We start from the raw sequence: 115,343 nt of genomic DNA, 5'->3' as shown, positions 1-115,343 counted from the left end.
CGAGGCTTACCCGGAACTCAAGGCCAACGAGAATATGATTCAGCTGACCGAGGAGCTGACGTCTACGGAAAACCGGGTGGCTTTTGCTCGTCAGGCCTACAACGATGCCGTGATGATGTACAACAATCGCTGCGAGACCTTTCCAAGTGTCATGATTGCCCGCCGGTATGGATTCACCACGGCTCATCCTTTGGAAATCGAAAACATTTCAATGCGTGCAGCGCCTCGTGTCAGCCTGACCTGAGCCAACAACCATGCGGTTTTTTGAGGAGCAGGAGAGAGCCAGGCGGACCGGACAACGCCTGGTCGTCTTGTTTGTTGCATTGCTTGTTCTTTTAACCCTGGCTGTAGATGCTGCCGCAGTGGTGATCATGGGATTCAAGCAAGGCCATTTTAATGGCCTGCTGTCTGATCCGGACGTCCGTGTCGTATTGGGCGGGATTACCATAACGACACTTCTGGTCGGAACTCTGGGCACCGTATTACGTATTCAGGAGCTATCCAGCCAGGGCGGTAGGGCAGTTGCCTTGATGATGGGGGAACGCTGATCGATCAGGAGCCGCCAGACGGTGATGTGAGACGCCTGCGTAATCTAGTGGAGGAGATGGCGATTGCCTCCTCTGTGCCCGTACCCGAAATCTACCTGTTGAAAGAAGAGCTGGGCATCAATGCCTTTGTGGCAGGGTACTCCCCTTCGGATGCAGTACTGGCCGTTACGCGTGGCTGTCTGGAGCATCTAAGCCGAGATGAGCTGCAAGGTGTTATAGGCCATGAGTTCAGTCATCTGCTCAATGGTGATATGCGGCTGAACATCCGCCTCCTGGGCTGGCAGCACGGGTTGCTGATGGTTGGTCAGCTAGGCCTGAAAATGACAGAGAGAGTCAGCGGTGGAAAGGGCGAGAGTCGACCACCGTCAAAGATGGCACTGGTTGGTTTCGCTCTTTGTGTGCTGGGCTTTATTGGCCAGTTCATTGCGCTTCTGATCCAGGCGGCTATTTCCCGCTCGCGTGAATATCTGGCCGATGCATCGGCCGTACAATTCACCCGGCAGAGCGAAGGTATTGCCGGGGCACTCAAGAAGATTGCCGCACTCCCGGTAGGCAGCCAACTGTATGCATCAAACCGGACCGCCATAACCCATATGACGTTCAATGACAGCGGCGCTTCCTGGTTCGATACTCATCCGCCCCTGCTCGAACGAATACGCAGGCTTGATCCGCATTTCTCGGAGTCCGAGCTGGAAGCATTGGCAGAGAGCCTGTCCAAGCGTAGGGTCGTATCGATGATGGCTCGAACAACAGGCGTGCCATCCTATCCTTCAGCCGATCAGCTGATTCAGCCGCCTGCCCCTGCGTCTTCCTTGATGCTTGAGCCAAAGGACGTGATCTCATACATAGGTGCGGCTGATCAGCTGGCGCTCGATGAGGCGGTGGTATTGCTGGCCACACTGCCTGAGGCGCTGCGTGAGGGTATCTGTTCAATTGAGGCTGCCAAAGCGATAGCTTTATGGCTTTCGCTCAGTGAAGACCCTTTGCTCAGGCTCAAGCATGCCCAAAAACTAAACGATCATCTCAGTGTGAACGAGCAGGCTCTGCTGGAGCGATTCAAGCCTCTATTGCAAAGCCTGCATCCCCTGCATAGGTTGCCAGTGGCTCAGTTGGCCTTTCCCTGGTTGCGTCGTCTTCCTCAACCAGAACTGAAAAGGTTTTTAAGCCTGTTGCGCAGCCTCGTGCAGGATGAGGCTGAGACCTCTATCTACGCCTACTGCCTTGGGCGGCTGCTTCAATTGCAAGTGGTGGATGCGCTTGATCCGGCACGCGCTTATGCTCACCAGCGACTGAAGCTGCTTCAGTGTGAGCAGAGCATTACAGATCTCTTCAGCATTTTGGCTCAGCATATTCATTCAAACGAGCAGGAGGCCAAGGTGGCCTTTCTTGAAGCGACTGCAATTGTCTTGCCGGGACATGCGCTCAAGTACCGGTTCTGCCCATCCTGGCGCTCCGTGCTAGACAGGGCTTTGCTGCAGCTTAATCAGCTGATACCTACTGGTAAGCGCGTGATCATCGACGGCGTGGTGGCTGCCATATCCCTGGATGGGCGTTTGGCTGCACAAGAATCCGAGCTTCTGATAGTGATCTGTGCCGCGCTACGCTGCCCTCTGCCTTTGTTTCCGGGTGCGCCCCGTTTGGGTGACCAGGCGTTTGAAAAGACTGAAGCGCTGGCGCATGGCGCTCAGCTCCTGTGAACGCCGCTGGACGGAGACGTCCAGCGGCGTGGCTTAGTCGATGAAGCGAGGCGTCGGCCCCTGAATTCTTAACGTGCTCAGCCCATTGCCTTGTTTGCACACCTGTACTTGAACTGGAATACGTTCATGCATTTCCTGCACATGAGAGATAACAGCAACCTTGCGGCCCTGAGCTTGAAGCCCATCGAGCGCATCCATGGCCAGTTGTAGGGAGTCGGGGTCCAGGCTGCCGAAGCCTTCGTCGATGAACAGCGACTCGATCTTCAAATTGCTAGAAGCCATGGAGGCCAGGCCCAACGCAAGCGCCAGGGAAACCAGGAAGGTTTCGCCGCCTGACAGGGAATGCACCGAGCGTAGTTCATCGCCCATTTCCGTATCCATCACCAGCAGACCCAGGGCGCTGCCACCCCGTTTCAGGCGATACCGGCGAACCAGTTGGCGCAGCTGCACATTGGCATGATGAACCAGAAGGTCCAGGTTATACCCTTGGGCGATCTTGCGGAATGTGTGCCCGTCGGCAGAGCCGATCAAATCGTCCAGGCGAGCCCAGCGAAGGTATTCGGCCCGAGCAGACTCTATGGCTCCTAGCAGCTCGGCGCTTTGGGTGCGTCGTCGGTTGTCTTCGGCCAACTCCCCACGAAGTTCGGCGTGCCGCTCCTGAGTGGACTGATTGAGCTGAGCTAGCTCGGTTCGGCGCGCTTCCAATAGTTCTACCTTTGGAGAATCGGCGTGCTGAGTACGGTGTGCAGCCAGACGCTTTTCCCGTTCTCCAACCAGCATATGTGCTTGATCGAGATCTCGATCCAAAGCCTGTAACTGTTGACGCAGCGTGTTTTGTGCAGTGTCGTCGTAAGTTAGAAGACGGGCCAGGAGAGCATCGTCCAGTTCACTATGCGCGGCGCGCCAGGCTGTTAGTTCGTCTCGCAGGGCTTCAAGCTTGGTGTTCAGCTTCTGCTTTTCATCACTCTTAAGCTCAAGGGTATGGCGCAGCTGGCTGCAGATGAGGTGTGCCTCATTCCAGGCCTCGCTTGTCTTTATTTCTTGCTGGCGAGTCTGTTCTGCAATCTGGTTTAGCTGGGATTGCCAGGCCTGAGCGCTGGAGTACTCTCCCAGCGTTTGTTGCAGGCGGAGTTGGCTGGCGGTCAGTTGCTCTTCAAGGGTTGCCAGTAGGTTGGCCAGCTTGTCGTGCTGTTGCAGGCGCGTCTGTTGTTGGTAGCGTTCACGCTCCAGATCGGCCACGCAGGTCTGCAGGGCCTTTTCGTTTTCCTGGTGCTGCATCAGCTGTTGATGTCGGGTCTCGATGACCTGCTCCAGGCGGGCAAGGGTTTGAGCAGGATCGTGTTGCCAATGCTCAAGCCAGGAAGCGGGCAATACGGCAGCTAACTCATCCTGTTCGCTGGCAGCACGCGCTTCATCCTGTTGAATAGTCTTGAGCTGCTCTTCAAGCTCCCACGCAGCCTGCTGACTGCGTTCGCGTGCCTTCTGCCATTGTGCCTGTAAGGCGTCGACCCGGCGCTGATGGTCGAGTAAATGCTTCAGTCGTGCGTTTTCGGACTCGATTCGCTGTTTGAGTTCAACCAGCTGTGCATTCAGCCAGAGGGAGCGCTGTTCTTCCGGCTGAGCCAGCAAAGACCGGCCTTCCGGATGGTTTCTTAGCTGGTCATGAAGGGCCAGCTGTTGGGCAGTCAGCTGCTCTTCCTGTAGTTTGAGATCTTTGAGGCGTTCGTTTAGCCCGGCGACCGCGGTGCGGAGGCCGACGAGGCGCTCATACACGCGCTGAACCTTCTGGCGAGCCTGCTCTTCTTCCTGGGCATCATGGGTAGCCATGGCCTGTGCCAGAGCAGTCTCCTGATGATAGGGGTGCTCCTGGCTACCACAAACAGGGCAGGGCTCTCCCTCCACCAGCTGAGCACGCAACTTTTCAACGCTTACACTGCGCAAGAGTCGTTGGCGTTCGAGCAATTCCAAGGTGATCTTTAGTGCTTGTTCAGCCTCGGCATGTTGGGCGGCGACGCGTTTGCCTTCGGCGATGGTATGCGTGCGTTCTTGTAGTAATGCGGTCTGTTTTTCCTGATTGCCAGCCCAATAACCTTCCAGCTCTTCGCCTTGTTGCCAGAGATAGAAAAGCCGTTCCAGTGAGCTGAGCAAGGCCAGACTGATTTGTTGCCGCTGGGTCAGATCCTGAATCTGGTCATTCAGGTTGCCTTCCATGCCAATGCCTTGTTGAAGCGCCTGGATGGCACTTTGATGAGTTGTGACCTCGTCCTGCGCTGCTTTCAAAGATATCTGTAAGTGCGGAATGCGCAGATGAGCTGCCGCCAGGCGTTCGTGAAGTGCAAGCGCTTGCTGGAGGCGGGGACGGTATCCTGCCCATGAGTGACAAAGGGTCGCCAGGGGCTCACTCTGCTGAAGCTGTGCGGTGATCTGGTCCAACGCCTGGCGCCGCTGAGTTTCCTGCTCGGTCAGGGCCTCGATACGTGTACGGACTTCCTGTTGGAAGAGTGCTTCCTGGCGCCAGGTCTGACGAGTTTCCTGAACATCACTGCGTAGCCGTGCAAGATCACTTTCTTCCTGAAAGGCTTGGCGCAAGGGCTCGCTGGCCTGCTGTTGAGCGATTTCCGCTGCCTCGCGGGCTGCCTGAGCCTGCTGCCGTGTAGCTGCCAGCTCAGTGAGTTGAATGTCTAACGCCTGCTTTCGCTGGGTAAGTGTCTTGAGCTGTTCGGCCAGTTGCTCCTCTTCCTGTTCCCACTGCGCTTGCTGACGATAGCGATGACGCTGTGGCAGAAGCTGTTCGAGCCAGTGAAGGAGCGCGCGCGTCTCGGCCTGTGCGTCGCTGCGCTGCTGAGCCGCCAGACGTTCGGCGTGTGCTTCAGCACATTCTTGTTCCAGGCGGCTCAAGTCAGCCAGCCATTGACGCTGACGCTCGACTTCGCCCAGCTCGGCCTGAAGGTGGTGCAGTGTGGCTTGCACCTCGTTACACTGAGTTTCGAGGGCCGTGCGTGCTTCGTCGTCTAGTGGGCGGATACCGTCGACCTGCTGCTCCAGCTGGTCGAGAACCTGACGGGACTGCTTGGCTCTTTCAAAAGCGCGGCGTCCCAGTTGACTGTAGATGGCAGTATCGGTGAGTTTTTCCAGTAGTTCGCTGCGCCCGTTGTCGTCAGCCTTGAGAAAAGCGCTGAACTCACTCTGAGCCAACAAGACGGCACGAGTGAATTGCTCAAAGGTCAAGCCAAGGCGCAGCTCGAGCTGCGCCTTGAATTCGGCTTTCTTGTCTGCGGCCAGTACCTGCTGCGTATCAAGATTGCGTAAGCTCTGACGGCTGGGCTGGAGCTTTCCGTCGGCACGGTCGCGGGCACGGTTGGCCTCCCAGCGTGCTCGGTAGCGATGACCGTCGATACCCAGGAAGTCCACTTCCGCATAGCCGGCACCGCTGCCGCGCCGTAGCAATGTTCGCGGATCGCCTGTGGCGATCTCACCATCGCCGTCAGGTACCTTGGCCTCCTTACGTACTTGGCTCAGGCGTGGCACTTCGCCAAAGAGGCCTAGAGATAATGCATCGAGCAGGGTGCTCTTGCCTGACCCGGTAGGGCCGGTAATGGCGAACAGGCCTGTACTGGATAGGGGTTCCGTAGTGAAGTCAATTTCATGCGGACCTGCCAGCGAAGCCAGGTTTTTCAAGCGAATCGCCAGTATTTTCATACTTGCTCTCCCAGCGTTACGTCTTCAAGCAGCTGGGCAAAGTCGTCCAGGACGTCAATTTCCGGAGCCTGCCCATAGGTATCCTGCCAGGCTCGAGTAAACAGGTCTTGAGGGCTCAACTGCTCTAGAGCGACCAGGCTGGAGGAGTCCTGGGTAGATGATGGCTGACCAGCATAGTGAACGCCGATACGGACTAGGCGCAACGCCTTGCCTTCCAGTGCGGTTTCGAGCCGTTGACGCAGATCCGGCTGAGGCGCTTCGAGAACGACACGCACCTCCAGCCAGGGCGCCCGATGGTTTTCCGGCGTGCTGAACAAATCCATATCAGGCTGCCGTTCAATGGCTTCCAGGATGTCGCCAAGTGAGGCAGGGCCCAACCGGACCATATCGACGATGCGTGGCACGCGGATGGTGTCGATATGCGCGAGCTGCTCACCTTCGAAACGTACGTCCAGAATCTGATGTGGATAATCAACTTCTGCAAAAGACAGCGGGAGGGGTGAACCGCTGTAACGGATATGCTCCTGTTTGGCTACTTTCTGCGGTTTATGCAGATGTCCCAAGGCGACATAGGCGATTGAAGATGAAAACTGGCTGGCCGGTTGCGCTTCGGCATTGCCAACGATGATGTTGCGCTCTGAGTCTTCAGAGACCTGCCCGCCAGCAAGGTGAGCGTGGCTCATGGCTATCAGTGCCTGCCCTGGCTGGCGGCGTCGCTCAGCGCAGGCAATAAGCTCAGCATGTACGCGGGCGATACCCTCTGCATAACTGTCATCACGACCTCCCGTTACTTCAGCTGGACGCAGGAAAGGGAGCGCCAGACACCAGGCACGGATGTCGCCGGTAGCATCGTTCAGGGGTACCAGCAGCCGCTCCGCATCGAGCGAGCCGTCGTCCAGCCACAGCACTCGGCCGAGTGCGTGAGCTCGCAGGCTGCGCATAAGCGGGGCCGGAAGCTCAATGCGGGCACCAGAGTCATGGTTACCGGCAATCATGACCAGGGTCAGCAGGGGCAGGGCTAGATGCGCCTGTACGATAAAGTCGTAGAGGCGCTCCTGTGCTTTGACCGGGGGATTGATGGTGTCAAAGATGTCACCAGCGATCAAAAGCGCGTCGGGGCGGCGCTCCTTGAGCTGTTCTAGAAGCCAATCGAGAAAGTGGGCATGTTCGAAATCACGATCCTGACCATGAAGTGTCTGACCAAGGTGCCAGTCGGAAGTGTGAAAGATACGCATGGGTGTCCTGTTCGTGCATGCCTCGGCGCTTAACGCGGATACAGCGGCGGCAGCGAGGCGGATTCCTGATCGCTTGACCCGGTTAATGGCGGCAATGCCTGGAATGCCTGCCACAGCGTTTCGCCTTGCCAGTTCTGGCCGCTCTCGCTGTATAACGAGCCATTGAGGTCGTCTAGCGCAGCAGAAAGCGGGGCAAAGCGCGCGGCCATATCGGCTAGTGTTTCTGGCTGCTGGCGCGCCCAGGCATCAAGGGCCTGACGCGTTGCGTGCGGGTCGTTGGCCTGACAGGCGCGGCGCAAATCATCAAGCAATGTACGCGGACTGGGCCCGCTGAAGGCTGCACGGGCAATGGCTGGCTGACGACGTGCGCGCCACCATAACCCGAAACCCAGGAGTGTGGTGAGGAACAAGACGAAACACCCAACTTGCCAGGGCCAGAGTAAAATTCGCTCATTCATCCCATTGTCTTGGATCGTGATTATCGGCGGCGATGTTGAAAGACTAGGATCGGCAGCAACGTCCAGGATGCGGCCGGGTAGGCGGGTACGCTCCAACCGGTCATCTAGGGTGTTCCACCAGACGACTTCCACCGGGGCGAGTTCGAACGTGCCGCTGCGGCCAGGCACGATAGCCTCGCTTTCCTCTCGGCTACCGGTCATGCCGTGTTCACTGGTTTCGTTGGTCAGCTTGGGTTGATCCGGGTAGAGGCGTAGCCCTTCTACAACTGTTTGTGGCAAAGGCGGCAATTGAGCGCCTGACACACCTTCCGCCTTGAGTAACAAGTGCCGGGTCAGAACGGCACCCTGGCGCGCCTGTTCAGGCTGAGGACTCCAGGCTTCGGTCAGTTCGAGATGCCGTGCCGGCAACCAAGGCGTATCGGCTGGATAGGTATCGGGCCTGGGTTTAACCTGTACAGGAATCTGGCTGGATTCCACCTGTACGGCACGGCCTGAGCGTGGCCCGAAGGGAGAGGAAGGCTGAGCGTCAGGAGAGGCTTCAACAGTAGTTGCACTGAAAGTAAGGCTGGGCAGGGTCAAGGTGCCGCTTTCCTGGGGAAAAATGGCGTAACGGACCTCGATAACACCATGGCGTATACCGCCCAGCGTCTGCTCATAGGTCTTGACTTCACCAAGCCGTTCGACCCGGGCAGTGGGCAGGCTTAGCGCGCTTAAATGGCTGTCGTCATAAAGAGGGACCGAGTGAAAGATACGTAGTGTCAGGATAATCTGTGCTTGTACGTAAACAGTTTCATGGTCAAGGCTGGCATCGATGAAAACGGGTGCGAGCACCTGACCTTTCTTTACCAGTGATGCGCTTTCGCTGATATGCAGAGTGATGGGTTGGCTTTGCATACCCCGGTGCATGAGGGGCGGTACGACTACGATACCGGTCTGACGAGGCTTAAGCGTGACGACCCAGCGCGTCACGGTCTCGGTTTGTCCCTGACTGGCTGTCAGCTGATTGAGCTGACGTGTTCCAAGCACTTCGAATAAAGGTTCTAACGGCGTCAAGTCAGGTTTGCCAAACAAGGTCGGATCACTGGACTCCAACACCAGCTCGAACGTTTCGCCGGGTACTAGCTGGGTATGATCGACACTGGCCTTAAGATCTGCTCCTAGAGCAGGCAGGCCTATCAGCAGCACGATAGTGAGCAATATACGGCGAGCAAGGCTCATGGTGATGGGTTTTCCTGTCGTTGCTGTTGCTGGTATCGAAACTTTCGTTGAAGCAATTCGGCCGGGTCGTCTGGAATCTCCCGCAGCCACTGTTCGAGTGCCTGGCGTCGCTCCTCGCTCAGGGTGGTTAATGGTGCAGGCGAGGGTGTTTCTATGCCGCTCGCGCCATCGTCCTCTTCCGAAGCGTTTTTACCCTGGTTAACGCCTGTTCTGGTTTCGGCTGATTCCTCCGAATTCAAGAGTGACGAACGATCAGTGCTTTGGGAGTCTTCATCGGGGCCGGTCATGGGCATGCTGGAGGTTCCAGCATCTGGTGGCGTTTCGGGTTCTGTCTCGCCGGGGTTGTCAGAGGAATTGTTGTTCTCCGCTTCCTGTCGCTGCTGCAACAAGGCTTCAACAAGGGCGCGATTGTGTGTCGCGGCTGGGAAGTCTGGCTGGCGCGCCAGTGCTTGATCGTATGCGTCTAGAGCGCCTGTGAGCTGACCGGCCTGCGCCAGGGCATTACCCCGGTTGTAATGATCGGCAGCGCTGTTACCTGTAGCAAAGGTTTTGGCCGCGCCTTCGTAATCACCTGCCTCGTACTGGGCAACGCCACGCCACTGGCGATCCTCGAAACGCTCAGCGGCTTCCGCCGGGCGCTGCGCCTCAAGCAGGCGTGCACCCTGCTGATTACGGCGCAGCCATAGATCCTGGAAATCGAAAGCCTCGGCTGGAGGTGGTGCTGTCACTAACAGAGGTAAGCAGAGTAGCCAGCCGCGTCGACCGGCACAGGCGACTAATATGATCAAGGGCAACAGCAACCAATAGCCTTGATCGACCCAGGTATCAAGATGAACCTGTTCGCTTCGCTCGGTTACTGCATCCGGTGTGGTCAGTAGGCCAAGGGCCTGCAGGTCTGCTTGGTCAGGGCTGATTCGCTGGTACGAGGCGCCTAGGCTTCGGGCGAAATGTGCAAGCCCGGACTCATCCAGGCGAGACAGAAGAATACTCCCGTTCCCATCCGTGAAATAAGTACCATCCTCTCGCGGCATGGGAGCACCTTCGGGCGTTCCGGCACCCAGAATGAGCAGGGGAACTCGGTCAGCAGCCAGTGCAGCCCGGAGCCCTGTTTGCTCTTGGGTTGTCAGGCGGCTGGTAATGAGTAGCAGCCGGCCCTTATTGCCTGCACCGTTACGTAACAGGCTCTGCGCCTGGCGAATTGCCAGATCGGCTCGCTCGCCTGACTCAGACTCAGGCATGATGGAAGGGCGGACGGCCTCAAGCAGGTTACGTGCGGTGTGCAGATCGTTAGTGAGTGGTACCAGAGTATGGGCGCTTCCGGCATACACGACGATAGCGGTCTCAGCGTCTCGCCGGGTTGCCAGCAAGTCCAGGATCTTGTGTCGAGCCTGTACCAGGCGTGATGGCGGCGTGTCGGCTGCCAGCATGTCGACCGTCATGTCTAGCACGATTACCAGCGGGTCAGCGCGAGTAAAGGCAGGCTGCGCTTCCCGTTGCCAACTGGGGCCTGACAAGGCCAGCAGGGCGAGCAAGCTTCCCAGACCGAATAACATAACGGGAAGGCGCTGAACCTGACTATCAGCGGTAGTGAGGAGCCACGGCTGAAAGGCCTCTGGAAGCAGGCTCTGCCAGTAGCCGCTGCGGTGCGGGCGATGCCAGAGTTTCCACACTATCCAGGCCAGCACGGGTAAGGCCAGTAGCCAAAGCGGGCGTGAGAGGTGAGGGAGAAGGAAGGTCATGTCGGCTTTCTCCTCATCTGCCGACGTAGCCCGATCTGTTGCCAGGGTGCGGGCCATAGTTTGAGCGCGGCGGCAGTTAGGCCAGCGAGAAAGGCAATACTTAAAGGCCAATGATACAGCGCCTTGGCAGGGCGTACTCGAGCGGCTTGTTGAGCGGCTGGCTCCAGGGTATCAATAGTTTCTGATATGGCCTTCAGCTCGTCCCGATTACGTGCTCGAAAGTACTCGCCGCCGGTCTGCTGGGTAATCGTGATCAGGGTGTCTTCGTCCAAGTCCAGGCTGCTAAAACCGAACAGGCTGGACACGCTGTTTTGCTGCGGGTCGGCTCCGATTCCAATAGCATGGATGCGCACTTGTTCTTCGGCAGCCAACTGCGCAGCTATGAGTGGATCGATCCGACCGCCGTTGTTGGCACCATCGGTAATCAGGATCACGACCCGACTGTTTTCAGGGCGGTCGCGAAGGTGCTTGATAGCCAGACCTATAGCATCGCCAATAGCCGTATTCTTGCCGGCGATACCAATCAGCGCCTCGTCCAGCAACGTGCGTACGGTGTGGCGATCGAAAGTCAGCGGAGCCTGCATGTAGGCTTGTGAGCCGAACAGGATCAGGCCAACCCGGTCACCGGTACGCTGTTCGATGAAATCACCGATCAGATGTTTGACAAGGGTCAGACGGCTCACTTCCTGACCGTTCCAGGTCATGTCGGGAAAATCCATGGAGCCGGACACATCAACAGCCAGTAGTACATCGCGCCCGCTTGCTTGTAAGGGAAGTGGGTCACCTACCCATTGTGGTCTGGCCCCGGCAGTTAGTAACAACAGCCAGAACAAGGCAAAGAGCACTTGGCGATATCCACGTGGCAAACGAGTATGGGCCCGTCGATTGGCAATCTGTTCAAGATCGGCTAGAAAACTGACTTTGAGAGCGGATTCGCGAGTTTTGGCAGGAGGCAATACGGCTCGGATCAACCATGGCAGCGGTAGTAGGAGAAACAGCCAAGGCCAGGCGAATTCAAACATGTTTGCGAATCCAGATAGCAACGGCGGCATGCAGTTCGTCGATAGCCTTGTCATCCATGCGGCAATCGGGCCGGTATGCGCCATTGACCAGCACCATCCAGCGTGTGAGGCCGGCAGCCGGGCAGCGGGTATCGAGAAAGGCAAGCCAGGCACGACCGTTCATGCTTTGGCAGTGGCTATCGGGATAACGTGAAATGCACAGCCGTTTAAGCAGCATGTTCAAGGCCTGAAGCCATGGGCCTGCTGGTTGGTCGTAGGGACGTGGTAGCCGATTCAGCTCCGCCAATGCAGCGTTGCGTTGTACGTCTAACGGCTCTTCCACGGTACCGCCTGCAGACTCTGGGCGAGGCCGCCGATAGCACAGCCAGAAGACCAGCAGTGCCAACAGGAAAACAAGTGCAGCTATCAACCACCACCCAGGCGCCAGTGGCCAGAAGGCAACCGGTGCCGGTCGAACAAGAGGCTCCAGCTGATCGAGCGTATTCATTTCTGATACCCGGGCTGATGCTGGTGTAGGTGTAGACGTAACTGATCGACAAGGTCATAGGCGGTGGACAGCGGCAGCAGAGGTATACCTAGTCGCCGGCTCAGCTGCGTCCAGCGGGCCTGGCGCTGCTGTGCCTGCTGCTGATAGGCCTGCTGGAGCGCAGGGTCCCGTGTATCGATATCCAACTCGGCCTGCCCTTGTGCGAAGCGTAAAAAACCTGCTTCGGGCAGGCGATGATCCAGCGGGTCGGAAACCGGTAACAAGACCAGATCACTATGTCGGGCAGCCAAGGACAGTTGTTGCTCTGCCGCGTCGGTCAGGCTGCGCTCATCACACAGCACAAGCGCCAGGCTACCGGGCCTTAATACCTCCCGGGCGCGGCGTAGCATAAGACAAAGCGCATCGCGTGGAAGAGGAGGCTTTGCGGCAGTTTGCAGTATGTGGTTGGCCTGGATCAACTGATCAAACAGGCGCAACAGGTTTTGCTTGCTTCGTCGTGGCCGAATGTCACGAAAATGGTCGTCACCAAAAATCATGCCGCCAATCCGGTCGCTATGGCCCAGCACTGACCACCCGATCAGGGCCGCCGCCTGGGCAACCAGAACCGATTTGAAAACCCGTTGCGAGCCGAAGAACAACTGCTGGCTCTGCTCAAGAAGCAAATAAACGGGCCGCTCTCGCTCCTCATGAAAAAGCTTGGTATGAGGCTCTCGCGTACGGGCCGTCACACGCCAGTCAATAGCGCGGACATCGTCGCCCGGCTGGTAGGCCCGTACTTGATCGAAGTCGATGCCCCGACCGCGCAGGCGAGAGTGATGCAGGCCGATCAAGGGGCTGCGGCGCCCGGCGGCCGAAAAAAGCTTTACCTCTGAAACACGATGACGCAGGTCGACCAACTCGGCCAGGGTAATACTGACACCGTGGACAATATCCATGGCGTCAGGCTACAGCTACGACATCAAGGATCCGCTGCACGACGCGGTCGTGATCAACACCTGCAGCCTCGGCCTCGAAGGACAGAATAATCCGATGACGCAGCACATCGAAAAGCACCGCCTGGATGTCTTCGGGGCTGACGAAATCTCGACCAGCCAGCCACGCATGTGCACGGGCACAGCGGTCGAGCGCAATCGAGCCGCGCGGGCTGGAGCCGTAGCTAAGCCATTCGGGTAGTTCAGCGTCAAAGCGTGCTGGCGTACGGGTGGCCATGATGATCTGAATCAGGTACTCCTCTACGGCATCAGCCATGTAGAGGGATACGATTTCCCGGCGGGCCGCAAAGATAGCGTCCTGTGTGACCCGGCTAGGTATTTCCGTATGGCCGTTTAAAGCCTCGCCACGAGCTTGTGCCAGGATACGCCGCTCCACACTGGCATCCGGGTATCCGATTTTCACATGCATGAGGAATCGGTCGAGTTGCGCTTCGGGCAACGGATACGTGCCTTCCTGCTCGATGGGGTTCTGGGTAGCCATCACCAGAAAGAGGGGAGGAAGATCGTATGTGGTGCGGCCGATACTGACCTGTCGCTCGGCCATCGCCTCGAGTAAGGCTGACTGCACCTTGGCCGGGGCCCGGTTGATTTCATCCGCCAGTACCAGGTTGTGAAAGATGGGCCCCTGTTGGAAGACAAAGCTACCGGTATCGGATCGGTAGATTTCAGTACCAGTGATATCCGCCGGCAACAGGTCAGGCGTGAACTGGATACGATGAAATTCGGCTTCAAGTCCGTCAGCCAGGTCCTTGATGGCCTTGGTCTTGGCCAGGCCCGGTGCGCCTTCCACTAAAAGGTGCCCATCGGCAAGCAGGGCGATGAGCAGACGCTCAACGAGCTTTTCCTGGCCAAGGATCTGACTGGACAAATAATTACGCAGCGAGATCAGCGCTTCACGGTGTTCCATCGATACTTCCTGGACGGGCAAGGGCGGGGCCTCGGCAAGATGGCATTTTAATCCATTCGCAGAACGACAGCTAATCCGGTAGCTATATGGCTATCACTCTGGCATCAGCGGAGGCGAACATTAATTTGACGAAAATTTGATACGGCGTCCGGCACTCTCTCGCATTTTCAAGCAGAGGCGAAAACGTGGCGGCGAATACGAGGCGCATTAAGGGGCTTGCGCTAGTGGTTCTATCTCTGCTGTTGGCAGCAGGCAGTGTGCCGCTCTGGCGCCACTACTATCCGGTGCAGGCAGCATCAGGGTGGCAATATGAAATCTACCGAGCAGGGATTCCCAGCGTTAGTGCTTTGATCAAGGACGAGCAGGACAACCTGTATGCCACGGAAGAGCTTCTCGACGGTAAAGGCAAGGTCATGATCTTGCCGCCATCTGGGCCGATGAAAAGCTATATCGGCGGGCTTTCCAAGCCGGACGGTTTGACCTTTTATCAGGGCGGGCTCGTTTACAGCCAGGAGGTAGAGAGGCGTCCGGTCATCTGGCAGAGAGGAAACCAGAAGCGTGCCCTTTTTATCGGCAACAGTATCGAGGAAGTAACTACAGATGGGTACTACCTCTACGGTATTGAGGATCTTCATGGCGATGGTCGCCTGTTGCGTTACGACCCGGATACCGAGACGGTTAGTGTACTGAGGGAGGGATTGGATCAGGCCGAGGCGGTTAGCCCTTGCCCGGACGGCACACTTTTTTATCTGGAAAAGAAAAAAGGTGAAATTCGTCAGTGGCAGCCCAATGGGCAGGACCCTATAGTGCTCGCCGGTTTGAATGCGCCCGGCTTCATGGCCTGTACCTATGATGGATTATGGATCACCGAGGACGCCACGCACATGGCTCGGCTGCTGCTATTGGATAAGCAGGGAAGGGATCATGTGATCCTGAGCCATCTCCGCGCTGCACAAACACTTCTGCCTTTGTCCGACGGTACATTTCTGCTCTCCGAGCAGGGGCGTAACCGCATCTTAAAACTACAACGCTCATTGAAAGGCGCCTACCATGCAACAAACGGATGATCTCCAATCCGGCCCTCAGTCACGACCCGCGTTTGAACCGACCTTAAGTAGCCATATCCTCTTTACATTTAGCAGTGCCCTGGCGCTCTTGGTGCTGTTTGCCCTGATGCGGTTGGCCTTGCTGACCTATAACCATGAGTCCATAGGGGCCACGCCAGTCAGTGAGTTTGTTGAAGCCTTCATCAATGGCGCACGCTTCGATCTGCGGTTGATTGCCTTTATCTGTGTACCGCTCGTGCTCTCGCTGCTTAGTGTCCGTGCTATGGCCGCGCGGCATCTTCAGTGCGCCTGGCTGACAGTAGCTGCAAGCCTCTGTCTGTTTTTGGGTGTGGTCGAGCTGAACTTTTATCGAGAGTTTCATCAGCGTCTGAACAGCTTGGTCTTTCAATATTTACAAGAAGACCTGAAAACCGTACTGAGCATGATCTGGTATGGGTTTCCCGTGGTGCGCCTGTTGCTGGCCTGGCTGGTCGCTACGCTGCTACTGGCCTGGCTTTTCTGTAGCATCGAGCGTGTGACTCGCCCAGGACGGCCCTCAGCTGCGGTTGTTTTATCACCTGGACAGGCGTCTGCCTGGTATAGGCGCGGTGCTGTTTTCGTAGTCTGCCTACTGATTACCGTCGTGGCGGTACGCGGTACAGTACGTCATGGACCGCCCCTACGCTGGGGAGACGCCTATACCACAGAGTCAATGTTCGCCAATCATCTAGGCCTGAATGGTACGTTGACGCTAGTCGATGCTGCCAAGAATACCTTTTCAGACCACCGTGACAACACGTGGGAGTCCTCGTTGCCGGAAGGCGAGGCGTTAGAGATGGTGCGCAGTATGCTGCTCACCTCACGTGATCAGTTGGTGGATGCTGATGTGGCCGCAGTCCGGCGCACCTATACACCGGCTCCGGAAACCCGGCTGCCCGGGGTGCGCAATGTTGTAGTCATCCTGATGGAAAGCATGGCTGGCCGCTATATAGGTGCGTTGGGCAGTGCTGACGGAATTACGCCGAATTTCGATGCTTTGGCTAAGGAGGGTTTGCTTTTCACCCGCTTTTTTTCTAATGGCACGCATACCCACCAGGGAATGTTCGCCACGATGGCCTGTTTTCCTAACCTGCCGGCATTTGAATACCTGATGCGTATGCCTGAGGGCAGCCACAAGTTTTCAGGATTGCCACAGATGCTCAGTCCACGCGGCTATGAAGACGTTTATGTATATAACGGCAGCTTCGCCTGGGATAATCAGGCAGGGTTTTTCAGCAACCAGGGCATGACGTCTTTTGTGGGGCGTGATGACTTTGTCAATCCGGTTTTCATTGACCCTACGTGGGGCGTGTCGGATCAAGACATGTTTGCGCGCTCGGCCCAGGAACTGAGCAAACTGGAGCAAACGGGCAAGCCCTTTTATGCCCTGTTGCAAACCTTGTCCAACCACACGCCTTACGCCTTGCCAAAAGATTTGCCGGTTGAGCCGGTTACTGGGCACGGCTCGCTGGATCAGCACCTTACCGCGATGCGTTATGCGGATTGGTCTCTCGGGCAGTTCTTTGCTGAAGCGCGCAAGCAGCCTTATTTCAAAGATACCTTGTTCGTCATTCTTGGAGATCACGGTTTCGGTGCGCCGGAGCAACTTACAGAAATGGATTTGTTCCGCTTCAACGTACCACTGCTCTTGATCGGGCCAGGCGTATCAGAAAAATTCGGCCATACGATCGACCGGGTCGGTAGTCAGGTTGATGTAGTGCCCACGATTCTGGGCCGCCTGGGTGAACCGGCTCAACATCAATGCTGGGGACGAGATCTATTGGATCTGGCAGAGAGTGACCAAGGTGAGGCGGTAATCAAGCCTTCCGGCGGAGAGCAAACGGTAGCGATTGTTTCGGGCGATACCATTCTGGTTAAGCCAAAGGATCTCGATGCGCGGTTGTATCGCTATACGTTGGGCCCAACCGGTCAAGCCCGTCTGATCAATGATCAGGCCAAGGCGCATAGTCTTCAGCACAAGCTTGATGCTTTCCTTCAAGTGGCGACTCAGAGTTTGTTGGCAAATACAACCGGTGCTGTGTCGCCTAAACCGGTGGTGACGCGTTGATTCCCCAAGACGCTGGTTTGTCAGCGTCTTATCTTCGTTCATACCGAGCGGGCAGGCATGAACGAAGATGTCGCGGCCTCGAATGTGCGGGCTCTATCTTCCCGTTAAGCTTCCTTATGCCAGGACCGCAGGCCTGCCCGTATTACTGCCTGCCTGGCAATCCAGTTGAACTCAAGCTGAAAAAGCCGGGTCACTCCCTCCTATGAGGTGCCTGGCACCATCCGAACAAAAGCCCCAGACGGAGTACAACCATGCCGTTCTTTACCGCTGCCAGCAAAGCGGACTTTCAACATCAGTTACAGCAGGCTCTGTCGCACCATGTGGACGAGCAGACTCTGCCCAGGCTTGCGGTCTTCGCCGAGCAGTTTTTCGGTATTGTGGCGTTGGAGGAGCTGACTCAACGCCGCCTGACCGATCTGGTCGGCTGTGTGTTATCAGCCTGGCGTCTATTGGAGCGCTTTGACCCAGCCCAGCCGCAAGTCAATGTTTTCAATCCGGATTATGAGCGGCACGGCTGGCAGTCGACGCATACGGCGGTAGAAGTTTTACACGCCGATGTTCCATTCCTGGTTGACTCCGTCCGGATGCAAATCAACCGCTCAGGTTATAGCGTACATACCCTGCAAAACAGTGTGTTAAGCGTGCGCCGCGATAGTGCGGGCCGACTGCTGGAAGTCTTGCCTAAAGGTGCCCAGGGCGAAGGAGTCAGCCAGGAAGCGCTGGTTTTCCTGGAGATCGATCGCTGTGCCTCGGCAAGTGACATGAAGGCGCTTGAAGCCACCTTGCAGGATGTCTTGGGCGAGGTGCGGTTGGCCGTTGGTGATTTTGGAGCGATGAGGCAGAAACTGTTCGAGCTGATCAACGCTCTCGAAACATCACCTGCCAGCCCCGAAGAGCGTGCCGAGGTAAAAACATTCCTCCAGTGGCTGCATGACGATCACTTTACCTTCTTGGGTTATGAAGAGTTGACCGTGCATGAGGATGGCGACGGCGGACGCATTTTCTATGACGAGGCTTCCTTGCTTGGTCTATCCAAACATTTGCGTAAGGGTCTGACCGCAGAAACAGCCCACATCTCGGCCGAATCATTGCGTTATTTTCGCGAGCCTGTCCTGCTGTCGTTTGCCAAGGCTGCCTTGCCCAGCCGCGTACATCGGCCGGCCTATCCGGATTTCGTCTCGATCCGCGAGACGGACGAGCAAGGGAATGTGGTCCGTGAGCACCGCTTCATGGGGTTATATACGTCCAGCGTCTATAACCAGAGCGTACGCACGATTCCCTATATTCGCTGCAAGGTCGAGGAAGTGCGGCGGCGAGCGGATTTTGGTGCCAGCGCCCATTTGGGCAAAGAGCTGGCTCAGGTACTCGAAGCATTGCCGAGAGACGACCTGTTTCAAACGCCCCCTGACGACTTGTTCGCTACCGCTATGGCGATCGTACAGATCCAGGAACGCAACAAGGTTCGGGTATTCCTGCGCAAGGACCCGTACGGCCGGTTCTACTATTGCCTAGCCTACGTGCCGCGTGACATTTACTCGACCGAAGTACGACAGAAGATGCAGCAGATCCTGATGGATCGTTTGCACGGTACGGACTGCGAGTTCTGGACCTTTTTCTCCGAATCCGTGCTGGCACGTGTGCAGTTCATCCTGCGCGTCGATCCCGAGCGCCCGCTGGACATCGATCCTTCCCGGATCGAGCAGGAGATGATTCAGGCCTGTCGTTCCTGGAAAGACGATTATGCCAATCTGGTTATCGACAACCTGGGCGAGGCGCAAGGCACCAGCGTATTGGCTGATTTTCCCCATGGCTTTCCTGCCGGCTACCGCGAGCGTTTCGCGCCGCATCTGGCCGTGGTGGACATACGACACCTTCTGAATTTGTCGGAAAGCCGGCCGCTGATCATGAGCTTCTATCAGCCGCTTGGTCAGACGGCTGACAATAACGTTCTGCATTGCAAGCTGTATCACGCTGATACGCCTCTGGCGTTGTCTGACGTATTGCCGATTCTGGAAAACCTTGGTCTGCGGGTGCTGGGTGAGTTCCCCTACAATCTGCGTCGTAAGAATGGCCAGGAATACTGGATTCATGATTTTGCGTTCACAACGGTGGCCGGGCTTGATGTCGATCTGCAGCAGCTCAACGATACCTTCCAGGATGCTTTTATCCATATCGTAAACGGCAGTGCCGAGAATGATTCCTTTAACCGTCTGGTGCTGACGGCTGGATTGGCTTGGCGCGACGTAGCCTTGCTTCGGGCTTATGCACGCTACCTCAAGCAGATCCGTATTGGCTTCGATGTTGGCTATATTGCCAGCACACTGAACAATCACGTAGATATTGCCCGTGAACTGACCCGCTTGTTCCGGATGCGGTTCTACCTGGCGCGGCGGATGAGTCCGGAAGACCTGGAGGATAAGCAGCAACGTTTGGAGCAGGCCATTCTGGCTGCCCTGGACAACGTGGCCGTACTAAACGAAGACCGGATTCTGCGGCGCTACCTCGATCTGATCAAGGCTACGCTGCGAACCAACTTCTACCAGCCCGACGCCAACGGCCAGCCCAAGTCCTATTTCAGCTTCAAGTTCAATCCAAGGGCTATTCCCGAGCTACCCAAACCGATACCCAAATACGAAATCTTTGTCTATTCGCCGCGTGTCGAGGGTGTGCATCTGCGTGGCGGCAAGGTGGCCCGAGGTGGCCTGCGCTGGTCAGATCGCGAAGAAGATTACCGTACCGAGGTGTTGGGTCTGGTCAAGGCACAGCAGGTCAAGAACTCGGTCATCGTGCCGGTGGGTGCCAAGGGCGGCTTCGTTCCGCGGCGGCTGCCCGTGGGCGGTAGCCGGGATGAAATCCAGGCCGAGGCCATTGCCTGCTATCGCATCTTTATTTCAGGTCTGCTCGACATTACCGACAACCTCAAGGAAGGCGTGGTAGTGCCGCCAGCTAATGTGGTTCGGCAGGATGACGATGACCCCTATCTGGTCGTGGCGGCTGACAAGGGCACTGCAACATTCTCGGACATTGCCAACGGTATCGCGGCGGATTATGGCTTCTGGCTTGGCGATGCGTTCGCATCCGGTGGTTCGGCGGGTTATGACCATAAGAAAATGGGAATTACCTCCCGGGGCGCCTGGGTTAGCGTACAGCGGCATTTCCGCGAGCGCGGTATCGATGTGCAGCGAGACCCGGTTACGGTGCTGGGCATCGGTGATATGGCTGGTGACGTGTTTGGTAACGGTCTGCTGCGTTCGGAAAGTTTGCAGCTGGTTGCGGCCTTCAACCATTTGCATATTTTCATCGATCCTAATCCAGATGCTGCACGTAGCTTTGCCGAGCGTAAGCGACTCTTTGACCTGCCGCGCTCGAGTTGGACGGACTATGACAAGAGCCTGATCTCCGAAGGGGGCGGCATCTTCTCCCGTAGCGCCAAGCGGATCGACATTACGCCTCAGATGAAAGAGCGCTTTGCTATCAAGGCGGATCAGTTGACCCCTACGGAGCTGATCCATGCATTGCTCAAGGCTCCGGTCGATCTGATCTGGAACGGCGGTATTGGTACCTATGTCAAGGCCAGCTTTGAGTCCCATGCCGATATTGGCGACAAGGCCAATGATGGGCTGCGGGTAGATGGTCGTGAGCTCAGGGCCAAGGTAATCGGTGAGGGCGGAAACCTGGGCATGAGCCAGTTGGCTCGGGTCGAATTCGGACTCAATGGCGGTGCCTGCAATACCGATTTCATTGACAACGCTGGCGGCGTGGACTGCTCGGACCATGAGGTCAATATCAAAATTCTCCTGGGTGAGGTGGTCGCTTCGGGTGACATGACGCTTAAACAGCGTAATCAGCTTATGGTCGAGATGACCGATGAGGTGGGGGAGCTGGTCGTAGGCAACAACTACAAGCAGACCCAGGCCCTTTCCCTGGCAGAGCGGCGTGCGCGCTCCCATTTGGCCGAATACAAGCGGGTCATTGTTGATCTGGAGAGTCGCGGCAAGCTGGATCGAGCCCTGGAGTTCCTGCCATCCGATGAGGTTTTGGCCGAGCGGGCCAGCCAGGGTATTGGGCTGACACGGGCCGAGCTGTCGGTATTGATCTCGTATGCCAAGATTGATCTGAAAGAACAACTGCTGAAATCCAGCGTTCCGGACGATGAGTACCTTAGCCGCGACATGCATTCGGCTTTCCCGCAGCGGCTGACGGAAGAGTTTGGCGAGGCCATGCAGCGTCACCGTCTGAAGCGAGAAATCGTCAGTACGCAGATTGCCAATGATCTGATCAACAACATGGGCATTACGTTTATCCAGCGTCTGCGTGAGTCTACCGCCATGAGTGCGGCCGATATTGCCAGGGCTTACGTAGTTATGCGTGACGTTCTGCACCTGCCGCACTGGTGGAGACAGATTGAAGCGCTGGACTACAAGGTGCCAGCCGACTTGCAGATGACCCTAATGGACGAGCTAATGCGTCTGGGTCGTCGGGCGACGCGCTGGTTCCTGCGTAGCCGCCGGGGCGAGTTGGACGCCGCGCGTGATGTCGCGCATTTCGGGCCGCGCATCGCGGCGCTGGGCGTGCGCCTGAATGAATTGCTTGAAGGCGGTCCACGCGAGCAATGGGAAGCGCGTTACCAGCAGTATATTGAGCAGGGAACACCAGAGTTACTGGCTCGTGTCGTTGCGGGTACTACACACATCTACACCTTGTTGCCAATCATTCAGGCGGCTGATGTCACTGGACATGATCCCATTGAGGTCGCATCGACCTGGTTTGCCGTGGGTAGTGCTCTTGATCTGACGTGGTACCAGCAGCAGCTCAACGAGTTACCAGTGGCCAATGCCTGGCAGGCACTGGCGCGTGAGGCTTTCCGTGACGAGCTGGATGCTCAGCAGCGCATCATGACCATTGCCGTACTGCAAATGCCCGATGCGCCGGAAGAGATAGCCGCACGTGTGGCGCTCTGGCTAGAGCATAACCGCAGTATGGTCGAGCGGTGGCGGGCTATGCTGGGCGATGTGCGTGCCGCTACAGGTAACGATGTCGCCATGTATGCCGTGGCCACACGTGAGCTGATGGATCTGGCTACGCTGGGTTCGGCTGCGAGTTCAACCATGTAAGAGAAGGCTGCGCTCCAGAAAAAGCCCCGTCTCTTGACGGGGCTTTTATTTGGCCGGTCTGGTTCAGGTTTGCTTTAAATCAGCCAGCCCCTTGAGCAAGGCCTCATGGAAACGCTTTGGATCCTGGATCTGGGGAGCGTGGCCCATGTCATCGAATTCGACCAATGTGGCATGAGGGATCTTGCGGGCAGTTTCCTTACCAAGCCGGGAGTAATTGCCTAATGTTTTTTGCACCTCGGGCGCTGCAGCATCTTTGCCGATCGCTGTATTGTCCTTTGTCCCGATAAGCAAAAGCGTGGGCATACGGAGCTGATTGAACTCGTAATACACAGGTTGCGTATAGATCATGTCGTAGATCAGGGCTGAGTTCCAGGCAACAAGCTGCTTGCCTTCCCCCTGGTTGAGTCCGGCCAGCATGTTCACCCAGCGATCGTATTCTGGCTTCCATTGCCCGGCGTAATAGGTGTTCTGCTCGTAACGCCTAATACCTTCGGCCGAGGTCTTGAGTTCGCGCTTATACCATTGATCGATACTGCGGTAAGGCACGCCTGCTGTCTTCCAATCCTCCAGGCCAATCGGATTGACCAGGGCGAGCTGTTCGACCTGATCGGGATAAAGCAGGGCATAGCGTGTGGCCAGCATGCCGCCTGTCGAATGTCCTAACAATGTGACCTTATCGACACCTAGTTGCTCAAGCAACGCATGCGTATTCACTGCCAACTGCTGAAAGGTATATTGATAATGTTCTGGCTTGGTTGATTTGCAAAAGCCCACCTGGTCCGGTGCAATGACTCGATAGCCCGCTTCGCTCAGTGCGGAGAGAGTGGACTCCCACGTGCCTGCACAAAAATTCTTGCCATGCATGAGCACCACAGTACGCCCGTTAGGTGTGCTGGGTTTTACATCGATATAAGCCATTTCCAGGCGCTGGTTCTGCGATGTAAAGGCGAATCGACCGACAGGATAGGCATATTCGAATCCTTCGAGCTGCACACCATAACGAGGTTCGGCGGCATACGAAGATATAGGCAGAACGGCCAGCAGCAAAGCAGAGGCTAGACGAGCAGGCATGGCTGAATGATCTCCTTTATACGGTTCAGCCCGTTTCGACTGCCAGCCAGGCGAGAGTTCCTGAAATAGCTATATTAGTTTGACAAGACATGTACATCATAGGGAGCATGATCGTTTTTAGCGGTCTACCTTTGCTAGCATGAACGATGCTTGTACAACTTCATGGCAAAAAAGGCACAATAGACGCTTGCCATGAGTACATAGTCAACAAAGAGGTTTTGGTTGTGGCCGAACGCTCCATTCACTCGCTGCCCGCTCACACATTGACGGTATGCGCGAGAGAGCCCATCCATGTCCCAGGTAGCATCCAGCCCCACGGCTTCCTGTTGGCGCTGGACGAATCGGGTCTGGTGATCATGCAGGCCAGCCGTAATGTGCGTGACTATCTTGAAGTAGAGCTGTCCGACCTGCTTGGGCAGTGCCTGGACGATCTGCTGCCTGATATGGATCTGGCGCAGCGCTTGAATGAGCTGGCTGAGGAAGATCACAACCCCTATTATCTGGGTGACACCCGCTTTCAAGTAAATGGGCGAAGTCACATGTTCGCCATGTTTGCACACCGTTTTGATGGTGTCTTGATTGTGGAGTGTGAGTCGGCGGGCACGGCTGCGATGTCGTACACGACGATGTATCCCTTGATTCGTACATTTGTCGAGCAGTTGCAGCATGGCTCATCGGTTGAGGCGCTATGCCTGCTGGCGGTCCGTGAGGTAAAGCGGATGACAACGTTTGGCCGCGTACTTGCCTATCGCTTCGATCGGGACGGTCATGGTCAGGTCATTGCTGAAGAAGCCGATGAAGGGTATCCCTGTTACCTGGGGTTGTGCTTTCCCGAGTCGGATATTCCTGCGCAGGCGCGCCGTCTGTACCTTGCCAATCGTATTCGGGTTATTCAGAACGCTGGATATACACCCTCGTTGCTAGAGCCTGAGGTGAGTCCGCTGACGGGGCGGCCGCTTGATTTAAGCTTTGCCATGCTGCGTAGCGTTTCTCCAGTGCATTTGCAATACATGCACAACATGGGTACTCAGGCCTCGATGTCGATCTCGATCATCGTTGACGGCAAGCTGTGGGGACTTATTTCCTGCCACGATGCTGAACCCAAGGCGGTAAGTTTTCAGACGCGCACCGGCTGTGAATTACTCGGGCGCATGCTGTCCCTCCAGATCGAAGCGGTCGAGTCGCACCGGATGACCGACCGGCGGCTGTCGCTTAGGCAGATGACAGTACAAATGCTGGCCGCCATGGCAGATCGTGACAGCGTGATCGAGGGTCTGCTGGAAGTACCGGATGTATTCCTAAATTTTGCCAATGCTTCCGGGGGCGCCATTGTATCGTCCGAGCGATGTGACCTGATCGGGCATACGCCGCCCCGTTCGGTTGTAGAGGCTCTGGTCGTGTGGTTGTCCACTCATGCTGAGGATTCCTTTCACACAGCAAACGTGAGTCAGGATGTACCGGACCTGGAACTCAAGAATTACATTGCCGGTTTTCTGGCAGTGCCCATTTCTGAACTGCATTCCCACTATCTGATCTGGTTTCGCCAGGAGCGTATTCAGGTCGTTAATTGGGCAGGTCAGCCGACAAAGGTAGTGGAAGAAAACGGTACGCTTAATCCCCGCCAGAGTTTTGCAACGTGGCAGGAAACTGTACGTGGGTTCTCCCCGCCATGGAATGTGCTTGAAATCGAAGGCAGTATCGAGCTTCGAAATGCAGTACGGGGCATCGTCTTGCGCAAGGCCGAGGAAATAGCGGAATTGGCCGAAGAGCTCAAGCGAACCAACAAAGAGCTGGAAGCGTTTTCCTACAGTGTGTCCCATGATCTGCGCGCACCGCTCCGGCACATTGCAGGTTATGCTGAGCTATTGAATGATTTCGAGGGAGACAAGTTATCGGATCGCGGTACACGTTTCCTTGAGAATATTGGCGATTCGGCTCGCTTTGCCGGCACTTTAGTCGATAATTTGCTCAGTTTTTCTCAGATGGGACGGGCAGCCATTCGTTACTCTGATGTCAATCTGGCGGCTCTGGTCGAGGCTATTCGCCAAGAGATGGCGCCTGATTACGCCGGTCGCAAAATTGAATGGAAAGTCGGCCCGCTGCCGGTTGTGATTGCCGATGCGGCATTCGTACACTTGGCGCTACGTAACCTTATATCCAACGCCATTAAATACACACGTGACCGTGAGCATGCCATTATTGAGATTGGATCGGAGCCTTCCGATAAGGAAGACATTTTCTATATTCGTGACAATGGCGTCGGGTTCAATATGGAGTATGTCGGCAAGCTGTTTGGCGTCTTCCAGCGGCTCCATCACGTGGAAGAGTTCGACGGTATTGGCATCGGCCTTGCCAGTGTGCGTCGTATTATCGAGCGACACGATGGCCGCGTCTGGGCCGAAGGCGAACCAGGGAAAGGCGCTATTTTTCATTTCGCGCTTCCCAAACAGCGCCCACTTTCTACTCAAAAACGTTGAGGCCTCCCATGCTTAAGCCGATCCTGCTGATCGAGGATAATCCACACGATCTGGAGCTGACGCTGGTTGCGCTTGAACGTAGCCAGTTGGCTAATGAAGTTATAGTGGTACGCGACGGTGCCGAGGCACTGGACTATCTTCATCGTCGTGGCGCTTATGCCAGCCGTGCCGAAGGTAACCCCGCTGTGATGCTTTTAGACCTCAAACTGCCCAAGGTGGATGGGCTCGAGGTCCTTAAAAATGTGCGTGAAAGCTTGAGTCTGCGCAGTGTTCCAGTCGTCATGCTGACATCCTCAAGGGAGGAGCCTGATCTCGAGCGGGCTTATGAGCTCGGGGTGAACGCTTATGTGGTCAAGCCTGTCGAATTTCGCGATTTCGTCTCGGCAATCAGCGATCTCGGTATCTTCTGGGCTGTTTTGAATGAACCGCCACCCGGCTCGTTCCGGTTGACGCGTCGTCCGGCCAATTAAACCAGCCTGTAGTGAGGTTGTTATCAAACCTGCCACCATGACTGACCTGAACGGCTTCATTTCATGCCCTGAGGCAACCCCTTCAGGGTCTGCACGGCGAAGCGATATGCCTTTATCAAAACGTATCAAGGTCTTGCTGATCGAGGACAGTAAGCTCGATGTAGAGCTGATCCTCATCGAATTAGAGCGCAATGGATTCAAGCTGGAACCCGTTGTTGTCCATGATCATGCCGGACTGTCCGAGGCTCTGTCGACTCAGATGTTCGACATTATTCTTTCGGACATCATCCTGCCCGGCTTTTCTGGCGCAGAAGCCTTGAAGCTGGCACGTACGCTATCGCCGGATACTCCCTTAATATTTGTCTCGGGCATTTTCGGAGAAGCCCATGCTGTCGAGATGATGCGTCTAGGGGCGAATGATTACGTACTCAAGCAGAGCCTTGAGTTGTTATCAAAGTCGGTTGAGCGTGCCTTGACCGTTGTGCATGAGCGACGCGAGCGGCGCAAGGCCGAGGAAGCGCTGCATACGTTGGAAGTCCGTTCTCGTCTGGCCATTGATGCGGCACGTTTGGGGATGTGGGAGTTTCAGCCAGAGACCAATCAGTTACTGTGGGACGAACGCTGTAAGGCGATGTTTGATCTGCCGCCGCAGGCGCATGTCGATCTAGAAGTATTTTCCCGGTTGTGCCAGCCCGAGGATATTCAAGGGCTGTTTGCTGCAATCCGTCAGGCGACAAGACACAACAGCGATCAGGAGTACCGTGCCGAATACCGTATCCAGTTGCCGGATGGTGGGCTTCGCTGGGTAGAGGCACGGGGCAGAGCCTTTTTCGAGGAGGGTATCTGCACGCGCTTTATGGGGGTAATGATGGACATTACCCAGCAGAAGCGCGCTACCGAAGCGCTTGAGCAGCTTAATGCTTTGTTGGGCGAGCGGGTAGAAGAGCGGACGCGCGAACGTGACCGTACTTGGGATCTTTCCCGTGATCTTTTGCTAGTGACGGATTCAGAAGGCCAACTTCTAGCGGTGAACCCAGCCTGGGTAGAAACGTTGGGGTGGGATCGTAGTCTGCTGATCGGTAGTTTATTTATTGATTTGGTACATACCGAAGACCGGAATATCACGCAGGCGGAGCTCAGAAATGTAGGGCAAGGACGTATTGCCAATCGTTTCGTTAATCGCATTCGGCATCGCGATGGCAGTTATCGCTGGATCTCTTGGATGGCCGTTCCGGAAAATAGAAAGGTCTATGGTTCTGGTCGTGATATCACGGCTGAAGTGGATGCCATGGAAGAGCTGGCGATGGCCAATCGGCACCTTCGTGAACAGATTAACGAGCGAGAGCGGGTTGAGGATACGCTGCAACAGATGCAGCGCCTGGAAGCAGTAGGGCAGTTAACTGCCGGTGTTGCCCACGATTTCAACAATTTGTTGACCGTGATTTTAAGCAGTGCTGCCTTCATGGGCCGCGACCTTGACCGCGGGATGTTAGACAAGCTGCCGAACCGGTTGCAAAACATTCGAGAAGCCGGGGAACGCGGAGCCAAGCTTATCGGGCAGTTATTGGCTTTCTCGCGTCGCCAGCGTTTGGCGCCCAAGCCTGTTGAGTTGAACGAGACCGTAGACGGCATGCTTGAGCTGCTGCAAAGCACCATGGGTGGAAGTGTCTGGATCGAAACGTCGCTCGAGCCTGGCCTCTGGCATGCCTTGGTCGACCCAACACAGATCGAGCTTATTATTCTCAACCTTGCGATTAATGCGCGGGATGCCATGAGCGTGGGCGGGTCTTTACGTGTGACTACAGCTAACCAAGTTATCACGCAGCCGCCGTCGCGTCCTGAAGAACCAGAACCGGGTGATTATGTAATGTTGTCGGTCAAGGACTCGGGAACCGGCATGAGTGACGAAGTTCTGGCTAAGGCATTCGAACCCTTCTTCACAACCAAGGAAGTTGGGAAGGGATCGGGACTCGGCTTGGCACAAGTCTTTGGTTTTGCCAAACAGTCGGGAGGCGGAGTGCGGATCGAGACGCAGGAAGGTGTCGGCACAGAAGTCATGGTATTTCTACCCCGGGCTGACGTTCCGCTCGATGAGCGCCTTGCTGACGAGTCGTTCGATACTGAAAATACTTCCGGTGGTCCCCAACGCACCATTCTGGTGGTAGATGATGACCATGCCGTGCGCGAAGTGACATCGACTTGGCTCAAAGAACTAGGTTATCAAGTGATCGAGGCTCAAAACGGGTTCGCTGCCCTGGCGCAGCTCGAGGGAAACGCCAATATCGATCTTTTGTTGGCTGACTTTGCCATGCCAGGTATGAACGGCGCCGAACTTGCACAAAATCTGCGCCAGCGGAAGCGGGATATTCCTGTCGTCTTTATTACAGGATATGCCGAGTTGGGGGAGTTGGACGAGCGGCTGTATTTCATCGTGCCCAAGCCCTTCCGGGAAGAAGAGTTGGCCCACAAGATACAAAGCGCCCTTAAAGGTTCAAGCCCTATTAAGATGGTCCAGTCGTCATGAATCACAAAGCTTTATCGTTTCGTGAGCGCCTGCGCCAGGCAGGTAGTGAGCTTCATCAGCAGGTTGATGACGTATTTTCTTCGTATCGCCTGACCGAGAGAGAGGGGTACCAGGCTTTTTTGGTTGCCCATGCTTCGGCTTTATTCCCGCTGGAGGAGATGCTTGAGCGTGCCGGTATACAGCAATTGGTGCCAGACTGGACGGAGCGCTGTCGTCGTTTTGCGTTGGCAGAGGATTTGGCTAGTCTAGGTGTCGAACTGCCATCCTACGAGCCGCTTGACCTTTATCCTGGCGAGGCTGCCCAGTGGGGTTTTGCTTACGTGTTGGAGGGGTCTCGGCTGGGCGGCAAAATGTTGGCAAGGATAGTATCGACCAGTCCGGATTCTCGTGTACGCGAGGCTCTGCGCTACCTTACCCACGTACCTCGCGGAGGACATAATAGCTGGCCCGCATTTCTTCAGGAACTGGAATGCCAGGCGGCAAAATGGCCTGACCAGGACGTGTTTGAGGGACAGGCTCAAGCCTTTGCCGTTTTTCTCAAAGCAGGCCAGCGGTTCCGACCGCTTGACTCAAGTGTTATCTGACTTATCGTTCGGCAAAGGAAAACTGGTTTGAAAAGTGTCACTCGCAGGTTGAAGCTGGCGGAGCCGCTCTAGCACGTCGGGCGCTCCGGCCATTAGTAGACCTTGTCCTAGAGCGTCGCTCAGAGGGGACTGGCGAGGCAGCAATAACCACTCGAGAGGCTCTGCCTCGCTAGGTAAGGTTAGCCGCGCATAAGGAATAGCATTGTCGATAAGCAGTTTGACAAAGCTTCTCTCATTCCAGCTTGAAGAGTGAACGGCCAGTACATGAAAAGCTGCGCCAAGTGTTTCGACCGCTTTCTGATCAACGTAGTAACTGGTCAGCTCAGCAGGGAGCAGATATTCGAGCCCTCTTAGTCGAGCATAAGCTACCGCACCGGCAAAGGCGCAGACATGCTGTTCGGGGCCGTGCCAAAACAGGCGTGAACCTCGCCAGTTAGCTTCACGTAATTGTAACGGTAGCGGGCCAGTAGAAAGGGCTTGGCTAAGAGTCCGCTCGAAGTCGCGGTAGCTGATAATGCGGGCGTGAGGCCGGCATTCTGGGGTGGCCACCAATTCCTCGAAGCTACTTATTGGTGTGCTTGCGGCAATGGGCGTACGAGTATAAAGCCCATTGATCCAACGCAAATCAAAGCTGGGGTAACTGATCTGTCTGGTTTGTACTAATTGATTAAGCAACTCATAAGCAGGTGCTTTGTCATCCTGGACTGGACCTGACAACGCGCCGCGTGGTAAAGCAATAAGGTGATAAAGAGGCAGCCCCTCATCCCACCAGACCGTTTCTGAGGGAGGTGGCAAAGCAGTAAAGTTGAGCTCTAGGCGGCTGGCGCGGTGCAGGATGCGACCAGCGTTCTGCCCCAGACGCAAACGCTGAGTGAATGCTAGAAAGCGCGCACTCAGGCTTGAAACGGTCCGTGGGGTCATATTCCCTCCCTGGGGCTGTTGTCCTGGCGAACCGTCAGGTACTAGATGATGCACTCATAAGCAATGTTCGCGACGGCTATCGGACTCACGTTCCCCGTAAAAATTCAATAACGTTCTGCAAATGCGGCATGCTTTCAGCAACGAAGTGAGTTTTTGCTGAACGGTTAGAATTTTCTTTAAGAGAATTGCGTAACCAATTACCAAATAGGGCTTCAACAATAACTATAGTCCCCTGCTACTCGTCATAAGACGCAGGCTTCGAGTAAAAAACACTACATATCGCCTTGGGAGTAGCCGGATCCTCCTAAAATAACAGCGTGATTGCATTCTCACGTGGTCTCTGGCAAGACTCTTCTTATCGAGTCGCGGTATACTCTTTGGTTCCTTTTATCCGACCAGTTCTCGCCATGTACTCCACGGTTCGCAACCTTCTGTTCTCTTTATCCCCAGAAACGTCCCATGATCTGGCTGTCGACTTGATCGGTGCGGGTGGACGCCTGGGTCTCAACGGATTGTTCAATCGTCAACCGTCATTACCTGTTACCGTCATGGGATTGGAGTTCGCCAATCCAGTAGGGCTAGCTGCAGGGTTGGACAAGAATGGTGCGGCGATAGACGGGTTTTCCCAGTTGGGTTTCGGCTTCATTGAAGTCGGCACGGTGACTCCTCGGCCGCAGCCGGGCAATCCTCAGCCTCGTTTGTTCCGGATTCCTCAGGCGGAAGCCATCATCAATCGCATGGGCTTCAATAACCTGGGCGTTGATCACTTGATCGAGCGGGTCAAGGCTGCTCGCTACCGTGGAATTTTAGGCATCAATATAGGGAAAAACTTCGACACGCCTGTTGATCAGGCGGCGGATGATTATCTGCTGTGCTTGGAAAAAGTATATGCGCATGCCAGCTATGTAACGGTGAATGTTAGTTCACCGAATACGCCCGGGCTGCGTACGCTGCAATTTGGCGATTCGCTAAACCGTCTGCTTGAAGCCCTACGTACGCGTCAGGAAGACTTGGCGGTACGTCATGGCAGGCGCGTCCCCATCGCGATCAAGATCGCACCGGATATGAGCGATGAGGAAATCGTGCTGGTAGGCCAAGCGATTGAGCAGGCCGGTATGGATGCCATTATCGCTACGAACACCACGCTCAGTCGTGACGGGGTTGAAAACTTGCCGTTTGCGGCCGAAACGGGTGGTCTGTCGGGTGCGCCCGTACGTGAAAAGAGTACGCATACGGTAAGGATTCTGGCGGATGAGCTCGGTGGACGTCTCCCCATTATCGCGGCGGGAGGAATTACAGAAGGCATACATGCCGAAGAGAAAATCACGGCAGGCGCTAGTCTGGTACAGATTTACACAGGATTTATCTATCGCGGGCCAGCCTTGATCCGAGAATCGGTTGATGCAATGGCTTCCGTTATTAAAAGGGCTCCTTAAGGAGCCCTTGGGCTATGCCCGATGCCTCTATCGAGGCGATGCTGGTCTGATTACCAGTGTCTGTAAACAGACGCCAGGCGCCTGCTCAATTAAATGTAATGTTGTGTGTATCAGCCTGCTACGTTGAGTTGATTTAAGCGGTGAATACCGGCAGTACCGATGAAGCCATCCCAGTGATCGCCACGGCCCTCGCGCCAGCCGTTCATCCAGGCCTGACGGGTATGCTGGTGGGTGAACGGACAAAGATCACGGGATCGCCCACTAATGCCGTGCTGATAGCCTCGCTGAAAAGCTCGTTCCATCGGATCACGCTTAAGTCTTCTCATAGGGTATTGCCCTCACTGGTTGACTAGTAATTCCTGGGGTCATAGCCCCCGGACGCGTTGCCGGCGTGACGCGTCCCGTCCTGGCCGGATTAGGGCCGGGACTGAGATTAGTTCTAACCAAAGGTTACAGACATGTGAATTATCAATTTGGCATAACCACAGTCTGTTTATCAAAATTAACCATAAGCCCGTCTGCAGGCCGCTGATTCAGCGAGTACTTTTACCCATATGCGCCGTCAATAATGCGGAGGGTGGGTTAATCTATTTCGACATTGCCAGGCGTTATCCTGGCTCCGCATGAGTAATGACGATTCCATGTCCAATCAATTCGAATTATTTCTAACTTGCCCAAAGGGGCTCGATGGGCTACTGCTCGATGAGGCACAGGCACTTGGGCTATCGGAGGCGCGAGCACACGTATCGGCTGTCCGGGGGCAGGGTACATTGGAAACGGCCTATCGGCTGTGTTTATGGTCGCGGCTGGCAAACCGGGTATTACTCGTCGTGTCACGCTTTCCTGTTCAGGATGCCCAGGGCTTATATGAGGGCGTAAGTGCAATTGAGTGGGCCGAGCACCTTGAGCCCTCCGGCACGTTGGCTGTCGAGTTTTCTGGCCGCGGTGCTGGCATCGATAACACTCACTTTGGTGCGCTCAAGGTCAAGGATGCCATTGTAGATACACTGCGCACGTCCTCTGGCCTACGCCCTTCGGTCGACAAGGTGAATCCGGATCTGCGTGTCCATGTGCATGTGGACCGTAACGAGGCGACCGTTTCCCTGGACCTGTCCGGGCATAGCCTGCATCAGCGCGGTTACCGCTTGCAGCAGGGCGCGGCACCGCTCAAGGAAAACCTGGCTGCGGCTATTCTGATCCGTGCCGGTTGGCCACAGCTTGCGGCCGAGGGTGGCGCTCTGGCGGACCCGATGTGCGGGGTCGGAACGTTTTTGATCGAGGCGGGCCTGATGGCTGCCGATGTTGCACCTAATCTCAAGCGAGAGCAGTGGGGGTTCTCGAACTGGCTGGGCCATGTCCCGGCAATCTGGAATCGCCTGATTGATGAGGCCGAGGCGCGGGCGGTCGAAGGGTTATCCAAGCCGCCGCTCTGGGTCCGTGGATACGAGGCCGACCCACGGCTCATCCAGCCGGCGCGTAACAATATCGCACGGGCTGGACTCAGTGAATGGATCAAGGTTTACCAAGGCGAGGTGGCAACTTTCGAACCGCGTCCAGACAAGAACCAGACGGGTTTGGTGATCTGCAATCCGCCTTATGGGGAGCGTCTGGGTGATGAGGCTAGCCTTCTCTATCTCTACCAGAACCTGGGTGAGCGTTTGCGCATGAGCTGCCTGAACTGGCGTGCCGGCGTGTTTACCGGCGCTCCGGAGTTAGGCAAGCGCATGGGTATTCGCAGCCACAAACAGTACGCGTTCTGGAACGGCGCCTTGCCTTGCAAGCTACTCATGTTTGATATCGATCCGCGCCAGTTCGTGACGGGCCAGCGTTCAGCTCACACACGTGATGAGGCTCAGGTGGCTGCCGAGCCGGCCAAGCTGAGCGAAGGCGGGCAAATGTTCGCCAATCGCCTACAAAAGAATTTGAAGCAGCTTGGCAAATGGGCGCGCAAGAGCGGCGTAGAGTGTTACCGCCTGTACGATGCCGACATGCCCGAATATGCCGTGGCCGTGGATCTATATCGTGACTGGGTGCATGTGCAGGAGTATGCGCCGCCGCGATCCATTGACCCGGAGAAAGCTCAGGCACGCTTGCTCGATGCCCTGGCGGCCATTCCTCAAGCGTTAAATGTCGACCCGAGCCATGTGGCAGTAAAGCGTCGGGAGCGGCAAACCGGCAAAAAGCAGTATGAGCGACAGGCCGTACAAGGGCAGTTCATGGAGGTCGAGGAGGGTGGCGCGAAGCTGTTGGTCAACCTGACCGACTACCTTGATACCGGTCTTTTCCTCGATCATCGACCGCTACGCCTGCGTATTCAGCAGGAAGCGGCGGGTAAGCGTTTCCTGAATCTGTTCTGCTATACCGGTGCGGCAACTGTTCATGCGGCTGTAGGGGGGGCACGAAACACCTTGAGCGTGGACCTGTCCAGAACTTATCTGGATTGGGCGCGGCGCAATCTGGCGTTGAACGGGTTTTCTGACAAGCACCGCCTTGAACAGGGCAACGTCATGGAATGGTTGGAGGCTGACCGGGGCGAGTACGATCTGATCTTTATCGATCCTCCGACGTTCTCCAATTCAAAACGGATGGAGGGAGTGTTCGATGTACAGCGCGATCATGTCGAGCTGATCGATATGGCAATGGCCCACTTGGCTAAAGGCGGTGTGCTTTATTTCTCCAATAACTTCCGCAAGTTTGAGCTTGATCCCGGTTTGGTCGCGCGGTATAGCACTGAAGAAATTACTGCTCAAACGCTAGATCCTGATTTTGCCCGTAATCCGAAGATCCATAGGGCCTGGAAAATTACGGCCCGGGTAAAAGGAGCTGCGGCGTGATCGGACTGTGATAGCTGTCATGAAGTAGAGTTTTTCATGAAACCCATGGGGTCGATACGTGTCGACCCCATGCGGATCTGGCCTCGGGTCCGTATTTACGGATTTCAAGGAGGCATGCTCGCTTCATGTTAGTTTCGCTCCAGGCGTTACGGGCTCTTGCGGCCTGGCTCGTAGTTTTTCACCACTTCATGCAGGTTTTCTTCGATTTCCACTCGGATTCATTAGCAGGGCATCTGCTTTCCACACGAGGACAGGTCGGGGTAGATATCTTTTTTGTTCTCAGCGGATTCGTCATTCATCTCTCGACGGCTGGGCGGTCCATGCCCGCGCTCCGGTTCATGATTAATCGCATTGCGCGTATCGTGCCGGCCTATTGGCTGTATACCGGTATTACTGCGTTGATCCTTTACTGCTCGGCCGATGTCATGCCTGTTTATGGCGTGGCGGCCAAGGAGCTGTTGTTCTCGCTGTTCTTTATTCCCAGCCAGAACCCAGGCGGATTTGGTCTTTATCCAACCTTGCCGGTGGGGTGGACGCTGAATTACGAAATGCTGTTTTACATAGTGTTAGCGGTATCGTTCAGGGCGCCGGAGCGGTGGCGTGTCTGGATCGTTGGAGCGCTGGTCATGGTAGTCAGTACAGGACTGGCAGACCGGCTCCGGCTAAGCCATTTCTACCGTAATCCGATCATCTACGAGTTTTTGCTCGGCATGGGCGTCGGAATTCTCTATCAGCGGGGCTGGATTCCCCGAAGTCTTCGTATGGCGCCTGTCCTGGCTGTCTTTGCCGTTACGATCATTCTGTTGTTTGATGCAGGTAATGCGTGGCGATTATTGGTCTGGGGTGTGCCGAGTGCGTTACTGATAGCCAGCTGTGTCGCCATGGAGCCGTTGTTTGCTGGCAACCGTATGCTGAAGGCCCTGGGAGACTGGTCCTATTCGGTCTATCTCATCCATGTAATCATCTTCTGGTTGGGTGACTATTGGTTGCATCAGCGGGCTGGCTTGAGTCCTTATGAAACGCTAGCTCTGTGCTTGCCGCTTATCCTGGTGTTGTCCTGGCTGAGTTTTGAATGGGTAGAGCGGCGTATGACCCGCACGGTCAAGGCTGCTTTCGAGGCTATCCCGGCCAGGCTTGCCGGGATATTGGTTCGGCCGCGTTGATCAGCGCCAGGCGGCCCGCTCGCGGTCAGTGAGGTCGGGAACGACGCTCATGCCTTCATAGGCCGAGTGCTGGGCCGCTTCGATGATGCTCATCAGCGCGCAGCCTTGAGCTGGAGATACCGGGTTCTCGGCTTCACCGCGCAAAGCCCTCAGTAATAGGCGGTAGTATTGCGCATGATCTCCGGCGGGGACCGGGATTGCCGTAGAGGTGCCGTCTCCATCGAAAAACACCGCTGGATCAGGATCAATTCCCCAGCCTGGGGCGCCTGGTTGAGTTCCCTGGCGCAGGGCATCCTCCTGCCGGTCGGCTCCTTGCTTGAGTATGCTTCCGCGGCTGCCTTGTAATAGAAAACGCGGTGCGCCGCCTGCGCTAAGCATCCCTGCCTGGAGAATGGCTTGGGTGCGTCCGTAATCCAGTACGACATGAAACCAATCGTCTGTTTGGGCGCCTTGGCGTTGTTTCAAAAGATGAGCTGTTACTCGGTGCGGTATGCCAAACAGGCAAAGGGCCTGGTCGGCCAGATGCGGGCCTAGGTCATACCAAAGCCCACTGCCTGGCTCGCTGCTTTCACGCCAGCGCTGCCGCACTTCTGGTCGGAAGCGTTCGATACGTGATTCATAAACAACTACATCACCCAGCGTGCCGCTCTCGATTATGTTTCGGACGCCTAGAAAATCGCTATCCCAACGACGATTCTGAAACACGGACAGTAGTTGTCCCGTACTGTCTGCCAGGCGAGACAAGTGTCGTGCCTCGGTCAGCGTTAGGGTAAACGGCTTGTCTACTACAACGTGCTTGCCGGCCCGCAAGGCCGCTTCGGCCAGCGGCGCATGACTGCTGTTAGGGGTCGCAAGTACAACGAGATCGACATCTGGATGGCTTACGGCAGCTTTATAGTCTTCCAATACCGTAACGTCCGGAAAGCAAGCATGGACTTTAGCGGCTTGGCGCGAGGCTATATGGGTTAACCGAAAGCCTTCAACGCTGCGAATGAGCGGAGCGTGAAAGATTTCACCTACAAATCCGAAACCAATCAGGGCAACGCGGACAGGAGTTGAACTAGACATAGGGATGAAGGGTAGGCAGTAAAAGAACAAGCAGTATACCGGGGAGGGCTGAGCGGTAAGCGCCAAGTTAAGAAAGTCGCGAGGGTAAAACAGCATCCCCCGCGACAAGGTGGGAGAGCTTTACTATTCCTTGCCTAATGCTGCTTGTTTGGCTAAAAACTCGTCCTGGATCAGCGAGTCGGTGAATTCTTGGGAATCTTCCAGATTGATTGGGTCATCTAGGTGGCCGGTCGAGGTGACCTTGGCGTCCAGTTTCCCTGTAAGGTGTTCCAACGCATGACGCATCTTTTCAGCAGCGCCATCGACAGCAAGATCGAGTGCTTCAGCTTTGTGAGACACTGAGAGCGAGCGGTACCCCTTTGGACGTGCTTCGATCTGGCAGCGCTTGTCTTCGGCACCGGACTTCTGCGCGTTTTCGTCACTAACGTGGATTTCCACGCGGGTCAGCAGATCCTCGAAACGCTCAAGACGCTCTACAACTGCCGAGCCTACCCATTCCTGCAGTTCGGCACTGCCTTCGATCTGATTAAAATTCACTTGGACTTGCATACAACTTCCTCGCTTTTGGACGTGCCTGTTCGTTCGACGAACCTTTTGAGGCAGAGGTTCATCGTTTGGAGACTAACGGCCATACGAGATTCAGCCATACAGCCTGGTAATTTCCTGGCGATAGCGATGGTAGACGTGTTTATAAACGCTGACCCGTTGTGCTTCTGGATACGTCTGGCTTGCTCCACTCAGGCGAACACACCGGTTGCTGAGCGCTTCGAGTGTTTCATTGCGACCGGTGTGGCGAGCATGGCACCAAGCCGCTTGGATCGCTCCACCCAAGGCAGCCGCTTCGGTCTGCTCGGTACTAACGACAGGAGTATCCATGACATCTGCAACCAGTTTTCGCCAGACCGGGCTCTTGGCACCTCCACCAATCAGACGGATAGCATCGCTTCGCAGTCCGGTCTCGCGTAACAGGTCGAGTCCATACCGCAGGCCAAACGTCACGCCCTCTACAACTGCCCTGCATAGGTTGGCTCGGCTCAGGTTGGCCGCTGTTAGCCCCAGGATAGACGCCGTTGCCGTCGGTAGCGCGGGGACACGTTCGCCATTGAGAAACGGCAGCATGACTACCCCTTCAGCACCTATCGGGGCTTGATCTACCAGCTGGTTGAAGGTATCCAGATCCAGTGCCAGCAGCTCGCGAATGCTATTGCTGGCATTCGTCAGGTTCATGGTGCAAATGAGTGGCAGCCAGCCGCCGGTTGACGAGCAAAAAGTTGCTACAGCAGCGTGTGGGCTGACGCGCGCCTGGTTCGAGTAGGCGTAGACAGTTCCCGATGTGCCCAGGCTCATGGTAATGACACCTTCCTGGCTATTGCCCGTGCCAATAGCACCCATCATGTTGTCGCCACCACCGCTGGAAACCAGTACGTTGGTACTGAGGCCCAGCCGGGCTGCAATGTCCGGACGCACAATGCCGACAGGCTCATGGGCGTATATCAGTTCGGGGAGAGCACGGACCAAGCGGCCGCTGGGGTCGATGTGGTTCAGCAGGTCGTGGTCCCAATCACGGGTGCGTACATTGAAGTAGCCGGTGCCGGAAGCATCGCCATACTCGGTGCAGCAGCGGCCCGTCAGCCAATAGTTGAGGTAGTCGTGCGGCAGCAGGATGTGAGCGATCCGGGAAAATACCTCCGGGTGCTGCTCCTTGGTCCAGAGCAGCTTTGACACGGTGTAGCCGGGCGCTATGACAATGCCCAGGCGCTCCAACGAGCCTGCCGGGCCTCCCAAGTAATCCAGCAGGCGTTCGTTTTCAGGCGTGGACTCGGTATCACACCAGAGCTTGGCGGGCCGCAAGATCTCACCCTCTGCATCGAGTAGGACAAGCCCGTGCTGCTGGCCTGAAATACCTACTCCCTGAATAGTCTTTCCTGTAATACCAGCCCTTGTTAGTGCTTCCTGAACGGCACCCTCGAGTGCCGTTATCCAGTGTGCAGGAGACTGCTCGCGGCGACCGTTAGGGCCGCTGGTAAGATCATGGGAAGCCGAGCCTTCGCCAAGTACGCGGCCGGATTGGGCATCCAGCACGATGGCCTTGGTGCCTTGAGTACCGCAATCGATGCCTAGATACATAACTGCCTCACCGGGACTGTGGGGTTCTCTATGAGAGGTTCTGTACTTGCGGAAGGTACGAGTTCTTTCTACTGCTTGCTGCTTTAAAAAAGGTGCCAAGGCAGGACCGCTCAGATAGAGCTGTAGGGGCAAAGCCGCCCCGCCGATTTAGGGCAGCAGAGGTTTGCCCCTAAGCTTTACAGGGTAAAAATTACCTCCAGGCGCACGATCCCTTACCCTACGTTGACCCTAATGGGTGTTCTCTAATAGTGCTGCCAAAGTCTTTTCGACGCCTAGGGTTTGTAAGTTGCGCAGGTTTTTTTCGAACGACGCGACAAAGGCAGCGGAGCGGGGAATGGCCGTTCCGAAGATTTCCTCTACACCCAGGACGCGTTCAGCGATCCGGTGATCCTCGCTGACAAGTGACTGGCAAAACGCTGCGCGTGGGTCTGGAATATGATAGTGCTCGCCACGCTCGTCCACGCCCTTGAGATAAAGCGCCCAGGCCGCGACTACCAGCGAGGCGCGATCCAGATTGCGGCCATCGGCGATCAGTTGGTTGATCGTGGGCACGGTGAACTTGGGAAACTTTGAAGAGCCATCTGAGCAGACGCGTTCGAGCTGATCGGCAATGGCCTTGTTGGAGAAGCGCTGGATAAGCGTGTCCTTGTAGGCTTGGAGGTCAATACCAGGCACAGGCGCTAATTGGGGTGTGACGTCTTTGTCCATATAAGCGCGGATATAGCTGACAAATAACGGATCGCTCATCGTCTCGTGAACGAATCGGTAACCCTTCAGATAACCCAGGTAGGTCAGAGCCAGATGACTGCCGTTAAGCAGCTTGATCTTCATCTCCTCATAGGGTGTAACGTCATCGGTAAACTGCACGCCAACCTTTTCCCAGGCTGGGCGACCAGTGACAAACTTATCTTCCAATACCCATTGCAGAAAGGGTTCGCAGACCACAGGCCAGGCGTCTTCAATGCCGTAGCGGTCCTTTAGCTGATGCTTATGTGCTGCGCTGGTCATGGGCGTGATACGGTCCACCATGGCGTTGGGAAAGGTTGCGTTCTGGTCGATCCAGTCGGCCAGCTCCTTATCCATCAACCGAGCAAAGGACAGCAGGGCCTTGCGGGTAACGGCGCCGTTATGGGGAAGGTTGTCGCAGGACATAACCGTGAAGGGCGGTAGGCCTTCGCAGCGGCGCTTGGACAGGGCTGCCAACAAAAAGCCGAACACACTATGTGGCTCGTCAGGGTGCTCAAGGTCATGCTGGATAATGGGCAGATCGGCATTGAATTCACCGGTACTGTCGTCTATGCAATAGCCGCCTTCGGTAATGGTCAGTGAGACGATGCGAATATCATGATGGGCCAGCTTGTCGATCAATGCCTGAGCGCCATCCTCCGCGAGAATCATGCCGCTAATGGCGCCAACGATTCGAACCTCCAGATCGGGTGTGTCGCCCAGTTCGAACAGGGTATAGAGGTAGTCCTGTTCGGCCAGGGTATCGCGCATGGCTTTATCCTCGGCGCGCAGGCCTACGCCGCAAATGGACCAGTCGAGCGCTTCGCCATGGTTGAGCAGGGCCTCGGTGTAGATGGCCTGGTGGGCACGATGAAACCCGCCAACACCGATATGCACGATGCCCTGACGAATCTGGCAGGGTTCATAGGTTGGCTTTGCAATGGGCGCTTCAAAGCGGCTAAGGGTTTGACGATTGAGCTTCATTCTTTTCTCCTGAGCAGCCCTTGGCTGCGCAATAGGCAGTCAGGCGGCTTGTTGCAGCACACGGCTTACAGCGTAGCCTCTCGTATCGAAGAGGTGGCAGTGGCTGATATCCAGGGCTAGCTTCAGGGACTCGCCATAGGCCGCGGCAAAGTCGCCAGGAACACGAACCGTCAGCGGCTCGTCTGAGGCCGTTACCATGTGGCAATAGGTGTCGCTGCCCAAGCGCTCGGTCACGTCGGTGGTTACTGGTAACTGGCCGTTTGGGTCGATAACCAGGTGTTCGGGTCGGATACCAAGCGTAACCTCACTGCCTACCGCAAGCTGGCTGCCCTCGAAAGGCAGGCGCAGGCGGGGCCCTGCGGCCAGCTCAATGTCTGTTGCTGTAGAGCTGGTCTGCACCACCCGGGCCTTGAGAAATCCCATCTTGGGGGTTCCCAAAAAGCCGGCTACAAACAGGTTGGCCGGTTGATGATAGAGTTCGAGTGGTGAGCCTATCTGCTCGATACGTCCGGCATTAAGAACCACAACCTTGGTCGCCAGGGTCATGGCTTCTACCTGATCGTGGGTCACGTAGATCATTGTGGCCTTGAGTTCCTGATGCAGACGAGCCAGTTCCAGGCGCATTTGCACCCGTAGCGCTGCATCAAGATTAGACAGCGGCTCGTCAAACAAAAAGATCTTGGGGTGCCGCACGATCGCCCGGCCAATGGCAACGCGCTGGCGCTGACCGCCGGAGAGCTGACGCGGTTTACGGTCGAGCAGATGACCCAGTTCAAGAATACGTGCGGCTTCCTCTACCTTCCGGTCCACCTCGCGCTTGGCAATGCCAGCCAGATCCAGCGCAAACGACATATTCTTGCGTACCGTCATGTGCGGGTAGAGCGCATAGGTCTGAAAGACCATGGCCAGGTCGCGCTTGGCCGGGCTGATCTCGGTAATGTCGCGTCCATCAAGTTCCAGGGTGCCGCTGGTCACGTCTTCAAGCCCGGCAATCAGCCGCAGCAGAGTGGACTTGCCGCAGCCGGAGGGACCAACAAACACCACGAATTCACGATCGTGGATGTCCAGGTCGATCCCCTTGATGATTTCAATGGTGTCAAAGCCCTTGCGCAGGTTACGAATTTTTAGGGTAGCCATTGAGCAATCCTCTTATTGTTATTTCACGGCGCCAAAGGACAGGCCGCGGACCAGCTGTTTTTGACTGATCCAGCCAAACAGCAGAATCGGTGCGCAGGCCAGTGTTGAGACGGCAGACAGCTTGGCCCAGAACAATCCTTCGGGGCTGGAATAGGACGCGATCAGCGCCGTTAGCGGCGCAGCATTGGATGAGGTCAGGTTGAGCGACCAGAACGCTTCGTTCCAGCAGAGGATCAGGGACAGCAGGGCCGTGGAGGCAAGCCCTCCCTTGCTGATTGGCAGCAGGACCCGAACGATCTCCTGAAGCGTAGTAGCACCATCCAGACGGGCGGCTTCAAGAATGTCCTTTGGGATGTCCTTGAAGTAGGTGTAAACCATCCAGACCATAATGGGCAGATTGATCAACGTATAGATAATGATCAGGCCAAGGCGTGTATCAAGCAGGCCCAGGCTTTTGGCCATAAGGTAGATGGGCATCAGCACGCCTACGGCTGGCAGCATCTTGGTGGATAGCATCCACAGCAGCGTCTGTTTGGTCAGGCGTGTTTCAAAAAAGGCCATGGAATAAGCGGCCGGAACCGCCAGCAACAGGCCAATAATCGTTGCGCCAAACGAGATGGTTACCGAGTTCCAGGCAAACTTGAAGTAGTCGCTACGCTCCTGAATGTGCAGGTAGTTTTCCAGCGTGGGCGTAAAAATAAACTGCGGTGGCGTGGCAAAGGCGTCGATCTCGGTCTTGAAGCTGGTCAGCAGCATCCAGAAAATCGGGAAAAACAAGAGCAGGGCGATGGCCCAGGCCAGTGTGCCAAGCAGCACGCTTTGTAGGCGACGGGATTGTTTGAGCGTCATCATGGCGTGATCCTCAGGCCTTGTCCGTCAGGTTTTTGCCCAACATCCGTACCAGGATGATGGCCGCAATGTTGGCAATCACAACGGCAATCAGGCCGCCTGCCGACGCCATGCCCACGTCGAATTGCAGTAGAGCCTGGGTGTAGATCAGATAGGCCAGGTTGGTTGAGGCAAAACCGGGGCCGCCATTGGTAGTCGTAAAGATCTCGGCAAAGACCGACAGCAGAAAGATGGTCTCGATCATGACCACCACGGCAATGGGACGGGCCAGATGAGGTAGCGTCAGGTGCCAAAAGATGGCCAGGGGTCCGGCACCGTCCAGGCGGGCGGCTTCCTTTTGCTCCTGGTCAAGCGACTGCATGGCAGTCATCAGGATCAGGATGGCAAACGGCAACCACTGCCAGGATACGATCAGGATGATGGATAACAGCGGATGGGTAGCCAGCCAATCTACTGGCTGTGCGCCAAAAAACTTCCAAACCGCGGCAAGAATGCCGGAGACCGGATGGAAGATCAGATTTTTCCAGATCAGCGCACTAACGGTAGGCATGATAAAGAAGGGCGAGATCAGCAGTACCCGAACGATACCGCGCCCCCAAAACTCAGTAGCTTCCAGCAGCGCGGAGATGAGTACGCCAAGCACGACGCTAATCAGCAGTACGCTACCAACCAGCAGTACCGTATTGGTCATGCCGGGCATAAAACCAGTATCGGTAACGAAGTACTCAAAGTTTTCCAGGCCGACAAAATCGTTTTCGCCGGGATAGAGCAGGTTATAGCGAATCAGTGAGAAGTAGACGGTCATGCCCAGCGGCACGATCATCCAGAGCAGGAGCAGCGCAACCGAAGGGCTGACCAAGAGCCAGCCAGGGCTCTTGCGCCGGTGCGGGTGCGCCGGGTGGGTTTGGTTGGGCAGCGAAGTGGGCGCTGTGCTTTTGAGTGTCGTGGCGTTCATAGAGCGCTCCGAATGATTCCAGCGATAGCCGGCCTGAGTTGCGTCCCTGACCGTGATAAACGGCCATAGACAAGGCTGGCTCAGGCATGAAAAGGGGAGGCGGGAGCGGCCCGCCCCATAGATTTTACTTCGGATAACCCGCCCGCTTCATTTCGCGAAGAGTGGACTGCTGGGCTGCTTGCAAGGCTTGCTGTACCGGCATCTGGCCGGTCAGGGCTGCTGCAAACAGTTTGCCGACCGAGGTCCCGATCGCCTGGAATTCGGGAATGGTCACGTACTGGATACCCACGTAGGGCACCGGCTTGGCCGAGGGGTGGGCGGGGTCGGCTTTTTCCAGCATGGCCAAAGAAACCTTGGCAAACGGGGCAGCTTGCAGGTAGGCATCGCTGTAAGTGGACTTGCGCGTACCCGGCGGTACGTTGGCGATACCGTCTTTCTCGGCTACAAGTTGGGCATATTGTTGAGAGGTTGCCCATGTCACAAATGACTGTGCGGCTTGCTTGTGCTTGGAACTAGTGGGAACGGCCAGCGACCAGGCATACAGCCAGGAGGAGCCTTTATCGGTAACCTGGGTAGGCGAGGTGGCGAATCCTACATGATCGGCCACCTTGCTCTGCGATTTATCGATAGTAAAGGAACCGGCCACGCTGGCATCGACCCAGAGGGCGCATTTACCGCTGTTGAACAGCGCCAGGGTTTCGTTGAACCCGTTGCTGGAGGCGCCAGGGGGACCGTATTTCTTCATGGTATCGACATAGAACGTAGCTGCCTTGGTCCATTCCGGGCCGGTGAATTCAGGTTGCCATTGTTCATCGAACCAGCGTGCGCCATAGGCGTTGGCCATCGTTGAGATGATCCCCATGTTTTCGCCCCAGCCCGCCTTGCCACGCAGGCAGATGCCGTACTGGTCCTTGTCAGGCTGGTGTAGTTTCGCAGCAAACTCACCAAGCTGTTCCCAGGTAGGATTCTCGGGCATAGTCAGGCCGGCCTGCTGAAACAGGTCGGTACGGTAATAGGTGATGGAGCTTTCGGCATAGAAGGGGAGCGCATACAGCGTGCCGTTGACGGACAGTCCTTCACGTACGGAAGGAAAGAGATCATCGACGCCGTAATCGCTGGGCAGATCCTTCATCGGCTCCAGCCAGCCCTTGGCGCCCCAGAGGCCTGTTTCGTACATGCCGATGGTCAAGACGTCGAATTGTCCGCCTTGGGTGGCAATATCGGTAGTCAGACGTTGACGAAGAACGTTTTCTTCCAGCACGACCCAGTTGAGTGATATGCCCGGGTTCTGTTCCTCAAACGTCTTGGACAGCCGCTGCATACGAATCATGTCACTGTTATTGACCGTGGCGATGGTAATCGTCTCGGCGTGAACGAGCGTAGCGGTACACAGGCCAGCCATAGCGAAAAACGCTTTGTAGATAGCTTTCATGGCGCACTCCCTTCCGTGCCAGGTGACGGAAGCTTTTATTGTTGTTGTGCTCCCAGACAGCGAAACGGGGAGAGAGGGGATCACATCGATTACAGCCTGCTACCTGAAAACAGACAAATGCACCAACGCACATGGACCGATACTTTTTTGCACTCATGAACCGGTGCGCTTGTATAGCTTTAAGAATAGAACAGGCTTTGACCTGCCTTCTTGAGGCATAGTCCAGCCCTGGAGCCAGGGCAGGAAAGCATTACCGCCGCAGTACGGAGCTGACTTTAGAACAATACGAGTCAGGCGTTTTGCTCTGTAAGGCGTCTGGCTGTCAGGCGACGATAATGGGATGGGGTCATGCCCTTGATCTGTTGAAAGCGGCGATTGAAGTTCGAAATGTTGTTGAAGCCTGATTCGAAGCAGATATCGGTCACGGCTTTTTTGCTTTGCGACAGCAATTCGCACGACTTGCTGATTCGCAGGCTATTAACGAATTCTACAAAGCAGCGGCCAGTGGCCTTACGAAAGAAGCGTGAGAAGTAAGTAGGTGTCATGCTTAGATGGTCGGCGGCTTCTTCGAGAGTCAGATCGCTGGCATAGCGCTCGAAGATGAAGTTGACGGCCTTGTTGGTGCGGTCCAGGGTGTGCTCGTCGTCATCGGAGCGGATCAGGGCACCACATAGCAAGTGATAGTCCTCGCACCCCGCCAGCAACTCCATCAGTACGAAGAAGTGTCCCAGGCGAGTGACCCCTCGAGTGCCGGCAATGAAATGTAACAATTCAGTGGTGCGTTGAATTGTATGTGGGCACTTGAATTCGATGCCGTACCGGGCCCGTTCGAGCAGTGGGTTGAGTGAGAGCAATTCGGGAAAGACCGCAGCCGCATTCTCCAGGGTTTCGTCCGTGAAATTGACCAGCATGTCCCGCTTGCTGACGATTTCACCCTCCGTTACCTGGCTGATCCAGTTATGCGGAAGATTAGGGCCGGTTAGAAACAGGCTGTACGGATAAAAGGGGCCAATGTAGTCACCAATAAAGGCTGTGCCTGAACTGGCCACGATCAGGTGCAGCTCGTATTCCTTGTGAAAATGCCAACGGACCAGGGGGCAGGGGAAGCCGTGCTCACGGTAGATCACTGAATGTCCGTTAAGATCATCCATCAGTTCGTAAGAAGGGTCGCTTTTACGCAAGGGTCGAGTCATGTCCGGGTCCGTGTGGGTGTCATGATGCGGAAAAGGCCCTTACAGAATAATCAGCCTTCCAGCCTTTGTCTGGTGTTTAACATTGGGGCAGGCGCACAGCCAATCACTGGGGCAGGTTGCAAGATGATCATGCGGGGAATACTCCAAGGGAAGCTCGTTCTCTAGTGGGGCAGAGGCCAGCCTTTTGCTACCGTATTGCCCTTACGGCACTCACCATTATTAGAAAGTAGCTTATGAATACGTATTGGACTGCCCTGTTAGACGGGCTCAGGCATTATCCCGAAATCTATACTCTGATGAGCCTGGCCTTGCTCATATTGGCAGCCTGGCTCTGTAACTGGATTGTAAAACGCATCCTCGTCAGGGGCGTGTATCGCCTCCTTAGCGGTACTTCGTCGGGATTGGTCAGGGAGATGGCCGATTCACCTTTAATCGCACGACTGGCCAATATCGTACCGGCGTTAATCCTGTCGAATGGCATTGTGGCGATACCTGGTCTGCCGGCAGCAATGGTGACGGTCGTTGGTAACGTCTGCAGTGCCTTTATCATCCTGACCATGATCCTGGCCATCAGTAACCTGCTCGATATTGTCAACACGCTGTATCAGCGTCGACCCGACGCACGATTCAGGCCCATCAAGGGCTATCTTCAGGTTTTGAAGATCGGGATGTTCAGCCTTGCCACCATTCTGATCATCGCAGCCTTGATCGATCGATCACCCCTGATTCTGCTTTCCGGTCTGGGTGCGATGGCCGCCGTGTTGCTGTTGATCTTTCAGGACACCCTGCTCTCGCTGGTGGCGAGCGTACAGATCTCGTCGGGCGATATCGTGCGGATCGGTGACTGGATCGAAATGCCTCAGCTCAACGCCAGCGGCGACGTCATCGATATCGCCCTGCATACGGTCAAGGTGCAGAACTTCGACAAGACCATCACCACCATTCCGACCAAACGCTTCATCTCTGATGCCTTCAAGAACTACCGGGGCATGCAGGAATCCGGCGGGCGGCGGATCAAGCGGTCACTGTATCTGGATCAGCAGAGCGTACATTTCATCGACGGTGACGAGTATCGTCATCTGCATCGGTTTAGCCTGTTAACGGACTACCTGGACGATAAGCAGCGGGAGCTAAAGGAGTGGAACGATAAACTGGCCGAGCGCGGCCAGGAACCGGTCAATACCCGCCGCATCACTAACCTGGGTACATTCCGCGTCTACGTTGAGCGCTACCTGTGCAGTCATCCTGGCATCCGTCAGGATATGACCCTCCTGGTGCGGCAGCTCGACCCAACCTCAAGCGGGCTGCCACTGGAAATCTACTGTTTCACCAATACAGTGGTCTGGGCACAGTACGAAAATATTCAATCGGATATTTTCGACCATCTCTTTGCCATCCTGCCCGAGTTCGGCCTGCGTATTTACCAACAACCCAGTGGAGCGGATATGCGTGCCTGGCAGGCGCTCAAGCAGCCGATCAATACAGTGACTTCGCTTGACGAGGGGCATTTGCCAATGCGATGAGGGTGCAAACTGTCAGGCGGTAGAAACGGCAAGCTGACGCTTACCTTGGAACAAAGACTCTTGATAAGGTCAGCAGTTACTCACTAGCCGTCTCGCTGGGATACACGATGACTGCCGCTCTCAGCTTGTTTTTGCCAAAACGGCTGAGCCTGTCGAATTCAGCGTGGCTGACTGGAATATGCTGGCAATCCAGCTCGCGCCGATGCTGGCTGTGGTCGACATCCGGATCATGAAAATAGATGAATTCTTCATCACACCCGGTGACCAGTATCCAGTGTGGCCCCTTGCTTTGGACGAGGCGGAAACTGCTGATCAGCACTAGGGGTAGGCCGCCTCTGGCCAGGACTGCGGGAATATCCAGTTTTGTGCGAATGAGACGTTCGATGTCGCTCTGCTTGATCTCGCGGCTAAAGTCCTCGTGCACCAAGCGCATTACTTCTTTTTTTTCCTCGCTGCGTACGCCCTCAAGAAACAGGGGGCCTCGAGTGTTAACTTGCATGTGCACGCGAAAGCCGCGTCGCCTGGCTGCGAGCTCCAGGCCATGTGGCCCGCAACCCCCGTGGCCGGCGGTCATGTAAATCGTAGTCGCCTCGCGCCACAAGCGCAGCTCTTCCCAGCGCTCAAGAGCGCGCCCGGGTTCCAGCGCGCCCATGGCCATGAGCAGCGAGGCGGGGCCGCAGGTGAAGTCCGTGGTCTGGCGATAAAAAGGTACTTGGCGCAACTGACCTTCACTGGGTTGGCGGATCCGCTTCTCAAAGCGAAGAGCTTGGCTGTGATCCTCGTAATAATCATTGATGGTAGCGAAAGGTAAATAACCGTTGCGCTCATAAAGGGCAATGGCAGCGGCATTGTCGGGCCGCACCTCTAGTCGCATATAAGCACAGTCACGCTCCACGGCAGTGTCCTCTGCAGCATCCAGCAGGCGCTGGGCGAGCTTCTGGCCACGGGCCTTAGGGGCGATAGCAATGGAGTAAAGCCTGGCCAGCGACGTGTTCTGATGAAACAGCACAAGAATATAGCCCATAAGCGTCCCGATGCTTCCGACCAGAATCAGCGAAGCGTTGGCGCGGGTTACGTAAGATCTGTCTAGGCATGTTGGTATACGTACCTCGACACTTTGACAGGCGCCAGAGGCGTAGACTCCCGAGGCGATCATCTGCATCAAGGAGGTGTTGTGAGCAAGCTGTATATCATTGTCGAGCGCAAGGAGGATTGGTCATCCTATTATCCTAGTGAGGACGTTATTACGGCTCAGGACTACCTTGAGCAGGCGAATGAGCAAGACAATGGCAAGCGGGTTCAGGTAATCAATCTGTGCCGCAACCAGAAGTACCTTGGGCACGGCTATTACTGTTCGCTGCTGACCGAGTCCCGTGGGCATAAAGTTATTCCCTCCGTGCGTACCCTGAGCGAGCTCTCACGTAAATCCATTTATAACCTGGCTCTGGAAGACCTCGATAAGCTCTTGAGCAAGGCTCTTAAAGGGCATCCTTACAGCAGTGCAGACAGTTTTACCCTGACGCTTTATTTTGGCCGGACCGATATCGAAGCCTTGCAGGATCTGGCACGGCAATTATTCGAGGCGTTTCCAAGTCCGCTGCTGCTGGTGGATTTTCGGCGCAACCGCGAGGGTTGGCATATTGGTGGCGTCAAGCTAGGGGCGATCCATAAGCTGCGTGAGGAACAGGAAGACCTGTTTGCCAATGCACTGGACGGCTTCAGCCGCCAGGTGTGGCTCAAGCCGCGAGTTCGAGAGAAATACCGCTTCGAAATGGCGATCCTCCATGATCCTAAGGAGGATTTTCCAGCGTCTGATGCCAAGGCGCTGAAGAGTTTTGTGCGTATTGGTAATCGGCTTGGGATCGATGTGGAGCTGATCGAGAAAAAGGATTACTCGCGTCTTGCCGAGTTCGATGCTCTCTTCATCCGGGAGACTACGGCCATTGACCATCATACCTATCGCTTTGCCAAGAAAGCTGAAAGCGAAGGGCTTGTGGTCATGGATGATCCGCGTTCCATCCTGCGCTGTACCAACAAGGTTTATCTGGCGGATCTGCTCAAGGCACACAAACTGGATATGCCCAAAATTGAGATTCTTTATAAGGAGAATGCCGCCCAGTTAAGCACTGTGGCTCAGCGACTGGGGTTCCCGTTGGTACTCAAGATTCCAGACGGCTCGTTTTCTCGAGGCGTCATCAAGGTTTCGAATCAGGAGGAGCTCACCAAAGCTAGTACCGAATTATTTGAACGCTCGGTGTTGCTGCTGGCGCAGGAGTTTTTCTATACCGAATACGACTGGCGCATTGGCGTGCTCAATCAGGAGCCTATCTTTGCCTGTCAGTATTTCATGTCGAAAGGGCATTGGCAGATCTACGACCATAGTGCTGGCGCTGCGGAGATCAGTGGCGATTTCCGTACCGTACCGATCCAAGAAGCACCGCACGAAATTGTCGAGTTGGCTGTACGTACCGCCAATCTGATTGGCGACGGGCTCTATGGCGTGGACCTCAAGCAGGCGGGGGATCGACTGGCCGTCATCGAAGTAAATGACAATCCGAACATCGACTCGGGAATTGAGGACGCAATTCTTAGGGATGATCTCTACGCGCTGGTGCTAGAAGAGTTCATCCGCCGGTTAGAGCTCCAGCGTAACGGCCAGCGCTGGTAGCTTCGTCCTGGTCATATATCATGCACGTCACAGGTTTACCGTTGTAATAATCGATGCCGCTATCGTGTTGTCCCGCTGTGTAGCAGCACGCTACTTCTCACTGCAGCACAGTCCAGATCAACAGCCCCGCTTCAAATAGACAGAACGCTACCAGGCACACCATGGTGAATTTCAGGCCAGCATCGTCACGCTTGTAGGCAGCAATACGCTCTTCCAGTTTGAAAATAGTAAGGTCACGTTCGTGCAAGCCTTTATCGGCCTGCTCCAGCATGCTGCCGACATCAAGCAGAGACAGCACCTGAACCTTGTCTGTATTCCACTCGTCGCTCAGTTCGCTGGCCTTGGCAGCGCTGTAATGGGCTTTCAAGTGTTGGCCTTCGGCATAGGTCAAAGTAAAACCCTGCTTCTCGACAACATGATCACGGCGCTTGCGCATCTCCTCGACGAAGCCATCACGGGCCGGTAGCTCCATGCCGAGAACATGGTAATGGCCCCATTTCGACTTGGCCCAGGCGATCCCCTGAGCCAGCAGAAAACGGCCAAGCCCACGGTTTGAAGGCTCTACCTGAAGTAATCCGCTGTCGAGCGTGCCGGGGTCTGCCGTGAAACGGATTTCCTTCTTGCCGTGGTCTGCCCACACATTGAGAAAGTTATGCTCGCGATGAACCCGCTGCCCGGGCAGCTGCACGCTGAGGGATAGCACGCTGAGGTCTTCGCCGTGGCGCTCGGCCTTGCCCAGTTGAACGAAGCGCAACGGGCGCTGGCCCGTCATACGGTCGGTCGGCAAAGGAGCGAGGCGCAGTAGAAAGTGATGATCGGGGGTAAGGTCAGCCCATGGGTGGGTCTCGGCCTTCTCCTCGACGGGGGTCGGTTGTTCAGTATCAGTTTCGTTCATCGCAGCCATCCTGGTTTACCACTGCGTAGCGGAATGGGTCGATAGCTGTATCGACCGATTCAGGAGGGACTGGAGACCTGGGCGCGAATGAATTTTACGATGCGATCAATAAGCTCGCCTGCCAGGGGCAGGTTAGCATCGTTATAAGTGGGCAGCTGGGCTTCTGCGCTGGCCGGAACGATGCGTAACATGTGGTTCATGCCGGGAATAAGCGCAAGCTCTGCTTCAGGCCGGGCCCGTTTGAGCGCCTCGGCATCCTTTATTTCTACCTGTATATCGTGCTCCCCTTGAATGATCAGTGCCGGTGCCTTGACCTGAGCAAAGGCGTGTGCCGGGTTCTGACGGAAAAGGGTTATCAGATAGGGTTGTACGCTAGGTCTGAACAGTACCATCAGGGGCTCTGGCACAGCCAATTGCAACTGACCTTTTTCCAGCTGGCTCATAATCCATTGGCTGCTTGAAAATAGGGGCTGCGGGAGTTTCGAGGCCAGCTGTTCGCGTAATACATCTCCAATCGGGCGTCCACTTCCGGCTATGGTGATCAGTGCATCGGCATTCGCGTCGTTTGCTGCCAGGCTCGCAATCAGGGCGCCTTCGCTGTGACCGATCAAAATCAGCTTCGAAAAGCGCGGATCGTGACGTAGCAGGTTCGACCAAGCCACCACATCGGCCACATAGCGTTGCACACTCAGGTCTTCCTCTCGCGGCGTGGCGGCCTTGCTTTGTGCTACGCCGCGCTTGTCATAGCGCACGCTTGCGATGCCTTGCTCTGCTAGAGCTTCGGCAAGGCGTTTGAGGGCGAAGTTATGCGCCATTGGATTGTTGCCGTCGCGATCGGTTGGCCCTGAGCCTGGAACAATGAGCGCTACAGGCTGAGGCTGCTGGCTTTCCGGCATAACCAGACTGCCATAAAGAGTGCCGCTCCCAGTATCCAACTGAATAGGGCGGTAGAGGAGAGGGTTGGACGCTGCGAACGCAGACCAAGTACAGAGCAGGCAGAGCAGGGCGAACAAACGTAACATCGATAACACTCGTGACTTCAGGAAGCGCTACACGGCCAAGTGCTAGCGTATTCGTTGGACGCAGCGTAACGGACAGGGTTCGAAAGATGAACTCGTCAGCACCAACGGTTATACTTTTCAGCTTTCCTGTACAGGTGCCAGACAGGCACTCGTCCATCGATCCTGCGGAGCTTGCGACATGTCCGGCAATACCTTTGGCACGCTGTTCACCGTCACCACTGCTGGCGAAAGCCATGGCCCGGCCCTGGTCGCCATTGTGGATGGATGTCCACCCGGCCTGCCACTGACCACGGCAGACCTGCAGTATGATCTGGACCGCCGCAAACCGGGTACCAGCCGGCACACCACCCAGCGTCAGGAGCCGGACGAGGTCGAAATCCTATCGGGTGTTTTCGAGGGTATAACCACCGGAACCCCAATTGGCTTGCTGATTCGCAATACCGATCAGAAATCCAAGGATTACTCAGCCATTAAGGACCTGTTCCGCCCGGCCCATGCGGATTACACCTACCACCACAAATATGGTGTACGCGATTACCGGGGCGGTGGTCGCAGTTCGGCGCGGGAAACCGCCATGCGGGTAGCAGCTGGTGCTATTGCCAAGAAATACCTGGCCACGCAAGGCATTCGTATCCGGGGCTATATGAGTCAACTGGGGCCGATTGAAATCCCGTTCAAAACATGGGACAGCGTCGAGCAGAATGCCTTCTTTTGCCCTGATCCAGACAAAGTGCCCGAGCTCGAGGCCTATATGGACCAGCTGCGTCGTGATCAGGATTCGGTCGGAGCACGTATTACTCTTGTAGCCGATGGCGTTCCGCCAGGGCTTGGTGAGCCCATTTTTGATCGTCTGGATGCTGAGCTGGCCTACGCGCTGATGAGCGTCAATGCTGTCAAGGGCGTCGAGATTGGTGCCGGCTTCGCCAGCATTGCCCAGCGGGGCACTGAGCATCGTGATGAGCTGACTCCGGAAGGGTTCTTGAGCAACAATGCAGGCGGCGTCTTGGGCGGGATTTCATCGGGGCAGCCTGTCGTGGCGCACCTGGCGCTCAAACCGACCTCCAGCATTACCACACCGGGCCGCTCTATCGACGTGGCAGGTAATCCAGTCGACGTGATCACCAAGGGACGTCATGATCCGTGCGTAGGCATTCGTGCCACACCGATCGCCGAGGCCATGATGGCGCTGGTATTGATGGATCATGTGTTACGCCATCGCGCGCAAAATGCCGATGTAAGAGTGACCACGCCGATTCTTGGCCAGCTCTAACGGGCAGGTATCGTTGAGGCTGTTACACGCGTGAAGCCGTTGCCAGCAAGGGGCGGCTTGCCGTCCCGCCGGATAAGGCCAGACCTCTATTTCAACAGGCAGGGCTTGTCCTTATGACTGTTCCCTATTGGCGCCTGTCTAGCTTCTATTTTTGTTACTTCGCTTTATTAGGTGCTACGGCACCGTTTCTGTCGCTCTACTTTCATCATCTCGGTTTTTCCAGCGAACACATTGGCCAACTTGTCGCGATCCCTATGCTGATGCGTTGCCTGGCACCCAATCTCTGGGGCTGGCTAGGAGATCGCACGGGCAGGCGGCTGGCTATCGTCCGCTTCGGTGCCTGTTGTACGCTTATCGCATTCGCCGGCATTTACCTCAGTCACAGCTATGCCTGGTTAGCCTTGATTATGGCGCTACATGCCTTTTTCTGGCATGCCGTACTGCCGCAGTTTGAAGCTATTACTCTGGCCTATCTCCAGGAGCGAGCCGCCCTCTATAGCCGGATACGCTTGTGGGGCTCGGTTGGTTTTATTGCCGCTGTGGCCCTGCTTGGGTATGTATTCCAGTGGTTTAGTCTGGATGTTTATCCTGCTGCACTGCTCATAATCATGGCCGGTATCGTAATCAGTAGTGTTTGGGTACCTGCTCCCGCAACTGTCAAGGTAGACGCCCCTGCCGGCGAGTCGGGCTTTTTAGCGAGGTTACGTCAACCGGGGGGTATTGCCTTCTATATTGGGGCTGCCTTGATGCAGCTATCCCACGGGCCTTACTACACCTTTCTAACGCTGCATTTGGAAAGCCTAGGTTACTCACGGGGTGTAATTGGTCAGCTATGGGCTCTGGGCGTTATTGCTGAGGTGCTGATATTCCTGGTAATGCCGCGGCTGTTGGCCCTGTTCAGCCTCAAGCAGGTATTAGCGGCCAGCTTTTTGCTGGCTGTCCTGCGTTGGCAGCTATTAGGCAATTTAGCGGATCATCTGGCCATCTTGCTGTTTGCTCAACTGCTGCATGCCGCCACTTTTGGCTTCTTTCATGCGGCAGCCATCCATTTTATCCAGCGCCGCTTTGGTCTGCGTCAGCAAGGACAAGGGCAGGCTTTCTATGCGGCGCTTTCCGGTACAGGAGGAGCGCTGGGTGCCCTTTATTCCGGTTATAGTTGGCAAGCGCTTGGGCCTGCCTGGACGTTTGGTTTTGCCAGCCTGGCCGCGCTGGCAGGAGCCGTTTTGATCATTATCCGCTTGGAAGATCGGTACCATGATGAATCACCGTGAACAGCTTGTTCAACACATCATCGAGGCTGGCCAATTTCTTTATAACCGTGGTTGGTCGCCCGCTACCAGTAGTAATTACTCGGCCCGGCTGTCAGAAAGCCGTGCACTACTGACGGTTTCCGGCAAGCACAAGGGGCAGCTTGGGGTCGATGATGTTCTGGCAACCGATCTGGACGGCAACAGCCTAGAGCCAGGCAAAAAGCCTTCGGCAGAAACGCTTCTGCATACTCAGTTGTATCGTTGGAAGGCTGACATCGGCGCGGTATTACATACGCATTCGGTCAATGCGACTGTGTTGTCTCGGCTGGTAGCCGATGAAGCCCTGGTGCTGCGTGATTATGAGCTACAAAAAGCCTTTAGTGGCGTGACCACTCACGAAGGCCGTATCGTGGTTCCAATCTTCGAGAACGATCAGGACATTGAGCGTCTTGCCGATCGTGTTCAGGTCTGGCTCGACGCGCATCCCGACTGTGTGGGTTACCTGATTCGCGGGCACGGTCTCTATACTTGGGGGGCACGCATGACTGATGCCTTGCGCCAGGTCGAGGCATTCGAATTTCTTTTCGAATGTGAAATGAAAATATTGAGTATTCGGACATGAGCTGCCTGACTGTCTATTATGAGTCCCATCCCGAGCAGCCTAATAAGGTGCTCACGCAAGGCGAGCATATCGGAGCTACCTTAGCTGAGGTGGGCGTACGCTTCGAGCGTTGGCAAGCGAGTCACCCAGTAACGCCGGTGAACAGTCAGGAAGAGGTCATTGCAGTATACCGCTCAGAAATTGATCGACTGATTACTGAGCGCGGCTATCAAACGGTCGATGTGATCAGTATGAAGACCGACCATCCCCAAAAGGCCGAGCTGAGAGCTAAGTTTCTCAATGAGCACTACCACAACGAAGATGAGGTGCGTTTCTTCGTCTCTGGACGTGGTTTGTTCGCGCTTCACATCGATGAGTACATCTATGCCGTCTTGTGTGAAAAAGGGGACCTGATTTCTGTGCCTGCCGGTATACCGCATTGGTTCGACATGAGCGAAGAGCCTAACTTTGTAGCGATTAGGTTATTCAACAATCCGGAAGGTTGGGTAGCGCACTTTACGGGTAAGGATATTGCGTCGCGCTTCCCGCGACTGGAGATCGAAGCATGACGATTCGTGCAGTCTTGACCGATATTGAAGGCACTACCAGTGCCGTGAGCTTTGTATTCGACGTACTGTTTCCCTATACCGCCACGCATCTGCCCGCATTTATCCGCGAGGAGGCCCAGACGCTTGCCGTGGCCGAACAACTGGATGCCGTGAGAGCTGAGGCCGGTGAGTTGCAGGCTGATACCGAGCGGGTTATCGAGATTTTGCAGGGTTGGATAGCCCAGGATCGTAAAATCACGCCGCTCAAAACACTGCAAGGCATGGTCTGGGCTAAGGGCTACCAGGCTGGAGAGCTCAAGGGGCATGTCTATCCGGATGCTGTAGAAGCGTTAAAGCGCTGGCATGCCTTGGGGCTTTCACTCTATGTTTATTCTTCCGGCTCCGTTCAGGCGCAAAAGCTGATCTTCGGCTACTCGGAAGCGGGGGATCTGACGCCTCTGTTTTCTGGCTACTTCGACACCCTTACAGGTGCTAAACGCGATCCCGAGTCCTACGCACGTATTGCCAGCGCCACGACACATAAGGCCGATGAAATTTTGTTCCTATCCGATGTGGTTGAGGAGCTGGATGCAGCACGTAAGGCCGGGATGAAAACATGCGGTCTGGTTCGCCAAGGCGGGGAGCTGGCCGGTCACTCCTACGTGGAAAGTTTCTCCAATATTGACCCATTAGTGCTGTAATCCGTCTTGGCGCGAAGGTAAGCCATCATTTCGGGCGAACTCCCGGCTTGGGTGTGTAGTCCCACTCTATATCGGAACTGGAGTGGAGAGCACCCATGATTAATTCAACTATAGGCGGTGTCATTGGTTTTATCGTTTTCCTGCTCGATATCTGGGCCATCGTCAGTGTGATTCGTAGCGACAGCACCACTAACAAAAAAATCTTCTGGACACTGCTTATCATCGTTCTGCCTATTGTGGGGCTGATTGCTTGGGGTGTTGCCGGTCCACGGGGCAGCACTTCGGTCTCTGCACCCACGCACAAAGGATAGATTCGCGCATAGGATCTGGAGAAAGCTGAACATTTGTAATGCCAGGCGCTGATTGTGCGTTTCTGGCAGGGCTTTTTTGAGTCGTCTGTGGACTTGAGCCAATTTTCCTGCAATGCCTGCCTTTTCAGGGTGGGCATTTCCGTTTTGCCTATGAGTAACGGGAACTTGTTTTTGCGGATCGATGAATCAATAAAGTAAAAGCCATAGCAAGTCGTGTTAATGGCTTACTTGCCGATTGGTGTTTTTATCGAGCGCTGGCTGACCATCGATAGATGGAGCCATGATGTCTGCTAGGATTGCCTGAATACGGGCAAATACTTCGTGCCAGTCGAAACACTATGCGAATACTCTGACCCTTCTGGTATTGTTACCTCATATTACATTCCAGCGCCTTGTAGATTTCTTTGTTCTGCCGCACTCTGTCTTGCAGGCTATTGGTAAGACGTCCAATGCTTGAATATCCGCACTCTGCAAGCTTATCGGCAGGCAGAGCGCTCCACTCGTCGCTCTTGAGGAACCCAGGCTGTCTCTGTGAGCTCTTCTACAATGTGTAAAACTGTATACAGCGGCATGCACCTTAAGTGGATAAAGGTGTTCTACTGATAAGCAGTATGCTGTGCAGCGGTCTGTCTGCCAGTGTCTATCATGCTCCATCGCTCCTCTTCCAATGTAAAACACCAGCAGGAGGTGCCCTATGTCGATGCACATCTCCGATGATGTGAGCCTTACTGTGCTTCGCCAGATGAAAGAAGGAGGTTTTGATTTCTCTCGTATCCACCCGATCGATTTCTTCGCCATTTTTCCGGATGAAAAGCAGGCACGTCTGGCGGCCGGCCAATTCCGAGGCGAATCGCTCAATACGCAGGTGATGCCTCATGAGGAAGGAGGCTGGCATCTTCAGGTTAGTAAAGTGATGTTTGCCACCTATGCCACGATTGATGATTTCGAGTCCGACTTCGAGGCGGTAGTTAGCCCCTTGGGTGGCACGCTGGATGGTTGGGGTGTCACCCAAGAAGTTAGTCGCTTATAACCTTCCCAACGACATGGCCTGACGGCCATGTCTCTTGTGCCGTGTTTTTTTGCTTTTTTCTAATCTTTTTGCGGCCAGCAGTCTTACGATGCATGGGCACCTCAAGATAAAGCGAACCGAAATAGCCACTTTTATAAATCGTTCATTTTGTTAAACGGTTCGCCTGGTAAGCGCTTTCTCGTAATTGCCCGCACTATTGCAACAAGCCCAGTGCAGCGTCCTCACTCCACTCCCAGGATACACAAAAGATTTTCGTAGGCCTGCCGCTGGACTTGCTGGTGTAAACAGCCAGTTGGCCCAGGCATATACATACCGATAGACAATGATGAGCTGTTACTCGAGGCAATCCGGTAGCAGTAGGCGAAGGGCTTCGCCAGTTGCCTGATCAGATACCTGACTCTGACTCTCTAGCTTCTTACTGGCAGTAGTGGTGAAAACGTATTTTTCTCCACTGATTTACCCCTGCCGTCTTCAGTCGAGCGCATAATGACCGCTTGGTAAGTCAAGGAGCGCTTGATGCTGTCTGAGCTATTCGCCGTCATGGCTCCGGTGCTAATCGGCTCCGGTATCGGTTATTTCTGGAAGCGTGGGGGGTATGAATATCCCACCGACTTTATTTCCCGGCTGGTCTTCAATATCGCCTCTCCCTGCTTAGTATTGGCAACACTAGGTCATACGCGTATCGATAAGCATAGCTTCGCGGAAATGGCTCTTGCCTGCGTAATCATCTGCGTGATTATGGGGCTATCTGCTGCCGGCTTGGCACGTTTCTTCAAGAAAGATTGGAAGGTGCTTGCACCAGCCTTCATGTTTCCCAACGTAGGTAACATGGGGCTTCCCGTGTGCTTGTATGCTTTTGGTGAGGAGGGGATGACACTCGCGGTAGCCTTTTATCTAGTCATGTCCATTGGTAACTTCAGTCTGGGTATCTTTTGGATGGCAGGGGAGCGATCACTTAAAAACCTGCTCGCCAATCCCATTATGATCAGCGTAGTGATAGCTCTGTTATTGATGGTTTTTGATGCTCAACTGCCCCGTTGGATGGCCAATACTGTAGATCTAATGTCGGGCTTGGCCATCCCGTTAATGCTCATCACATTAGGTGTCTCTTTAGCCAGTATCCGACCTCAACATTTGGGAGCAGGTTTCCTGTTTGGAGGGTTGCGCTTATGCCTCGGCGCTTTAGCCGGTTGGCTGGTAGGCTTGGCCTTAGGGCTGCCTCCTTTAGCGCAGGCCGTGTTAGTCACCCAGTCCTCTATGCCGGTCGCCGTTTTTAATTATCTCTATGCCCTACGTGCCAACCGTTCACCCCAAGAGGTGGCAAGCTTAGTGCTGTGCTCGACGGTACTTGCCTTCGGTTTCCTACCTTTGATGTTGGCATGGTGGCTTCCAACCATTCGGTAATCAACTGCCTACAAGGCGGGTCAGGTTGGGAAGTACAAGCACAATGGTAGTCGCGATCAAAACAAGGCTGGCCTGCCGCCATTTAGGTGTTGGGTTTTTCAACATAACTCATGCCCTTTTTCTTTTTGTATGCAAAACAAAACAGCATGCGCCTCTAGGTAGCGCCTGATGCATGACCGTATACAAGCCATAATGTATTGAGTAAGAGACTAGGGCGTGAGTTACATGGCATTTAGAACGAAAATTGTTCCACTCGCTGTTTTTAAGCCTTTTTAGGCATGGTGAAAAGGGCTGCAGGACGCGCTGTCTAGCGTACTAGACGGCTTTCAGGTGAATGGCATCTCTTATCGCCGTTTGTCAGATGATATCAAGTTTGGCTGAGCTGGCTAGCATCCAGTGCAATGGCTTCATCCAACGCTGCAAGCAGGCCTGCTCTGGCTTTCAACTTGGTCTGAGAGTGGGCAGTCATGTTCAGTTTGCCCAAGCGAAGCGCTGCCTGTAAGGCTGCTTCGTCAAGCGCTGAAGCGGTTACAACCTCATCCAGGAACCCAGCTGACAGGGCTGCGTGAGGCGCGAAAAGTTCTGCACCAATGACGGCGCGTTGGAAGGCAGGTTTTGTTAAGCGATCACGAGCGAGCTCAACGCCGGCATGGTGCATCGTCATACCAATGGCTACTTCATTAAAGCCAATGGTGAAAGGACCTTCTATACCGATACGATAATCTACTGAAAGCAGCAAAAAAGCTCCTTTAGCAATAGCGTGGCCTGAGCAGGCCGCGATTATCGGAAAGGGATGAGCGAGCAAACGGCGTGTAAGGTGGGAGCCTTGGGTGATCAGATCAATAGCCTGTTTCGGGCCACTCATCATGACCTTCAAATCGTATCCACCTGAAAATATTCCCGGCTGGCCCTTGATGACGACGACCGCACGGTCCTGCTCCGCACGATCAAGCGCAGCCTCAATCGCGGCGATAACGTCTGGTGAAAGGGCATTCACCTTACCGTGGTTCAGGGTCAGCGTAGCAACAGGGTCTTCGTAATGATACGTGACGGGTCCAGTCATGGCAGAGCCTACAATAATGAATAGGGTGACCGGAACGTAGCGATTGTTCTAAGTCACGTAAAGCAGTTTGACTGACCCGTCAGTCACGCCTATCCATAGCTGATCCTTTAAATACATGAATATGTTGAAAAAAAGTTTGCCATCCGAGAATCATATGGATATATTAGCGCGCCTCGACGATGCAGACGCAGACGCCGAGACTGATCTGGTGAGGTGTCCGAGCGGTTGAAGGAGCACGCCTGGAAAGTGTGTATACGAGAAATCGTATCGTGGGTTCGAATCCCACCCTCACCGCCAGATATGTAAGCCCTTGATTTCATTAGGAATCAGGGGCTTTTTGGTTTCTGGGCCCTGTAAGTCCCCATTGAATTGGTACATTTTAGTGGTACATTCATGGGCACTATGGCTACTCCCTGGAAGCATCCAACCTCAGGCTACTACTACATTCGTAGAGCCGTCCCTAAAGATCTCCAAGAATCCCTTGGGAGCATCTACAAGAAAACCCTCGGCACTAAAGACCCACATGAAGCAAAGAGCTTGTTTGCTGCTGCCTGGGTCCAGTCGGAAGAGCGGTTTGCTTTAGCTCGTGCCCAGCTTGAGGGAGGGACTCTCCTCGGTGCAAAGGATGTTCAGCAGCTAGCTGTAAGGTGGTTCTCACTGGAGCTCTCCAAGATGGAGGCCAGTGGGGATTTCACGCCATTTCTCTATGTTGATTCAGAGGAGGGCGCTAGCAGCCTTCGGGATTTCCTTGAGGAATCTTCTAAAGTAGCAGGGATAGTCAATCCATTTATCAGTGCTACGCTGGAAGCGCATAAGCTCCCGGCTATGCCTGCTTCAGCGCCTCTCCATAAGCAATTGGTTGAAGCCTTCACTACCCATTTACTAAAGCTCTCAGACCTTGCCTTGGCTCGTTATAGCGGCAATTGGACGGTCAAGCCTGATGTTCTGCCAGTGGCTCCTATTACGCTAGAGCAGCGGAGCGAGACACGGCTTCTATCCGATATCTTCTCTTCATTTAAGAAGGACAAGTTAGCTACCGAAGGCGATAGTAGAACGATCCGTAAGACTCTTGATGAGTACCAGTCAGTGGTCACTAGATTCATTGAGCTCTTCGGGGACCTCCCTGTGACCCAGATAGACCGGCAGGCTATCCAGAACTTTCACATGGCCCTCCATAAGATGCCCTCTAAAGGCGACGGAATCAGGTCTATGAATGCAAGGGAGATGATCGCCAAAGCTGAGTCAGAAGGGCTCCCTACGCTCACCGCTGCAACCATCAAGACCCGCCTAAGAATCCTTTCGGCTGTCCTTGGTTTTGCTCTCAATATGGGCGTTATCAAGGAGAACCCTGTGGTGGCTTCTGGAGTAGCCAAGCGGCTGTCTAAGACAATCTCCAAGGGAGCCTCTTCAAGGAGGCGTAAGGATTACACTCTGGAAGAGCTCAAGGTCATCTTTACCAGCCCCGTCTATACGGAGGAGGGACGGTCTCCGCCAAAGAAGGATCTTGGCAAAGCGCTCTACTGGATTCCTCTGTTGGCTGCCTATACGGGAGCCCGAAGGGAAGAACTGGCGCAGTTATTCGTTCGAGATATACGAGAGGAAGAGGGTATCCCTTGCTTGAGTATTCTGGAGGCTAACGATGGAGACGAGGAGGAGACCCGAACAGTGAAGACGGTTGGGAGTAGACGCCTCGTTCCTATTCACTCAGACCTTATAGCTCTGGGCTTTCTAGAGTACGTCAAAGGGCTTCCCAGAGATGGTCAGCTATTCCCAGCCCTCAAGCCGAACGCTGAAGGATGGTATGGGAAAATCTTTGGAAAGCACAGGGGTAAGTACCTAAGGGAAGTAGCCAAGCTGGATAGCCCTGCAAGTCCAAGTCACGGCTTCCGCCATACCTTTAAGACCCTTTGCCGCTCCGTGGGGATTCCTGAGGATGTCCATGATGCAATTACAGGGCACTCTGATGGTTCTGTAAGTCGAGGCTATGGGTCTATGCCTTTATCCAGGCTAGCTCAGGAGCTCGAGAAAATACCAAGTATCGCTCGAGAGTCAGGGCTTTTGTGATGCTGATATCACTTTGCAATTAGCGCAGCTCCGGAGCGGAGAATGGAGAGAACATTTTTAAGATGCAGGGCTCATACGAGGCGATGTCTTTTTGATATCAACTCCTGGTGCAAAGTGTTTTGGCTCTACTCCTGACTGCCGCTCAGTTCAGTCTCCTTTCCACGGTTAATGGCTGGCGGCAGTGTCCCTCTCTGATATAGCTTTGGCTTCTAAGGGCATGCCTTCAGGGCCCCTTGTTGATCCTATGGCTTCGTCACCTAAGCATATGGGTCGACCCAGGCATGCTCTATCCATTCCTTATCATCGGTAATTTCGTCTATTCGCTCCAGATTCTCAGGCATGGACTTGAGAAGAAAAGGCAGGGCTAGTTTCAGTGCCTCTAAGTAACGGCGTGCTTGTCGCTCTTCTAGCAGCAGGAGAGAGCTAATGCATTGGGTGCTCAGTACAGGTAGGTGAATGAGAAGTTTAATCAGCTTCCTCACGGATAAAGGGATACTGCGACCAGTTGTTCGATACCAGTCGAGGCGTGCAACTCCCTGAAGGATGTCATCAGCCCAGAGTGGGTATTCCCGGAGGACTTGAGCACCATAAAGCGGATTACTTATCTGAGTTGGCTTGCGACCCTTGGGGCTGCTCTTTTGAATTGGAGTACGTATGCGTTCAGCTTTTGAGAGAGAGCTAATGCATTGGGTGCTCAGTACAGGTAGGTGAATGAGAAGTTTAATCAGCTTCCTCACGGATAAAGGGATGCTGCGACCAGTTGTTCTATACCAGTCGAGGCGTGCTACTCCCTGAAGGATGTCATCAGCCCAACGTGGGTATTCCCGTAGGATTTGAGCACCATAAAGCGGGTTGCTTATCTGGGTTGGCTTGCGACCTTTGGGGCTGCTCTTTTGAATTGGAGCCCGTATACGTTCAGCTTTCTCTTCGATTTCCCTTGTGTGCTTCTCAAGGGCTTCATGAAGTTTTGCTGCTTCAGGACATAAATGTGGGAGGGCTTGGATAATGTTGGAGGAGGCGTTATTCATAAAATAGCCTGGGACGGCAACAGGCCTGCTCATGGCCTCAAGCTCATTGCGAGCAGAGGTAGTCAGAAATGACTGAGGGGGCTGTATAAGTGATTGGGGGAATGACGGAAGGGGGAGGTAATTTCGGTCGCAATATAAGAAGACCCCAGGGAGACCTCTAGGGACTTTTCAGAAAGGGCATTCACGCCCAGTCAATTTCGGTCGCAATATAAAGAAGACCTAAAAGACCCAAGGCCCCTTGTGAAAGGGGTAGATCAATCACGTCTCAGACCTAGTAATGGTCATTGATTAGTAATTTGTCTGAAGGTGGCTCTATAGGGATCTCAGGAAATCCTCAGTAGTATCTTCAGTGCTGACCCAGAGATAGTCCTGAGAGGCTCCCTGAGGTGATCCATAGGAAGAGATAACCATAATTGGTCTTCCTCTCTTGGTCTCATTCTTTAAAGAATATCCTATGGGTCACCCATAGCACTATGTCGTTAAATGGCCCGGGCGCTCTATATCAAGGCTTTCAAGAGTGAGTGGCCCAAGGTACTACCTGATACGGCTTCGAAGGTCTTTGCGCTCATTCTCGTATGCCATGCGTTTGAGTTTCTTAAGCTGCTTCTGTTCGGTCGTGAGCCTCTTAGGAGCACTCTTTAGTCCTCTAAGAGCTTCTCTACGTGCCTCCTTTTCGCTTTGCTCCAGGTGGATCACAGCGTCACGTACAGAAACACGTTCAAAGCCTTTGCCTTCAAGCTCAAGCCATCGCTTTACTACCAGATTTGCTAGCTTAAACGAGTAGCGAGATAACAACGTAAAAGTCAGCTCTTTATCAAGAATAGTAAGTGGCTGAAGTCGACCGTAACTATCAGGTACCTGTGTCTCGACGTACTGACATTGGCTCAGATTTGAGCCGATCTCTTCGACCATCTTTTGGATGTCCCGAAGGACGTTCTTATGCTGCTTACCTGTTGCCTCAGCAATTTCTAGGGATGACATTCCAGGTAGACCGTTCAGTGTGGTCGCGCAGCTAATGGCGCTGATTTGTTGCATGTTCATTTCGTTGATTCCTTTTTGGGAAGCCTTCAGCCGACCTCCATAGCCCAGCTCACGACCCCAACGATAGGGACTGAGTATGGTTCTGAAGGCTTGCCGAAAAGACGTGGAAGGATTAATAGGCTAGGCGGTCGGGCCTATGTATTAATCAATTGAGAGATACAGGCTTGAGGGTGTGTTAGGCAGACAGGGTAGGCTTGGAGTCTTGCTTGATACGCTTACCTTGCACACCCGCTTGGGCTAGCTGGTCAGCCCGTTCGTTTTCAGGGTGCCCATTGTGGCCTTTAACCCATACAAAGGAGACTTGGTGGATCTGGAGGAGCTCATCAAGGAGTTTCCATAGGTCGAGGTTCTCAGGGACCTTCTTGTCTTTCTTGATCCAGTTGTTAGCTTTCCAGCCATGCATCCATAAGGAGCAGCCATCGACGACCAACTTACTGTCTGAGTAGAGCTGGACAGTAGATGGGGCTTTGAGTTGTTCAAGGGCTTTGATAACAGCAGTCATCTCCGCTCGAACATTGGTATGCCTGGTGTCCTCATCCAGAGGCCCAGCGATTTGCCTGCGGAGACCCTTAGGATTTATGAGGACTGCTCCCCAGCCCCCTTGGGCCAGGAGGGGGTCTGCGTTATGGCGACAAGCGCCGTCTGTATAGATGGTGTAAGTGGGTGTGTTCATGGTGCGTTCTGTTGGTGGTAGGGTTGAGTAGATGAGCAAAGGCAAGCAAGGGCTCTGGCTGAGTGCCTGCTTCTTTCTATACTACGTAAAAACTAGATGCCCTCTGGAAGCCCTTGGGAGGCCTCTAGTGAGCTGTTTAGTGTGGTGGCTACATAGGTAGCGGTAGCGATATTCTTGTCTTGAGGGTGGCCTAGGGGGCTTTTGGCTTGGGGTGTTCAGACAGCAGCGGAGGCAGAAAGGCGGGCTGTTGGTGAAGGTGCAGGCCTTCGAATGTTCGAGGTAGTCTCTCCTCCTATACTGCGTAGAAGCCCCATCTTTCAATACTGCGTAGAAACTAACTTTTCTTCTTGGTGAGCTTCCCTTGGTTGTGCAAGTGGACCAGTAGCTCCTGACCTCTGGGGGTCAAATAGAAGTCCATCGTCTTTCCATTTGACCTCTCCACAATCAGCTCGCCGTGCTTGCGGTAGGCCCGGTAGGCCCCTGACTGGCGATACAAGTAGCCCAGCTTCCATAGGTCGCTCTTAATCATCAGGACGTTTGCGTCTTGAAGGGAATGAGCATACGTACTCAGCTTCGCAAGGTGGACCTCATGGGAGGTAGGAACCAAGGCCAGAGGAGTACGCTCACGGGCCTCCAGGGCTTCGATACGAGCAGCCATAGTGCCTTTCACGCTCCGCAACTCAGCAGCCATAGTTTCTTTCACATGCTGTAACTCAGCGGCCATAGCAGCCTCCCGCTTGTTCATCTACTGGAGAACCTCAGCCAGCTCATCGAACATCTTCGGGAATTCTTGCTGGTACTTCAGGACGGAGGACTCTTCGGGTTTCACGATGGTGACCTCAGCGGCTCCCTTGAGGATGTCCTCGATCATCATCATGCAGGCTACTTCGAAGTAAGGATCAAGCCAGCAGGCGAACTTAACGGCTAGCTTAGGGTGCCCCCAGGTTCCACGATCTTCGATGTAACGGTTACCAGGGACTACCTTAACTAATTCTAGGTCCGCGAATTGCGCGGCGCTAGAAAATGCTTTCATGAAGGCCAGGATGTCAGGGGAGCGCATGAAGTGGCTAAGGTCCTTACCGAAAGCCTTCGCAGCCTTGGTCATATTAAAGTAACCGTCCTCACGGAACAGGAAGGTCTTGTCGTTCCACTCACGGGTAATCAGTGCTGTGCTAGTAGTCATGGAGTAATCTCTCTCTCTTTCTTGCGTACAATTCAGATGGGGCCCCTGAGGGGCGTTTTTGGTAGTTCAATACTGCGTAGAAATGGTCAATGAGCATCGCCATGCCAGAAACCTTGCGGGATCGGGCACTTCTTCTCATGCGGAAGGCTGGGCCTAAAAGACTGTCCGAGAACGGGCCCACACCTGTCTCAAGGTGGAAAAACATTGGGCAAGGAAGGGCTCGCCTAGGCCCTGAGGAGCTTGAGACGCTGGGTAGGGTATTCCCTGCTTATCGCTGGTGGCTCCTCACTGGAGAGCGGGAGCCTGAAGGGCCCTTTGAGAGCCCTATAGAGTAGCGCGCCCTGTTAGTTCAATACTGCGTAGGAATGAAAAAGGGCCCCCTTAGGAGCCCTTCTGTGCTTTCTCTAGCCTTGCCTTGGCTTGCTCCCAGGACTCTCCCGGTCGAGCTTTCTTAGCGATATACGCCTGGGTCAGCTTGGGGTTTCCCAAGGTCTCACCATAGCGGCCTTTATTAGCGGTAACTAAATCCCTAATTTTTAGTGTTTTAGAAAAGGTAATCGATGGATTTCGTCTTTTGGGTTACCTCTCTTCACCTCGATAATTTTCTTATCCCTGGAAAATGGTGATAAGGCTCCCGAAGGAGCCCTTAAGGGTGGTCTCTTTACTGCTGGTGGAAGAGCTTGAGAAAGTCTCTTTGCTGACCTGCCAAGGTGATAGACGCCGACCCAATTAGTATTTGATGCATGATGAGGTCGTATAAGGCGGCCTTATCTGGGTCAAGCCACCGAAGCAGGAGTGGGGCTAGTGAGGGATGTCCCCATGTGATGAATGCAGAGGGCTTCCCATTGTTCCCTTTGGTCTCAACTAGAGTCCTGTCTGGTCCCAGCTTGGCTATGGTTTGCAAATGCTGATTAGTAGTTGGAAGGTTGAGGAACTCCTGAATGTCCTTGCCGTATGCATTCGCAGCCTCAGTCATGTTCACATAGCCATTTCCAGTCTGGAGCTGAATGACTGTTTTATAGTGAGCTTTCAATGTGTCGATCACTGCTCTTGCTTCATTGGTAGTTTTGCTTTCTTCAGACATGAGTGTCTCCTAGAGCTCTCCTGGGGAGGCCCTTAATCAGTAGTGGATGATTGATGTTCTGGAGGTTTAGTCCAGGGTGGCGCTAGTGCAGTGAAGCAGAAGAAGGAAAGTGTACTTTCAGTTTCCCCTGGCTGAAGTGAAGACCCTTAAGGGCTCTCCAGGTCCATGAGGGCGGGCTGAAAGCTCCAATCCTGATCCACTCGGGAAAACCTTTTGAGGCCCAAAGATACCCATTGGAAGGATCAAAGCTCCCAGACAAGAAACGCCACGCCTCAAGGTAGACAAAGTTAGTTGCTCTCAAAGCGCTATCCGTAGCAACGGCATGGGATAGGTTCTCCCGCTGTACTAATGAAAGCTGCTGGTCAATCCAGCCTATGAATATCTGCGTTTCCTCATCGTTCGCACTGTCGCCAAGACGATCAAAAAGATTTGCTAGGAGCGGTAGGGTTTCTTTTGGGAGTCTCGTAGAGAGCTGCCTGAGGGTTTTCATGTGTATCTCCGATGTAGGTTCTGTTAGCTACTTATGAGTGCCTGTGAGATGAAAGAGATATCTCAAGGAGCTCCTACTCAGTACAATATATCTGGAGTACATAGTAAACCTAGTGAGATCGGAGTCAATAGTAAACCTCATGACTATTAAATATTTAAAGGATGACTTTGATTTAGATTATTTATTAGGGCGGGCGCTTTTGCTAATGCGTATTGCTGGTCCTAAGGCTCTTTCTGAGCATGGAAGTACGTCTGTTTCAAGATGGAAAAATATTGGACAAGGTAGAGCTAGGCTTGGAGCAGAAGAGTTAGAGACGCTAGCTCGAATGTTCCCCTCGTATCAGGTATGGCTTCTGACAGGAAAGAGAGAGATTGGCTGTGAGCAGACCACTCCACAAGAAGATGGGGCGGCTGTTGAGATTGTTTAGTTAAGAAAGCAGATGAGAGGCTTGGAAAGGGTCTTAAAGGAATGGAGTGCTCTTAACTGGAGCGCTATAGTCAACCTCTTAAAAGACTCAGGGAAGAGAAGCTGTGTTCAAAGCTATTACCATTAGGGCATGGGAGGCTATTGGAAAAGGTTATGGCTATAGCCTTTGGATAGGCCCTCCCTTAGCGCTTCTGCTCATAATCCTTCAAGAGACATTAGGGTGGAAAACGAAGACCTTGGTTATTGCGGTCTTAGCAATCTATGCGGGTCCGATGCTAATTCTCGGATCATTTTGCACGTTGGCCCTTATGGGGTTTCTTTTGTGGCGCTGTCTAAAACTATCCCAAAGTGCCTTCCGCCGTGCTTGGTTTAGGCGCTCCTTCCTTACCGCGTTGGTCCTAGTTCTTCTCCCTGTCTCGCAGATTGTTCTTACTGAGTTGAACCTGGGCGGTCCATTTCCAATTCACTGGATGCTTGGAAGTAATCCTTGGGATTTCTTGGCAATGACCTCAGGGCTTGCCATGGGTAACCCTTGGGCATGGGCGCTAGCTATAGGAGTGATGCTATCAGTGAGGCTCTGCTGGTTATCTCCCTCATGCCTTGATAGCGCTACAAAAGCTTAGGCATAAATCAAACAGGTATTACCCATTATGTAAGCTTGGGATATGCATGGGTAATGATTAACCTATGAGATAAGAGAAATTGATGGCAGATATTAGAAGTTGTTCATGAGCGCAGTTTAATCGGTTACTCATCCTGCATCTGCTTGGTCTACGATTCGTTCTCCTACTTCGCGAGCTGGAGGCTGGCAATGGTTGTGGAAGACGAAATTATCGAGCAGGTAATTCTAGGTTGCGGTAACGTATTTGACTCTCATCAGGTTATTGCGAAATTCATTCAGCAAAACCAAAGGCTCTATGTTTCCTTGCTCGCTACTACAGAAAGCGACCAGCCTTTTCAAGCTCTGCACTCAAGGCTAGGTAAGCAGATTAAAGTCATCTGTGAACGTCATGGATTGCAGGGCGAGAGCTTTAATAGTCCTGATATCTTTGGGAATGTACGATCTTGTCATAAGTGGTCAATGCCCATGCAAGAGTCTGCATAAAGGCATCAGCAGCTCCTTCAGATAAATCCTGAGGGAGTTCTATAGGGAAGCGTAAAACAGATAGGGAGACACAAGGCACGCCTCCCATTTACTTCACTCTATCTGAGCTTCAGCAGCCTTACGAACCCTAAAGACTGTCGTTCGGTCCATCCCTAGGGCTTTCCCTATGGCTGTATCACCAAGACCTTCGGCCTTCATTGCTAAGATACGGTCCAGCAGGGGTTCCCCCTTGGGTTTCCTCCCTTTGTATTTCCCCTCAGCCTTCGCCTTAGCTATCCCTTCACGCTGGCGCTCAAGCATCATCTCCCGTTCGAACTGAGCTACAGACCCAAGGACATTCAGCATAAGCCTCCCTCCTGCTGTGGTGGAGTCTATGCCCATGCCTAGGATGTTCAGCCCAGCTCCCACATCATCGAGTCTCCTAAGAATCTCTCCAAGGTGGTGAACGCTACGGGCCAAGCGGTCGAGCTTAGTGACTACCAACAGGTCTCCCTTGCGGAGATCCTGGAGCATCCTTTCCAGCTCTGGCCGGTCTCCTACAGAGGACACCTGTTCCTTGTAGAGCTTTTCTACTCCAGCAGCCTTCAGCTCTCTTTCCTGAGCCTCGAAACCAGCAACCTGTTCGAGGGTAGAGGTACGAGCGTATCCAATCCGCATGATCTGTAATCCGTTGCAAGTGTTGCACTGAGGTCTTAGATGTCACAACGGTACTGTTGCATAAATCTAAAGTCAACTCTATTGCAACGGTTTTAATGCATGGCTGCAACGCTGCGTTAGACCTTGCCCTATTGCAACGCAACGGCGGGATTAGGCTAAAGGTAGATTGGAAGAGAGGAGATAGGTGGAGACCCCTTGGGCTTCCTACAGGACCGTGTAGGGGCGCGTGAGAAGCAACCGGGCGTAGGTGCGCATGTGAGGGCACCCACGGGGGAGTCTGCGTGCTCACGGATCTTAATAAGGGGTCTCACATTTTTTCGAAATTTCACAATTAGGAGCAAGAGGCGCGTGAGGCATGGATCTCAGGATTGCTCTCATTTGCTTGTCTTTTAGGTGCTTAAGGGCGTGACATCAATTGAGTTGATAGCATCGGCCATTGCTTTGATCGGCTCTCTACTTCCGTATAGGCCGAACGTAACAGACCCATCCTCATGCCCAACCAATCGTTTGATTACCGAGTCCTGTACCCCTGCTTCTCTGAGGTCATCAATAAAGGTATGTCGGAAGCTATGAAAGACCTTGCGGGGGTCAGTGATTCCTTGCTTTTGTTTATAGCGACCGAACCACTTGCTAGGCGCATGCCCTAACTGGCCTCGTACAGCTATCAGTTCTGGGAAAATCCTAGAGACTCCATCAGGGGCTGCCCTATGAACATACTCAAGAAATCCCAGACGGATCATCTGAGGATGGATAGGAATAATTCGACGACTGCTAGGAGTCTTCACCTTTTGGTCTGCATGGGTATCGCTGATGCGAATACAGGCGCTTCCTTGGATAGTGGTGATGTCGTCAGCATGTAACTGGCAGAGCTCCTCCATACGGGCTCCTGTGGTTCTACCCAAGAGGACCAGCCAGAACCTCCACACATGCTTTAGGGATTCTTTTCTGAGAGCTTGAAGATCAAGAAGGATATTCAGGTCAGCAGGAGTAAATGAATGCCGAGCCTCCTTAGCGGAAACTGCCACCATTACCTTGATTCCCTTTAGAGGGTTCTCAGTGATGTATTTGTTTTGCATGCACCAGTTAAAGAAAGCTGAGACTTTGCGGAGCCGGTTATTTACAGTGGTAGTGGAGATGGGTGTGTACTCAATCCCTGACCCGATGATTTCTCTAAGGGGCTTTCCGCTGAATTCAGGTCGAAGACCAAAGTACTGGGGGCACCTCTTCAAGAGCTCCTTAAACAACCTTGCATCAGCGGGCGTGAAGTCTTGAGGCGTTCTGTCTCCTATGAGTTCAAAGAAGTCTCTAAGGACTCGCTCCACATCTTGAGTGTTACCTTCTCTCCAGGCTCCTGTCCGTTTCCCTTCCTCTATGTATAGCTTCGCCAGTTTCTCGAGAGTCGGCTCCTTCTTAGGCGGTGTTGCTCTGAGAGCTGTCGAAGTTGCTCTCAAGGGTCTTTCTGGAATATCTGAGAGGCTTTCCTTCAGCCATTCTTTACAGAGCCTCTTCAGATCCCCTACTGAGTCAAATTGGTGGTCCGCTAGATATCCGAAAACCTTGTAAGCGAGTCTGCTAGCTATAAACAGAGCCGTCTTTCGTTCGGTTACTCCCAGACTCAGGCGAAGAGTGGACCTCATAAAGTCCACGTGCTTAGGGAGTCTCAAGTTTAGGTAATACGTGGTCTCGCGACGTGTGATGTATGCCAAGAGTGGTCCACCAGAGTGGTCCATCAAAGTGGTACAAAACTGACCACACCCCTAGCTTCTCTCGATCTTGATGGGGGTCGAGAAGGGCTCTTAAGGGGTTCCCTAAGGGAGTTCTTGGGGAGTTCTGGATGGCTGGAAGGCCCGCCAGATAAGGCCCGCAGGTGTCAGCCGGACTTCGGTCGAGTAACCGGAAGATCAGAGCAGCCGTTAGCGTCAGCTAACACTGTAGCGGTGACATCGTGTGCCGGGGTGTGGCTGGTGGGGCCACCTCCAATTTCTTAACTCATTACCTTAAAATGAGTTGTCTCTATAAAAAATCTACGTGTGACAGCATTGTTCGACTCCCTAAGTGGGCGTTTGCAATCTCGCCGTATTTACCCTCCTAGATATTCCTATTTTCTTTTTGGTTGGCCTGAAAACGCCATGAGCTTTTGTGGTGGTATGGCGCTTTATAAGCTGTTTAAAGTGTATTGATCCGTGTCTTTTTCTGGCGGCCAGAGCATATTTCTCAAAGGCACGCTCCCTGTAATGTAATGGGATATTGAAATCACGTTGTTCCTGGTAAAGGCTTTAGCTTTACTAGCTGTCACTTGGTCCAGCCTCTTCCTCATTCAATCAATAGCGGCAGAGTTATCTTTTACTCTCTATGAATTGAGATCCCCTGGGCTGGTGGCTCTTTGTTCCTGTGGCTGGCTCGGTTGTGACAACCAAATTTTCATTATTGAAAAGTGCTCTTCTTTGGCCTGTTTCATTTCGAGGGTTTTTAAGAAACACCCATGAAGAGGAAATGGCTTATGGAAACTATCCCTATTAGGCGATATGTTTCACAGGTTGAGCCTGCCCAGGAAGGCATGGCTGCACATTCCTACACAGGTTGCGACTATTTAAAAAACAACAAGCACAATGGACAAAGCAAATGGACAGCAGTAACAATTCGCAAATCAAAGATCGTACCCGGTTTGGTGTTTTCCCTGGGGCTTCAATAAAGGAGGCTTGGGCTGTGCTATATGCGCACGGAGGAATTATTTCGGAGTTTTCCAGCAAGTCTGAGGCGCACGATGAGGCGGAGCGGTGGAATGGTTTCTGGTTCCGTTTGAAAACGTGAGTGTGGTTTGAAACTCTTTATTTAAATCTGTCTGCTTTTAGTACGCCGCTTTCAGCAAGCAATCGGGCGAGCGCCGCGCTGGTGCTGTGCTCGGTTGCATATGTGATTCTCTTGCCTGATTAATGCGATGGGGTGGCGAGCATTGACAAGGTGCTTGCAGGTTTCATTGGTTTGAACTCTTCTGGGTTGCCTCCCTGCCCATGTCCTGTATAGACATCATTATATTTCTCTTTTATATCGTCTAATCATATGATGATTGTAACGGTCTAACTGAATATGGTGGCATTGGTCTCTTAGGGTATTGGTCGTTAAGATGACTGGATTAGCAATGCAGGCGAGGGCGCGTCGTATGTCGAATAATTTTCATGCCTCAGCGGTGGACTCGCTCGGAAGCTGGATTGCTTCGGGGCAGTTCAAGCCGGGCGATGCTCTCAAGGTAGAAGCGGACCTGGGGCAGGAGCTCGGTGTTAGCCGCACGGTAGTACGAGAGGCTATCAAGACACTAGTAGCCAAAGGCATGATTGAGGTTGGCCCCAAGGTGGGAAGTCGTGTGCTTCCGCTCAATCGTTGGAATCTTTTCGATCCACAAGTAGTTGGCTGGCTCAGTCGCGGTGGGCTGCCGGATAATTTCGTCAAGGACCTCTTGGATCTTCGTCGCGCTATCGAGCCCGTTGCCGTTAGATGGGCTTGCGAGCGGGCCACGCCGGAACAGATAACACGTATCCAGATGGCTTACGAGGCGTTAGAAGCGTCGCTGTCGGGCGGTGATTACAATAGTGCGGACCAGCATTTTCATGAGTGCGTGTTGGCCGCTAGCCATAATCAGTTCATTGAACAAATGGTGCCTGCGCTAGGAGCGCTGTTGGCTGTTTCGTTTCAGCTGTCTTCAATGGATCCGGATGAGCTTCGGCGAACATTGCCATTGCACAAGGAGCTGTCTGAGGCAATTGCAGTCCGTGATTCTGCCCGTGGCGTATGGGCCTGTATGACGCTGATCGACAAGGCGACTGTCACAATTTCGCGCTACAGCTCGATATAGCATTCTGTATTTATCCAGCTGATTGTCTTTGCCGTCAGGTCGGGTTGCCGCGCCGTGTCGTATGTCGAGTATGGCAATAACCTGTGTTTCGATTTTGCATCATCTGGAGCGCAGGTTCTTGCTGGTCCTGAGATTTATAACAAGAAGAAGGGGGCTTTATGGAGTGGCAGCCTGTGGTTTCTCAGCGTTACCGGTTGGCTGAAGGGCCTTTTTGGGATCAGGCTTCTCAGCGTTTGTTTTGGGTGGACATCGCCGGTCAGTTGGCGTGTCTTCTTGAAGGTAATTCCTATCGAGAGTGGCGATTGGCTGAGCCGGTTTCCGCTTTCATTCCAACGCATCGAGGCGACGCGTTGGTAACCCTGCGTAGCGGGGTCTACCGGCTCGATCTCGATTCGCCTGGCGAAAAGCCCAGGCTGTCCTTGCTGTGTGTTCCTGATCCTGACTCGGGCAATCGAGCCAATGAGGCCCGTTGCGATGCTGCGGGCAATCTCTGGCTGGGCAGCATGCAAAATAATCTAGGACCGTTTGGTGAAGATATTCCCGTTACTCGCCGTACGGGCGGGCTGTTCTGTATCGATGCTCAGGCGAGGGTAACTCGTCTGGCTAGTAACATCGGGATCGCCAATACCCTGGCATGGGATGCCGATGGCTGTCATGTCTATACCGCTGACACGCTTGAAGGTGTGATTTATCGCTATCCCATCGAAGGCGCTGCGTTAGGCCCGCGTAGCGTATGGGCGCGCCCGCATGAGCACGGGCATCCGGATGGGTCTGCCCTGGATAGGGAGGGTTATTTGTGGAATGCCCGCTGGGATGGTCATTGCCTTATTCGCTTTGCGCCGGATGGGTGTGTGGACTCGATTATTAGCGTGCCAGCAGCCAGACCTACTAGTTGCGTATTCGGTGGTCCGGATTTACGCACGCTCTTTGTGACTACGGCGGAAGAAGAAGGGGGTTTTGCTGGCGCGGTTTTGGCTACAGAGGCTCCAGTTGCCGGCACGGCTTGTCATCGTTTCGCAGGTTGAGTGCCAGATTCGTAAAGTTTCTCTTAAAAAGAGAGAGTTGCAGAGCGCCTGATTCAATCATAATATGATATGACTGTTTGGCGGACTGCGATTGCCTATACCTTCCGCTTTCAGCCTTATCCGATGCTGTACGTACTAGCTATTAATAAAAATAAGGAGGTAGCTATGTTTCGCGGCCGTGGGATTTTTTCCCGAGTAAAATTTGTTATGGCAGCTAGTGCTCTAGGTCTGTCGTTGTCTGCTGGATCCGCTGTATTCGCCGATGAGGTGAAGATTGGCTTTCTTGTAAAGCAACCTGAAGAGCCCTGGTTCCAGACGGAATGGGCATTTGCCGAAAAAGCTGCAAAGGATAAAGGCTTCACGTTACTCAAGATCGCCGTGCCGGATGGTGAAAAAACCCTTTCGGCAATCGATAGCTTGGCGGCCAATGGCGCTAAAGGGTTTGTCATTTGTCCGCCAGATGTTTCGCTGGGGCCAGCTATTGTCGCCAAATCCAAGATAAATGGTCTGAAAGTCATGGCAGTCGATGATCGCTTCGTTGGCTCGGATGGCAAGTTCATGGAAGACGTTCCCTATTTGGGTATGGCCGCTTTTGATGTTGGCCGACAGCAAGGAGAGGCCATGGCGGCCGAAGCGAAGAAGCGCAACTGGGATTGGGCAGATACCTATGCCGTCGTTAATACCTTCAACGAATTGGACACGGGCAAGCAGCGTACTGACGGCTCGGTCAAGGCGCTGAAGGACGCCGGATTGCCTGAGGACCATATCATCTACGCCCCCCAAAAGACTCTAGACGTGCCGGGTAGCATGGATGCCACCAGCTCCGCGCTCGTCAAGCTGCCAGGCAATGCCAAGCATCTGATTATTGGCGGTATGAACGACAACACTGTGCTCGGTGGCGTACGTGCGACTGAAAGTGCAGGGTTCGATGCAGCCAATGTAATTGGTGTCGGCATTAACGGTACCGACGCGATTGGCGAGTTAAAGAAGCCCTCGAGTGGGTTCTTTGGCTCGATGTTGCCGAGTCCGCATGAGGAGGGCTATCAGACCGCCAGCATGATGTACGAGTGGGTTACGACAGGTAAGGAGCCGCCTAAATACACTGCAATGGATAAGGTCACGCTGATTACCCGGGAAAACTTTCAGCAAGAACTCGAGAAGATCGGACTCTGGAGGTAAGCACTTTCCAATCTAATCCACAGGGTGAACGCCTATCAGCCAGCGACGTCATGCGGCGTCGTTTACGGAGGTGGTATGGACGCAGTGCGGCAACCAGTATTGAACGACAGTCTGGCTTTCCAGAACATTGGCAAAACGTTTCCCGGTGTCAACGCGCTTAGTGATATCAGTTTTACTGCTCGGCCCGGCTCGGTGCATGCGCTTATGGGCGAAAACGGAGCAGGTAAATCGACCTTGCTCAAGGTGTTGGGAGGCTACTACCAACCCAGCAGTGGTCATTTGCGTATTGGCGAGCATGAGGTGGTATTTCGTAACACGGCCGATAGCATTCGCAACGGCGTAGCCGTCATTCATCAGGAATTGCAGTTGGTACCGGAAATGACCGTGGCGGAAAACCTTTTTTTGGGTCATCTGCCGGCGCGTTATGGCATTGTCAATCACCGGCAATTACGGCAGCAGGCCTTGCAATTGCTTAAGGGGCTTGCCGAGGAGATTGATCCAAACGTTCGGGTAGGACGTCTTTCGCTCGGGCAGCGGCAGTTGGTGGAGATTGCCAAGGCGTTGTCCCGTGGTGCCCACGTCATTGCCTTTGACGAACCCACCAGTAGCCTGTCTGCACGGGAGACCGAACGGTTAATGGCCATCATTGCGCGACTGCGGGATGAAGGTAGGGTCGTTTTGTATGTGTCGCATCGCATGGAGGAGGTTTTTCATATTTGCGATGCCGTAACGGTCTTCAAGGACGGACGCCATGTGCGGACATTCGAGCAAATGAGCGAGATAACGCCTGATCAGCTCATTACCTGCATGGTTGGGCGTAGTCTGGATGATATCTATGATTACCGGTCTCGAGAGAAAGGCGGTGGCTGCTTAAGCGTATCTGGTCTATTGGGACCCGGCCTGCAAAAACCGGTCAGTTTTGAGGTGTGCCAGGGCGAGATTCTTGGTTTGTTTGGGCTGGTTGGCGCAGGCCGCACCGAACTGCTCCGGCTGCTGGCTGGTTTGGAGCGACATAAAGCCGGAAGTCTGGCCCTCAAAGGTGAGCCACTGACGTTGCGTAGCCCGCGGGATGCAATCGCGGCAGGCATTCTGCTCTGTCCGGAGGATCGCAAGAAAGAAGGGATCGTGCCGCTAGCCAGCGTGGCGGAAAATATCAACATTAGTGCACGCTCTAGCCACGCGACTTGGAACTGCCTGATCCACGGGCGTTGGGAAAAGGAGAATGCTGAAAAGCAGATCCGGGCGCTAAATGTGAAAACGCCGACTCCAGACCAGCGGATCAAGAACCTGTCTGGCGGTAATCAGCAAAAGGCTATCTTGGGGCGTTGGCTATCTATGCCAATGAAAGTGCTATTGCTGGACGAGCCTACCCGAGGCATCGACATTGGCGCCAAGTCGGAAATCTATCAAATCATTCACTCTTTGGCTGCCAAAGGCATTGCGGTCGTGGTGGTCTCCAGTGATTTGATGGAAATCATGGGTATTGCCGACCGGGTGATGGTCATGAGCGAAGGAGCTGTTACAGGGGAGCTGAGCCGTACTGAAGCGACTGAGGAAAAGCTTCTAGAACTGGCTTTGCCGCGTACAAGAGCCTAAAGGGTAGAAGGTTGCCCAAACGTTTACAAAAATAATGAGGTGAATCATGTCCACGCAACCCAATGTCCTGGCGACTCCTCGCCGCAGCTTCGATTCCCGGCGATTCCTTGATGATTGGGCCATGATGCTGGCGGCTCTTGCCATTTTCGCATTGTGTGCTCTGTTCATTGATAATTTTCTCTCGCCTCTGAACATGCGCGGCCTTGGTTTGGCCATTTCAACGACCGGCATTGCTGCCTGCACGATGTTGTTCTGCTTGGCCTCTGGGCATTTCGATCTTTCCATCGGCTCGGTTATTGCGTGCGCAGGTGTCGTGGCGGCAGTTGTCATGCGGGAATTCCACAGCGTCGCCCTGGGAGTAACCGCTGCTCTGGTTATGGGGCTATGTGTTGGGCTGATCAACGGTCTGGTGATCGCCAAGCTGAAGATTAATGCTCTGATCGCCACGCTAGCGACTATGCAAATCGTACGTGGCCTCGGCTACATTTTCTCGAATGGCAAGGCCGTGGGGGTTATGGAGGAGCAGTTCTTTGTATTCGGCAACGGCCAGTTGTTTGGCGTACCGGTGCCGATCGTGATTACGCTCGTATGTATCTTGTTTTTCGGTTGGCTGCTCAATTACACCACGTTTGGCCGTAATACCCTGGCGATTGGGGGAAATGAAGAGGCGGCTTTGCTGGCAGGGGTGCATGTAGACAGAACCAAGATCATTATTTTTGCCATGCATGGGGTCATTGGTGCCTTGGCTGGCGTAGTGCTGGCTTCTCGCATGACGTCCGGGCAACCTATGATCGGGCAGGGCTTCGAACTAACCGTCATTTCGGCTTGCGTGCTGGGTGGTGTATCTCTGGCTGGTGGTATCGGCATGATTCGCCATGTGATTGCCGGCGTGCTGATCTTGGCAGTCATTGAGAACGCCATGAACCTGAAAAATATCGATACCTTTTATCAGTATGTAATTCGCGGCACGATCCTGTTGCTAGCCGTGGTGATTGATCGGCTTAAACAGCGCTAAACTCCGCCTAGCCCAGCCGGGCAACGGTGTCCCGGCTAGCAGGCGTAAGGCTTCAACCCTTGATTTCGGCGGGTTTGCCCTTATCTTTCGCATCAGGTGGAGGCAGCCTGATGCATGCTTTCTGCCATTGGCCATTAAGTGTTTCTAGTAGAGCCGTCTTATGAATCTCAGGGTGGATGCTGGCTTTTGGATGCAATTTACCCCCTGCTTCGCTAGCATTAGTCGACTTCTTTTCCTTCGCTGTGTCAGGTATCGATGAGTTATCAGGTTCTCGCTCGCAAATGGCGTCCGCGCTCATTCCGTGAAATGGTCGGACAGACCCATGTGCTTAAAGCCCTGATCAATGCGCTGGACAACCAGCGCCTTCATCATGCCTATCTGTTTACTGGTACACGTGGGGTAGGCAAGACGACCATTGCCCGTATCCTTGCGAAGTGCCTCAACTGCGAAACAGGAATCAGCTCAACACCATGCGGTGTTTGCTCAGTCTGCCGTGAGATCGATGAGGGGCGCTTTGTCGATCTGATCGAAGTTGACGCGGCCAGCCGTACCAAGGTCGAGGATACGCGCGAGTTACTCGACAATGTGCAGTACGCGCCTAGCCGAGGGCGCTACAAGGTCTACCTCATCGATGAAGTGCACATGCTGTCGACACACAGCTTCAACGCGTTGTTGAAGACGCTCGAAGAGCCGCCGCCGCATGTAAAGTTTTTGCTGGCAACAACCGACCCGCAGAAACTGCCGGTCACGATCTTGTCGCGCTGCCTGCAGTTCTCCTTGAAGAATATGCCGCCAGAGCGTGTTGTCGAACATTTGAACCATGTGCTGACGGCCGAGCAGATTCCTTTCGAAGAAGATGCTCTGTGGCTGCTGGGGCGCGCAGCTGATGGGTCCATGCGGGATGCCATGAGCCTTACCGATCAGGCTATTGCTTTTGGCGAAGGACAGGTGCTCGCAGCGGATGTACGTGCCATGCTGGGTACCTTGGATCAGGGGCAAGTATATGGTGTGCTACAGGCGTTGCTGGAAGGCGATGCCAAGGCCCTGCTTGCAGCAGTACATCATCTGGCTGAGCAGGGGCCCGATTGGGCGGGTGTACTGGGCGAGATGCTTAATGTACTTCACCGGGTCGCTATTGCTCAGGTCTTGCCGGATGCCGTGGACAACGGGCAGGGTGATCGCGAACGTGTTCTTGCACTTGCCCAGGCGCTACCAGCCGAGGATGTTCAGTTTTATTACCAGATGGGGTTAATCGGGCGACGTGACCTTCCGTTAGCGCCCGAGCCGCGAGGCGGGTTTGAAATGGTCCTCTTGCGCATGCTGGCATTTCGGCCAGCCGGTGCTACGGAGGCCGTCCCCAATGTCGAACTAAAGCCCTTGGGAATCAAACCGGCCACCGTTGATTCCAAGTCCGATGCGGTGGCCAGCGTAACTCAGACTGCTCCGGCATTGACCGCCTCTGTTCCTGCGGCGAAGCCCATGTCTGCGCCACCAGCGCCGATTCCTCGCGAAACTCCGGCTGCGCCTGTGCCTGCAGCACCGTCACCAGCACGTGAGCCTGTCGATTTATCGTGGGATGAGCCTGAGAAAGCCTCTGGCACCATCGAGGCAGAAGCTCCGCCGCGTGTCGCTAGAGAGATAAAAGAGGCCACAGTCATCGAGTCCGGACAAATGGACGATGATGCGTCTGATGAAGAGCCGCCACCGGGTGACGATTATTATGAGGTCGATCCGGAGTCCTATAGTTATCTTGAGGAACTGGCGGAGGAGGTACTCCCGGAGAACACCACGCCTGTTGAGCCGGTGCCGGCTGTCGCTCCGGCTACAGGCCTGGCGGCCGAATGGTTGGAGCTGTTTCCTCAGTTAGGGCTAGGAGGCATGACGGCCAGCATCGCGGCCAATTGTACGTTGGTCAGCGTAGAAGGTGATGTTTGGCATTTGCATCTGGATCCCGGGCAGAGTGCGCTGTTCAACGCTAACCAGCAGCGGCGACTTAATGATGCCCTTAGCCAGCATCAGGCACGTACCATCAAACTGGATATCACCATCCAGACGCCAGAGCAGGAAACGCCGGCCCAGGCTGCAGCGCGCCGACGGGCAGAGCGGCAACGGGCGGCGGAGCGATCCATTCAGGATGATCCGTTGATCCAGCAATTGATGGAGCAGTTCGCGGCGGTGGTCCGTACAGATACTATCGAACCGGTCGATTCGTCAGAGTCGGCTGGCATCTCACACTCAACGAGGTAGACGACATGATGAAAGGTGGCATGGCCGGGCTGATGAAGCAGGCGCAGCAGATGCAGGAAAAAATGCAGAAAATGCAGGAAGAGCTGGCGAATGCCGAGGTCACCGGCCAGTCTGGCGCGGGTCTGGTTAGCGTCGTGATGACAGGACGTCATGATGTTAAACGCGTGTCGCTGGACGACAGCCTGATGCAGGAAGACAAGGAAATCCTGGAAGACTTGATTGCTGCTGCCGTGAATGACGCGGTACGCAAGATCGAGCAGAACAGCCAGGACAAGATGGCCGGCATGACGGCGGGTATGCAGCTGCCGCCTGGCTTCAAGATGCCTTTCTAACGCCCTGCGCAATTACGCCACTGGCCGTTCTGGCTGGTGGCACCCAGGTGAGCCATTTCCGCTGCTGACCTGTCCAATCCTATAGTTCACTCTCCATTCGGGATTACCGCATGAGTTACAGTCCTCTCATTCGTCAGTTGATCGATGCCTTGCGCATTCTCCCTGGCGTAGGTCAAAAATCGGCCCAGCGCATGGCCATGCAGATGCTGGAGCGTGACCGGAGTGGCGGGTTGCGCTTGTCGAGTGCCTTGCAAGCAGCCATGGACGGGGTCGGTCATTGTAAAAACTGCCGCACGCTAACGGAAAACGAGTTGTGTCCGCAATGTGCCGATCCTGACCGCGACGATACCTTGCTGTGTGTAGTCGAGTCGCCCATGGATGTATTTGCGGTTGACCAGACCGGTTTTCGTGGGCGCTATTTCGTACTCAAGGGACATTTATCTCCTCTGGATGGCTTGGGTCCGGAAGCCATCGGTATTCCCGAGCTGTTGGAGCGTATCGAGTCGGGTGCCTTCACGGAGGTCATCGTTGCTACCAACCCGACCGTAGAAGGCGAGGCGACTTCGCATTACATCGCCCAAATTCTGGCCCCACGGGGTATTACGATTTCCCGTATCGCCCATGGTGTACCGCTGGGTGGAGAGCTTGACCTCGTGGATAACGGCACCCTGACCCACGCCTTCGCAGGACGTAAGCCGATCGCACTTTGACAGTAAAGGCATAAAAAAGCTGAAGAAAGAGCAGAGAAAAGCGTAGACCAAATTTTGAGAAGTATTATCATTAGCATTGTCTGATGGCTTCTCTCGATGGGGATCTACACATGAGCGTGGGTGAAGTGAACTCACCGCAAGCCTTGCATCAGTGGTACAGCGATCATCATGGCTGGCTTCAAGGCTGGCTGCATAAGCGGCTGGACTGTTCATTCAATGCAGCCGATCTGGCTCAGGATACCTTCATGCGCCTGTTGGCGCGTGAGCATGAGCTGTCTACTGTTCGTGAGCCCCGGGCGTATCTGACTACGATCGCCCACTCCTTGGTCGTGAACTTCTGGCGTCGTCAGGCCATTGAACGCGCCTACCTGGACGCATTAGCTGATCGACAGGACAACCACGTCCCTTCGCCGGAAACACGTGAGCTGATCATCGAAAGCTTGCTTCGCATCGACGCTTTATTGAATACCTTGCCAACTAAGGTTCGCTCTGCATTTCTCATGTCCCAGCTGGACGGGCTTACTTATGCTGTGATTGCCCAGCGTTTGGAGGTATCCGAGCGCATGGTCAAGAAATACATGGCTCAAGCCATGTTGCATTGTCTGACGGTAATGGAGGGGTAAGCCATGTCCCTTCCTGAGCCGGAGTGTGATTTTTCTGTACTGGAACAGGCTGCCGAGTGGTTTGCGCTACTCAAGGACGACGCGGTTAGCGAACAGGACCGGTATCGCTGGCAGGCTTGGCTGAATGCTAGCCCGCACCATGAGCTTGCTTGGCGGAGGGTGGAGCAGATCAGCCGGCATTTCGAGCGTATCCCGCAAGATGAGCGGCGCGAAGCCCGGATAGCTTTGCAGCAGGGCGGTAAGCAGACACGTCGCCAAGCTTTGAAGCTAATGGCGTTGTGCCTGGGCGGTATTGTTCTTTCTTCAGGCGTGGCGAACAGGCTACCTTGGCAAGAGTGGTCTGCCAGTTACAAGACCGGCATAGGTGAAATCAAGGAATTCCAGGTCGCGAGCAATCTGAAGTTGTGGTTGAACACCAACTCGGCAGTTGATGCCGACAAGAACTCGGCCGGATTTTTATTGCATCGGGGCGAAATCGTCGTTCAAGCAGGCAACGGTGCTCCGTCAAACACCCATGTTGCTACTTCGTCTGGCAATGTCCTAGGGCGTAGCCTTCGGTTTCAGGTTCGTAAGGCAAAGGATTATTGCGAAGTTGCTGTCTTCTCTGGAGAGATGCAGGTAGCACCGCTGCACGCATCTCCTCTTACAATAAAGGCTGGGCAACAGGCCCGCTTTACAGCGGATCGTATCGTTGCGATAGAGCGACTCGAATCAAGACGAGCGGCCTGGGTGAATGGAATGCTAATGGCTGACAATATGCGCCTGGGTGATTTCATTACTGAGCTGGAGCGCTACCGACACGGTTACATAGGATGCGATCCTCAGGTAGCCGACTTGCGCTTGGTGGGCGCCTACCCACTAGCCGACACGGACCGTATCCTCACGGCTCTGGAAATGAGTTTGCCGATCAAGGTTAATTATCCGTTGCCCTGGTGGGTTTCTATCTCGGCACGCGTCTAGCTTTAATTTTAATAAAAATTATTATCATTAGCAGTTCCCTTTTTTCTGTTTCAATTGGCTTTAGGTTCAAAGGCCTTTTAAGCCTTCCATATTAAGAAAAGAAGGGGATTGAAATGCGTTCGTGCCGTTTGTCTTCCACCCGGTTTTTACGTAGTCCGTTGCGGCAGGCCGTCCATGCGGCAGCGCTGGCCCTGCCGTTAAGCATGGCTATGGCTTCCTTGCCGGTATTAGCAGCGCAGCCGGTCTCGGCACAGCAGATTCAACGTTTCGACATTCCTGCCGGGCCGCTCTCTACGGTGTTAAGCCGCTTTGCCAGCGAGGCTAATGTCATGCTGTCAGTCGACGCTACCTTGACTGAAGGCAAGCAGAGCCAGGGCTTGAAAGGGCAGTACAGCGTAAACGATGGATTTGCCGAGCTGTTGCGGGGAAGCGGTCTTAACGCTGTTGATAATGGTAATGGTGGCTATACGCTAATTTCGGCATCTGCACAGGATGCCGGTGTAACTGCACTATCCGCCACGACTGTTACCGATTTCGCCTTGGGTAATGCGTTAGGTGAAGTCAGTGGTTATAACGCCACGCATAGCCAGATCGCCACGAAAACCAGTAAGTCGATTCTGGAAACGTCTCAGTCTGTGTCTGTAGTGACTCGCGAGCAGATGGATGACCAAGGATCGCAGACTGTTTCCCAGGCGCTGCGCTATACGCCTGGTGTGATGACCAGTCCCTATGGAGCGACCCACCGTTACGACTATGTTGCCATGCGTGGCTTTAATGAAGGTTCGGTAGATAACATCTACCTGGACGGTTTGAAAACCATGGGCGACAGCGGCACCTATAGCAGTATGCAGGTCGACCCCTATTTCCTTGAGCGTATCGATATTCTCAAAGGTCCATCTTCCGTTCTGTACGGACGCAGTAACCCTGGTGGTTTGGTCGCGCTGACCAGCAAGAAGCCGCTATACGAGCCCTATCATGAAATTCAGGCCACAGTTGGCACCCAGGGACAAAGAGGAATAGGGTTCGACTTTGGCGGTCCGGTGGATGAGGATCAGCGCATCGCTTACCGCTTGGTAGGCTTGGCAGACAAGTCAGATACGCAATTTGATGTGGAAGAAAAGCGTTACGCCATTGCGCCTACAGTGGCTATTGATCTTGATGATGACACGACCCTGACCTTGCAGGCCTACCTGCAGCACGACCCTGAGGGTGGTTATCATGGCGGTCTGCCGGCAGAGGGAACACTCTATCGCCATAATGGGCAGTACATCTCGAATAGTTTCTTTGAGGGAGACTCAGACTACGACAAGTTCGAGCGTACCCAGCAAATGGTAGGGTATCAGTTCGAGCATCGTTTTAACGATGTATGGTCGGCCCGTCAGAACTTCCGCTACCTGGACGGTAAGGTAGACATGCGGCAGGCCTACCAGACAGGTTGGGTCGGTACTTCCAACGAGCTTTCTCGCGCTACCACCGAAGGCAAAGAGCGCCTGCATGCCTGGATCGTAGATAACATGCTTCAGGCTGAGTTTGAAACTGGGGCTGCCAAGCATACGCTGCTGACCGGCATAGACTATCAACGCCGGAAAGCCAAAGTGGATTACTCCGGCGGGACGGCGTCCACTATCGATGCGTTCAATCCCGTTTATGGCGATGCGGATGTCGTCAATACGTGGGAAACAAGTAACCTGCGCCGCATGGAGCAGACCGGCCTCTATGTTCAGGACCTGATCGATCTAGACAAGTGGCGTTTCTCCTTGGGTCTGCGTAAAGACTGGGTGGAAACCTCGTCTGAAGACCTGATGTACGGTACCGGCAAAAGTGAGGCTAAGGATAGCAAGCTGACGCCACGTGTAGGGGCGTTGTATCTTTTCGACAACGGCATCGCACCCTATATCAGCTATTCGGAGTCCTTCAACCCGAACTCCTATACGGACCAGAGCGGTGATCCACTCGAAGCGACCGAAGGTAAGCAGTGGGAGGCCGGTATCAAGTATCAGCCGCCAGGTACGGACAATATCTTTACTGCCTCGGTATTCCACATCGTCCAGGAAAACCTGGCGACCAAGCTGGCAAACGAACAATATTATCGGGCTGTTGGTGAGGTTCGCTCTCAGGGCTTTGAACTGGAAGCCCATATGCAGGTAACCGATAACTTCCGGGTACTGGGCAGCTATACCTTTGCCGATGTGGAGTACGTCAAGTCAGAGGACGGTACGGAAGGCAACACGCCTAATGTCGCGCCGCGCCATATGGCGTCTGTTTGGGGCGACTACACCTTTAACGAGGGTACCCTTCGAGGGTTGAGTTTTGGCGCGGGCTCACGCTTTGTCAGCAAGAGCTGGGCAGACCCGGCCAATACGCAGCGTATTCCAGCCTATACCCTGTTCGATGCTTCGGTGGGGTATGACCTGAGTAATGTAGGACTTAAGGGCATGGATATACGGGTGAATGCCAACAACCTGACTGACAAGGAATATATTGCGGCCTGCAACAGCTTGTCCTATTGCTACTATGGTGAGGAGCGCAACGTGACGGCCACCGTCAGCTACAAGTTCTGAACATCGAATAGGTGAGGCTGGGCAAAGTATCCAGCCAGAACGGGCGACCTATGTGCGGGTCGCCCGTGTCGTTTCAGCCTTCCAGTTGACCGCCTGCCAGAGCGCATAACTGGATGCTATCAAGAATATGTACCTCCTTGCCTTCGGCCTCGATAATGCCGCTCTGCTGGAAGCGAGTAAAAACACGAGAAACCGTTTCCACGGCCAGTCCCAAATAATTGCCGATCTCGTTGCGCGACATCGACAGGCGGAACTGCCGGGCGGAAAAGCCCCGCGCCCGGAAGCGGGCCGACAGGTTGACCAGGAATGTGGCGATACGCTCGTCTGCCGTTTTCTTGGACAACAAAAGCATCATTTGCTGATCATCACGAATTTCACGGCTCATTACCCGCATCAATTGCCGACGCAATTGCGGTAATTGCTCTGACAGTTCGTCGAGATGATCGAAAGGAATTTCGCAAACAGAGGTGGTTTCCAGTGCCTGGGCCGAAATGGGATGCAGGTTAGTGTCCATACCGGAAAGTCCGACCAGCTCGCTAGGCAGGTGGAAACCTGTAATCTGCTCCTCACCATTGTCTGTCACGCTAAAGGTCTTGAGCGCTCCGGAACGTACCGCAAAAACGGAATTGAAGGTGCCACCTTGGCGGAACAGGATTTCGCCTTTCTTAAGCGGCTGACCGCGCTTAACGATACGGTCTAGCGCGTCCAGATCCTCAAGATTAAAGGAAAGGGGAAGGCATAAGGGCGCCAGGCTACAGTCTTTGCAGTGGGTTTGCGAGGCGACACGCATTTTCAAATTTTCGGACATGGCTTTCGGTTTATTCCATTAGTGAAGCCAAGGGTATTACCGCATGTTTTATTACGAAAGCATGCGAACGCGACCTGTTCAAACGACACGCGAAAACCGCTGCATGTTCTGCTCAGGCAAGTAATGGTCAAACAGCATGCAGACCGAACGTACCAATAGCCGTCCCGCAGGAAGAATATGGATGCCTTGATCATCCAGGCAGATCAGCCCATCAGTTGCCATACGCTGTAATTCAGGCATAACATCGGCGAAATAATCCGTGAAGTTGATTGACAGAGTTCGGTTCATTTCAGCGAAATCAAGCTGAAAGTGGCAGATCAACTGTTGGATAACTGCACGACGGATCAGATCATCACGCTCACAGTGCAACCCTCGGCGAATGGCCAGTTGGCCGTTATCCAGCCTAGACTGGTATTCGGAAATATCCACACTGTTCTGGCAATAAAGCTCACCTACCTGGCTAATAGCAGACACACCAAAACCAATCAGGTCGCAATGACCATGGGTTGTGTAGCCTTGGAAATTACGTTGCAGCGAGCCGTCTTCCTGCGCGATAGCCAGCTCATCATCAGGCAAGGCGAAATGGTCCATGCCAATGTAACGGTAACCTGCTGTCGTCAGCTGTTCCGTGGCGCGCTGCAGCATTTCCAGTTTCTGTGCCGGGCTGGGGAGCTGTGTGGCGTCGATCCGGCGTTGAGGTATAAAGCGTGCGGGCAGATGAGCATAGTTGAAAATTGAAATCCGGTGCGGTTGCAGTCGGATGACTGCCTCAATGGTACGGGCGAAGCGTTCCGGCACCTGACGAGGTAGCCCATAAATCAGGTCAATATTGATGGAGCGATAGCTCAAGGTACGAGCCGCTTCGACAATGGCTTGCGTTTCCGCCAGGCTTTGCAGGCGGTTGACTGCAAGTTGCACCTCAATGTCTAAATCCTGTACTCCCAGGCTCACTCGATTAAAGCCCAGTTCGCGCAGTAGGCCCATTGTTGCCCAGTCAGCCTCCCGTGGGTCAATCTCTATTGAGTAATCACCTGAGTCGTCATCCAACAGGTTGAAATGCTGCCGCAATTCGTTCATTAGATGACGCAACTGTTCCGTGTTGAGGAAGGTAGGAGTGCCGCCGCCAAGGTGAAGCTGTTCGATCACCTGGTCTTTGCCTACGTGGGGGCTGATAAGATGAAACTCGCGTAACAGGCTGGCCAAATAGGGCCCACTGCGGCTACGGTCTTTGGTGATGACTTTATTGCACGCGCAGTAGTAGCAGATATTGGCGCAGAAAGGGACGTGAACATAGAGCGAAAGGGCTTTCCTGGCCTTGCGGCTGTTACGCAGGGCATGCAGGAGGTCAAAGGTCCCCACTTGGTAGTAGTCGGGTAAGAGGTATAGCGTGGCCCTGCCGTGTCGTAGCGCTGGATAAGGTCCGTATTCCAATCGATGGCATTGAGCATAACTGCATTCCCATAAGGCAATGGGTAGAAGTGTAAGAGGGTCAATCCCGTACTGTGTTGACTTGTATCAATGCACCATGAAGCAGAGCAGGGTGCTGATAACAGTTCGCCCCTTGCCTAGAGATGTCTCGTCCTGGTCCAGAGGCTCCGGCATACTGGAAAGGCCTAGAGCTTTAAGGAAGGAAAATGCGTGACTAAGGAACAACATGACGCGCCGGGTGGGGTTTCGTTGTTATGGAATTACCCGCGCGATCACGTGCTGGCTACCCTGGTGCTTGCCCACGGTGCCGGTGCGCCCATGGATAGCCCCTTTATGGAGCAAATAGCGCGTGCACTGGCGGAGCAGGGCATTGTTGTCGCGCGATTCGAGTTTTCTTATATGGCGCAGCGGCGTCTTGATGGTCGGAAACGTCCGCCAGCGCCTACCGCACGACTGCTCGATACGTGGCGCACCGTTATCGAGCAGGTAAAAGCTGAAGGACACAGGTCTTTTGCCATTGGAGGGAAATCCATGGGCGGCCGCATGGCCAGCTTGCTGGCGGATGAATGCCAAGTCCAGGCGCTCGTCTGTTTGGGCTACCCTTTTTATCCCGCAGGACGGCCTGAAAAGCCACGGGTGGAGCATCTGGCTGTACTGCAGACCCCAACGTTAATTATGCAGGGCGAGCGTGATGCCTTGGGTAATCGGGAAACCGTCGAGACTTATACCCTGTCGCCAGCTATCAAAATCGACTGGGTGCCCACGGCTAATCATGACCTGAAGCCGTTGAAGAGTACCGGTCAGACACATGATAAGATTATTGAATCCAGCGCAGCACGAATCGCCTGCTTCCTGAAAGAGTAGCAGCAGTGAGCATAAAAAAGCCCGCCGAGGCGGGCTTTTCGTCATGCAGGTATTTACATCAGGCTGCGCAACACATAATGAAGAATGCCGCCTGCTTTGAAGTATTCGACTTCGTTAAGCGTGTCGATACGGCAAAGCAGCTCGGTCGTCTCGACACTGCCATCCTCCCGGGTAATTTCCAGCATAAGCTGCATATGCGGACGCAGTTCGACACCATCCAGGCCAAAGAGGCTGATCTTTTCTTTACCGGTCAGGTTGAGCGACTTGCGATCTACGCCGTTCTGGAATTGCAGCGGCAGTACGCCCATGCCTACTAGGTTGGAACGGTGAATACGCTCAAAGCTTTCGGCGATAACAGCCTTCACGCCTAGCAGATTGGTTCCTTTGGCAGCCCAGTCCCGAGAGGAGCCGGTGCCGTATTCCTTGCCAGCGATAATGACTAATGGCGTGCTTTCAGCCTGATAGCGCATGGCCGCGTCATAGATCGCCATCTTCTCGCCCGTAGGCACGTACAAAGTATTGCCGCCTTCCTCGCCGCCTAGCATTTCATTGCGAATACGGATATTGGCAAAGGTGCCGCGCATCATGACTTCATGGTTGCCACGACGAGAACCGTAAGAGTTGAAGTCTTCATAAGCGACGCCATGCTCCGTCAGGTAGCGACCAGCAGGGCTGTCTTTTTTGATGTTACCGGCTGGCGAGATATGATCGGTAGTAACCGAGTCGCCTAGTAGCGCCAAGATGCGCGCATCATGTATATCTGCCACACGAGGTGGCTTGCCGCCGATATCTTCGAAGAAAGGCGGATTCTGGATATAGGTTGAATCAGCTTGCCAGGTATAAGTCTTGGACGCGGGTACTTGAATAGCTTTCCAGTTTTCATCGCCTTCAAACACGGCCGCGTATTCCTTGCGGAACATTTCCGAGTTGACCTTCTCAATGGCTTCGGCAACTTCCTTCTGGCTGGGCCAGATGTCCTTCAAATAGACTGGCTGACCTTCCTGGTCGGTACCTAGAGGATCCTTGGCCAGGTCAGTTTTTACCGTGCCTGCCAATGCATAAGCCACTACCAGAGGTGGGGATGCGAGCCAGTTGGTCTTGACCAGCGGATGCACACGTCCTTCAAAGTTACGGTTACCTGAAAGCACCGATGCCACGGTCAAGTCAGCATCCTGAATGGCTTTTTCAATAGGGGCAAGCAAGGGGCCAGAGTTACCGATACAGGTCGTGCAGCCATAGCCGACCAGGTTGAAACCCAGCTGATCGAGATAGGGGGTCAGGCCCGCCGCTTTATAGTACTCGGTTACGACCTTGGAGCCAGGCGCCAGAGAGCTTTTCACCCACGGTTTGCGCATGAGTCCCTTTTCGACGGCTTTCTTAGCCAGCAGGCCGGCAGCCAACATGACATTGGGATTGGACGTATTGGTGCACGAGGTGATAGCGGCAATTACTACATCGCCATTGTGCAAGGTATGCGTCTGGCCTTCATGGGTATACTCCACCCCATCAGTCTTAGGTTCGCCCTTAACAGAGTCATCCAGGCTATCAGAGGTACTGCTCTTGCTAGGCGAAGATTTCAGCTGCAAGCTCATAAACTGATCGAAAGCTTCGCTGACCTTGGACAGCGACACGCGGTCCTGGGGCCGCTTCGGGCCTGCCAGGCTGGACTCTACATCACCTAAATCCAGATGCAGCGTATCGGTGAAAACGGGTTCTTGCCCACTTTCGCGCCAAAGGCCCTGAGCTTTGCAATAGGCTTCGACCAGCTTGACGGTCTCTTCCGGTCGACCCGACATCCGTAAGAAATCTACCGTTATGTCATCCACGGGGAAGAAGCCGCAGGTCGCACCATATTCCGGCGCCATGTTGCCGATAGTTGCCCGGTCGGCCAAGGGCAGGTCTGCCAGACCGTCGCCATAAAACTCGACGAACTTGCCGACAACACCTTTCTTGCGCAGCATTTGAGTGACGGTCAGAACCAGATCAGTAGCAGTGATTCCTTCGCGCAGCTTTCCGGTGAACTTGAAGCCAACCACTTCCGGGATCAGCATGGAAACCGGCTGCCCCAGCATGGCGGCTTCCGCTTCGATCCCACCAACACCCCAGCCGAGCACACCAAGACCGTTGATCATGGTGGTATGGGAGTCAGTACCTACCAGGGTATCGGGGAAAGCGTAGGTCTTGCCATCTTCCTCTTTGGTCCAGACAGTGCGACCGAGATATTCCAGGTTGACCTGGTGGCAGATCCCTGTACCTGGCGGGACTACGCTGAAGTTATCGAAGGCTTGCTGGCCCCAGCGCAAGAAGGCGTAACGTTCTCCATTGCGCTGCATTTCGATCTCAACGTTTTCCTCATAAGCGTGTTCGGAGGCGTAGCGATCCACCATTACCGAGTGGTCAATGACCAAGTCGACAGGCGAGAGCGGGTTGATTTTTTCCGGGTCGCCTCCGGCTTTGGCCATGGCGTCACGCATGGCGGCAAGATCGACTACTGCCGGGACACCAGTAAAGTCCTGCATAAGCACGCGCGCCGGTCGGTATTGAATTTCACGGTCGGAGCGCTTGTTCTTGAGCCAGTCGGCCAAGGCTTGGAGGTCTTCAGGGTAAACGGTCTTGTTATCTTCCCAACGCAACAGGTTTTCCAAAAGTACCTTGAGCGACATGGGAAGACGGGTGATGTCGCCTAGGCTTTTGGCTGCGTCAGGAAGACTGAAGTAATGATAGGTACGGCCATCGACCTCAAGGGTGCGACGGCAGTTAAGACTATCCATTGAAGGCATGATGGGACTCCTCTCGGCTTGAGACGGCACGATTGATTCGGCCTCATAGCAAGGCGGCGGTGGCTTCTGCAAAGCATGTCTTCCTCTACCGGCGCTCATACATGAAGCGTATGCAAGCTAACCCGGTAGTACCATCACGTCCGTTCAGAGCAAACCAGGAGCGGCCGAAGCGTTTGCTGTCTGGCCACATATCGCCTTGCCTTTGTTCTCCAGTACTGGACCGGAAGTACGCGCTTACGTTCCCTGTATCCCTTCGATCAGCCGTTAACTCCGGTATAGTGCGCGGCTTTCCATGACAGATAACAACGTCTATGGCGCCTGGATAAATACGCTGCTGCTACATTGCCCGTCCAGGTTTCAAGAGAGGACAGCTGCACTACGGTTGTAAGGAAGCAAGCCGTCCTCTATTACGCTTGAAATGCAGCGCGTGCGTCACAGTCTAAGTAACGTTATGTATTGACGGTCCAAAAGACCAGAATGAAAGCGGAGTAAACATGTCTCTCGATGCTGATGCGATTCTTGATGCCACCGGACTCAACTGCCCTGAACCGGTCATGATGCTACACAATAAGGTGCGTGATCTGGCCGCGGGAACTCTGCTTAAAGTCATTGCAACTGACCCTTCCACCCGTCGCGATATTCCTAAGTTCTGCCTGTTTTTAGGACATGAACTGGTGCAGCAGGAGGAAGAGGCAGGTACTTATCTTTATTGGATCCGCAAGAAGATGGAGTAACTCATTTAGGCTGTGCTGCGTATTCTCCGCCGGGCGCTACGGGCCAGCCGAATGCCTAACAAGACGGCAGCACATGTCAGGCCTACGACTAAACCTTGCCATAGGCCGGCTGGTCCGCTGGGGTGGCCCAGCCAGTCGGTCAGTCCCAGAACGTACCCAACGGGAAGACCGATGCCCCAGTAGGCAAATAGCGTAATGATCATTGTGGCCCGAGTGTCCTGATAGCCACGCAAGCCGCCAGCTGCGGTAACTTGTATCGCATCGGAGAACTGAAATAGCGCTGCGAAAACAATCAGTGAGGCTGCGAGCTCAACCACAGGCAGGTCCGGCGTATAAAGGGTCGCTATCTGAAAACGGAACAGCAGCATAATGCTGGCAGAAACGCAGGCACAGGCCAGACCTACGGCCATGCCCATGCCTGCCGAGAAGCGTGCGTCACGTGGCGCGCCGCGCCCTAACGCTTGGCCTACGCGTACGGTTACGGCCATCCCTATCGACAGGGGAACCATAAAGGTCAGAGATGAGAAGTTAAGCGCGATCTGATGACCTGCCACCACGGTTGCGCCCAAGCCGCCAATCAATAGGGCGATAACAGCAAAGATGCTGGACTCTGCAAATACGGCAATACCAATGGGAACGCCGACCGAAAGCAGGCGGCGTATCACGGCCCAGTCTGGGCGATCGAAGCGGATGAACAGCCCGCAGGCCCGATAAATAGGCGCCCGATTCACCCAGATCAGCATGCCAAGGAACATTAGCCACATGGAAACAGCTGTCGCGAATCCGCAACCCGGACCGCCAAGTGCAGGTAATCCCAGGCGTCCATAAATGAACAGGTCGTTCAAGGGCACATTCATGACCAAGCCAAACAAGCCCAGCAGCATACTGGGGCGCGTTTGCCCTAGGCCATCACTAAAGCAGCGGAGCACGTAATACAGCGCTACAGCAGGAATGCCTAAAGCAATACCGTGCAAATAGGTCATGGTCGGCGGAATCAGCTCCTGACTAACCTTCATGGCTTGCAATAGCGGCTCCGCAGCACAGAGCAGGGCGCTGGCCATGAGTCCAACTACCAGGGCCAGCCATAATGCCTGGCGGACCAGCGGGCCGATTCGCTCCGGTTGCCTGGCACCATGGTGCTGTGCCACTTGAGGTGTGGTGGCCAACAGCACACCAGTCATCAGAAGGAACACCGGTACCCACACGGAGTTACCCAAAGCGACGGCCGCTAGGTCAAGAGGACCAACCCGGCCGGCCATGACAGCGTCGACAAACCCCATGGCGGAGTGCGAGAGCTGGGCAACAATAATAGGTGTCGCCAAGGTCAGCAGCGCTTTTAGTTCCTGACGAACCCGCTGCCCTCTAGAAAGTGATTGGTTCACGCGTAATCGGGCCGTAAAAGTATGGCAGTCTACCTTGCTTTCTTGCTATGCAGGAGCTCTTTGCTTGGGGAGCCTGTTAAAGTACCGAGCCCACATGCCCGGAGCCTGTTATGCGTATCCTTGCCGATGAGAACATTCCTTTACTGGACGAGTTTTTTGGGTCCCTTGGTGAAATCCGTCGTATGCCGGGACGCGCCATTGACCGTGAAGCTGTCAGTCAGGCGGATGTCTTAATCGTACGTTCTATTACCCGGGTAGGGCCTGAATTATTGGAAGGTAGTCCTGTTCGATTCGTGGGTACCTGTACGATCGGCACGGATCATCTGGATACAACGTATCTGGATACTGCAGGCATCGCTTGGAGCAATGCGCCCGGCTGTAATGCTCGCGGTGTGGTGGATTACGTTCTTGGTGCGCTTCAGGTCTTGGGCGAGGCACGGGAGGCATCATTACCGGAGCGAACTTACGGCATCGTAGGTGCAGGGCAGGTGGGCAGTCGTCTTGTCTCTGTACTGGAAAGGCTGGGATGGCATGTTCTAGTCTGCGATCCGCCCCGTGCCTCCCGGGAAGATGGCTCATTCGTTTCCCTGGAAACCATAGTGCAATCATGCGACGTCATTTCATTGCACACGCCACTGATCCGTTCGGGTGAGCAAGCCACCTATCATCTGTTTGACTCCGCTCGGTTGGCACAGTTGAAACCGGGTTGCTGGTTGATTAATGCCTGTCGGGGGGAGGTGATCGATAACCGGGCGCTGCGTCAGCACCTAGAAAGCGGGGTGGATCTAGAGATTGTGTTGGATGTCTGGGAAAACGAGCCCGAAGTAGATGTGGCCCTGGCTCAGGCATGCCGATTAGCTACCCCACATATTGCCGGTCATAGTCTCGAAGGGAAATGGCGAGGAACAGCCCAGATTTATGCAGCCTTGTGTCAGTGGCGCGGAATAGCCACAGAAAAAAATCTTGAGACATGGTTGCCTGAACAGTCGCTCAAGCAACTGACTTTTTCCGCCTCGGCGTCGCCCGAGGAAGTGCTCAATATCATGTGCCGTGTCGTTTATGATCCGCGTCGGGATGATGCCGCGTTTAGACGCTCGTTGAGAAGCGTAGAGGCCAAGGCGCGCCGTGAGGCCTTCGATGCCCTACGCAAGCATTATCCGAGGCGCCGGGAAATTACCGGACTGCATGTCGCTACAAACAGTAATACAGCGCTTTCCCGCGTGGTAGAAGCGCTAGGCGCAATGCCTGTCTAGCAAGTCATCATTTCCCGGATCAGTTGAACACGTTGCTCAAGCTTCTGGTAAGCCTGCTAACTATCGGCTCTAGTAGTCCCTTTTCATTAGTTAAGGTGCCGTTCGGAAGAAGACAGGCAACGTAAGGTTACTGTAACGCGGGGTAAGCGGTGATCTTGGTAAGACAAGGCAAGTGATTTGGCAGGAGAGCAGTCTGATAGGCCTGAACATACGAGGTACAACTACTCCGGTGCAAAGGCTTGCTGCACCGGAGTGGGTTATTAGTGGTATTCGCAGAGATAAGCGGTTTCTGTTTCAACCTTGAGTTGAAACTTACTATTGGCCGGGACCGTAAATTGCTGGCCTGTCTTAAACTTTTCCCATGCGTCGCTGCCCGGTAGTTTAACCGTCAGAGCACCTGCCACAACATGCATGATTTCCAACTGGCTCGTACCGAACTCATAGTCCCCTGGAGCCATGACGCCGATGGTGGCCGGTTTGTCGCTCAGGTTGAAGGCGATGGATTTAACTGTGCCGTCGAAGTATTCATTTACCTTGAACATGACAATCCTTGGATGGAGTGGAAAGAATCATCCAGTATGCCGAAATAGAGCGGGTGTCGTCACTATGCCATTAGGCTAGTGAACCGTAACCGGCAACAGACGTGCCGTATTTCGGGCATCCTCTAGTGCACGGTGCGGTTGGCCGTGAAAACAAAATCCTGCGAGGGAGAGAGCAGCGTCCAAGCTAACGGGACGTGATAATTGCCTGGATTTGGCAAAACGCTGCTTTAAATTCATGTGAGGAAGGCGGGCGAGGCTACTATCCAAACGGTGTTCACGCCAGTCACGCTGTAACTGGCGCCGATCATAATCCCCCCAGCTACACCATCCGGCCAGATGCTCTTCATAACCGCCAAGCCACTCCTCAAAACGCACCCATACCTCTTCAAGAGAGGGCGCACTGTCTATGTTGTCTTGGCTGATATGGGTCAATGTTTTACAAAATTCCGTAAGTATTGGGCGTTGAGCAGGTTTTACATAGCTTTGGAAGTGATCAATCTCACGACCTGTCCTACTGATCAAAACGGCGCCTATTTCGATGATTTCCATTTCTTCGACGGGCCAGCCGCCACGATCAGTTGTGGCTTCTAGGTCGATGATCAACCAATGCTTCATCTCGCCTCTCTCCCAGTCGACACGATTCTTGAAGATCGTGCATCAAGAATGAAATACACCGCTTGTAAGAGGCAAAGACTCATGCGAGGGCATGCAAGTTTCAGTATTCGCTCCGCAAGAATGGAACCAGCGACCAGCGTGCTTTTTAAGATCACAAAAGTATTCAAACTTTCTTAAACAGGGGATTGGTTATTATTCAAGTGGTTCAGTTGCGGGCATATATGCCATGAACAAAAAGCTAGCCGGGATGCAACTGGGCACCTCATCGTAATAACTCGGTTGACCGTTACGCCTTGGCTCGCTTGGCGCTACACTAGAAAGGCCGTCGCGTTCGCTCTCGGCATTAACAATGGTCCATGTTTCAGGTTTATTGACGATGGAATGCCGTGCAGGATGTGGCGCCTGTTGTATCGCGCCCTCTATTTCCTCTCCGTTGCCCGGTATGCCCTTGGGCAAGCCAGCTGGCGTGCGTTGCGCTCATTTGGATTTTCGCAATTTATGTGAACTTTTCGGACGCCCGGAGCGGCCTAAGGTATGCAGTACATTCCAGGCGGATCGCATGGTGTGCGGCAATGATCACGATGAGGCAGTCATGCTGTTGACTGTTCTGGAAGACATTACCGCTGCCTGATTCTTTTTGAAGAAACTACAGCCCATTACCTATAACAAGAGGGGCCCATCGTGCGCTCAATGATTAAAACGATTGTTTTAACCACAATGCTGACTATGCTATCTGTCTGGACGTATGCTCAAGATTGGAAGCTCGCTAAAGATGAAGATGGCATCAAGGTTTACACGCGAAGCATGGAGGGGTCCAAGTACAAGGCCTATCGGGGCATCGTGCAAATCAAGGCCACGCCTGAGCAAATTGCCCAGCTTCAAGAGAATGCCACCACATCCTGTGCATGGTTGTATCGCTGCCAGCAGCTTAAGGTATTGAAACAACAGGGACGTGAAGGGTGGACATATATGCGTATTGAAATGCCTTGGCCAGTCACTGCTCGCGATGTGGTCCTGCATGTTACAAGTGAGCAGCTTGCAAGCGGCGGATTCCTTCGCCGCCTGAAGGGCGTGCCTGATTATATTCCGCCAGTAGAGGGTTACATTCGTGTAAGCAGTTTCGATGGCACTTGGCAGGTCACGCCTAAGACTGCTGATAACGTCGAAGTCATCTACGAAGCTCAAAGCGAGCCTGGCGGCAGTGTCCCTTCCTGGTTGGCCAACAGTTTCGTAGTGGATGCGCCCTTTAACACCCTGCAACGTTTGCGCAAGACTGCTGAGTCTCGCTAAGCACTCATGAATAAAAACGCCCCGGCAGGCCGGGGCGTTTTTATTTACCGATACCGCGTGATCAAACGATCTCAACGGCCTCGATCTTGGCCTTGGCTGCGCTTTCGCGGAACTCGGCGATCTGGTCGAAGCTTAGGTAGCGATAAACGTCCGAAGCCATGCTGTCAATGTCTTTGGCGTACTGCATGTACTCTTCGACGCTTGGCAACTTGCCCATAATAGAGGCGACAGCTGCCAGCTCCGCAGAGGCAAGGTACACGTTGGCACCATCACCCAGACGGTTTGGGAAGTTACGAGTCGAAGTAGACACCACGGTGGAGTTGGATGCTACGCGTGCCTGGTTACCCATGCACAGCGAACAGCCAGGCATTTCCATGCGGGCACCGGCCTTGCCGTAAATGCCGTAGTAGCCTTCCTCGGTCAACTGGTGTTGGTCCATCTTGGTCGGTGGTGACAGCCATAGACGAGTCGGGATTGCTCCCTTAACCTTGTCGAGCAACTTACCAGCTGCACGGAAGTGACCGATATTGGTCATGCATGAGCCGATAAACACTTCGTCAATCTTGTCACCGGCCACTTGAGACAGCAGACGGGCATCGTCCGGGTCGTTTGGTGCACACAGGATCGGCTCAGTCACCTCGGCGAGGTCAATCTCGATGACTTCGGTATATTCAGCATCGGCATCCGCCTCCATCAACTGCGGATCCAGCAGCCAGGCTTCCATCGCTCGAGCACGGCGCTCTAATGTACGGGCATCACCGTAGCCCTCGCTGACCATCCAGCGCAGCAGGGTGATATTGGATTGCAGGTACTCAGCAATGGATTCTTTCGACAGTTTGATCGTGCAACCGGCGGCGGAACGCTCGGCAGAGGCATCTGACAGTTCGAACGCCTGCTCTACAGTCAGATCCGGCAGGCCTTCGATTTCAAGAATGCGGCCCGAGAAGATATTCTTCTTGCCTTTCTTCTCTACGGTCAGCAGGCCTTTCTGGATGGCGTAATAGGGAATTGCATGTACAAGATCGCGTAAGGTAATTCCTGGCTGCATCTTGCCCTTGAAGCGCACCAGTACCGATTCCGGCATATCCAGCGGCATAACCCCAGTCGCGGCGGCGAAAGCTACCAGACCGGAGCCAGCCGGGAAGGAAATACCAATGGGGAAGCGGGTATGCGAGTCACCACCGGTACCGACGGTATCGGGCAACAGCATACGGTTCAGCCAGCTGTGGATGATGCCATCACCTGGGCGCAGGGAAACGCCGCCACGGGTACGGATGAAATCCGGCAGTGTATGGTGAGTCTTCACATCGATGGGCTTGGGATAAGCCGCTGTATGGCAGAAAGACTGCATTACGAGATCAGCAGAGAAGCCCAGGCAAGCCAAGTCTTTCAACTCATCACGGGTCATCGGGCCTGTGGTGTCCTGAGAGCCAACGGTCGTCATCTTCGGTTCGCAGTAGGTACCCGGACGAACACCGTCCACACCGCAGGCCTTGCCGACCATCTTCTGCGCTAAAGTGTAGCCTTTGCCAGTATCAACAGGCTGCTCAGGCTTTTTGAACAGATCGGAATGGCCTAGGCCCAGCTCAGCGCGGGCTTTTTCAGTCAGGCCACGCCCTACGATCAAAGGAATACGACCGCCTGCACGAACTTCATCTAGCAGAACCGGGGTTTTTAACTCAAATGTGGAAATGACGTCGTCGCTACCATGGCGGGTAACCTTGCCTGCATAGGGATAAACGTCAATCACGTCACCCATGTTCAGTTCGGAGACATCAAATTCGATCGGCAGGGCGCCAGCATCTTCCATAGTGTTATAGAAGATCGGAGCGATCTTACTGCCAAAGCAGAAGCCGCCAGCACGCTTGTTCGGCACATAAGGAATGTCGTCCCCAAAGAACCAAAGCACCGAGTTTGTAGCGGATTTACGAGAGGAGCCCGTGCCAACTACGTCACCCACATAAGCCACAGGGAAGCCTTTGGCTTTGACTTCTTCGATCTGCTTCAGTGGGCCGATTGCGCCTTGTTGAACGGGCTCGATGCCATCGCGAGCCATCTTTAGCATGGCCAGGGCATGCAGTGGGATGTCAGGGCGCGACCAGGCATCAGGAGCAGGGGACAAGTCGTCAGTGTTTGTTTCGCCCGGCACCTTGAACACGGTCAGGGTGACTTTTTCCGGTACGGCTGGGCGAGCCTTGAACCATTCGCCTTCAGCCCAGGACTCCATGACGGCTTTGGCATTAGCATTGCCGGCTTTGGCTTTTTCAGCCACGTCGTGGAAAGCGTCGAACATTAGCAAGGTGTGTTTGAGTTGCCCTGCAGCGGCGGTACCTAGTTCAGCATCATCCAGTAATTCAACCAGCGTGGCGATGTTATAGCCGCCTTGCATGGTACCCAGGAGCTCGACCGCACGCTGCTTGCCAATCAGCGGGGAGCTGGCTTCGCCTTTGGCAAGGGCGGAAAGGAAGCCGGCCTTGACGTAAGCGGCTTCATCCACGCCCGGCGGTACACGGTTGGTGATCAGGTCGACCAGGAATTCTTCTTCGCCAGCAGGTGGATTCTTTAGGAGTTCGACCAGGCCAGCGGTCTGTTCGGCGTTAAGCGGCTGGGGGACGATGCCCTGAGCGGCACGCTCTTCTACATGTTTACGATAGGCTTCAAGCACAATATGACCCTCATCAGTGGTCCAGCAATAGCGTCCGGGACCTGGGGTCTGTCTGGAAGATACGACACGTTCTAGACCTGGCGTAATAAGGGCTCGTCTGGCGGCCATACCGTCTGGTATGGATGCACGCCTCGTGCTCTCTACCTTGGTTTCGTTCGCTCGGAAATCTTTCGGGCAGAACCTGGGCCCATGCGAGTTCGCCTGATCGCGTATGAGTCGCTTGCAAGAGGCAGCAGCTAACGCAAGGGGGCAGGCGAGCTCCGCTGCGAAGCTGTTTTCAAAGTTTTACGCCGACGGTTTGCATATACGAGGTCAGGGTAACGTTTGATGAGGACGTTTCCCTGACCCGAACCTGCCGGAATCTGTGCTCGTGACGCTTTGAAAACAGCTTCGTATCGGACATGGCGCCATTAAGGCGAACCTGATTCTACTCGATAGCCTCGTCAAAGTTAAGTCAAACGTGCGACCAGATGACGCTGACCTGCATTAGACGAATGGCTAAAATAGAGCTTTGTCTGCCTGGAGCAATTATGTCTAACCAGCGCATCAAGACACCCTGCGTCGGACTTTGTTCGACTGTATATGGTGATCTCGTTTGTCGCGGCTGCAAGCGCTTCCACCATGAAGTTGTGAACTGGAATGCGTATGATGAATGCGAGAAACGTTCAGTTTGGGCTCGTCTTGAGGTGCTGCTCGCTCAGGTTGTGTCAGCCAAGCTCGATGTATTTGATAGTAATCGTCTTAAAGAGCAGCTGCTGCTGCGTAAGATCCGTTTTAATCCGGACCAGTCCGAATATTGCTGGGCTTACCAGCTCATCTCACGAGGGGCACGCTTCATTCAGCAGCTAGACGCCTATGGAATCCATGTGCTTCCCGAGTTTCAAGGCAAGCCGTTGACTGAGTTGCGCGATGCCATTGACCAAGAATTTTTCATCCTCTCGGAGGCGCATTACGAGCGTTATATTGCGCCATCTTTTCTACGAGAGAGGCTTGATAGTGGCACATGAAGTCCTGAAGGCATAACCCTGTAATATGCCCACCTTTTTAGCTTTTACTGACGAGGCTCGCGTAAGTTCGATGATGACCTGTTTTCATGACAAGGATGTAAACCATGGTTTTGCCTGAAATGGATGAGTTCCTGGCATGTAAGACGCCTGATGCTTGGATAGAGGCTGCCCTGCAGGATTTGCCAACGTTGTTGATTGATCATGCAAATAATGAAAAAAAAGCGGCTGGTGCTGCGTTTCACTATTTGTTTACCTACAGCAACAGGCTGGATTTGGTTAACAAGATGTCTCGAATTGCACGCGAGGAATTGCGGCATTTCGAGCAGGTACTGCAGATTATGAAGCGCCGTGGCATTGCCCATGAAAACGTTACGTCCGCGCGCTATGCTGGCGCCATGCGCAAGCTTTGCCGCAATCATGAGCCGTATCGGCTAACTGACTCGCTGGTTGTAGGTGCCTTTATCGAGTGTCGCTCCTGTGAGCGCTTTTCAGCCATCGCGCCGCATCTGGATGAAGATTTGAGTAAGTTTTATAGCGGACTGCTCAAGTCAGAAGCTCGTCATTTCCAGGATTATCTGAAATTGGCGTATCAGTACGGCGATGAAAAGGACGTAACGGCTAAGATCGCTGAGATCCAGGCGTTAGAAGCGCAATTGATATCCTCGACAGATAGCGAGATGCGTTTTCACAGCGGTATTCCTATGGCTGCCTGATCATGCTGGTTGTCGCTTCGAGTTGAGTTAGGTCGCAAGCTCGAAGCGATCTTGAGTCATGCTTTCTCCATTGATAGTCAAAGCCCAGCCATAGCGGTCCCAATCACCTAGCACAATGCGTCGCGCAGGATGTCCATCCAGCTCAAACGAGTGTATAGCAGGGCGATGGGTATGCCCATGAATCAGAATATGAGCTTTGTTTTCACGCAGCACATGTTCTACCTCGGCCGGGGTAACATCAGTGATATCCATGGCTTTTTGTCGCGTCTGCATCTTGCTTTCATTGCGCAATTTGCGAGCCAGCTTACGCCTCGTGGTTAGCGGAAGTGCACTGAGTGCCCAGCGTGAAAAAGGGTTACGTAGCCAGCGTCTGAGGCGCATGTAGGCTTCATCCTGGGTACATAGACTATCGCCATGCATTAGAAGGATGCGCTGATTTTGTAATTCGATTACGGTCGGGTCGGGTAGCAGGGTGCAGCCGGCTTGGCGACAGAAGGCGTGGCCAATCAGAAAATCGCGATTGCCATGCATCAGGTAAATCTTGGTTCCTTTCAAGGAAAGGGCACGTAAAGCTTGGGCAATATCGCGCTCGAAACTGTCCATAGCATCATCGCCAATCCAGACTTCGAAAAAATCACCCAATATATAAAGCGCTTCGGCTTTTGAGGCGTGCGTCTCGAGAAAATGCAAAAACGCCTGGACTATATCCAGGCGTTTCGATTCGAGATGCAGATCAGAGATCAGCAATATCACTCAATGATCTCGGCGCGCTCGATAATTACGTCTTCGGCAGGCACGTCTTGGTGGCCAGCGCGGGATGTAGTGGCAACATTTTTGATGGTGTTAACAACATCCATGCCCTCGGTTACTTGGCCAAACACGGCATAACCCCAGCCTTGGGTGGTAGGAGCGGTGTGGTCGAGGAAGGTATTGTCAGCAACATTGATGAAGAACTGCGCAGAAGCAGAGTGCGGGTCCATGGTGCGAGCCATGGCAATGGTGCCGATTCTGTTCGAAACGCCGTTGTTGGCTTCGTTCTTGATAGGCGAGCGAGTCGGCTTTTGCTTCATGCCAGGTTCGAAACCGCCGCCCTGAATCATAAAGTTGCTGATGACGCGATGAAACACGGTGCCGTCATAGTGGCCGCTCTTAACGTACTCCTTGAAGTTGGCTGTGGTTTCCGGAGCCTTATCTTCAAACAGTTCGAGGGTGATAACGCCGTGGTTGGTGTGCAATTTGATCATGGAATTCAGGTCCGTGGTCAGATAGGAAGTTTGTCAGGGCCTTGGTAGGTTCGGCTATGATACGGACTTTGATTTACTCGGCCTACCCTTAAGCCGAACATCACATACTCAAGGACCCCATGAGCAAGCCAGAAACTCCCGCTACTCCAGCGAACTTTCTACGTCAGATCGTCCAGGCTGATCTGGATGCCGGCAAGCATTCGAAAATTGTGACACGCTTTCCGCCAGAGCCTAACGGTTATCTTCACATTGGCCATGCTAAGTCAATCTGTTTGAATTTTGGTTTGGCTCAGGAGTTCGGTGGCGAGTGCAATCTGCGCTTTGACGACACGAACCCTGCCAAGGAAGACCAGGAATATATCGATGCCATCAAAAGTGATGTGGAGTGGCTGGGGTTCAAATGGGCGGGCGAGGAGCGTTACGCGTCTAACTACTTTGATCAGTTGTACGAGTGGGCTGTTCATCTGATCAAGTCCGGCAAGGCTTATGTCGACGATCTAAGTCCGGAGCAGGCAAGAGAGTATCGCGGTACCCTGACCGAGCCGGGCAAGAACAGTCCATATCGCGACCGCTCGATTGAGGAAAACCTCGATCTTTTCGCCCGTATGAAGGCTGGCGAGTTTCCGGACGGTGCAAAGGTGCTGCGTGCCAAGATCGACATGGCCTCGCCGAATATGAACATGCGTGATCCGATTCTCTATCGGATTCGCCATGCGCATCATCACCAGACCGGCGATAAATGGTGCATCTATCCTAGCTATGACTTCACGCATGGCCAGTCGGATGCGCTCGAAGGCATCACGCACTCCATTTGCACTCTTGAGTTTGAAGACCATCGTCCGCTGTACGAGTGGTTCCTGGCTAACCTGCCGGTTCCAACTCAGCCGCGTCAGTACGAATTCGCCCGGCTTAATCTGAACTATACGGTTACCAGCAAGCGTAAGCTCAAGCAACTGGTAGACGAAAAGCATGTCAGTGGTTGGGATGACCCGCGCATGTCCACGCTGTCTGGCTATCGCCGCCGCGGTTATACGTCGGCTTCTATCCGAAACTTCTGCGAGATGGTTGGTGTAGGACGTTCGAATGGCGTGGTTGATATCGCCATGTTGGAGTTCAGTATTCGTGAGGACCTGGATCGTAATGCGCCGCGCGCGATGTGTGTACTCCGCCCACTGAAGGTTGTGATTACCAATTATCCTGAAGGACAAGTCGAGCAGTTGGAGCTGCCCCGTCATCCTAAGGAGGACATGGGGGTCCGCATTCTACCCTTCGCACGTGAACTCTATATCGATCGTGATGATTTCATGATTGACCCGCCTAAGGGCTACAAGCGTTTGGAGCCGGGTGGTGAAGTGCGTTTGAGAGGCAGTTATGTTATTCGTGCCGATGAAGCAATTACTGACGATAACGGCAATATTGTGGAGCTACGGTGCTCCTACGATCCGGATACTCTCGGCAAAAACCCCGAAGGGCGTAAGGTTAAAGGCGTTATTCATTGGGTGCCAGCAGAAGGCAGCGTTGAGTGCGAAGTGCGCCTATATGATCGTTTGTTCCGCTCGCCCCAACCCGAAAAGGCTGAAGAGGGGGGGAGCTTCCTGGATAACATCAATCCTGACTCCTTGCAGGTCTTAATCGGTTGCCGAGCCGAGCCGTCACTGGCACACGCTCAGGCAGAGAATCGTTTCCAATTTGAACGCGAAGGCTACTTTACGGTTGATTCGAAGGATTCCAAACCGGGTGCCCTGGTGTTCAATCGTACCGTTACCCTGCGCGATTCCTGGGGGCAATAATGCCACTTGCGATCTACAACACGCTGACAAAGACCAAGGACATCTTCAAGCCGCTTGAGGGTAACAAGGTCCGGATGTATGTCTGTGGCATGACGGTTTATGACTTCTGTCATATCGGTCATGCCCGGGTTATGGTGGCTTTCGATGTCGTGGCCCGCTGGTTGCGTCATTCAGGATATGACCTGACTTACGTGCGGAACATTACGGATATCGATGACAAGATCATCCGGCGTGCTCAGGAAAATGGCGAGACGTTCAAGGCGCTGACAGCTCGTATGATCGCTGCCATGCATGAAGATGAGTTGCGTCTGAATGTTCAGCGTCCCGATGCTGAGCCATGCGCAACTGACCACATTCCGGGTATGTTCTCAATGATCAGTACGCTGATTGATAAGGGATATGCCTACGCGCCTGGAAACGGAGATGTCTACTACCGTGTTGGTCGGTTTGTGGGCTATGGAAAGCTCTCTCGCAAGAAGGTCGAAGACTTGCGTATTGGGGCTCGTATAGAGGTTGATGAGGCCAAGGAAGATCCCCTGGATTTCGTGCTCTGGAAGGCAGCCAAGCCTGGTGAGCCCAGTTGGGAATCGCCATGGGGCGGTGGGCGTCCGGGATGGCATATTGAGTGTTCAGTCATGTCCACCTGCTGCTTGGGCGATACCTTCGATATTCATGGCGGGGGGCCGGATCTAGTCTTCCCTCATCATGAAAACGAAATTGCTCAGAGCGAAGCGGCTACGGGTAAGCCTTATGCCGCAGCCTGGATGCATGCCGGTGCGGTGCGAGTGGATGGTGAAAAGATGTCCAAGTCACTTGGTAACTTTTTCACTATTCGTGAGGTGTTGGAGAAGTATCACCCGGAAGTAGTGCGCTATTTGCTGGTTTCCAGTCACTATCGAAGCCCTATCAACTATTCTGAGGATAGCTTGCGTGAGGCAAGGGGGGCGCTGGAGCGCTTCTACCATGCATTGCGAGCTCTGCCTCCCGTAGTGGCTCCGGTGGGAGGGGATGACTTCGTTAAGCGCTTTGCTGCTGCGATGGACGATGATTTCAATACGCCTGAAGCCTGTGCCGTACTTTTCGATATGGTACGGGAAGTCAATCGCTTGAAAGAAAGCGACATCCAAAAAGCGGCCGCTTTAGCGGCACGTCTGAAAGAGCTGGCTGGACTTTTGGGTGTATTGCAGCTCGAGGCAGATGACTTCTTGCAGGGTGGTGCTGCTGGTAAGGTTGATGCTGCTGAGATTGAGCGCCTTATTCAAGAGCGGCTCGATGCGCGAGCAGCCAGGAACTGGGCGGAGTCGGATCGTATCCGTGATTTGTTAACGGATATGGGGATTGTGCTCGAGGACTCCAAGGGTGGAACCACTTGGAGGCGAGCTAACAACTGATGTAATCAGTAAAATAAAAGGCCGCATGACGCGGCCTTTTTTGCTGTTAGTTCATCAGAAGGCGTGAAGTTGCTCGGCCGCATAGAGTGTATTTTCTAGAAGGCACGCACGCGTCATGGGGCCTACGCCGCCTGGTACGGGGGTGATCCAGCTGGCTCGCTCACAAGCAGATTCGTACTCTACATCGCCAACGAGTTTGCCGTCAGACTGTCGATTAATGCCGACATCAATCACAATCGCGCCTTGTTTGATCCATTCTCCTTTTACTAAGCCGGGCTTGCCTGCTGCAACTACAACAAGATCGGCCTGGCTTAGGTGGGCGGCTAGGTCTCGAGTAAATCGGTGCGTAATCGTTACGGTGCAACCAGCCAGAAGCAGCTCAAGTGCCATAGGGCGGCCTACGATGTTCGAGGCGCCTACTACTACCGCATTCATTCCATAAAGATTTGCTCCGGTTGACTCCAGGAGGCGCATGATGCCTTTAGGGGTGCAAGGGCGAAGCAGGGGGATGCGCTGGGCCAATCGTCCTACGTTGAAGGGGTGGAATCCATCTACGTCTTTGTCCGGGCTGATGCGCTCCAGTAATAGGGATGCATCCAGATGAGCAGGTAGGGGGAGTTGTAGCAGAATACCGTCAATGGTTGTATCGGCATTCAAGGAGTCAATTAATGACTCGAGTTCAGCTTGGCCCGTGCTGCTGGGAAGATCATAGGCTTTGGAAACGAAGCCTACTTCTTCACAATCCTTGCGTTTGTGTGTGACATAAACCTTGGAGGCGGGATCGTCTCCGACCAGAACGACGGCGAGGCCAGGAGCGCGCAGCCCTTGCTGACGTCTTTCAGTGACGCGTTGGGCAATGTCGTGGCGAAGACGGGCGGCGATCGCCTTGCCGTCGATCAGTTGAGCAGTCATATCGAAATGGGTCTTGCTGATAAAGGAGGCGTTTATTTTCGCATGTACATCACTGATGCAGAAGACCAAGAGATGGCTAGTGAACATATCTCTTTAATTTTTTTGAAAAAATTGTTGACGAGTGGTCTGCGCATTCGTAATATACGCCCCGCTTGTCGAGCACAGCCAAATGCAAGATGAGAAGGCAATGCGAACCGGTTCAGCTAGATTTAGCTGCTCTGTAAGCAACGGTTGCTGCCAATGAAGCGCCCGTAGCTCAGCTGGATAGAGCATCCGCCTTCTAAGCGGATGGTCGCAGGTTCGAGTCCTGCCGGGCGCGCCAGTTGGCGTTCGGCGCAAGCAATGCAATATGGTGGGCGTAGCTCAGTTGGTAGAGCACAGGATTGTGGCTCCTGGTGTCGTGGGTTCGATTCCCATCGTCCACCCCATATTGAAACGTTAGGTAGAATGCCTGGCGTTTACTTTGAAGTGTTACGCGGATGTGGTGGAATTGGTAGACACACTGGATTTAGGTTCCAGCGCCGCAAGGTGTGAGAGTTCGAGTCTCTCCGTCCGCACCAATGAAGAAAACCGACAGATTGCTGTCGGTTTTTTTTTGTCTATGAAAATGCCCTGGCGCTCAGGGGTAGGGGTTTCGTCACGGGCTGTGATGAATATTTAGGCAAAGAAGCCAATAGATCTGTCATTCAGGATGACTTCCTTGACCTCTACCACTAGAATGCTTGCCCTGTTTATGGGGGCCGGAACGGTCGGCCTATGTCTGTGCCATGAGGAATGTCCATGCAAGTTTCTGTTGAAAGCACCTCCGCTCTTGAGCGCCGAATGACTGTAGGCGTGCCGGCCGAGCGTATCGAGACCGAAGTCAACAAGCGTCTGCAGCAAACGGCTCGTCGCGTCAAGGTGCCTGGTTTTCGTCCTGGTAAAGTGCCGATGAGTGTTATTCGCCAGCGCTACGAAGCCTCTGCTCGGCAGGAAGCATTTGGTGACCTCATTCAGGAAACCTTCTACGAGGCCATCGTTCAGGAGAAATTAAATCCTGCTGGTGCTCCTTCGGTTGAGCCCAGGGCCTATGAAAAAGGTCAGGACCTGGAGTATGTCGCTACGTTCGAAGTGTTCCCAGAATTTCAGGTGGCGGGCCTGGAAGATATCCAGGTAGAGCGGCTACAGTCTGAAGTGGCTGATAGTGACGTTGATAACATGTTGGAAATTTTGCGTAAGCAGAATACCCGCTACGAGGCCACTGATCGCGAAGCGGTCAACGATGATCAAGTCACCATTGACTTTGTAGGTAAAATCGATGGCGAGGCCTTCCAGGGCGGCTCTGCGACAGGTACTCAGCTTGTTCTGGGATCTGGTCGTATGATTCCAGGTTTCGAAGACGGGCTGGTAGGCGCTAAAGCTGGTGAAGAGCGCGTACTGAACCTAACCTTCCCTGATGACTATCAGAATCTGGATCTGGCTGGCAAGACGGCAGAATTTACTGTTACTGTGCAAAAAGTTGCAGGTCCACAACTGCCTGAGATGAACGAAGAGTTCTTCTCCCTGTTCGGCATCAAGGAAACTACACTTGAAGGTTTCCGTGCCGAGGTTCGCAAGAATATGGATCGCGAGTTACGTCAAGCCATCAAGAACAAGGTGAAGAACCAGGTTATGGATGGTTTGATTACGGCCAATCCAATTGAAGTGCCTGCCGCCCTGATCAATAGTGAAGTGGATCGCTTGCGTGTGCAGGCTGTCCAGCAGTTTGGTGGTAATATCAAGCCTGATCAACTACCGGCTGAGCTCTTTACTGAGCAGGCCAAGCGTCGGGTTGTGCTGGGGCTGATTATTGCGGAGATGGTCAAGCAATATGAGCTCAAGCCTGACGATGCTCGGGTTCGTGAGCTGATCGAGGAAATGGCCTCTGCTTACCAGGAGCCTGAGCAGGTAGTGGCGTGGTACTACCAGAATGAGCAGCAATTGAACGAAGTGCGCTCGGTTGTACTCGAAGAACAAGTCGTAGATACTGTTCTTGAAAAGGCTAAAGTGACCGATAAGCAGGTTTCCTACGAGGATGCGGTCAAGCCGGCCGAAGCCCCGCAAGCAGCCTGATCTTTACCTGTCTCGAGTCACATAAGCCAGCCCTCGTGCTGGCTTATGTGTTCTAAGGCAACCATCCTGATATAGGGAGTGATCGCAGGACATGTCCCGCAATTCGTTTATGCACACAATGCCTGACATCCAAGCCGCTGGTGGTCTGGTACCTATGGTGGTGGAGCAGTCCGCTCGTGGTGAGCGTGCTTATGATATTTACTCGCGCCTGCTGAAAGAGCGTGTGATCTTCCTGGTTGGTCAGGTCGAAGACTACATGGCTAATCTGGTCGTTGCGCAGTTGCTTTTTCTCGAGGCTGAGAATCCTGATAAAGATATCCACCTCTATATCAATTCTCCAGGTGGGTCGGTGACGGCTGGAATGTCTATTTACGACACCATGCAGTTTATTAAACCGGACGTTTCTACCATTTGTATTGGCCAAGCCTGCAGTATGGGTGCTTTACTTTTGGCAGGCGGTACGTCTGGTAAGCGTTATTGTCTTCCGCATTCGCGCATGATGATTCACCAGCCTCTGGGTGGTTTCCAGGGGCAGGCATCAGATATTGAAATCCATGCGCGTGAAATTTTAACTATCCGTGAGCGTCTTAACAAAGTGCTTGCTTATCACACTGGCCAGCCTATGGATGTGATTGCGCGCGATACGGATCGTGATAATTTCATGAGCGGCGAAGAAGCTGTTAAATATGGCTTGATTGATAAGGTGCTCGAGAAGCGTAACCTGCCTGCGTAAGCTAACAGGGCCGCCTCCTAGACGAGCGTGATAGGAGGCGGACTTGAAAATACGCCTATTTGGCTTCATCTTGTTCCTGTAAGTAACCCGATTGGATTGATCGAATGACAGATACTCGCAACGGCGACGATAACGGCAAACTGTTGTATTGCTCTTTCTGTGGCAAGAGTCAGCATGAAGTGCGCAAATTGATTGCCGGTCCCTCAGTCTTTATTTGCGATGAATGTGTCGACCTGTGCAATGACATCATCCGTGAGGAAGTACAGGAAGCTCAGGCCGAAAACAATGCGCATAAACTCCCTGCACCGAAGGAAATCAGTGCGATTCTTGATCAGTACGTTATCGGGCAGGAGCGTGCCAAGAAAGTACTGGCCGTAGCGGTTTACAACCACTATAAGCGGTTGAACCAACGTGAAAAGAAAGACGACGTCGAGCTAGGCAAGAGCAATATTCTGTTGATCGGCCCAACCGGCTCTGGTAAGACTTTGCTGGCTGAGACCTTGGCGCGTCTCTTGAACGTACCTTTTACGATTGCAGATGCTACTACGTTAACCGAAGCGGGTTATGTGGGTGAGGATGTAGAAAACATCATCCAGAAGCTTTTGCAGAAGTGCGATTATGATGTAGAAAAAGCCCAGATGGGTATCGTCTACATTGACGAAATCGATAAGATTTCTCGTAAGTCAGACAATCCTTCGATTACGCGCGATGTATCAGGTGAAGGTGTACAGCAGGCGCTGCTGAAACTAATCGAAGGAACTGTTGCGTCCGTGCCGCCTCAGGGTGGGCGTAAGCATCCGCAGCAAGAGTTTCTGCAGGTTGATACACGTAATATCCTGTTCATCTGCGGCGGTGCTTTTGCGGGTTTGGAAAAGGTTATCCAGAGTCGATCTACCAAGGCTGGAGGAATTGGCTTTAACGCCGAGGTGCGTAGTCAGGAACTTGGGAAGAAGATTGGTGAATCTTTACGAGAGGCCGAGCCTGAAGATTTGGTTAAGTTTGGCCTGATTCCTGAGTTTGTAGGGCGTCTTCCAGTAATTGCCACTTTGGATGAGTTGGATGAAGCTGCGCTTATGCAAATTCTTACCGAGCCCAAGAACGCTCTTACCAAGCAGTACGGTAAATTGTTCGAGATGGAAGATGTAGATCTCGAGTTCCGTCCTGACGCTTTAAAGGCTGTTGCGCGCAAGGCACTTGAGCGTAAGACGGGCGCGCGTGGTTTGCGCTCGATTCTGGAGGGTGTGCTGCTCGAAACAATGTATGAGATTCCTTCCGCAAAAGATGTGAGCAAGGTTGTCATTGATGAAAGTGTTATCGAGGGGGCTTCTCAACCTCTTCTAATCTATGAAAACAGCGAGCCGGTCAAAGCTGCACCGGATGCGTGAGTAAAAGGGGCCCAGTGGGCCCCTTCGCATTAATGAGCCTTGTTTTCTACTCGTATTGACCGCATGTTAGAAGCGATAAGTCATCTAGTTGCTTCGTGCTGCCAACCGAATACCAAGAGCTGAAACCATGAATAAAGTTATTGAATTACCTCTTTTACCACTGCGTGATGTAGTGGTTTATCCGCACATGGTGATTCCGCTCTTCGTGGGGCGGGAAAAGTCCGTCGAAGCGCTGGAAGCCGCTATGGCCAGCGACAAACAGATTCTTCTAGTGGCTCAAAAAAACCCTACCGATGACGATCCAGACGCCGAGGCGTTGTATCGCATGGGAACCGTGGCGACTGTCCTGCAGTTGTTGAAGTTGCCTGATGGCACCGTTAAGGTCTTGGTTGAGGGTGAGCAGCGGGGCAAAATCCAGCAGTTCGTAGAAGCCAAGGGTTATGCGCGGGCTGAAGTGCAACTGATTGAGGATTCAGAGGCTGCCGATCGTGAGTCCGAAGTTTTCGTGCGCAGTCTCATGAGTCAGTTCGAGCAATATGTACAGTTGGGCAAGAAGGTTCCGGCCGAGGTACTGTCATCGCTTAATGGAATTGATGATCCTAGTCGGCTTGTCGATACGATGGCTGCTCATATGGCCCTCAAGCTTGAGCAAAAGCAGGAAATTCTTGAGGTTGTGGATTTACCCGAACGGGTAGAGCACGTCCTAGCCTTGCTGGATGCTGAAATTGATCTGTTACAGGTTGAAAAGCGTATCCGTGGGCGCGTTAAGAAACAAATGGAACGCAGTCAACGCGAGTACTATTTGAATGAGCAAATGAAAGCCATTCAAAAGGAGCTGGGTGACATTGATGAGGGTCACAGTGAGATTGATGAGCTGAAGAAGCGTATCGATAATGCTGGCCTTACCAAAGAGGCTCTGGCCAAGGCAAATGCAGAGCTTAACAAGCTAAAGCAAATGTCACCGATGTCCGCTGAAGCGACAGTTGTGCGTTCTTATATCGACTGGCTGGTTAACGTCCCATGGCAGGCTGAAAGTAAGGTTCGTCTGGATCTTGCCAAGGCTGAAGATGTTCTTGATGAAGATCATTACGGGTTGGAAGAGGTCAAGGAGCGCATTCTCGAATATCTTGCCGTTCAGAAACGCGTTAAAAAGGTCAGAGGACCTGTGCTGTGTCTGGTCGGCCCTCCAGGGGTGGGTAAGACTTCTTTGGCGGAGTCAATTGCTCGCTCTACCGGTCGGAAGTTCGTGCGAATGGCCCTGGGTGGAGTACGTGACGAGGCTGAGATCCGGGGGCATCGCAGGACTTACATTGGTTCCATGCCGGGTCGCTTGATTCAAAAAATGACCAAGGTAGGCGTTCGTAACCCATTGTTCCTGTTGGATGAGATCGACAAGATGGGTAGTGATATGCGGGGCGATCCTGCATCGGCTCTGCTGGAAGTATTGGATCCAGAACAAAACCATAACTTCAATGATCACTATCTTGAAGTAGATTACGATCTTTCGGATGTAATGTTTCTCTGTACAGCTAACTCCATGAATATTCCGGCGCCTCTGCTAGACCGCATGGAAGTTATTCGTTTGCCTGGATATACAGAGGATGAAAAGGTCAATATTGCGACTAAATATCTCATTCCAAAGCAGGTCAAGGCGAATGGTTTGAAAAAGGCCGAGGTTTCGTTCGATGAATCGGCAGTAAGAGATATTATCCGGTATTACACGCGTGAAGCTGGTGTTCGTAGCCTTGAGCGTCAAGTGGCAAAGGTATGCCGCAAAATCGTTAAGGAGCATACAAAGGGAAAAAGTCAGCAAGCCGTTGTGACCAATGAATCATTGGAACATTACCTTGGGGTAAGAAAGTTCCGTTATGGCCTGGCCGAGCAGCAGGATCAAATTGGGCAGGTGACAGGACTGGCTTGGACGCAGGTCGGCGGTGAGCTTTTGACTATTGAGGCAGCTGTAGTGCCCGGTAAGGGCCATTTGATTAAAACAGGCTCCTTGGGTGACGTGATGGCTGAATCCATCACAGCGGCTCTTACAGTGGTTCGTAGTCGTAGTAGAAGTCTTGGCATCAATGTGGACTTTCATGAAAAACATGATATTCACATCCATGTGCCTGAAGGGGCTACTCCAAAGGATGGCCCGAGTGCTGGTATTGGCATGTGTACGGCTTTAGTGTCTGCCGTTACGAAAATTCCGGTGCGTGCAGATGTGGCCATGACAGGGGAAATTACTCTGCGTGGACAAGTACTGGCTATTGGGGGGTTGAAAGAAAAACTACTGGCAGCCCACCGGGGTGGGATCAGGACGGTAGTCATACCAGAGGAAAATGTACGCGATCTGCGCGATATTCCGGATAATATTAAGGCTGATTTGGTAATTAAGCCTGTCAAGTGGATTGACGAGGTCCTGCAGGTTGCGCTGCAATATGCCCCGGAGCCCTTACCTGATGCGGCTCCTGAAATAGTCACGAATGAAGAGAAGCGCGAGCAAGATTCAAAAGAGAGGATCAGCACGCACTAGCCTGAGCTTCCTTGACACTTTTTTCGAGCCCTTGATATAAAGCGGCTCGTCAAAGTGGCAGGCATGACTCACAGCACCCATTTTTGCCTACACACGTAACACTATTCTTATCAGAAATGAACAAGGGGACTTAGAGTGAACAAGTCGGAACTGATCGATGCCGTTGCTGCATCTGCTGACATCCCGAAAGCTGTAGCTGGTCGCGCTTTGGACGCAGTGATCGAATCTATCACTGATGCACTGAAGAACGGCGATTCGGTTGTGCTGGTGGGCTTCGGCACTTTTGCGGTAAAAGAGCGTGCAGCACGCACTGGCCGCAATCCGCAGACTGGCAAGCCAATCGAAATCGATGCTGCCAAGATCCCCGGTTTCAAGCCCGGTAAAGCGCTCAAGGATGCTGTGAACTGAGTGCTTTGGGGGGTTTGGTTTCGATAGGCGATATCTATTGAATTTCTAGCACGTGATACCGAACGGTTCATTCAGCACGAAAGTCTCACCAAAGCCCCATCTAATCAGAAGGCGCATCTTGTGATGCGCCTTTTCTCTATCCGCAATTCACCCATGCTGCCTAGCCGTTAGGCCTGCCGCAGCCGTTTTGGGGGGCGCATGCTGCAATCTATCAGGGAACGTTCACAAGGCTGGATAGCCAAGCTCATTATCGGCTTTATCATATTGCTGATGGCATTGACTGGTTTCGAGGCGATCATTCGTGCCAGCAGTCATCAAGGAGCTGTTGCCTTGGTCAATGGCGAAGAGATACGCCAGACCGATTTGCAACAAGCTGTTGAAATGCAGCGCCGCTCGTTAGCTCAGCGACTAGGCGCCGACTTTGATCCT

The 115,343-nt window shown here is 54.0% G+C and carries 93 protein-coding genes, 4 tRNA genes and 2 pseudogenes (2 of these 99 cut by a window edge); 57 read left to right on the top strand and 42 right to left on the bottom strand.

The window, feature by feature from the left end; all coding sequences use genetic code 11:
- The 3 genes in view from IQ22_RS12160 to IQ22_RS12150 are tightly spaced (at most 26 nt apart) and all read left to right on the top strand, a layout consistent with a single transcriptional unit that may run on beyond the window.
- Nucleotides 1-244, top strand: partial view of a LemA family protein gene (locus IQ22_RS12160; RefSeq protein WP_145142118.1) — the final stretch only. The gene continues 344 nt to the left of window position 1, outside the view; 244 of the gene's 588 nt are visible here — the last part of the coding sequence; its start codon lies off the left edge, out of view; it ends in the stop codon at nucleotides 242-244.
- A 10-nt stretch (nucleotides 245-254) separates the two neighbouring features.
- A complete protein-coding gene (locus IQ22_RS12155) occupies nucleotides 255-548 on the top strand; it encodes a hypothetical protein (protein ID WP_145142116.1) in 294 nt (97 codons plus the stop codon).
- Nucleotides 549-574: 26 nt separating this feature from the next.
- A complete protein-coding gene (locus IQ22_RS12150; protein ID WP_145142114.1) occupies nucleotides 575-2,245 on the top strand; it encodes a M48 family metallopeptidase in 1,671 nt (556 codons plus the stop codon).
- A 33-nt stretch (nucleotides 2,246-2,278) separates the two neighbouring features.
- Here IQ22_RS12150 and IQ22_RS12145 read toward each other — a convergent pair whose 3' ends face one another.
- The 8 genes from IQ22_RS12145 to IQ22_RS12110 are packed head-to-tail and all read right to left on the bottom strand — an operon-like array spanning nucleotide 2,279 to nucleotide 14,002.
- Nucleotides 2,279-5,944 (bottom strand): AAA family ATPase, encoded by a 3,666-nt coding sequence (locus tag IQ22_RS12145; protein ID WP_145142112.1) that lies wholly within the window; start codon nucleotides 5,942-5,944, stop codon nucleotides 2,279-2,281.
- Nucleotides 5,941-7,179: an exonuclease SbcCD subunit D C-terminal domain-containing protein gene (locus IQ22_RS12140; protein WP_145142110.1), complete on the bottom strand. Its 1,239-nt coding sequence runs from the start codon at nucleotides 7,177-7,179 to the stop codon at nucleotides 5,941-5,943. Before IQ22_RS12140 ends, IQ22_RS12145 begins: the two co-directional genes overlap by 4 nt.
- Before the next feature lie 29 nt (nucleotides 7,180-7,208).
- On the bottom strand, nucleotides 7,209-8,855 hold the full coding sequence (locus IQ22_RS12135; RefSeq protein WP_145142108.1) for a BatD family protein: 1,647 nt from the start codon (nucleotides 8,853-8,855) through the stop codon (nucleotides 7,209-7,211).
- Nucleotides 8,852-10,594 carry a VWA domain-containing protein gene (locus tag IQ22_RS12130; protein WP_145142106.1) on the bottom strand — a complete coding sequence of 581 codons (1,743 nt, stop codon included), beginning with the start codon at nucleotides 10,592-10,594 and terminating at the stop codon, nucleotides 8,852-8,854. The genes IQ22_RS12135 and IQ22_RS12130 overlap by 4 nt, the downstream gene beginning before the upstream one ends.
- Entirely contained in the window at nucleotides 10,591-11,616 is a 1,026-nt protein-coding gene (locus tag IQ22_RS12125; protein WP_145142104.1) for a vWA domain-containing protein, read from the bottom strand. Before IQ22_RS12125 ends, IQ22_RS12130 begins: the two co-directional genes overlap by 4 nt.
- Complete coding sequence (locus IQ22_RS12120) at nucleotides 11,609-12,103, bottom strand: DUF4381 domain-containing protein (protein ID WP_145142102.1); 495 nt, start codon at nucleotides 12,101-12,103, stop codon at nucleotides 11,609-11,611. The genes IQ22_RS12125 and IQ22_RS12120 overlap by 8 nt, the downstream gene beginning before the upstream one ends.
- Nucleotides 12,100-13,038 (bottom strand): DUF58 domain-containing protein, encoded by a 939-nt coding sequence (locus IQ22_RS12115; protein WP_145142100.1) that lies wholly within the window; start codon nucleotides 13,036-13,038, stop codon nucleotides 12,100-12,102. The genes IQ22_RS12120 and IQ22_RS12115 overlap by 4 nt, the downstream gene beginning before the upstream one ends.
- Nucleotides 13,039-13,042: 4 nt before the next feature.
- The gene (locus IQ22_RS12110; protein WP_145142098.1) at nucleotides 13,043-14,002 is read right to left on the bottom strand and encodes an AAA family ATPase; all 960 of its coding nucleotides are present in this window, start codon (nucleotides 14,000-14,002) and stop codon (nucleotides 13,043-13,045) included.
- 185 nt (nucleotides 14,003-14,187) lie between these two features.
- On the opposite strand from IQ22_RS12110, the gene IQ22_RS12105 reads away from it, so the two are divergent.
- From IQ22_RS12105 to IQ22_RS12095, 3 genes are all read left to right on the top strand, one after another.
- The gene (locus IQ22_RS12105) at nucleotides 14,188-15,069 is read left to right on the top strand and encodes an SMP-30/gluconolactonase/LRE family protein (RefSeq protein ID WP_244309105.1); all 882 of its coding nucleotides are present in this window, start codon (nucleotides 14,188-14,190) and stop codon (nucleotides 15,067-15,069) included.
- On the top strand, nucleotides 15,053-17,155 hold the full coding sequence (locus IQ22_RS12100) for an LTA synthase family protein (RefSeq protein WP_145142096.1): 2,103 nt from the start codon (nucleotides 15,053-15,055) through the stop codon (nucleotides 17,153-17,155). Before IQ22_RS12105 ends, IQ22_RS12100 begins: the two co-directional genes overlap by 17 nt.
- A gap of 251 nt (nucleotides 17,156-17,406) precedes the next feature.
- Nucleotides 17,407-22,269, top strand: coding sequence for an NAD-glutamate dehydrogenase (locus IQ22_RS12095; protein WP_145142094.1), 4,863 nt, complete (start codon nucleotides 17,407-17,409; stop codon nucleotides 22,267-22,269).
- A gap of 63 nt (nucleotides 22,270-22,332) precedes the next feature.
- Here the strand turns inward: IQ22_RS12095 and IQ22_RS12090 are convergent, their stop codons facing one another.
- Nucleotides 22,333-23,340 (bottom strand): alpha/beta fold hydrolase, encoded by a 1,008-nt coding sequence (locus IQ22_RS12090; protein ID WP_145142092.1) that lies wholly within the window; start codon nucleotides 23,338-23,340, stop codon nucleotides 22,333-22,335.
- 224 nt (nucleotides 23,341-23,564) lie between these two features.
- Here IQ22_RS12090 and IQ22_RS12085 point away from each other — a divergent pair, with 224 nt between their 5' ends.
- From IQ22_RS12085 to IQ22_RS12070, 4 genes are all read left to right on the top strand, one after another.
- On the top strand, nucleotides 23,565-25,817 hold the full coding sequence (locus IQ22_RS12085; protein WP_244309103.1) for an ATP-binding protein: 2,253 nt from the start codon (nucleotides 23,565-23,567) through the stop codon (nucleotides 25,815-25,817).
- Nucleotides 25,818-25,825: 8 nt separating this feature from the next.
- Complete coding sequence (locus IQ22_RS12080) at nucleotides 25,826-26,287, top strand: response regulator (protein WP_145142088.1); 462 nt, start codon at nucleotides 25,826-25,828, stop codon at nucleotides 26,285-26,287.
- A gap of 106 nt (nucleotides 26,288-26,393) precedes the next feature.
- Nucleotides 26,394-28,811, top strand: a complete 2,418-nt coding sequence (locus IQ22_RS12075; RefSeq protein ID WP_145142086.1) for a hybrid sensor histidine kinase/response regulator — start codon at nucleotides 26,394-26,396, stop codon at nucleotides 28,809-28,811.
- Nucleotides 28,808-29,395, top strand: a complete 588-nt coding sequence (locus IQ22_RS12070; RefSeq protein WP_145142084.1) for a biliverdin-producing heme oxygenase — start codon at nucleotides 28,808-28,810, stop codon at nucleotides 29,393-29,395. Before IQ22_RS12075 ends, IQ22_RS12070 begins: the two co-directional genes overlap by 4 nt.
- On the opposite strand, the gene IQ22_RS12065 is transcribed toward IQ22_RS12070, so the two are convergent.
- Nucleotides 29,381-30,316 (bottom strand): hypothetical protein, encoded by a 936-nt coding sequence (locus tag IQ22_RS12065; protein WP_145142082.1) that lies wholly within the window; start codon nucleotides 30,314-30,316, stop codon nucleotides 29,381-29,383. The two genes, IQ22_RS12070 and IQ22_RS12065, sit on opposite strands and share 15 nt — an antisense overlap.
- 407 nt (nucleotides 30,317-30,723) lie before the next feature.
- Between IQ22_RS12065 and IQ22_RS12060 the strand changes: the two genes are divergently transcribed.
- Entirely contained in the window at nucleotides 30,724-31,752 is a 1,029-nt protein-coding gene (locus tag IQ22_RS12060; protein ID WP_145142079.1) for a quinone-dependent dihydroorotate dehydrogenase, read from the top strand.
- A 110-nt stretch (nucleotides 31,753-31,862) separates the two neighbouring features.
- Here IQ22_RS12060 and rmf read toward each other — a convergent pair whose 3' ends face one another.
- Complete coding sequence (gene rmf / locus IQ22_RS12055; protein ID WP_145142077.1) at nucleotides 31,863-32,078, bottom strand: ribosome modulation factor; 216 nt, start codon at nucleotides 32,076-32,078, stop codon at nucleotides 31,863-31,865.
- Nucleotides 32,079-32,393: 315 nt separating this feature from the next.
- Here rmf and rlmKL point away from each other — a divergent pair, with 315 nt between their 5' ends.
- Both rlmKL and IQ22_RS12045 read left to right on the top strand, forming a co-directional pair.
- Complete coding sequence (gene rlmKL, locus IQ22_RS12050) at nucleotides 32,394-34,586, top strand: bifunctional 23S rRNA (guanine(2069)-N(7))-methyltransferase RlmK/23S rRNA (guanine(2445)-N(2))-methyltransferase RlmL (protein ID WP_145142075.1); 2,193 nt, start codon at nucleotides 32,394-32,396, stop codon at nucleotides 34,584-34,586.
- A 125-nt stretch (nucleotides 34,587-34,711) separates the two neighbouring features.
- Nucleotides 34,712-35,749 (top strand): acyltransferase family protein, encoded by a 1,038-nt coding sequence (locus tag IQ22_RS12045; protein WP_145142073.1) that lies wholly within the window; start codon nucleotides 34,712-34,714, stop codon nucleotides 35,747-35,749.
- Here IQ22_RS12045 and IQ22_RS12040 read toward each other — a convergent pair whose 3' ends face one another.
- The 9 genes from IQ22_RS12040 to IQ22_RS12000 all read right to left on the bottom strand — a co-directional run bounded on the left by IQ22_RS12040 (nucleotide 35,750) and on the right by IQ22_RS12000 (nucleotide 46,220).
- On the bottom strand, nucleotides 35,750-36,817 hold the full coding sequence (locus IQ22_RS12040) for an oxidoreductase (RefSeq protein WP_145142070.1): 1,068 nt from the start codon (nucleotides 36,815-36,817) through the stop codon (nucleotides 35,750-35,752).
- A 123-nt stretch (nucleotides 36,818-36,940) separates the two neighbouring features.
- Nucleotides 36,941-37,366, bottom strand: coding sequence for an HPF/RaiA family ribosome-associated protein (locus IQ22_RS12035; protein WP_145142068.1), 426 nt, complete (start codon nucleotides 37,364-37,366; stop codon nucleotides 36,941-36,943).
- Nucleotides 37,367-37,456: 90 nt separating this feature from the next.
- Nucleotides 37,457-38,944: a xylulokinase gene (gene xylB, locus IQ22_RS12030; protein ID WP_145142066.1), complete on the bottom strand. Its 1,488-nt coding sequence runs from the start codon at nucleotides 38,942-38,944 to the stop codon at nucleotides 37,457-37,459.
- A gap of 228 nt (nucleotides 38,945-39,172) precedes the next feature.
- The gene (locus IQ22_RS12025) at nucleotides 39,173-40,654 is read right to left on the bottom strand and encodes a mannitol dehydrogenase family protein (protein WP_145142064.1); all 1,482 of its coding nucleotides are present in this window, start codon (nucleotides 40,652-40,654) and stop codon (nucleotides 39,173-39,175) included.
- A 39-nt stretch (nucleotides 40,655-40,693) separates the two neighbouring features.
- Complete coding sequence (locus IQ22_RS12020; RefSeq protein ID WP_145142062.1) at nucleotides 40,694-41,791, bottom strand: ABC transporter ATP-binding protein; 1,098 nt, start codon at nucleotides 41,789-41,791, stop codon at nucleotides 40,694-40,696.
- A gap of 18 nt (nucleotides 41,792-41,809) precedes the next feature.
- A complete protein-coding gene (locus tag IQ22_RS12015) occupies nucleotides 41,810-42,643 on the bottom strand; it encodes a carbohydrate ABC transporter permease (protein WP_145142060.1) in 834 nt (277 codons plus the stop codon).
- A gap of 10 nt (nucleotides 42,644-42,653) precedes the next feature.
- Nucleotides 42,654-43,595 (bottom strand): carbohydrate ABC transporter permease, encoded by a 942-nt coding sequence (locus IQ22_RS12010; protein ID WP_167654170.1) that lies wholly within the window; start codon nucleotides 43,593-43,595, stop codon nucleotides 42,654-42,656.
- Between the two features lie 124 nt (nucleotides 43,596-43,719).
- Complete coding sequence (locus tag IQ22_RS12005) at nucleotides 43,720-45,027, bottom strand: ABC transporter substrate-binding protein (protein WP_145142058.1); 1,308 nt, start codon at nucleotides 45,025-45,027, stop codon at nucleotides 43,720-43,722.
- Nucleotides 45,028-45,317: 290 nt separating this feature from the next.
- Nucleotides 45,318-46,220, bottom strand: a complete 903-nt coding sequence (locus tag IQ22_RS12000) for an AraC family transcriptional regulator (RefSeq protein WP_145142056.1) — start codon at nucleotides 46,218-46,220, stop codon at nucleotides 45,318-45,320.
- 233 nt (nucleotides 46,221-46,453) lie between these two features.
- Between IQ22_RS12000 and IQ22_RS11995 the strand changes: the two genes are divergently transcribed.
- The gene (locus IQ22_RS11995) at nucleotides 46,454-47,743 is read left to right on the top strand and encodes a mechanosensitive ion channel family protein (RefSeq protein WP_145142054.1); all 1,290 of its coding nucleotides are present in this window, start codon (nucleotides 46,454-46,456) and stop codon (nucleotides 47,741-47,743) included.
- A 76-nt stretch (nucleotides 47,744-47,819) separates the two neighbouring features.
- Here the strand turns inward: IQ22_RS11995 and IQ22_RS11990 are convergent.
- Nucleotides 47,820-48,818: pseudogene (locus tag IQ22_RS11990) on the bottom strand (GNAT family N-acetyltransferase/peptidase C39 family protein); the annotation flags it as partial.
- A gap of 99 nt (nucleotides 48,819-48,917) precedes the next feature.
- On the opposite strand from IQ22_RS11990, the gene IQ22_RS11985 reads away from it, so the two are divergent.
- Entirely contained in the window at nucleotides 48,918-50,411 is a 1,494-nt protein-coding gene (locus IQ22_RS11985; RefSeq protein WP_145142050.1) for a RimK family protein, read from the top strand.
- Nucleotides 50,412-50,508: 97 nt separating this feature from the next.
- Here the strand turns inward: IQ22_RS11985 and IQ22_RS11980 are convergent, their stop codons facing one another.
- Nucleotides 50,509-51,306, bottom strand: a complete 798-nt coding sequence (locus IQ22_RS11980) for a hypothetical protein (RefSeq protein ID WP_145142048.1) — start codon at nucleotides 51,304-51,306, stop codon at nucleotides 50,509-50,511.
- 59 nt (nucleotides 51,307-51,365) lie between these two features.
- Nucleotides 51,366-52,328, bottom strand: coding sequence for an alpha/beta hydrolase (locus tag IQ22_RS11975; RefSeq protein WP_145142046.1), 963 nt, complete (start codon nucleotides 52,326-52,328; stop codon nucleotides 51,366-51,368).
- A 178-nt stretch (nucleotides 52,329-52,506) separates the two neighbouring features.
- Between IQ22_RS11975 and aroC the strand changes: the two genes are divergently transcribed.
- The 8 genes from aroC (at nucleotide 52,507) to IQ22_RS11935 (ending at nucleotide 59,443) form a co-directional block, all read left to right on the top strand.
- Nucleotides 52,507-53,598, top strand: coding sequence for a chorismate synthase (aroC, locus tag IQ22_RS11970; RefSeq protein ID WP_145142044.1), 1,092 nt, complete (start codon nucleotides 52,507-52,509; stop codon nucleotides 53,596-53,598).
- A gap of 113 nt (nucleotides 53,599-53,711) precedes the next feature.
- The gene (locus tag IQ22_RS11965) at nucleotides 53,712-54,869 is read left to right on the top strand and encodes an MFS transporter (RefSeq protein WP_145142041.1); all 1,158 of its coding nucleotides are present in this window, start codon (nucleotides 53,712-53,714) and stop codon (nucleotides 54,867-54,869) included.
- Nucleotides 54,853-55,470: a methylthioribulose 1-phosphate dehydratase gene (locus tag IQ22_RS11960; protein WP_145142039.1), complete on the top strand. Its 618-nt coding sequence runs from the start codon at nucleotides 54,853-54,855 to the stop codon at nucleotides 55,468-55,470. Before IQ22_RS11965 ends, IQ22_RS11960 begins: the two co-directional genes overlap by 17 nt.
- Entirely contained in the window at nucleotides 55,467-56,018 is a 552-nt protein-coding gene (locus IQ22_RS11955; protein ID WP_145142037.1) for a 1,2-dihydroxy-3-keto-5-methylthiopentene dioxygenase, read from the top strand. The genes IQ22_RS11960 and IQ22_RS11955 overlap by 4 nt, the downstream gene beginning before the upstream one ends.
- Nucleotides 56,015-56,698 (top strand): acireductone synthase, encoded by a 684-nt coding sequence (gene mtnC / locus IQ22_RS11950; RefSeq protein WP_145142035.1) that lies wholly within the window; start codon nucleotides 56,015-56,017, stop codon nucleotides 56,696-56,698. The genes IQ22_RS11955 and mtnC overlap by 4 nt, the downstream gene beginning before the upstream one ends.
- A gap of 95 nt (nucleotides 56,699-56,793) precedes the next feature.
- On the top strand, nucleotides 56,794-57,009 hold the full coding sequence (locus IQ22_RS11945) for a PLD nuclease N-terminal domain-containing protein (RefSeq protein ID WP_145142033.1): 216 nt from the start codon (nucleotides 56,794-56,796) through the stop codon (nucleotides 57,007-57,009).
- A gap of 694 nt (nucleotides 57,010-57,703) precedes the next feature.
- Complete coding sequence (locus tag IQ22_RS11940) at nucleotides 57,704-58,039, top strand: ribonuclease E inhibitor RraB (protein ID WP_145142030.1); 336 nt, start codon at nucleotides 57,704-57,706, stop codon at nucleotides 58,037-58,039.
- Nucleotides 58,040-58,555: 516 nt separating this feature from the next.
- On the top strand, nucleotides 58,556-59,443 hold the full coding sequence (locus IQ22_RS11935; RefSeq protein WP_145142028.1) for an AEC family transporter: 888 nt from the start codon (nucleotides 58,556-58,558) through the stop codon (nucleotides 59,441-59,443).
- A gap of 367 nt (nucleotides 59,444-59,810) precedes the next feature.
- On the opposite strand, the gene IQ22_RS11930 is transcribed toward IQ22_RS11935, so the two are convergent.
- Nucleotides 59,811-60,506 (bottom strand): crotonase/enoyl-CoA hydratase family protein, encoded by a 696-nt coding sequence (locus IQ22_RS11930; protein ID WP_145142026.1) that lies wholly within the window; start codon nucleotides 60,504-60,506, stop codon nucleotides 59,811-59,813.
- 207 nt (nucleotides 60,507-60,713) lie between these two features.
- On the opposite strand from IQ22_RS11930, the gene IQ22_RS11925 reads away from it, so the two are divergent.
- Nucleotides 60,714-60,803 (top strand) — tRNA-Ser (locus IQ22_RS11925).
- Nucleotides 60,804-60,899: 96 nt separating this feature from the next.
- Entirely contained in the window at nucleotides 60,900-62,570 is a 1,671-nt protein-coding gene (locus IQ22_RS11920; RefSeq protein ID WP_244309101.1) for a site-specific integrase, read from the top strand.
- Nucleotides 62,571-62,827: 257 nt separating this feature from the next.
- Here IQ22_RS11920 and IQ22_RS23425 read toward each other — a convergent pair whose 3' ends face one another.
- The 6 genes from IQ22_RS23425 to IQ22_RS11890 all read right to left on the bottom strand — a co-directional run bounded on the left by IQ22_RS23425 (nucleotide 62,828) and on the right by IQ22_RS11890 (nucleotide 67,579).
- Nucleotides 62,828-63,598 carry a hypothetical protein gene (locus IQ22_RS23425; protein WP_208733635.1) on the bottom strand — a complete coding sequence of 257 codons (771 nt, stop codon included), beginning with the start codon at nucleotides 63,596-63,598 and terminating at the stop codon, nucleotides 62,828-62,830.
- A 534-nt stretch (nucleotides 63,599-64,132) separates the two neighbouring features.
- Nucleotides 64,133-64,639, bottom strand: coding sequence for a Rha family transcriptional regulator (locus tag IQ22_RS11910; protein ID WP_145142024.1), 507 nt, complete (start codon nucleotides 64,637-64,639; stop codon nucleotides 64,133-64,135).
- Nucleotides 64,640-64,814: 175 nt separating this feature from the next.
- Nucleotides 64,815-65,312 carry a ribonuclease H family protein gene (locus IQ22_RS11905; protein WP_145142022.1) on the bottom strand — a complete coding sequence of 166 codons (498 nt, stop codon included), beginning with the start codon at nucleotides 65,310-65,312 and terminating at the stop codon, nucleotides 64,815-64,817.
- A 334-nt stretch (nucleotides 65,313-65,646) separates the two neighbouring features.
- Complete coding sequence (locus IQ22_RS11900) at nucleotides 65,647-66,036, bottom strand: hypothetical protein (RefSeq protein ID WP_145142019.1); 390 nt, start codon at nucleotides 66,034-66,036, stop codon at nucleotides 65,647-65,649.
- A 21-nt stretch (nucleotides 66,037-66,057) separates the two neighbouring features.
- Nucleotides 66,058-66,495: a KilA-N domain-containing protein gene (locus tag IQ22_RS11895; RefSeq protein ID WP_145142017.1), complete on the bottom strand. Its 438-nt coding sequence runs from the start codon at nucleotides 66,493-66,495 to the stop codon at nucleotides 66,058-66,060.
- Between the two features lie 661 nt (nucleotides 66,496-67,156).
- Entirely contained in the window at nucleotides 67,157-67,579 is a 423-nt protein-coding gene (locus tag IQ22_RS11890) for a KilA-N domain-containing protein (RefSeq protein WP_145142015.1), read from the bottom strand.
- 629 nt (nucleotides 67,580-68,208) lie between these two features.
- On the opposite strand from IQ22_RS11890, the gene IQ22_RS11880 reads away from it, so the two are divergent.
- Nucleotides 68,209-68,496 (top strand): DNA-binding protein, encoded by a 288-nt coding sequence (locus IQ22_RS11880; RefSeq protein ID WP_145142011.1) that lies wholly within the window; start codon nucleotides 68,209-68,211, stop codon nucleotides 68,494-68,496.
- Between the two features lie 810 nt (nucleotides 68,497-69,306).
- Nucleotides 69,307-69,600: a hypothetical protein gene (locus tag IQ22_RS11875; RefSeq protein ID WP_145142009.1), complete on the top strand. Its 294-nt coding sequence runs from the start codon at nucleotides 69,307-69,309 to the stop codon at nucleotides 69,598-69,600.
- A gap of 93 nt (nucleotides 69,601-69,693) precedes the next feature.
- Here the strand turns inward: IQ22_RS11875 and IQ22_RS11870 are convergent, their stop codons facing one another.
- Together IQ22_RS11870 and IQ22_RS11865 are read right to left on the bottom strand one after the other, a co-directional pair.
- On the bottom strand, nucleotides 69,694-70,257 hold the full coding sequence (locus IQ22_RS11870) for a recombinase family protein (protein WP_145142007.1): 564 nt from the start codon (nucleotides 70,255-70,257) through the stop codon (nucleotides 69,694-69,696).
- A gap of 389 nt (nucleotides 70,258-70,646) precedes the next feature.
- Complete coding sequence (locus IQ22_RS11865; protein WP_342212453.1) at nucleotides 70,647-71,894, bottom strand: tyrosine-type recombinase/integrase; 1,248 nt, start codon at nucleotides 71,892-71,894, stop codon at nucleotides 70,647-70,649.
- A gap of 863 nt (nucleotides 71,895-72,757) precedes the next feature.
- Between IQ22_RS11865 and IQ22_RS23175 the strand changes: the two genes are divergently transcribed.
- From IQ22_RS23175 to IQ22_RS11805, 12 genes are all read left to right on the top strand, one after another.
- On the top strand, nucleotides 72,758-72,949 hold the full coding sequence (locus tag IQ22_RS23175) for a hypothetical protein (RefSeq protein ID WP_158635430.1): 192 nt from the start codon (nucleotides 72,758-72,760) through the stop codon (nucleotides 72,947-72,949).
- Nucleotides 72,950-73,417: 468 nt separating this feature from the next.
- Nucleotides 73,418-74,107 carry a FadR/GntR family transcriptional regulator gene (locus IQ22_RS11855; protein WP_145142001.1) on the top strand — a complete coding sequence of 230 codons (690 nt, stop codon included), beginning with the start codon at nucleotides 73,418-73,420 and terminating at the stop codon, nucleotides 74,105-74,107.
- 158 nt (nucleotides 74,108-74,265) lie between these two features.
- A complete protein-coding gene (locus IQ22_RS11850; protein WP_145141999.1) occupies nucleotides 74,266-75,132 on the top strand; it encodes an SMP-30/gluconolactonase/LRE family protein in 867 nt (288 codons plus the stop codon).
- Nucleotides 75,133-75,297: 165 nt separating this feature from the next.
- Entirely contained in the window at nucleotides 75,298-76,311 is a 1,014-nt protein-coding gene (locus tag IQ22_RS11845) for a substrate-binding domain-containing protein (protein WP_145141997.1), read from the top strand.
- 75 nt (nucleotides 76,312-76,386) lie between these two features.
- Nucleotides 76,387-77,907, top strand: a complete 1,521-nt coding sequence (araG, locus tag IQ22_RS11840) for an L-arabinose ABC transporter ATP-binding protein AraG (RefSeq protein WP_145141995.1) — start codon at nucleotides 76,387-76,389, stop codon at nucleotides 77,905-77,907.
- Nucleotides 77,908-77,953: 46 nt separating this feature from the next.
- Entirely contained in the window at nucleotides 77,954-78,922 is a 969-nt protein-coding gene (araH, locus tag IQ22_RS11835) for an L-arabinose ABC transporter permease AraH (protein ID WP_145141993.1), read from the top strand.
- 255 nt (nucleotides 78,923-79,177) lie between these two features.
- Nucleotides 79,178-81,169 carry a DNA polymerase III subunit gamma/tau gene (gene dnaX, locus IQ22_RS11830; RefSeq protein WP_145141990.1) on the top strand — a complete coding sequence of 664 codons (1,992 nt, stop codon included), beginning with the start codon at nucleotides 79,178-79,180 and terminating at the stop codon, nucleotides 81,167-81,169.
- 5 nt (nucleotides 81,170-81,174) lie between these two features.
- A complete protein-coding gene (locus IQ22_RS11825; RefSeq protein WP_145141988.1) occupies nucleotides 81,175-81,501 on the top strand; it encodes a YbaB/EbfC family nucleoid-associated protein in 327 nt (108 codons plus the stop codon).
- Between the two features lie 110 nt (nucleotides 81,502-81,611).
- The gene (recR, locus tag IQ22_RS11820; RefSeq protein WP_145141986.1) at nucleotides 81,612-82,211 is read left to right on the top strand and encodes a recombination mediator RecR; all 600 of its coding nucleotides are present in this window, start codon (nucleotides 81,612-81,614) and stop codon (nucleotides 82,209-82,211) included.
- Nucleotides 82,212-82,321: 110 nt separating this feature from the next.
- Entirely contained in the window at nucleotides 82,322-82,834 is a 513-nt protein-coding gene (locus tag IQ22_RS11815; RefSeq protein ID WP_145142234.1) for a sigma-70 family RNA polymerase sigma factor, read from the top strand.
- 3 nt (nucleotides 82,835-82,837) lie between these two features.
- Entirely contained in the window at nucleotides 82,838-83,794 is a 957-nt protein-coding gene (locus tag IQ22_RS11810; protein ID WP_145141984.1) for a DUF4880 domain-containing protein, read from the top strand.
- Between the two features lie 113 nt (nucleotides 83,795-83,907).
- Nucleotides 83,908-86,355: a TonB-dependent siderophore receptor gene (locus tag IQ22_RS11805; RefSeq protein ID WP_145141982.1), complete on the top strand. Its 2,448-nt coding sequence runs from the start codon at nucleotides 83,908-83,910 to the stop codon at nucleotides 86,353-86,355.
- 73 nt (nucleotides 86,356-86,428) lie between these two features.
- Here IQ22_RS11805 and fnr read toward each other — a convergent pair whose 3' ends face one another.
- Nucleotides 86,429-87,163 carry a fumarate/nitrate reduction transcriptional regulator Fnr gene (fnr, locus tag IQ22_RS11800; protein ID WP_145141980.1) on the bottom strand — a complete coding sequence of 245 codons (735 nt, stop codon included), beginning with the start codon at nucleotides 87,161-87,163 and terminating at the stop codon, nucleotides 86,429-86,431.
- A gap of 78 nt (nucleotides 87,164-87,241) precedes the next feature.
- Nucleotides 87,242-88,611 (bottom strand): annotated as a pseudogene (gene hemN / locus IQ22_RS11795) (oxygen-independent coproporphyrinogen III oxidase).
- A 190-nt stretch (nucleotides 88,612-88,801) separates the two neighbouring features.
- Here hemN and IQ22_RS11790 point away from each other — a divergent pair.
- Complete coding sequence (locus tag IQ22_RS11790) at nucleotides 88,802-89,455, top strand: alpha/beta family hydrolase (RefSeq protein ID WP_158635429.1); 654 nt, start codon at nucleotides 88,802-88,804, stop codon at nucleotides 89,453-89,455.
- A 53-nt stretch (nucleotides 89,456-89,508) separates the two neighbouring features.
- Here IQ22_RS11790 and acnA read toward each other — a convergent pair whose 3' ends face one another.
- Nucleotides 89,509-92,235 carry an aconitate hydratase AcnA gene (acnA, locus tag IQ22_RS11785; RefSeq protein ID WP_145141978.1) on the bottom strand — a complete coding sequence of 909 codons (2,727 nt, stop codon included), beginning with the start codon at nucleotides 92,233-92,235 and terminating at the stop codon, nucleotides 89,509-89,511.
- 494 nt (nucleotides 92,236-92,729) lie between these two features.
- Between acnA and tusA the strand changes: the two genes are divergently transcribed.
- Nucleotides 92,730-92,969 (top strand): sulfurtransferase TusA, encoded by a 240-nt coding sequence (gene tusA / locus IQ22_RS11780; RefSeq protein WP_145141976.1) that lies wholly within the window; start codon nucleotides 92,730-92,732, stop codon nucleotides 92,967-92,969.
- A 5-nt stretch (nucleotides 92,970-92,974) separates the two neighbouring features.
- Here tusA and IQ22_RS11775 read toward each other — a convergent pair whose 3' ends face one another.
- Entirely contained in the window at nucleotides 92,975-94,351 is a 1,377-nt protein-coding gene (locus IQ22_RS11775) for an MATE family efflux transporter (RefSeq protein ID WP_145141974.1), read from the bottom strand.
- Nucleotides 94,352-94,461: 110 nt separating this feature from the next.
- On the opposite strand from IQ22_RS11775, the gene pdxB reads away from it, so the two are divergent.
- Nucleotides 94,462-95,604, top strand: a complete 1,143-nt coding sequence (pdxB, locus tag IQ22_RS11770) for a 4-phosphoerythronate dehydrogenase PdxB (RefSeq protein WP_145141972.1) — start codon at nucleotides 94,462-94,464, stop codon at nucleotides 95,602-95,604.
- A gap of 260 nt (nucleotides 95,605-95,864) precedes the next feature.
- Here the strand turns inward: pdxB and ppnP are convergent, their stop codons facing one another.
- Both ppnP and IQ22_RS11760 read right to left on the bottom strand, forming a co-directional pair.
- Nucleotides 95,865-96,146 (bottom strand): pyrimidine/purine nucleoside phosphorylase, encoded by a 282-nt coding sequence (ppnP, locus tag IQ22_RS11765; protein ID WP_145141970.1) that lies wholly within the window; start codon nucleotides 96,144-96,146, stop codon nucleotides 95,865-95,867.
- A gap of 75 nt (nucleotides 96,147-96,221) precedes the next feature.
- A complete protein-coding gene (locus IQ22_RS11760) occupies nucleotides 96,222-96,761 on the bottom strand; it encodes a 3'-5' exonuclease (protein WP_145141968.1) in 540 nt (179 codons plus the stop codon).
- 376 nt (nucleotides 96,762-97,137) lie between these two features.
- Between IQ22_RS11760 and IQ22_RS11755 the strand changes: the two genes are divergently transcribed.
- Together IQ22_RS11755 and IQ22_RS11750 are read left to right on the top strand one after the other, a co-directional pair.
- Complete coding sequence (locus tag IQ22_RS11755; protein WP_145141966.1) at nucleotides 97,138-97,392, top strand: YkgJ family cysteine cluster protein; 255 nt, start codon at nucleotides 97,138-97,140, stop codon at nucleotides 97,390-97,392.
- A 50-nt stretch (nucleotides 97,393-97,442) separates the two neighbouring features.
- A complete protein-coding gene (locus tag IQ22_RS11750) occupies nucleotides 97,443-98,051 on the top strand; it encodes an START domain-containing protein (protein ID WP_145141964.1) in 609 nt (202 codons plus the stop codon).
- A 61-nt stretch (nucleotides 98,052-98,112) separates the two neighbouring features.
- On the opposite strand, the gene acnB is transcribed toward IQ22_RS11750, so the two are convergent.
- A complete protein-coding gene (gene acnB, locus IQ22_RS11745; protein WP_145142230.1) occupies nucleotides 98,113-100,716 on the bottom strand; it encodes a bifunctional aconitate hydratase 2/2-methylisocitrate dehydratase in 2,604 nt (867 codons plus the stop codon).
- Nucleotides 100,717-101,246: 530 nt separating this feature from the next.
- On the opposite strand from acnB, the gene IQ22_RS11740 reads away from it, so the two are divergent.
- Both IQ22_RS11740 and IQ22_RS11735 read left to right on the top strand, forming a co-directional pair.
- On the top strand, nucleotides 101,247-101,723 hold the full coding sequence (locus IQ22_RS11740) for a DUF1289 domain-containing protein (protein ID WP_145141962.1): 477 nt from the start codon (nucleotides 101,247-101,249) through the stop codon (nucleotides 101,721-101,723).
- A gap of 104 nt (nucleotides 101,724-101,827) precedes the next feature.
- Nucleotides 101,828-102,436 carry a MiaE family protein gene (locus tag IQ22_RS11735; RefSeq protein ID WP_145141959.1) on the top strand — a complete coding sequence of 203 codons (609 nt, stop codon included), beginning with the start codon at nucleotides 101,828-101,830 and terminating at the stop codon, nucleotides 102,434-102,436.
- Between the two features lie 27 nt (nucleotides 102,437-102,463).
- On the opposite strand, the gene lpxH is transcribed toward IQ22_RS11735, so the two are convergent.
- Together lpxH and IQ22_RS11725 are read right to left on the bottom strand one after the other, a co-directional pair.
- Nucleotides 102,464-103,189 carry a UDP-2,3-diacylglucosamine diphosphatase gene (gene lpxH, locus IQ22_RS11730; RefSeq protein WP_145141957.1) on the bottom strand — a complete coding sequence of 242 codons (726 nt, stop codon included), beginning with the start codon at nucleotides 103,187-103,189 and terminating at the stop codon, nucleotides 102,464-102,466.
- Nucleotides 103,186-103,680, bottom strand: a complete 495-nt coding sequence (locus IQ22_RS11725; RefSeq protein WP_145141955.1) for a peptidylprolyl isomerase — start codon at nucleotides 103,678-103,680, stop codon at nucleotides 103,186-103,188. The genes lpxH and IQ22_RS11725 overlap by 4 nt, the downstream gene beginning before the upstream one ends.
- 119 nt (nucleotides 103,681-103,799) lie before the next feature.
- Here IQ22_RS11725 and IQ22_RS11720 point away from each other — a divergent pair, with 119 nt between their 5' ends.
- Nucleotides 103,800-105,470, top strand: a complete 1,671-nt coding sequence (locus IQ22_RS11720; RefSeq protein WP_145141953.1) for a glutamine--tRNA ligase/YqeY domain fusion protein — start codon at nucleotides 103,800-103,802, stop codon at nucleotides 105,468-105,470.
- Nucleotides 105,470-106,861: a cysteine--tRNA ligase gene (gene cysS, locus IQ22_RS11715; RefSeq protein WP_145141951.1), complete on the top strand. Its 1,392-nt coding sequence runs from the start codon at nucleotides 105,470-105,472 to the stop codon at nucleotides 106,859-106,861. Before IQ22_RS11720 ends, cysS begins: the two co-directional genes overlap by 1 nt.
- Nucleotides 106,862-106,915: 54 nt before the next feature.
- Here cysS and folD read toward each other — a convergent pair whose 3' ends face one another.
- On the bottom strand, nucleotides 106,916-107,773 hold the full coding sequence (folD, locus tag IQ22_RS11710) for a bifunctional methylenetetrahydrofolate dehydrogenase/methenyltetrahydrofolate cyclohydrolase FolD (protein WP_145142228.1): 858 nt from the start codon (nucleotides 107,771-107,773) through the stop codon (nucleotides 106,916-106,918).
- Between the two features lie 245 nt (nucleotides 107,774-108,018).
- Between folD and IQ22_RS11705 the strand changes: the two genes are divergently transcribed.
- The 9 genes from IQ22_RS11705 to IQ22_RS11665 form a co-directional block, all read left to right on the top strand.
- Nucleotides 108,019-108,095 (top strand) — tRNA-Arg (locus tag IQ22_RS11705).
- 30 nt (nucleotides 108,096-108,125) lie between these two features.
- A tRNA-His gene (locus IQ22_RS11700) sits at nucleotides 108,126-108,201 on the top strand.
- A 47-nt stretch (nucleotides 108,202-108,248) separates the two neighbouring features.
- A tRNA-Leu gene (locus tag IQ22_RS11695) sits at nucleotides 108,249-108,333 on the top strand.
- 220 nt (nucleotides 108,334-108,553) lie between these two features.
- Nucleotides 108,554-109,864: a trigger factor gene (gene tig / locus IQ22_RS11690; protein ID WP_145141949.1), complete on the top strand. Its 1,311-nt coding sequence runs from the start codon at nucleotides 108,554-108,556 to the stop codon at nucleotides 109,862-109,864.
- A gap of 91 nt (nucleotides 109,865-109,955) precedes the next feature.
- On the top strand, nucleotides 109,956-110,597 hold the full coding sequence (gene clpP / locus IQ22_RS11685) for an ATP-dependent Clp endopeptidase proteolytic subunit ClpP (RefSeq protein WP_145141947.1): 642 nt from the start codon (nucleotides 109,956-109,958) through the stop codon (nucleotides 110,595-110,597).
- Between the two features lie 104 nt (nucleotides 110,598-110,701).
- Complete coding sequence (clpX, locus tag IQ22_RS11680; RefSeq protein WP_145141945.1) at nucleotides 110,702-111,982, top strand: ATP-dependent Clp protease ATP-binding subunit ClpX; 1,281 nt, start codon at nucleotides 110,702-110,704, stop codon at nucleotides 111,980-111,982.
- 127 nt (nucleotides 111,983-112,109) lie between these two features.
- Nucleotides 112,110-114,506 (top strand): endopeptidase La, encoded by a 2,397-nt coding sequence (gene lon / locus IQ22_RS11675; protein WP_145141943.1) that lies wholly within the window; start codon nucleotides 112,110-112,112, stop codon nucleotides 114,504-114,506.
- A gap of 135 nt (nucleotides 114,507-114,641) precedes the next feature.
- Nucleotides 114,642-114,914 carry an HU family DNA-binding protein gene (locus tag IQ22_RS11670; protein ID WP_145141941.1) on the top strand — a complete coding sequence of 91 codons (273 nt, stop codon included), beginning with the start codon at nucleotides 114,642-114,644 and terminating at the stop codon, nucleotides 114,912-114,914.
- A gap of 198 nt (nucleotides 114,915-115,112) precedes the next feature.
- Nucleotides 115,113-115,343 carry the start of a SurA N-terminal domain-containing protein gene (locus tag IQ22_RS11665; RefSeq protein ID WP_145141939.1) on the top strand. Its footprint extends 1,629 nt past the window's final position, so 231 of the gene's 1,860 nt are visible here — the first part of the coding sequence; it begins with the start codon at nucleotides 115,113-115,115; the stop codon falls past the right edge of the window.

Origin of the sequence: Pseudomonas duriflava (genome assembly GCF_007830155.1) — a bacterium.
In the GTDB taxonomy this organism is placed as follows: Bacteria; Pseudomonadota; Gammaproteobacteria; order Pseudomonadales; family Pseudomonadaceae; genus Chryseomonas; species Chryseomonas duriflava.
Note: the sequence above shows the minus strand (reverse complement) of the source record. Positions and strands in the feature narration are given on the sequence as shown.

Bases quoted from the DNA above. Each gene is read 5' to 3' on its own strand.
- IQ22_RS11805 (WP_145141982.1), top strand. From the start codon at position 83,908: ATGCGTTCGTGCCGTTTGTCTTCCACCCGGTTTTTACGTAGTCCGTTG.
- IQ22_RS11975 (WP_145142046.1), bottom strand. From the start codon at position 52,328: ATGTTACGTTTGTTCGCCCTGCTCTGCCTGCTCTGTACTTGGTCTGCG.
- tig (WP_145141949.1), top strand. From the start codon at position 108,554: ATGCAAGTTTCTGTTGAAAGCACCTCCGCTCTTGAGCGCCGAATGACT.
- ppnP (WP_145141970.1), bottom strand. From the start codon at position 96,146: ATGTTCAAGGTAAATGAATACTTCGACGGCACAGTTAAATCCATCGCC.
- IQ22_RS12145 (WP_145142112.1), bottom strand. From the start codon at position 5,944: ATGAAAATACTGGCGATTCGCTTGAAAAACCTGGCTTCGCTGGCAGGT.
- IQ22_RS12020 (WP_145142062.1), bottom strand. From the start codon at position 41,791: ATGGCTACCCTAAAAATTCGTAACCTGCGCAAGGGCTTTGACACCATT.
- IQ22_RS12120 (WP_145142102.1), bottom strand. From the start codon at position 12,103: ATGAATACGCTCGATCAGCTGGAGCCTCTTGTTCGACCGGCACCGGTT.
- IQ22_RS12080 (WP_145142088.1), top strand. From the start codon at position 25,826: ATGCTTAAGCCGATCCTGCTGATCGAGGATAATCCACACGATCTGGAG.
- araH (WP_145141993.1), top strand. From the start codon at position 77,954: ATGTCCACGCAACCCAATGTCCTGGCGACTCCTCGCCGCAGCTTCGAT.
- cysS (WP_145141951.1), top strand. From the start codon at position 105,470: ATGCCACTTGCGATCTACAACACGCTGACAAAGACCAAGGACATCTTC.
- IQ22_RS12005 (WP_145142058.1), bottom strand. From the start codon at position 45,027: ATGAAAGCTATCTACAAAGCGTTTTTCGCTATGGCTGGCCTGTGTACC.
- IQ22_RS11865 (WP_342212453.1), bottom strand. From the start codon at position 71,894: ATGAGGTCCACTCTTCGCCTGAGTCTGGGAGTAACCGAACGAAAGACG.
- acnA (WP_145141978.1), bottom strand. From the start codon at position 92,235: ATGCCTTCAATGGATAGTCTTAACTGCCGTCGCACCCTTGAGGTCGAT.
- IQ22_RS11755 (WP_145141966.1), top strand. From the start codon at position 97,138: ATGGAATGCCGTGCAGGATGTGGCGCCTGTTGTATCGCGCCCTCTATT.
- clpX (WP_145141945.1), top strand. From the start codon at position 110,702: ATGACAGATACTCGCAACGGCGACGATAACGGCAAACTGTTGTATTGC.
- IQ22_RS12025 (WP_145142064.1), bottom strand. From the start codon at position 40,654: ATGAAGCTCAATCGTCAAACCCTTAGCCGCTTTGAAGCGCCCATTGCA.
- IQ22_RS12065 (WP_145142082.1), bottom strand. From the start codon at position 30,316: ATGACCCCACGGACCGTTTCAAGCCTGAGTGCGCGCTTTCTAGCATTC.
- IQ22_RS11920 (WP_244309101.1), top strand. From the start codon at position 60,900: ATGGGCACTATGGCTACTCCCTGGAAGCATCCAACCTCAGGCTACTAC.
- tusA (WP_145141976.1), top strand. From the start codon at position 92,730: ATGTCTCTCGATGCTGATGCGATTCTTGATGCCACCGGACTCAACTGC.
- IQ22_RS11980 (WP_145142048.1), bottom strand. From the start codon at position 51,306: ATGAACGAAACTGATACTGAACAACCGACCCCCGTCGAGGAGAAGGCC.
- fnr (WP_145141980.1), bottom strand. From the start codon at position 87,163: ATGTCCGAAAATTTGAAAATGCGTGTCGCCTCGCAAACCCACTGCAAA.
- rmf (WP_145142077.1), bottom strand. From the start codon at position 32,078: ATGAGAAGACTTAAGCGTGATCCGATGGAACGAGCTTTTCAGCGAGGC.
- IQ22_RS11825 (WP_145141988.1), top strand. From the start codon at position 81,175: ATGATGAAAGGTGGCATGGCCGGGCTGATGAAGCAGGCGCAGCAGATG.
- IQ22_RS12130 (WP_145142106.1), bottom strand. From the start codon at position 10,594: ATGACCTTCCTTCTCCCTCACCTCTCACGCCCGCTTTGGCTACTGGCC.
- IQ22_RS12110 (WP_145142098.1), bottom strand. From the start codon at position 14,002: ATGGAACACCGTGAAGCGCTGATCTCGCTGCGTAATTATTTGTCCAGT.
- IQ22_RS11760 (WP_145141968.1), bottom strand. From the start codon at position 96,761: ATGAAGCATTGGTTGATCATCGACCTAGAAGCCACAACTGATCGTGGC.
- aroC (WP_145142044.1), top strand. From the start codon at position 52,507: ATGTCCGGCAATACCTTTGGCACGCTGTTCACCGTCACCACTGCTGGC.
- araG (WP_145141995.1), top strand. From the start codon at position 76,387: ATGGACGCAGTGCGGCAACCAGTATTGAACGACAGTCTGGCTTTCCAG.
- IQ22_RS11855 (WP_145142001.1), top strand. From the start codon at position 73,418: ATGTCGAATAATTTTCATGCCTCAGCGGTGGACTCGCTCGGAAGCTGG.
- IQ22_RS11720 (WP_145141953.1), top strand. From the start codon at position 103,800: ATGAGCAAGCCAGAAACTCCCGCTACTCCAGCGAACTTTCTACGTCAG.
- IQ22_RS11880 (WP_145142011.1), top strand. From the start codon at position 68,209: ATGACTATTAAATATTTAAAGGATGACTTTGATTTAGATTATTTATTA.
- IQ22_RS12060 (WP_145142079.1), top strand. From the start codon at position 30,724: ATGTACTCCACGGTTCGCAACCTTCTGTTCTCTTTATCCCCAGAAACG.
- IQ22_RS11815 (WP_145142234.1), top strand. From the start codon at position 82,322: ATGAGCGTGGGTGAAGTGAACTCACCGCAAGCCTTGCATCAGTGGTAC.
- recR (WP_145141986.1), top strand. From the start codon at position 81,612: ATGAGTTACAGTCCTCTCATTCGTCAGTTGATCGATGCCTTGCGCATT.
- lon (WP_145141943.1), top strand. From the start codon at position 112,110: ATGAATAAAGTTATTGAATTACCTCTTTTACCACTGCGTGATGTAGTG.
- IQ22_RS12010 (WP_167654170.1), bottom strand. From the start codon at position 43,595: ATGAACGCCACGACACTCAAAAGCACAGCGCCCACTTCGCTGCCCAAC.
- rlmKL (WP_145142075.1), top strand. From the start codon at position 32,394: ATGTCCAATCAATTCGAATTATTTCTAACTTGCCCAAAGGGGCTCGAT.
- IQ22_RS11935 (WP_145142028.1), top strand. From the start codon at position 58,556: ATGCTGTCTGAGCTATTCGCCGTCATGGCTCCGGTGCTAATCGGCTCC.
- clpP (WP_145141947.1), top strand. From the start codon at position 109,956: ATGTCCCGCAATTCGTTTATGCACACAATGCCTGACATCCAAGCCGCT.
- IQ22_RS11995 (WP_145142054.1), top strand. From the start codon at position 46,454: ATGAATACGTATTGGACTGCCCTGTTAGACGGGCTCAGGCATTATCCC.
- IQ22_RS11810 (WP_145141984.1), top strand. From the start codon at position 82,838: ATGTCCCTTCCTGAGCCGGAGTGTGATTTTTCTGTACTGGAACAGGCT.
- IQ22_RS12135 (WP_145142108.1), bottom strand. From the start codon at position 8,855: ATGAGCCTTGCTCGCCGTATATTGCTCACTATCGTGCTGCTGATAGGC.
- IQ22_RS12070 (WP_145142084.1), top strand. From the start codon at position 28,808: ATGAATCACAAAGCTTTATCGTTTCGTGAGCGCCTGCGCCAGGCAGGT.
- IQ22_RS11895 (WP_145142017.1), bottom strand. From the start codon at position 66,495: ATGACTACTAGCACAGCACTGATTACCCGTGAGTGGAACGACAAGACC.
- IQ22_RS11940 (WP_145142030.1), top strand. From the start codon at position 57,704: ATGTCGATGCACATCTCCGATGATGTGAGCCTTACTGTGCTTCGCCAG.
- IQ22_RS12155 (WP_145142116.1), top strand. From the start codon at position 255: ATGCGGTTTTTTGAGGAGCAGGAGAGAGCCAGGCGGACCGGACAACGC.
- IQ22_RS11890 (WP_145142015.1), bottom strand. From the start codon at position 67,579: ATGTCTGAAGAAAGCAAAACTACCAATGAAGCAAGAGCAGTGATCGAC.
- IQ22_RS12090 (WP_145142092.1), bottom strand. From the start codon at position 23,340: ATGCCTGCTCGTCTAGCCTCTGCTTTGCTGCTGGCCGTTCTGCCTATA.
- IQ22_RS12045 (WP_145142073.1), top strand. From the start codon at position 34,712: ATGTTAGTTTCGCTCCAGGCGTTACGGGCTCTTGCGGCCTGGCTCGTA.
- xylB (WP_145142066.1), bottom strand. From the start codon at position 38,944: ATGTATCTAGGCATCGATTGCGGTACTCAAGGCACCAAGGCCATCGTG.
- IQ22_RS12100 (WP_145142096.1), top strand. From the start codon at position 15,053: ATGCAACAAACGGATGATCTCCAATCCGGCCCTCAGTCACGACCCGCG.
- IQ22_RS11735 (WP_145141959.1), top strand. From the start codon at position 101,828: ATGGTTTTGCCTGAAATGGATGAGTTCCTGGCATGTAAGACGCCTGAT.
- IQ22_RS11845 (WP_145141997.1), top strand. From the start codon at position 75,298: ATGTTTCGCGGCCGTGGGATTTTTTCCCGAGTAAAATTTGTTATGGCA.
- IQ22_RS11965 (WP_145142041.1), top strand. From the start codon at position 53,712: ATGACTGTTCCCTATTGGCGCCTGTCTAGCTTCTATTTTTGTTACTTC.
- IQ22_RS11955 (WP_145142037.1), top strand. From the start codon at position 55,467: ATGAGCTGCCTGACTGTCTATTATGAGTCCCATCCCGAGCAGCCTAAT.
- IQ22_RS12095 (WP_145142094.1), top strand. From the start codon at position 17,407: ATGCCGTTCTTTACCGCTGCCAGCAAAGCGGACTTTCAACATCAGTTA.
- IQ22_RS12040 (WP_145142070.1), bottom strand. From the start codon at position 36,817: ATGTCTAGTTCAACTCCTGTCCGCGTTGCCCTGATTGGTTTCGGATTT.
- IQ22_RS11945 (WP_145142033.1), top strand. From the start codon at position 56,794: ATGATTAATTCAACTATAGGCGGTGTCATTGGTTTTATCGTTTTCCTG.
- pdxB (WP_145141972.1), top strand. From the start codon at position 94,462: ATGCGTATCCTTGCCGATGAGAACATTCCTTTACTGGACGAGTTTTTT.
- IQ22_RS11905 (WP_145142022.1), bottom strand. From the start codon at position 65,312: ATGAACACACCCACTTACACCATCTATACAGACGGCGCTTGTCGCCAT.
- IQ22_RS23425 (WP_208733635.1), bottom strand. From the start codon at position 63,598: ATGAATAACGCCTCCTCCAACATTATCCAAGCCCTCCCACATTTATGT.
- IQ22_RS11725 (WP_145141955.1), bottom strand. From the start codon at position 103,680: ATGATCAAATTGCACACCAACCACGGCGTTATCACCCTCGAACTGTTT.
- IQ22_RS11910 (WP_145142024.1), bottom strand. From the start codon at position 64,639: ATGAACATGCAACAAATCAGCGCCATTAGCTGCGCGACCACACTGAAC.
- IQ22_RS11875 (WP_145142009.1), top strand. From the start codon at position 69,307: ATGGTTGTGGAAGACGAAATTATCGAGCAGGTAATTCTAGGTTGCGGT.
- IQ22_RS12015 (WP_145142060.1), bottom strand. From the start codon at position 42,643: ATGATGACGCTCAAACAATCCCGTCGCCTACAAAGCGTGCTGCTTGGC.
- IQ22_RS11850 (WP_145141999.1), top strand. From the start codon at position 74,266: ATGGAGTGGCAGCCTGTGGTTTCTCAGCGTTACCGGTTGGCTGAAGGG.
- IQ22_RS11960 (WP_145142039.1), top strand. From the start codon at position 54,853: ATGATGAATCACCGTGAACAGCTTGTTCAACACATCATCGAGGCTGGC.
- IQ22_RS11900 (WP_145142019.1), bottom strand. From the start codon at position 66,036: ATGGCCGCTGAGTTACAGCATGTGAAAGAAACTATGGCTGCTGAGTTG.
- IQ22_RS23175 (WP_158635430.1), top strand. From the start codon at position 72,758: ATGGAAACTATCCCTATTAGGCGATATGTTTCACAGGTTGAGCCTGCC.
- mtnC (WP_145142035.1), top strand. From the start codon at position 56,015: ATGACGATTCGTGCAGTCTTGACCGATATTGAAGGCACTACCAGTGCC.
- IQ22_RS11930 (WP_145142026.1), bottom strand. From the start codon at position 60,506: ATGACTGGACCCGTCACGTATCATTACGAAGACCCTGTTGCTACGCTG.
- IQ22_RS11870 (WP_145142007.1), bottom strand. From the start codon at position 70,257: ATGCGGATTGGATACGCTCGTACCTCTACCCTCGAACAGGTTGCTGGT.
- IQ22_RS11740 (WP_145141962.1), top strand. From the start codon at position 101,247: ATGTCTAACCAGCGCATCAAGACACCCTGCGTCGGACTTTGTTCGACT.
- IQ22_RS12140 (WP_145142110.1), bottom strand. From the start codon at position 7,179: ATGCGTATCTTTCACACTTCCGACTGGCACCTTGGTCAGACACTTCAT.
- IQ22_RS12125 (WP_145142104.1), bottom strand. From the start codon at position 11,616: ATGTTTGAATTCGCCTGGCCTTGGCTGTTTCTCCTACTACCGCTGCCA.
- IQ22_RS12035 (WP_145142068.1), bottom strand. From the start codon at position 37,366: ATGCAAGTCCAAGTGAATTTTAATCAGATCGAAGGCAGTGCCGAACTG.
- dnaX (WP_145141990.1), top strand. From the start codon at position 79,178: ATGAGTTATCAGGTTCTCGCTCGCAAATGGCGTCCGCGCTCATTCCGT.
- IQ22_RS12075 (WP_145142086.1), top strand. From the start codon at position 26,394: ATGCCTTTATCAAAACGTATCAAGGTCTTGCTGATCGAGGACAGTAAG.
- IQ22_RS12000 (WP_145142056.1), bottom strand. From the start codon at position 46,220: ATGACTCGACCCTTGCGTAAAAGCGACCCTTCTTACGAACTGATGGAT.
- folD (WP_145142228.1), bottom strand. From the start codon at position 107,773: ATGACTGCTCAACTGATCGACGGCAAGGCGATCGCCGCCCGTCTTCGC.
- IQ22_RS12115 (WP_145142100.1), bottom strand. From the start codon at position 13,038: ATGGATATTGTCCACGGTGTCAGTATTACCCTGGCCGAGTTGGTCGAC.